99 protein-coding genes (2 of these 99 running past the window's edge) are annotated in these 115,343 nt (G+C 64.3%); 38 read left to right on the top strand and 61 right to left on the bottom strand.

Translation table 11 applies throughout. The features are described from left to right. The 6 genes from ACTHNZ_RS23845 to ACTHNZ_RS23820 form a co-directional block, all read right to left on the bottom strand. Nucleotides 1-69: the 5' end (the start) of a GAD-like domain-containing protein gene (locus ACTHNZ_RS23845; protein ID WP_440545055.1), read on the bottom strand. 597 nt of this gene lie to the left of the window's left edge; only the first 69 of its 666 coding nucleotides appear in the window; the start codon lies at nt 67-69; its stop codon lies beyond the left edge, outside the window. 129 nt (nt 70-198) lie between these two features. Beyond that, nucleotides 199-1,164 carry a hypothetical protein gene (locus ACTHNZ_RS23840; protein WP_440545054.1) on the bottom strand — a complete coding sequence of 322 codons (966 nt, stop codon included), beginning with the start codon at nt 1,162-1,164 and terminating at the stop codon, nt 199-201. Continuing rightward, a complete protein-coding gene (locus tag ACTHNZ_RS23835; RefSeq protein WP_440545053.1) occupies nt 1,161-1,631 on the bottom strand; it encodes a hypothetical protein in 471 nt (156 codons plus the stop codon). The genes ACTHNZ_RS23840 and ACTHNZ_RS23835 overlap by 4 nt, the downstream gene beginning before the upstream one ends. Nucleotides 1,632-1,633: 2 nt before the next feature. Then, nucleotides 1,634-2,956: a PAAR-like domain-containing protein gene (locus ACTHNZ_RS23830; protein ID WP_440545052.1), complete on the bottom strand. Its 1,323-nt coding sequence runs from the start codon at nt 2,954-2,956 to the stop codon at nt 1,634-1,636. Continuing rightward, nucleotides 2,949-4,373, bottom strand: coding sequence for a DUF2169 family type VI secretion system accessory protein (locus tag ACTHNZ_RS23825; RefSeq protein WP_440545051.1), 1,425 nt, complete (start codon nt 4,371-4,373; stop codon nt 2,949-2,951). The genes ACTHNZ_RS23830 and ACTHNZ_RS23825 overlap by 8 nt, the downstream gene beginning before the upstream one ends. A gap of 11 nt (nt 4,374-4,384) precedes the next feature. Then, nucleotides 4,385-6,493, bottom strand: a complete 2,109-nt coding sequence (locus ACTHNZ_RS23820) for a type VI secretion system Vgr family protein (protein ID WP_440545050.1) — start codon at nt 6,491-6,493, stop codon at nt 4,385-4,387. 271 nt (nt 6,494-6,764) lie between these two features. On the opposite strand from ACTHNZ_RS23820, the gene ACTHNZ_RS23815 reads away from it, so the two are divergent. From ACTHNZ_RS23815 to ACTHNZ_RS23795, 5 genes are all read left to right on the top strand, one after another. Beyond that, complete coding sequence (locus tag ACTHNZ_RS23815) at nt 6,765-7,931, top strand: hypothetical protein (protein WP_440545049.1); 1,167 nt, start codon at nt 6,765-6,767, stop codon at nt 7,929-7,931. Beyond that, nucleotides 7,928-8,719 carry a hypothetical protein gene (locus ACTHNZ_RS23810; protein ID WP_440545048.1) on the top strand — a complete coding sequence of 264 codons (792 nt, stop codon included), beginning with the start codon at nt 7,928-7,930 and terminating at the stop codon, nt 8,717-8,719. The genes ACTHNZ_RS23815 and ACTHNZ_RS23810 overlap by 4 nt, the downstream gene beginning before the upstream one ends. Nucleotides 8,720-8,771: 52 nt before the next feature. Then, nucleotides 8,772-10,610: a type VI secretion system baseplate subunit TssF gene (tssF, locus tag ACTHNZ_RS23805; RefSeq protein ID WP_440545047.1), complete on the top strand. Its 1,839-nt coding sequence runs from the start codon at nt 8,772-8,774 to the stop codon at nt 10,608-10,610. A 283-nt stretch (nt 10,611-10,893) separates the two neighbouring features. Beyond that, nucleotides 10,894-12,600 carry a pyrrolo-quinoline quinone gene (locus ACTHNZ_RS23800; protein ID WP_440545046.1) on the top strand — a complete coding sequence of 569 codons (1,707 nt, stop codon included), beginning with the start codon at nt 10,894-10,896 and terminating at the stop codon, nt 12,598-12,600. Nucleotides 12,601-12,857: 257 nt separating this feature from the next. Beyond that, the gene (locus ACTHNZ_RS23795) at nt 12,858-13,388 is read left to right on the top strand and encodes a TIGR00645 family protein (RefSeq protein ID WP_440545045.1); all 531 of its coding nucleotides are present in this window, start codon (nt 12,858-12,860) and stop codon (nt 13,386-13,388) included. A 114-nt stretch (nt 13,389-13,502) separates the two neighbouring features. Here ACTHNZ_RS23795 and ACTHNZ_RS23790 read toward each other — a convergent pair whose 3' ends face one another. From ACTHNZ_RS23790 to ACTHNZ_RS23780, 3 genes are read right to left on the bottom strand one after another with little or no spacing between them, the layout of a single operon-like run. Next, nucleotides 13,503-14,450: a sensor domain-containing diguanylate cyclase gene (locus tag ACTHNZ_RS23790; RefSeq protein WP_440545044.1), complete on the bottom strand. Its 948-nt coding sequence runs from the start codon at nt 14,448-14,450 to the stop codon at nt 13,503-13,505. 17 nt (nt 14,451-14,467) lie between these two features. Further along, complete coding sequence (locus ACTHNZ_RS23785) at nt 14,468-15,097, bottom strand: chemotaxis protein CheC (RefSeq protein ID WP_440545043.1); 630 nt, start codon at nt 15,095-15,097, stop codon at nt 14,468-14,470. After that, a complete protein-coding gene (locus ACTHNZ_RS23780; RefSeq protein WP_440545042.1) occupies nt 15,090-15,458 on the bottom strand; it encodes a response regulator in 369 nt (122 codons plus the stop codon). The genes ACTHNZ_RS23785 and ACTHNZ_RS23780 overlap by 8 nt, the downstream gene beginning before the upstream one ends. Nucleotides 15,459-15,812: 354 nt before the next feature. Here ACTHNZ_RS23780 and ACTHNZ_RS23775 point away from each other — a divergent pair, with 354 nt between their 5' ends. After that, nucleotides 15,813-16,547, top strand: coding sequence for a DeoR/GlpR family DNA-binding transcription regulator (locus tag ACTHNZ_RS23775; RefSeq protein WP_440545041.1), 735 nt, complete (start codon nt 15,813-15,815; stop codon nt 16,545-16,547). Nucleotides 16,548-16,551: 4 nt separating this feature from the next. Here ACTHNZ_RS23775 and ACTHNZ_RS23770 read toward each other — a convergent pair whose 3' ends face one another. The 10 genes from ACTHNZ_RS23770 to ACTHNZ_RS23725 form a co-directional block, all read right to left on the bottom strand. After that, a complete protein-coding gene (locus ACTHNZ_RS23770; RefSeq protein WP_440545040.1) occupies nt 16,552-17,586 on the bottom strand; it encodes an ABC transporter permease in 1,035 nt (344 codons plus the stop codon). 25 nt (nt 17,587-17,611) lie between these two features. Next, nucleotides 17,612-19,147, bottom strand: coding sequence for a sugar ABC transporter ATP-binding protein (locus ACTHNZ_RS23765; protein WP_440545039.1), 1,536 nt, complete (start codon nt 19,145-19,147; stop codon nt 17,612-17,614). A gap of 95 nt (nt 19,148-19,242) precedes the next feature. Beyond that, nucleotides 19,243-20,247 carry an autoinducer 2 ABC transporter substrate-binding protein gene (locus tag ACTHNZ_RS23760; protein WP_440545038.1) on the bottom strand — a complete coding sequence of 335 codons (1,005 nt, stop codon included), beginning with the start codon at nt 20,245-20,247 and terminating at the stop codon, nt 19,243-19,245. 108 nt (nt 20,248-20,355) lie between these two features. Beyond that, nucleotides 20,356-21,411, bottom strand: coding sequence for an ABC transporter permease (locus tag ACTHNZ_RS23755; protein WP_440545037.1), 1,056 nt, complete (start codon nt 21,409-21,411; stop codon nt 20,356-20,358). Between the two features lie 106 nt (nt 21,412-21,517). Continuing rightward, nucleotides 21,518-22,456 carry a ribokinase gene (rbsK, locus tag ACTHNZ_RS23750; RefSeq protein ID WP_440545036.1) on the bottom strand — a complete coding sequence of 313 codons (939 nt, stop codon included), beginning with the start codon at nt 22,454-22,456 and terminating at the stop codon, nt 21,518-21,520. Continuing rightward, the gene (locus ACTHNZ_RS23745; RefSeq protein WP_440545035.1) at nt 22,453-22,947 is read right to left on the bottom strand and encodes an RbsD/FucU family protein; all 495 of its coding nucleotides are present in this window, start codon (nt 22,945-22,947) and stop codon (nt 22,453-22,455) included. The genes rbsK and ACTHNZ_RS23745 overlap by 4 nt, the downstream gene beginning before the upstream one ends. An 86-nt stretch (nt 22,948-23,033) precedes the next feature. Then, the gene (locus ACTHNZ_RS23740; protein ID WP_440545034.1) at nt 23,034-25,439 is read right to left on the bottom strand and encodes an aldehyde dehydrogenase family protein; all 2,406 of its coding nucleotides are present in this window, start codon (nt 25,437-25,439) and stop codon (nt 23,034-23,036) included. Between the two features lie 10 nt (nt 25,440-25,449). Next, the gene (gene deoC / locus ACTHNZ_RS23735) at nt 25,450-26,454 is read right to left on the bottom strand and encodes a deoxyribose-phosphate aldolase (RefSeq protein ID WP_440545033.1); all 1,005 of its coding nucleotides are present in this window, start codon (nt 26,452-26,454) and stop codon (nt 25,450-25,452) included. A gap of 127 nt (nt 26,455-26,581) precedes the next feature. Next, the gene (locus tag ACTHNZ_RS23730; protein ID WP_440545032.1) at nt 26,582-28,132 is read right to left on the bottom strand and encodes an FGGY-family carbohydrate kinase; all 1,551 of its coding nucleotides are present in this window, start codon (nt 28,130-28,132) and stop codon (nt 26,582-26,584) included. Between the two features lie 97 nt (nt 28,133-28,229). Next, nucleotides 28,230-28,910: a FadR/GntR family transcriptional regulator gene (locus tag ACTHNZ_RS23725; RefSeq protein WP_440545031.1), complete on the bottom strand. Its 681-nt coding sequence runs from the start codon at nt 28,908-28,910 to the stop codon at nt 28,230-28,232. Between the two features lie 295 nt (nt 28,911-29,205). Here ACTHNZ_RS23725 and dgoD point away from each other — a divergent pair, with 295 nt between their 5' ends. Next, entirely contained in the window at nt 29,206-30,354 is a 1,149-nt protein-coding gene (gene dgoD, locus ACTHNZ_RS23720) for a galactonate dehydratase (protein WP_440545030.1), read from the top strand. 301 nt (nt 30,355-30,655) lie between these two features. After that, nucleotides 30,656-30,958, top strand: a complete 303-nt coding sequence (locus tag ACTHNZ_RS23715) for a hypothetical protein (protein WP_440545029.1) — start codon at nt 30,656-30,658, stop codon at nt 30,956-30,958. Between the two features lie 260 nt (nt 30,959-31,218). Here the strand turns inward: ACTHNZ_RS23715 and ACTHNZ_RS23710 are convergent, their stop codons facing one another. Further along, entirely contained in the window at nt 31,219-32,136 is a 918-nt protein-coding gene (locus ACTHNZ_RS23710; RefSeq protein ID WP_440545028.1) for a copper resistance D family protein, read from the bottom strand. A 466-nt stretch (nt 32,137-32,602) separates the two neighbouring features. Here ACTHNZ_RS23710 and ACTHNZ_RS23705 point away from each other — a divergent pair, with 466 nt between their 5' ends. From ACTHNZ_RS23705 to ACTHNZ_RS23695, 3 genes are all read left to right on the top strand, one after another. Beyond that, a complete protein-coding gene (locus tag ACTHNZ_RS23705) occupies nt 32,603-33,334 on the top strand; it encodes a c-type cytochrome (RefSeq protein ID WP_440545027.1) in 732 nt (243 codons plus the stop codon). A gap of 20 nt (nt 33,335-33,354) precedes the next feature. Beyond that, nucleotides 33,355-34,650, top strand: a complete 1,296-nt coding sequence (locus ACTHNZ_RS23700; RefSeq protein ID WP_440545026.1) for a c-type cytochrome — start codon at nt 33,355-33,357, stop codon at nt 34,648-34,650. 439 nt (nt 34,651-35,089) lie between these two features. After that, nucleotides 35,090-36,823 carry a DEAD/DEAH box helicase gene (locus tag ACTHNZ_RS23695; RefSeq protein ID WP_440545025.1) on the top strand — a complete coding sequence of 578 codons (1,734 nt, stop codon included), beginning with the start codon at nt 35,090-35,092 and terminating at the stop codon, nt 36,821-36,823. A 109-nt stretch (nt 36,824-36,932) separates the two neighbouring features. Here ACTHNZ_RS23695 and ACTHNZ_RS23690 read toward each other — a convergent pair whose 3' ends face one another. The 3 genes from ACTHNZ_RS23690 to ACTHNZ_RS23680 all read right to left on the bottom strand — a co-directional run bounded on the left by ACTHNZ_RS23690 (nt 36,933) and on the right by ACTHNZ_RS23680 (nt 40,263). Further along, nucleotides 36,933-37,553: a hypothetical protein gene (locus ACTHNZ_RS23690; protein ID WP_440545024.1), complete on the bottom strand. Its 621-nt coding sequence runs from the start codon at nt 37,551-37,553 to the stop codon at nt 36,933-36,935. Then, a complete protein-coding gene (locus ACTHNZ_RS23685) occupies nt 37,537-38,340 on the bottom strand; it encodes a ferritin-like domain-containing protein (RefSeq protein ID WP_440545060.1) in 804 nt (267 codons plus the stop codon). The genes ACTHNZ_RS23690 and ACTHNZ_RS23685 overlap by 17 nt, the downstream gene beginning before the upstream one ends. A 285-nt stretch (nt 38,341-38,625) precedes the next feature. Further along, nucleotides 38,626-40,263, bottom strand: a complete 1,638-nt coding sequence (locus tag ACTHNZ_RS23680) for a gamma-glutamyltransferase family protein (protein ID WP_440545023.1) — start codon at nt 40,261-40,263, stop codon at nt 38,626-38,628. A 72-nt stretch (nt 40,264-40,335) separates the two neighbouring features. On the opposite strand from ACTHNZ_RS23680, the gene ACTHNZ_RS23675 reads away from it, so the two are divergent. After that, nucleotides 40,336-41,145, top strand: a complete 810-nt coding sequence (locus tag ACTHNZ_RS23675; protein ID WP_440545022.1) for a DeoR/GlpR family DNA-binding transcription regulator — start codon at nt 40,336-40,338, stop codon at nt 41,143-41,145. 277 nt (nt 41,146-41,422) lie between these two features. Beyond that, nucleotides 41,423-41,620, top strand: a complete 198-nt coding sequence (locus ACTHNZ_RS23670) for a hypothetical protein (protein ID WP_162878202.1) — start codon at nt 41,423-41,425, stop codon at nt 41,618-41,620. Between the two features lie 149 nt (nt 41,621-41,769). Here ACTHNZ_RS23670 and ACTHNZ_RS23665 read toward each other — a convergent pair whose 3' ends face one another. Beyond that, complete coding sequence (locus ACTHNZ_RS23665; protein ID WP_440545021.1) at nt 41,770-42,129, bottom strand: hypothetical protein; 360 nt, start codon at nt 42,127-42,129, stop codon at nt 41,770-41,772. A gap of 219 nt (nt 42,130-42,348) precedes the next feature. Here ACTHNZ_RS23665 and glpD point away from each other — a divergent pair, with 219 nt between their 5' ends. The 8 genes from glpD (at nt 42,349) to ACTHNZ_RS23625 (ending at nt 51,000) form a co-directional block, all read left to right on the top strand. Continuing rightward, the gene (glpD, locus tag ACTHNZ_RS23660) at nt 42,349-43,902 is read left to right on the top strand and encodes a glycerol-3-phosphate dehydrogenase (protein ID WP_440545020.1); all 1,554 of its coding nucleotides are present in this window, start codon (nt 42,349-42,351) and stop codon (nt 43,900-43,902) included. Nucleotides 43,903-44,007: 105 nt separating this feature from the next. Further along, on the top strand, nt 44,008-45,507 hold the full coding sequence (glpK, locus tag ACTHNZ_RS23655; protein WP_440545019.1) for a glycerol kinase GlpK: 1,500 nt from the start codon (nt 44,008-44,010) through the stop codon (nt 45,505-45,507). Between the two features lie 116 nt (nt 45,508-45,623). Further along, a complete protein-coding gene (locus ACTHNZ_RS23650; protein WP_440545018.1) occupies nt 45,624-46,331 on the top strand; it encodes an MIP/aquaporin family protein in 708 nt (235 codons plus the stop codon). Nucleotides 46,332-46,444: 113 nt separating this feature from the next. Further along, nucleotides 46,445-47,131 (top strand): HAD family hydrolase, encoded by a 687-nt coding sequence (locus tag ACTHNZ_RS23645; protein WP_440545017.1) that lies wholly within the window; start codon nt 46,445-46,447, stop codon nt 47,129-47,131. A gap of 236 nt (nt 47,132-47,367) precedes the next feature. Continuing rightward, nucleotides 47,368-48,735, top strand: a complete 1,368-nt coding sequence (miaB, locus tag ACTHNZ_RS23640) for a tRNA (N6-isopentenyl adenosine(37)-C2)-methylthiotransferase MiaB (RefSeq protein ID WP_440545016.1) — start codon at nt 47,368-47,370, stop codon at nt 48,733-48,735. A 31-nt stretch (nt 48,736-48,766) separates the two neighbouring features. Beyond that, the gene (locus ACTHNZ_RS23635) at nt 48,767-49,822 is read left to right on the top strand and encodes a PhoH family protein (protein WP_440545015.1); all 1,056 of its coding nucleotides are present in this window, start codon (nt 48,767-48,769) and stop codon (nt 49,820-49,822) included. Nucleotides 49,823-49,847: 25 nt separating this feature from the next. Beyond that, nucleotides 49,848-50,330 (top strand): rRNA maturation RNase YbeY, encoded by a 483-nt coding sequence (gene ybeY, locus ACTHNZ_RS23630; protein WP_440545014.1) that lies wholly within the window; start codon nt 49,848-49,850, stop codon nt 50,328-50,330. A gap of 10 nt (nt 50,331-50,340) precedes the next feature. Beyond that, entirely contained in the window at nt 50,341-51,000 is a 660-nt protein-coding gene (locus ACTHNZ_RS23625; RefSeq protein WP_440545013.1) for a gamma-glutamylcyclotransferase, read from the top strand. A 122-nt stretch (nt 51,001-51,122) separates the two neighbouring features. Here the strand turns inward: ACTHNZ_RS23625 and ACTHNZ_RS23620 are convergent, their stop codons facing one another. Further along, complete coding sequence (locus ACTHNZ_RS23620; protein ID WP_440545012.1) at nt 51,123-51,743, bottom strand: DUF4337 domain-containing protein; 621 nt, start codon at nt 51,741-51,743, stop codon at nt 51,123-51,125. A gap of 171 nt (nt 51,744-51,914) precedes the next feature. Between ACTHNZ_RS23620 and ACTHNZ_RS23615 the strand changes: the two genes are divergently transcribed. From ACTHNZ_RS23615 to ACTHNZ_RS23575, 9 genes are all read left to right on the top strand, one after another. Further along, nucleotides 51,915-52,808, top strand: coding sequence for an HlyC/CorC family transporter (locus tag ACTHNZ_RS23615; protein ID WP_440545011.1), 894 nt, complete (start codon nt 51,915-51,917; stop codon nt 52,806-52,808). 54 nt (nt 52,809-52,862) lie between these two features. Beyond that, nucleotides 52,863-54,530 carry an apolipoprotein N-acyltransferase gene (gene lnt / locus ACTHNZ_RS23610; protein WP_440545010.1) on the top strand — a complete coding sequence of 556 codons (1,668 nt, stop codon included), beginning with the start codon at nt 52,863-52,865 and terminating at the stop codon, nt 54,528-54,530. 121 nt (nt 54,531-54,651) lie between these two features. Beyond that, nucleotides 54,652-55,659: a glycine--tRNA ligase subunit alpha gene (gene glyQ, locus ACTHNZ_RS23605; RefSeq protein ID WP_440545009.1), complete on the top strand. Its 1,008-nt coding sequence runs from the start codon at nt 54,652-54,654 to the stop codon at nt 55,657-55,659. A 15-nt stretch (nt 55,660-55,674) separates the two neighbouring features. Continuing rightward, on the top strand, nt 55,675-57,816 hold the full coding sequence (gene glyS / locus ACTHNZ_RS23600; protein WP_440545008.1) for a glycine--tRNA ligase subunit beta: 2,142 nt from the start codon (nt 55,675-55,677) through the stop codon (nt 57,814-57,816). A 19-nt stretch (nt 57,817-57,835) separates the two neighbouring features. Next, complete coding sequence (gmhB, locus tag ACTHNZ_RS23595; protein ID WP_440545007.1) at nt 57,836-58,393, top strand: D-glycero-beta-D-manno-heptose 1,7-bisphosphate 7-phosphatase; 558 nt, start codon at nt 57,836-57,838, stop codon at nt 58,391-58,393. Nucleotides 58,394-58,446: 53 nt separating this feature from the next. Further along, on the top strand, nt 58,447-59,238 hold the full coding sequence (locus ACTHNZ_RS23590) for a lysophospholipid acyltransferase family protein (RefSeq protein ID WP_440545059.1): 792 nt from the start codon (nt 58,447-58,449) through the stop codon (nt 59,236-59,238). A gap of 22 nt (nt 59,239-59,260) precedes the next feature. After that, nucleotides 59,261-60,133 carry a M48 family metallopeptidase gene (locus tag ACTHNZ_RS23585; RefSeq protein ID WP_440545006.1) on the top strand — a complete coding sequence of 291 codons (873 nt, stop codon included), beginning with the start codon at nt 59,261-59,263 and terminating at the stop codon, nt 60,131-60,133. A 460-nt stretch (nt 60,134-60,593) separates the two neighbouring features. Next, nucleotides 60,594-61,331 (top strand): hypothetical protein, encoded by a 738-nt coding sequence (locus ACTHNZ_RS23580; RefSeq protein WP_440545005.1) that lies wholly within the window; start codon nt 60,594-60,596, stop codon nt 61,329-61,331. Nucleotides 61,332-61,362: 31 nt separating this feature from the next. Next, entirely contained in the window at nt 61,363-62,385 is a 1,023-nt protein-coding gene (locus ACTHNZ_RS23575) for a hypothetical protein (RefSeq protein WP_440545004.1), read from the top strand. A gap of 102 nt (nt 62,386-62,487) precedes the next feature. On the opposite strand, the gene gloA is transcribed toward ACTHNZ_RS23575, so the two are convergent. The 5 genes from gloA to ACTHNZ_RS23550 form a co-directional block, all read right to left on the bottom strand. Then, complete coding sequence (gene gloA / locus ACTHNZ_RS23570; protein WP_440545003.1) at nt 62,488-62,877, bottom strand: lactoylglutathione lyase; 390 nt, start codon at nt 62,875-62,877, stop codon at nt 62,488-62,490. A 77-nt stretch (nt 62,878-62,954) separates the two neighbouring features. Beyond that, nucleotides 62,955-63,770, bottom strand: a complete 816-nt coding sequence (rsmA, locus tag ACTHNZ_RS23565) for a 16S rRNA (adenine(1518)-N(6)/adenine(1519)-N(6))-dimethyltransferase RsmA (RefSeq protein WP_440545002.1) — start codon at nt 63,768-63,770, stop codon at nt 62,955-62,957. 83 nt (nt 63,771-63,853) lie between these two features. Then, nucleotides 63,854-64,855 (bottom strand): 4-hydroxythreonine-4-phosphate dehydrogenase PdxA, encoded by a 1,002-nt coding sequence (pdxA, locus tag ACTHNZ_RS23560; RefSeq protein WP_440545001.1) that lies wholly within the window; start codon nt 64,853-64,855, stop codon nt 63,854-63,856. A gap of 11 nt (nt 64,856-64,866) precedes the next feature. Then, the gene (locus ACTHNZ_RS23555; protein WP_440545000.1) at nt 64,867-66,237 is read right to left on the bottom strand and encodes a peptidylprolyl isomerase; all 1,371 of its coding nucleotides are present in this window, start codon (nt 66,235-66,237) and stop codon (nt 64,867-64,869) included. Between the two features lie 83 nt (nt 66,238-66,320). Next, nucleotides 66,321-68,684 (bottom strand): LPS-assembly protein LptD, encoded by a 2,364-nt coding sequence (locus ACTHNZ_RS23550; protein ID WP_440544999.1) that lies wholly within the window; start codon nt 68,682-68,684, stop codon nt 66,321-66,323. A 224-nt stretch (nt 68,685-68,908) separates the two neighbouring features. Here ACTHNZ_RS23550 and ACTHNZ_RS23545 point away from each other — a divergent pair, with 224 nt between their 5' ends. Together ACTHNZ_RS23545 and murU are read left to right on the top strand one after the other, a co-directional pair. Then, a complete protein-coding gene (locus tag ACTHNZ_RS23545; RefSeq protein WP_440544998.1) occupies nt 68,909-69,943 on the top strand; it encodes an aminoglycoside phosphotransferase family protein in 1,035 nt (344 codons plus the stop codon). A 14-nt stretch (nt 69,944-69,957) separates the two neighbouring features. Next, nucleotides 69,958-70,689: an N-acetylmuramate alpha-1-phosphate uridylyltransferase MurU gene (gene murU, locus ACTHNZ_RS23540; protein WP_440544997.1), complete on the top strand. Its 732-nt coding sequence runs from the start codon at nt 69,958-69,960 to the stop codon at nt 70,687-70,689. Between the two features lie 86 nt (nt 70,690-70,775). On the opposite strand, the gene ACTHNZ_RS23535 is transcribed toward murU, so the two are convergent. After that, nucleotides 70,776-72,665 (bottom strand): ABCB family ABC transporter ATP-binding protein/permease, encoded by a 1,890-nt coding sequence (locus tag ACTHNZ_RS23535; protein ID WP_440544996.1) that lies wholly within the window; start codon nt 72,663-72,665, stop codon nt 70,776-70,778. Between the two features lie 86 nt (nt 72,666-72,751). On the opposite strand from ACTHNZ_RS23535, the gene ACTHNZ_RS23530 reads away from it, so the two are divergent. Next, complete coding sequence (locus ACTHNZ_RS23530) at nt 72,752-73,150, top strand: acyl-CoA thioesterase (protein ID WP_440544995.1); 399 nt, start codon at nt 72,752-72,754, stop codon at nt 73,148-73,150. Nucleotides 73,151-73,178: 28 nt separating this feature from the next. Here ACTHNZ_RS23530 and ACTHNZ_RS23525 read toward each other — a convergent pair whose 3' ends face one another. Next, on the bottom strand, nt 73,179-75,848 hold the full coding sequence (locus ACTHNZ_RS23525; protein ID WP_440544994.1) for a sensor domain-containing protein: 2,670 nt from the start codon (nt 75,846-75,848) through the stop codon (nt 73,179-73,181). Between the two features lie 311 nt (nt 75,849-76,159). Next, nucleotides 76,160-76,636: a nitrate reductase associated protein gene (locus tag ACTHNZ_RS23520; RefSeq protein ID WP_440544993.1), complete on the bottom strand. Its 477-nt coding sequence runs from the start codon at nt 76,634-76,636 to the stop codon at nt 76,160-76,162. Between the two features lie 152 nt (nt 76,637-76,788). Between ACTHNZ_RS23520 and fdhD the strand changes: the two genes are divergently transcribed. Further along, the gene (gene fdhD, locus ACTHNZ_RS23515; protein WP_440544992.1) at nt 76,789-77,628 is read left to right on the top strand and encodes a formate dehydrogenase accessory sulfurtransferase FdhD; all 840 of its coding nucleotides are present in this window, start codon (nt 76,789-76,791) and stop codon (nt 77,626-77,628) included. 348 nt (nt 77,629-77,976) lie between these two features. On the opposite strand, the gene ACTHNZ_RS23510 is transcribed toward fdhD, so the two are convergent. From ACTHNZ_RS23510 to ACTHNZ_RS23410, 21 genes are all read right to left on the bottom strand, one after another. Further along, nucleotides 77,977-78,411 (bottom strand): hypothetical protein, encoded by a 435-nt coding sequence (locus ACTHNZ_RS23510; RefSeq protein WP_440544991.1) that lies wholly within the window; start codon nt 78,409-78,411, stop codon nt 77,977-77,979. Nucleotides 78,412-78,655: 244 nt separating this feature from the next. Continuing rightward, nucleotides 78,656-79,423, bottom strand: a complete 768-nt coding sequence (locus tag ACTHNZ_RS23505) for an enoyl-CoA hydratase (protein WP_440544990.1) — start codon at nt 79,421-79,423, stop codon at nt 78,656-78,658. Nucleotides 79,424-79,507: 84 nt separating this feature from the next. Next, nucleotides 79,508-80,707, bottom strand: a complete 1,200-nt coding sequence (locus tag ACTHNZ_RS23500; protein ID WP_440544989.1) for an acetyl-CoA C-acyltransferase — start codon at nt 80,705-80,707, stop codon at nt 79,508-79,510. Between the two features lie 78 nt (nt 80,708-80,785). Next, entirely contained in the window at nt 80,786-83,224 is a 2,439-nt protein-coding gene (locus ACTHNZ_RS23495; RefSeq protein ID WP_440544988.1) for a 3-hydroxyacyl-CoA dehydrogenase/enoyl-CoA hydratase family protein, read from the bottom strand. 51 nt (nt 83,225-83,275) lie between these two features. Further along, complete coding sequence (locus ACTHNZ_RS23490; RefSeq protein ID WP_440544987.1) at nt 83,276-85,063, bottom strand: acyl-CoA dehydrogenase C-terminal domain-containing protein; 1,788 nt, start codon at nt 85,061-85,063, stop codon at nt 83,276-83,278. A gap of 77 nt (nt 85,064-85,140) precedes the next feature. Beyond that, complete coding sequence (locus ACTHNZ_RS23485) at nt 85,141-85,746, bottom strand: TetR/AcrR family transcriptional regulator (RefSeq protein WP_440544986.1); 606 nt, start codon at nt 85,744-85,746, stop codon at nt 85,141-85,143. Between the two features lie 197 nt (nt 85,747-85,943). Then, complete coding sequence (locus ACTHNZ_RS23480; protein ID WP_440544985.1) at nt 85,944-87,227, bottom strand: phospholipase D-like domain-containing protein; 1,284 nt, start codon at nt 87,225-87,227, stop codon at nt 85,944-85,946. Next, a complete protein-coding gene (gene nudB, locus ACTHNZ_RS23475) occupies nt 87,224-87,742 on the bottom strand; it encodes a dihydroneopterin triphosphate diphosphatase (RefSeq protein WP_440544984.1) in 519 nt (172 codons plus the stop codon). Before nudB ends, ACTHNZ_RS23480 begins: the two co-directional genes overlap by 4 nt. Before the next feature lie 52 nt (nt 87,743-87,794). Then, nucleotides 87,795-89,330, bottom strand: coding sequence for an MFS transporter (locus ACTHNZ_RS23470; protein WP_440544983.1), 1,536 nt, complete (start codon nt 89,328-89,330; stop codon nt 87,795-87,797). Between the two features lie 165 nt (nt 89,331-89,495). Beyond that, complete coding sequence (gene aspS / locus ACTHNZ_RS23465) at nt 89,496-91,298, bottom strand: aspartate--tRNA ligase (RefSeq protein ID WP_440544982.1); 1,803 nt, start codon at nt 91,296-91,298, stop codon at nt 89,496-89,498. 68 nt (nt 91,299-91,366) lie between these two features. Continuing rightward, complete coding sequence (locus tag ACTHNZ_RS23460; protein WP_440544981.1) at nt 91,367-92,014, bottom strand: DUF502 domain-containing protein; 648 nt, start codon at nt 92,012-92,014, stop codon at nt 91,367-91,369. Between the two features lie 112 nt (nt 92,015-92,126). After that, on the bottom strand, nt 92,127-92,453 hold the full coding sequence (locus ACTHNZ_RS23455) for an FmdB family zinc ribbon protein (protein WP_440544980.1): 327 nt from the start codon (nt 92,451-92,453) through the stop codon (nt 92,127-92,129). A gap of 239 nt (nt 92,454-92,692) precedes the next feature. Continuing rightward, nucleotides 92,693-93,340 carry a methyltransferase domain-containing protein gene (locus ACTHNZ_RS23450; RefSeq protein WP_440544979.1) on the bottom strand — a complete coding sequence of 216 codons (648 nt, stop codon included), beginning with the start codon at nt 93,338-93,340 and terminating at the stop codon, nt 92,693-92,695. A gap of 3 nt (nt 93,341-93,343) precedes the next feature. After that, a complete protein-coding gene (gene ubiB, locus ACTHNZ_RS23445; RefSeq protein ID WP_440544978.1) occupies nt 93,344-94,927 on the bottom strand; it encodes a ubiquinone biosynthesis regulatory protein kinase UbiB in 1,584 nt (527 codons plus the stop codon). A 13-nt stretch (nt 94,928-94,940) separates the two neighbouring features. Next, nucleotides 94,941-95,567, bottom strand: coding sequence for a ubiquinone biosynthesis accessory factor UbiJ (locus tag ACTHNZ_RS23440; RefSeq protein WP_440544977.1), 627 nt, complete (start codon nt 95,565-95,567; stop codon nt 94,941-94,943). A 177-nt stretch (nt 95,568-95,744) separates the two neighbouring features. Beyond that, nucleotides 95,745-96,356 carry a hypothetical protein gene (locus ACTHNZ_RS23435; protein ID WP_440544976.1) on the bottom strand — a complete coding sequence of 204 codons (612 nt, stop codon included), beginning with the start codon at nt 96,354-96,356 and terminating at the stop codon, nt 95,745-95,747. 37 nt (nt 96,357-96,393) lie between these two features. Then, nucleotides 96,394-97,398: a Tim44 domain-containing protein gene (locus ACTHNZ_RS23430; RefSeq protein ID WP_440544975.1), complete on the bottom strand. Its 1,005-nt coding sequence runs from the start codon at nt 97,396-97,398 to the stop codon at nt 96,394-96,396. Nucleotides 97,399-97,434: 36 nt separating this feature from the next. Continuing rightward, nucleotides 97,435-98,166 carry a bifunctional demethylmenaquinone methyltransferase/2-methoxy-6-polyprenyl-1,4-benzoquinol methylase UbiE gene (gene ubiE / locus ACTHNZ_RS23425; protein WP_440544974.1) on the bottom strand — a complete coding sequence of 244 codons (732 nt, stop codon included), beginning with the start codon at nt 98,164-98,166 and terminating at the stop codon, nt 97,435-97,437. A 34-nt stretch (nt 98,167-98,200) separates the two neighbouring features. Continuing rightward, a complete protein-coding gene (locus tag ACTHNZ_RS23420) occupies nt 98,201-98,614 on the bottom strand; it encodes a gamma-butyrobetaine hydroxylase-like domain-containing protein (protein ID WP_440544973.1) in 414 nt (137 codons plus the stop codon). A 59-nt stretch (nt 98,615-98,673) separates the two neighbouring features. Next, complete coding sequence (locus ACTHNZ_RS23415) at nt 98,674-99,102, bottom strand: HIT family protein (protein ID WP_440544972.1); 429 nt, start codon at nt 99,100-99,102, stop codon at nt 98,674-98,676. Between the two features lie 180 nt (nt 99,103-99,282). Then, the gene (locus tag ACTHNZ_RS23410) at nt 99,283-103,317 is read right to left on the bottom strand and encodes a DUF3683 domain-containing protein (protein WP_440544971.1); all 4,035 of its coding nucleotides are present in this window, start codon (nt 103,315-103,317) and stop codon (nt 99,283-99,285) included. Nucleotides 103,318-103,816: 499 nt separating this feature from the next. On the opposite strand from ACTHNZ_RS23410, the gene ilvA reads away from it, so the two are divergent. Together ilvA and queF are read left to right on the top strand one after the other, a co-directional pair. Beyond that, nucleotides 103,817-105,346, top strand: a complete 1,530-nt coding sequence (gene ilvA, locus ACTHNZ_RS23405; protein ID WP_440544970.1) for a threonine ammonia-lyase, biosynthetic — start codon at nt 103,817-103,819, stop codon at nt 105,344-105,346. Nucleotides 105,347-105,418: 72 nt separating this feature from the next. Then, nucleotides 105,419-106,243, top strand: coding sequence for an NADPH-dependent 7-cyano-7-deazaguanine reductase QueF (gene queF, locus ACTHNZ_RS23400; RefSeq protein ID WP_440544969.1), 825 nt, complete (start codon nt 105,419-105,421; stop codon nt 106,241-106,243). A 28-nt stretch (nt 106,244-106,271) separates the two neighbouring features. Here queF and ACTHNZ_RS23395 read toward each other — a convergent pair whose 3' ends face one another. Further along, complete coding sequence (locus ACTHNZ_RS23395; protein ID WP_440544968.1) at nt 106,272-107,789, bottom strand: N-acyl-D-amino-acid deacylase family protein; 1,518 nt, start codon at nt 107,787-107,789, stop codon at nt 106,272-106,274. 159 nt (nt 107,790-107,948) lie between these two features. Here ACTHNZ_RS23395 and ACTHNZ_RS23390 point away from each other — a divergent pair, with 159 nt between their 5' ends. Continuing rightward, nucleotides 107,949-109,232 carry an amino acid deaminase gene (locus tag ACTHNZ_RS23390; RefSeq protein ID WP_440544967.1) on the top strand — a complete coding sequence of 428 codons (1,284 nt, stop codon included), beginning with the start codon at nt 107,949-107,951 and terminating at the stop codon, nt 109,230-109,232. Nucleotides 109,233-109,334: 102 nt separating this feature from the next. Here ACTHNZ_RS23390 and ACTHNZ_RS23385 read toward each other — a convergent pair whose 3' ends face one another. Further along, nucleotides 109,335-109,841 carry a MarR family winged helix-turn-helix transcriptional regulator gene (locus ACTHNZ_RS23385; protein WP_440544966.1) on the bottom strand — a complete coding sequence of 169 codons (507 nt, stop codon included), beginning with the start codon at nt 109,839-109,841 and terminating at the stop codon, nt 109,335-109,337. A 27-nt stretch (nt 109,842-109,868) separates the two neighbouring features. Next, nucleotides 109,869-111,464, bottom strand: coding sequence for an MDR family MFS transporter (locus ACTHNZ_RS23380; RefSeq protein WP_440544965.1), 1,596 nt, complete (start codon nt 111,462-111,464; stop codon nt 109,869-109,871). 125 nt (nt 111,465-111,589) lie between these two features. Between ACTHNZ_RS23380 and ACTHNZ_RS23375 the strand changes: the two genes are divergently transcribed. Continuing rightward, nucleotides 111,590-112,480 (top strand): EcsC family protein, encoded by an 891-nt coding sequence (locus ACTHNZ_RS23375; RefSeq protein WP_440544964.1) that lies wholly within the window; start codon nt 111,590-111,592, stop codon nt 112,478-112,480. Here ACTHNZ_RS23375 and ACTHNZ_RS23370 read toward each other — a convergent pair. The 4 genes from ACTHNZ_RS23370 to ACTHNZ_RS23355 form a co-directional block, all read right to left on the bottom strand. Next, entirely contained in the window at nt 112,426-113,388 is a 963-nt protein-coding gene (locus tag ACTHNZ_RS23370) for an alpha/beta hydrolase fold domain-containing protein (RefSeq protein WP_440544963.1), read from the bottom strand. The two genes, ACTHNZ_RS23375 and ACTHNZ_RS23370, sit on opposite strands and share 55 nt — an antisense overlap. A 236-nt stretch (nt 113,389-113,624) precedes the next feature. Further along, a complete protein-coding gene (locus ACTHNZ_RS23365; RefSeq protein WP_440544962.1) occupies nt 113,625-114,059 on the bottom strand; it encodes a CHRD domain-containing protein in 435 nt (144 codons plus the stop codon). Nucleotides 114,060-114,189: 130 nt separating this feature from the next. After that, a complete protein-coding gene (locus ACTHNZ_RS23360) occupies nt 114,190-114,582 on the bottom strand; it encodes a surface-adhesin E family protein (RefSeq protein WP_440544961.1) in 393 nt (130 codons plus the stop codon). 226 nt (nt 114,583-114,808) lie between these two features. Next, a protein-coding gene (locus ACTHNZ_RS23355; RefSeq protein ID WP_440544960.1) for a lytic transglycosylase domain-containing protein crosses the window boundary here: on the bottom strand, nt 114,809-115,343 show its 3' portion. 155 nt of this gene lie beyond the right edge of the window; the window shows 535 of its 690 coding nt (coding positions 156-690); its start codon lies beyond the right edge, outside the window; it ends in the stop codon at nt 114,809-114,811.

The raw sequence follows: 115,343 nt of genomic DNA, 5'->3' as shown, positions 1-115,343 counted from the left end.
CGGGACATCGGTTCGATCAGTTGCTTCCCCAAACTCATCGATGAACACTTCGAAATCTTCGTCCCTCATCGCATCCCCTTTCCTCGACAAGGCTCAAGTTTGACGTTCAGTGTCTCAATGAGTTACCGACGGCGGGAGGCGGTGCTGCGTCGAACATCGCGGTTCACCTCGACGCGGTAGGCATGAGCGCCCTTTCTCCTATGCATCGTCACCGTCCTCGATGCACCTCCATGTGCCTGGCGCGATCATCTTGATTCGGAGAAGCCGATTGTCGATGTTGCTGTACAGCACATGCAACGTGTAGCGATCGAAATGCCACACGGCATGACCCGTGAGTGCGGAGTCCGATTGTTGAACCGGGGATAAGGAAATCTTCTCGAATAGGACCTCGGGGCTGTCCTCGAAGTCGAGCCCATGAGGCAACGTGCCGAGCCACCCCACAGACTCGCGATCGCGATTGCGATGTAGGGTAACCGCACGAAAGACAGGACCCGAGTTGCTTTCGGTAAAGTGAAGCGTGGCGCCGTAACTTCCTGTCAGATCGATCTCACCATCGTCCCACGCGGCCCGATATGCGGCGTCAGACAGGTCTTCCGGCCACAGCCGTAGAAATTCTCTTGATTGCGTCACGAAGCCGAAGGCTTCTATCAGGTCGTCAAGGTTCGGCCATCTCGGTACACGCCTCTCTCGAATTGGGGCAGCAAGCACCCGACAAGCGATTCGGTCAATCGAAGTGCCGTCGTCAGCGTAGGTCACAGACAAGCGGTAACCTTCAACATCCCAGGTGTCGCTGCGATAAGAGTGTCGCGTCGCCTCATAGGCGGCAAGCTTTGCGCGAGCGGCATGTCGACTGTCAGCAAACAGTAATCCGAACGGCAACTCCCCGGTGAAGGGCTGAACGTCCTCGAAGCCCGCGTAGAAGTAGCCTTGCGTGAGCAATAGCTCGCCGTGGCCCCATCGGTATCGGTCCGCCGCTGCCTGATATTCCGAGTCAGCAAAACCCAGCTCAACACCTCTGCGGCGGATAAGTACCCAGTCGTGAAAAGATCGACCATCTCTTGGTGGCTCTGGGCGCTGATATGTTCCCAAGGCGTCGAAAATTGCTGCAACGCCTTCCGCGTCAGCAGCGTTGCCGAACTCCCGGACAATCGCGTCCGCGTTCATCGCCACAGAACCCCAAATTGGACTCTTTCGATCGCCCCCCTACCCTCCGCATATCTAACAAAAAATCGAATGTTGCCGGGCAGGTCCCAAAACTCCGAATCTCTATCCGGATTGAACTTTGTCGAGCTACCGAGCTTCAAAATTGCCTTCTCCCTGCTATCTGAGAACAACAATTCACCTGGAAGACCTCCGTCGTACGCTGAGAACTCATCGTCGCCGGGACCATAGAGGAAGATCGCTGTTAGCACCGGTGCATCACTAGGAAAGCTAACGTGATGCTTTGCGCTCACATAGCTTTCGCTTTCGAATAACAGCGACACCCCGGCATCGGCATTGTTCACGTAGGTGTCGGTGTCATCGCGCTTTATGGTTATCCGGCGCTCAATTCCCAAGTCGCGCAAGAGACCCATGACTACATCTGTGTCCGCCTGCTTGCCGATTGAACTCACGAAATCTTCGGTTTGCATTGTCACTTCACCTTTTTGATGATCTCTAACAGAGCCTTATCAAAATCCTTATTCGTCAAGCGTAAAACCCGCTTTGCTGCCTTCTGGTACGCCTTCTTACAGCCTCCATCCGCGTCGTATTCGTCGATCTGCTTCAGCATTGCTTCAACATCTCTGCGAGCGGCACCCGCCAAGTCTTCCGCGTCTTGAGGTGCCAATTTCACATTCTTTGACCCATATGTCGGGCTTACGTCAATATGTGCCCGTCGTGGTATGGCGATGGAGTCACCCCAGTCCTCGATGGCCTTCTTTTGTGCGGACGAAAGCTTTTCGCCTTCGTCCAGCAGCGATTCCGCTCGCTCCTTCAAGGCCGCCTTCGACGGCACATGATCCCGATCGAATTTTCCATCCCCAGTTTTCTTTTTCAGATCACCGTATTTGCCGTACTCTCCGCACTTGAGCTTTTTCTTGCCCTTTACCTTCGCACCGTCCTCTCCCTTGCCGGCGTCGGCTTCCTCGTCTGCTTTCTTAGCATGCGATACTTCTTCCTCGGTCTTCTTGAGTTTAGCCGCTTCCTCGGCTTCTTTCTCAAGTTTGGCCGCCTTTGCCGCCTCCTCCGCCTCCCTCGCCAACTTCGCAGCCTCTTCCGCGGCATGCGCCTCGCGCGCGAGCCCTGCCGCACCTTTCACGAGCTTGCCTGCCGTCGTAACGATCTTCCCGCCCGGGATCATGCTGGCCGCCGACAACCCGGCATCCACCATGTCGCCTTCCGCCGCGTAGATACCGGCATCAGCCGCGCCGGTCACGATCCCAAGCCCCGGCACAAAACTTGCCAGCCCGAGCGCTCCATGCACCCAAGGGCTCGCCTTTCCCCACCAGCCCGCTTCGTTCGGCGTCTCCGGTTTGACGGGCGGATTGGTGCTTGCGCTCGGCCGCCCTCCGGCAATGGACCCGCTAGGCGCAGGCTCAGTCAGGTAGATGCCGGGGCAATTCCCCCCGTTGAGCGTACAAGGATCGCCCTCACGAATCACCGGCTTGCCGGAAATACGAACCGTGCTCGAGCCTTTGACAGGCTTCACTTCACCGCTCACCGTGCCGCTCTTCACACCCTTGCAAGAACCGGCCGCATCGCCAATGCAACTGGGCTGCGTGCTTTGGTCCAGCACATAGGCAGGATCGCCATTGAACCGCACATTCGGTACGATGCCGACGCTGCTCGACAAGTCCTCAGTCACCGGATAAGGCAGCGGAGGCGTGCTGCTGCCAACCGGCGTCTTGTTGATCGACGGTGCCGTCGATACAGCCTTGAACTTGCCGTTTTTCCGCGCCCCAAGCTGGCTAGCCATGCGCAACCTCTTCTTGTTCTATCGGCATACGGTTCGTCACCGCTCGCTCATCGCCGTTCGAAAGCATGCGTGCCTCGATCGCTCGGACCACAGGCTGCTTGCCGATCGTTGCTCGCCACACGCACGACACCGCTCGCTTGTCCAGATCAATCAGCAGTGTGTCCAGTCGAGCGCCGAGCTCACCGATCGCACCGTCCTCGAACCGTACCAACAAGAACGGCAAATGCCCGGGTAACGTGAGCGTCAGCACCGCGTTGCCCTGCCTATCTCGCGTGACGCCTGGCGTCTCCGCCGAGCAAAGATTGATCAGGCGAATGCGCTCGTCGCCGCTCAACGCATCGACTTGCTGATCCGGCCAAGCCGCATTCCATACCGCAAAGTCGAAATCCTTCGGCAACGCGGCATCGCTTTCGATGAATTCCTGGTCGACAGTCCCGACCAGCTTCGCGCGGGCAGGATGGCCTTTGGGCCGTACGCCCAATCCAGCAACCAGCCGGTCGCCGCTGTCTAGCTTGCCGCGGCGAGCGTCATTGAAATCGTCGAGACCGATCGGACGTGTCGAATATTCGATCTGCGGCGCCGTAACGCTGCGCAAATCGATAGCGTTCAGAAACCAATCACAAACGTATCCTCGGCCGACTGGATTGAATGGGCACGCATCGTCTGCAACGGGTGGCCGGGCCGCATCCGGATGCGCCTCGATTTGCTCCGGAGTCAGGCGATACTTTTTAGGCACGTTGTCCGCTGCACTGCTACCGACATCGATTCGACATCGACCGCCGAATGCGCGCTCCAGACGCAACGGAACGGCTTGCGCCGATTGGGGCCGCGTCAACCGCCAAGGCGGGACGCGAACGATGCCTAGCGTACCGACCTTCACGAGCGCAGCAATGGCGCGCTGCCAACGGTTCGCTTTTACGAATCGACGCTCGCCGGTCACAACAAGCGTCTTGTCGATCAAACAGTCGCCCGCAGGATGCGCATTCGTGATTCGTTCGATCTCGGCCTGCCAACTTCGGATCGCTTCATCGGACGCGGGCATCAACGGATTGAGACCGTAGGGCCGTGCGGGTATCGAGGCCGGTGTGCCAGGTCGCATCACTGAAAGACGGACTTCGAATCGCTCCGGCATCGAACCGTCAGCGCGCCGGGGCGGATATGCCGTTGCGTTGACGATTACGTCACAACGCGGCTTATACCCGCAAAGGTCCGATTCCTGTCGTACGCTGCCTTGTAGGTTGTCACCGTAGAACTCATCCGCTTCACACAGCGGTTGCTGTTCGTCCGCGAAAGCCAAAGCACCCGCGTCGTCCCACGTTAAAGTTTGCCGCAACGCAACGACGTGAAATCGCTGATCGTGCTGGTCGATGCCCTCAAACGCCAGCGCGGGAAACGGCGTGTGATTGACGAATTCCATAGCGATGGCACTCAGTTGATGTCAACGTCCTTGCCGTTGATCTGCACTGGCCCGGAGCCTTCGATCAGCACCTGCGTGCCACTCAGCGTGATATGTCCGTTGCTCTCGAGAATGAGCGACGCGCTACCCGTCTTGAGTTCGATGCGGTCGCCGGCCGTGATCGTATATGTCTTGCCGACCATGGTCGTCTTCGACAGTCCCACTTCCTCGGCACTGGCCAGTCCCGCTGCGGTATTGATCGCGCCTGCAACCGTCACCGTATATGCGCCACCGATCGTCAACGCCTTCGCCAAGCCCACGGTCTCGGCGGACGCGAGTGCAACCACCAAGTTCTGCGCACCATCGATCGCTTCTCTGCGATTGCCGCCAACGTTCAGCGTCTCATTGCCACCCACGCGCTCCGTCCGGTTCGCGCCGATCGTGATCGTCTCGTCGTTGCCCACCGTCTCCGTGCGGTCGTGATCGACCTGCACCGTTTCGTCATGGCCGATCGTCTTCGAACGGTCGTTGCCGACGGTATGCGACTCATCGTTCTCGACTTCGATGCGCTGATCCTTCTCGGCGTGAAGCCAGAGCTCCTCCTGCCCCTTCTTGTCTTCGAAGCGAATTGCGTTCGCGTTGGCGGAGGTCGCGCCCTTGCTCGAGCGCGTGAGAATGCCACTTTGCGTCGCACTGGCCGGCAAGGCCCACGGAGGCATGTTCTGCGCGTTGTACACCCTCGAAATAATGATCGGACGGTCGGGATTGCCGTCGAGAAAAAGCACCACGACCTCTTCCCCGATCCGGGGAATCTGAACCATGCCGAAGCCCTTGCCCGCCCACGGCTGCCCGACACGAACCCAGCACGAACTCGACTGGTTCTTGTTGCCTAGGCGGTCCCAATGGAATTGCACCTTTACGCGGCCCAGTTGATCCGTATAGATCTCTTCGCCCGCGGGCCCAACCACGACAGCCGTCTGCGGCCCGGGTATGGTCGGCCGAGGTATCGTCAACAAAGGACGGTACGGAATCTTCTTGCGGATGCAGGTAAAGCTACAGCTATAGGAGGCCGCACCTTTGCCCGCTTGATAGTTGTTCTGGCCGGAATGGGCGACCGTGAGAATCATGAGTTGCCGGTCCTCCGGCTTCCCATTGTGGTCGTAATGATCCTCTATCTGCAGATAGCGCAACGGCATTAGCCGTCGGCTCGTACTCGTGCCGAAGAAGACCTTGCTGTGCGCAGCCAGCGCCTCTGCCCTGAAATTTGCCAACTCATAACCGCGGTCACGGTCGGGGAAGCCCTGAGGCCCTACGTAGTCATAGATCTCGTAAGAGGGAACGTCGCCCTGATCGATCTCGGCCTTGCTCGTCTGATACCGCCGCGCATTGGGCACCTTGTAGTCAGCGGCTTTAAGCCCCACGTCGGTCGGCATGAGTTCCCGCTTCGATTGCAACGATGTGACTACATCCACATCGTCCAGCATCTCGCCTCGCGAATAAGGCATCGACGGGCTCAAGCCATCGACCGGCTTCGCGCTCGTCGAGCTGTCGGTCACGATGAGCTTATGGCCTGTCTTCGTATGCTCGAAGTTGAAGAACAGCCCTTCTTCCTGCATCAGGCGCAAAACGAAGTTCAGGTCGGTTTCCCGATACTGCGTGCAGTAGCTGCGGTTCGCCGTGGTCTTCGATAGCCGGAATTCATACGCGGCCAACGAACCGTAGTCGTGAAAGACATCCGATATGATCGACTGTGCGGTCTGCTCCTGGAATATCCGAATGTCTTGCTGTCGAGAAAGCATCCAGAGCCATGGCCTGACCGTTGCGCTGTACGTCGCCAGACCACCGTCTGTATCCAAGTGCGAAAAATTTGTGACGTAACCGTGAAAGTAGCGCTGCTCCGAACTCGCAAACGCAGTGGTTAACTGCAGTGAAATCGTTACCGGCTGCCCGATCATCTGCTTGAGTTCGATATTCGGATCTTTCGACGCGAGCCTCAGATGAAATTCGAACAGTTGCGATAGCCCCTCCGTGCCCTGGAAATCGACGAGCACAAGCTCTGACAATCCTTCCGGCGAGGCCATAAGGCGGAAGAGACGATTGTTTTGGAATTGAGCAAGGCTGGGGATATCGGACATTTGCATGGGCTGCCCCGGTGCGTCGCAATACGAAAATCGCGCAATACTACCGGAAAACTATTGCGCTCCCAAGGGCCGCAACAATTGCGATTTGCTTACACGCAATAATTTCCGAACAAAATCGATGTCCAAGTAATTGTTGCCATTTCGATTCAAAATATTGTCTCAAAGTACCGCCCTGCTTTATATTTCGGTCGTCCCGGTTGTGCCCTGCATAGCCGCTAACGCCTAGCAGTTGGTAGGGGCTCTCTAATTCCGTACTGATTCTGTCGCTGCCATGCCGAATCCCCCGTCCCGCTGGCAGCCATACTGCCATCGGCCCGATGCCGAGTTTCACCTATCGAAGTTCGCCGGCGAGGTACTCGGCCATGATGCCGGTGTCATCTTTTTCGATGGCTCGGGGGCGGCGCGGCTCAAGAGTGCTCACCCCGACAAGGACGGGGACACGACCGATCTCGTCGTATCAGTTCAACGTCCGCCGTTGTTTCCCCTTGCGTTCAGCGGAAGATCAGGGATGCAATCTTCGGGACGACCCGCACAAGGTAGCCAGCCGATGGCATTGCACCAAACGGGTCGTGTGCTAGCAGATCTGACGCAGACGCGGAAGTCGGTGGCAAATTTCATAGAAGGCCACAAGACGGCGTTCGATGGCGCCAGCACGGTGTTCGATGTCGTGGGCACCGTCTCCGGAGTCCTCGCCTTGGTCGCTCTCGTCGGCGGCACAGTCGCCGTTGCGCCGGCGGTGCTGGGTATCATGGCTGGCGCCGCATCCCTGCTACTCCTGAAAGAGGACGGCCAAATGTTTTACTACGAAGTCACGGGCGACGAAATGCACAAGCAGCAGCTCGCCAATTCGTGGTCGTACAGGATGGTGGAATCGGTCGCCCCGTGGCTAGCGCTGCCCGATCTTTTTACCAGCGGCCTGTCCACGGTCCGGGAAACGGCACAGACTGCCTCGAAGGTAACGGCCCTGACCGCCAGAATAGAAACTACGACCGCACGGTTGGCGAGCCAGCGTGAGGCAATCGATTCATACCGGGAAGCCCATGCAACGAAGCTCAGCAAGCCCAATATCGTGACGAAGGTGCAGCGTATGCGAGCAAAGGCGAACAAGCTCGACAGCAACCTGCTGCGCGCGCAGTCGAAGCTTAGCAAGGCACGCCGAGAACTCGTCAAACTAGGCGCAGTCGGTCTGCCCTCCTACGCCGGAACGATTTATGGGGCGGGCACCTACTCGATCGACCCACCCGATGTGGTAAATGCCTGGCAGGGTACCCGAGAGAGATGGCGAAATACTTTCGACCAGCCGATAGCGACACACGACCCGCACCATCCCGTGCACCTCCTAGTACCCGCCCAAACGGCGTCTTACGTTGCAGGAGATGTCCAGCCGGTCATGCAGCTTCAAGTTGCAGTGCGGCCGAAATCGGGGGCATCTCGATGAGTGTTGCAAAACATCCCGGCGCGACCAATCGGCGGAAGCGGTCCAGCCACACGGCCAGAAACGAACACGAACAGCCCTGCAACCGTCCACCAGGAGCCCCCGCCGCCGTCGGCGTCGCCGCGGGCGCATTCTTTCTGGCTGTGGGCGGCACCCTCATTGAACTCTATTCGTGTGCAGCGGACCTCGCGGGATTCGACTTCGCGGACTACGCGTTAGTGGAGATCGCCGTGTGCTTCTCCCTCATGGTCGTTGTGGGGTTGGGATTACGCACGGGGAAGCTTTGGGCAGTCAAGGTCTTTCGCCGTACGACACACGCGGCCGCACTGCTATGTCCGGCCGCGATCGCCTGCGCGGTATGGCTGACTGTCGGCAAGGCGCCGCGGGACACTGCGCTGATAGGGTTCGTCGTTGCGCTAGCGCTCTTTCAGATCCCGTCCTTTATCGTCATCTACCGAACGTTAGCGCGCGTACGCTGGCTCGACCCCGAATCGCTCCCGTCCGAGTGGGAGCCCCCAACGGGCCTGGCCAGTTCCAGCATCCGAGGCAACGCCCCGACAACGACCGGTGCCTGGCGGCGAGCCTTCAGTGCTCTGTTCGCTATCGGGTTGACCCTGCGCTACTACATCGGCCTGATTCGCGCCCCGTGGGTCGACGAATGGCTGGGGAGCGGGAATGTCATGCAGGAAGCAGTCGCGCTCATCGCGATCGCCGGCCCGATGCTTCTGATCGGCATCGTCGCGTGGCTAGGACTCCGCGCCCGGCTCCGCACGAGCCGTGGCAGCGAATAAATCGATAGACGGTCGAACTGCTCGATCGCTCTTCCCGGTTTGATGATCCGTCATGGACAATCACGAAAAACTTCTACCCTACTTCGAGCGAGAGCTCGCACAGCTGCGCCAAGACATGCTTCAGTTCGAGCGCTTGCACCCCCAAGCAGCCGCTCGTCTTTCGATGTCCGGCGGAAAAACGGAAGATCCCCATGTCGAGCGCATGCTTCAGTCCGCTGCGTGGCTCAACGCTAAAGCAGCAAAACGCATAGACGATCACTACCCGGAATTCACCGACGCGGTGATTGAAACCGTCTTTCCCGCCTACTTGAGGCCGATTCCCTCCTGCTCGATTGCGCACTTCGATGTGGCCGGTATCTTCGATGGGCTCACACGTACGGTCTTAATGCCCCGTAACACGGAGCTCGAGCACCGCCCTTCTCTATGCCGGTTCAAGACATCGTGGGACGTCACGCTCTCGCCCCTCGGTATTACGCGTGCGCAGTTCTCACCGCCGACGTCCGCACCCGTTCTGGCCGCCGGTGCGTTGCCGGACGACCTGGCCGGGATCGTCTCCATCGAATTTGCCGCCCCCGATCAAGCGCTGACGCCCGAAAACGAACGCTTGCCGCGGAAGCTACCCCTGTATTTGCACGGCGATCGGTTCCTCGCGGCCGCACTGATCGATGCGCTGCTATTGCATCCGCAAACGGCGTTCGTCGAAGCCGACGGTAGCCGCCGCTGGCAAGGGCTTGAAAGGAGTCCAGCTTCCGCGGTCGGTTTCGCCGACGACGAAGCGATCATCGATGAACCGAAACATGAGAGGCAGCCCGCACTGCGGCTACTGCTCGAATATGCCGCCTTCCCACACAAGTTCCGATTCATCGACATCGACTTCGCGGCCTTGCTACGTACCGCCGGTTCTTGCAGCAAACTTGCGTTGCATTTTCCGGTCTCGTCCAAAGCCGCAGACGCGTCGGCAATGCAACGCTTCGGTCTGTTGAACGCGCGTAACCTGCGCCTGTATTGCACGCCCGTCGTTAATCTGTTCGCAGCGGATGCGAAGGCCGTCGATGTAACGGCGGACATTCAAACCTATCCTGTCGTGCCGCCAAGCGGCGATGGAGCCGCCGCCGTCATTCATTCGATTCAATCCGTGCGCATGATGCACGGCCCGGAAGGCGGCAAGCCCGGCGCCGAGATTCCCCCGCACAAGTCGTTGCAGCATTGGTCGCCTGTCGGCGTATTCTGGTTACAGGAAAAGAATAGTTGGCAGACTGGGCGCGGCACCGAAATCCGGCTTGTGGGCCTCGACGATCAGCCGGCAACGCCCGACGCATCGAAGCTCGCGATCAAGCTAACGTGCACGAACGGTCACGCACCGCACGCGATCGATATTGGAGCGATAGGGGGAGATTTGTACAGCGAGGAGTTGAACCTCAGCACCCCGATAACGATGCTCGTGCCTCCCTCCTCAAACACTCAGGCACCGTACGAGGATCGTGCGCTCTGGCGGTTACTGTCGGCCCTATCGCCCAACCACGCGGCGCTGTCGCCTTCCGGACTTGTCGCGCTGCAAGCGCTGCTATATCAGTTCGCGAAAACGGCCCCGCCCGATGCAAGCAGATATGTGGCCGGTATCACGAAGCTCGACGCTCGTCCGATCAAGAGGGTCATGAACATCGCGTCCGTTCCGATGCCCGTTCTGGTGCCAGGCATTCAGGTCACTTTGACGATAGACGAAACCGCGTTCGCCGGCCACCCACTGCATACGTTCGCGCAATTGATGGAGCGCTTCTTCTTGCGTTATGCGGGAGGAGATTGCATCGAACTGGTGGTGACGTCGCAGCGCGGAGAAACCATTTACCAAGGAGAGCCGCAGTTAGGGCCAGAGGAGTTCGCCTTCCTATAATGGTTTCGCGGCAGCGCCGCGAAGTGCACGCCCGCTCCGCGAGCGGTAGCGAACGTACATCGAACTACGACATTCGGCCACCCCACCCGACCATTGATTGGCTTTTCCGGACAGTCATTCGTCGTATGTCATGCGGCGTTTCGCGCATAGCCTTTCTCCAATACGAGGCACGCGGCGATACCCTAAACCGTGCAGCTCATCGAATCCGTCTTCTCCCGGCGGAGCCAACGCTTCGGCACGAGATATGCTGCACCTCGAGCCTATCGGCCTCTCGGAGAAGCTCATGGACGGGAAGCGAAGCATTCGTTCGGCGTCCATCACCGTTAGGTACGCTGCGCTAGTCGGCCTCCTCGCGGGAGTGTGCGCATCGTGCGGCAGTTGCAGCGGCGGCTCCGGCGGCGACAACGGCAGCGGTGCCGGCGGCGGCAGCGCGGGCGGAACGGGAAGCGGCTCCGGCGGCTCGACCGGCAACATGGCATCCGCCGCCGACGTCCTCACTTATCACAACGACATCGCCCGCACCGGCCAATACTTGGCCGAGACGACCCTCACGCCAGCCAACGTCAACGCGACACAGTTCGGCAAGGTCGCCTTCCTCTCGGCCGACGGCAAAGTCGACGCTCAGCCGCTCTTCGCCGGCCACGTCTCGCTGAACGGCGCGGCGCACGACGTCGTCTACGTGGCAACGGAGCACGATAGCCTGTACGCCTTCGATGCCGATACGCACGCCGTGCTCTGGCATCGCTCGTTGCTCGGCAGCGGCGAGACGACGAGCGACAACCGAAATTGCTCGCAGATCACCCCTGAGATCGGCGTGACGTCGACTCCGGTCATCGATCGCACGCGCGGCGCAAACGGCGTGATCTACGCGGTCGCGATGAGCAAGGATACGAACGGCGCCTACCACCAGCGCTTGCACGCGCTCGATCTGGCCACGGGTGAGGAAATGCTCGGCGGCCCAACGGAGATCGCGGCGACCTATCCCGGCAACGGGGCCGGCAGCACGAACGGCGTCGACGTCTTCGCACCCGGACAGTATGCGGAGCGGCAAGCGCTCGCACTCGTGAACGGCACCCTCTACCTCGCTTGGACTTCTCACTGCGATCAAGGCGCCTATGGCGGTTGGGTCATGGCGTACAGCGCCGCCACGCTCGCGCAAACGAGTGCGATCGATCTGACGCCGAACGGCAGCGAAGGCTCGGTGTGGATGAGCGGTGCGGGCATGGCGTCCGATGGCAGCGCGCTTTATTTTCTCGACGCCAACGGCACGTTCGATACGACGCTGAACGGCAGCGGCTTTCCGGCGAGCGGCGACTACGGCAATACGTTCGTGAAGCTGGCGACGTCGCCAACACTGTCCGTCGCCGATTACTTCGCGCCGTTCAATACGGTTTCCCAGTCGACGCAGGATGTCGATCTTGGCTCCGGTGGGGCGCTCGTGCTGCCTGATCTCGTCGATGCAGGCGGCACCACTCGGCATCTCGCCGTGGGCGCCGGGAAGGATTCGAAGATTTATGTCGTCGATCGCGATGCCATGGGCAAGTTCAACGGCACGCACAACGCGATTTGGCAGGAAATCGACGGTCAACTGGGCGGTGGAGTGTTCGGCATGCCGGCCTACTACGGCAACGTCGTCTACTACGGCGCCGTCGGCGACAACCTGAAGGCGTTTCCGATCACCGCGGCGCGGCTGGCGAGCGCGCCGAGTTCCCAAAGCCCCGGCACGTTTCCTTACCCGGGCGCGACGCCGAGCATTTCGGCAAACGGCGCGCAAAACGCGATCGTCTGGGCAGCGGAGAACGGTAGTGTCGGCGCGCTGCACGCGTTCAACGCAGCCAATCTGAGCCAGGAGCTCTACAACAGCAATCAGGCCGGAACGCGCGACACGTTCGGCCCGGGCAACAAGTTCATCACGCCGATGATCGCGCGTGGGCACGTGTATGTCGGTGCAACGAACGGCGTGGCGGTGTTCGGATTGAGAAGCCCGTAGAGCGTTGAACCTACCTACCCTTCGCCGCGCGGCGGCCGCCCGCATGCCCCGCAAGACGGCCCATCGCCGGCGCTCCACCGGCGCCCCATTGCCGGCGCCCCCAACATCGGCATCGACACCGGCAAAAACAAGGACGCCGAGCCGGCGGCACCGAGCGTCACGAGCCGACCACAAGGAAAATGTAAAATTGCGGTTTCGTTCGGCATAGGTCGCGGCATGCACGATCGATGCCCGCACAATAACAGGAACAACGCCCCATGCATCAACGCAAGCCCTTGGAAAAACTGCTCGAGTTCTCTCTGTTCAAATCGCGCTGGCTGCTCGCGCCGTTTTACGTCGGCCTCGTCTTCTCGCTCGCCATGCTGCTGGTCGCGTTCGTCCAGGAACTCGTGCATGCGCTGACGGGCGTGCTGCACGCGACGCCGGAGCAGATCATCCTCGCGACGCTGTCGCTGATCGACCTGTCGCTTGCGGCCAATCTCGTCGTCATCGTGATTTTTTCCGGGTACGAAAACTTCATCTCGAAGATCGATACGGGCGATAGCGAAGATCGCCCGAGCTGGATGGGTACGCTCGACTTCTCGGGCTTGAAAATGAAGCTGATCGGCTCGATCGTCGCGATCTCGGCCATTTCGCTGCTGCGTGCGTTCATGAGCCTCACGGAGCAAGACATCCCGCTCGACGAAGCGCGCGTCCGCTGGCTCGTCATCCTGCACCTGACGTTCATCGTCTCAGGCGTGCTGTTCGCGGCGATGGACTGGATCGCCGCCCGCTCGGAAGGCCATTGAAACGAAGAAGAGGGAGACGAGGCGATACGGCGGGAAATCGGGGCAGCGGCCCCGGGCTCGCCGCGGACGGCCCATCGATCTAGCGAGACGTCGAACGCGACATCACGCGCGACCTCACGCGTGATGCACGACGCACACCTGATTGCGCCCGGCGTGCTTGGCGTCGTACAGCGCCTGATCGGCCTCGGCCACGAGCGCGGCGGCGCCCGTCAAGCCATCGACGGCAACGCAGCCGCCCACGCTCACCGTCACCCTCAACGGCCCCGAGCTCACTTCGAGCGCATCGTCTTCGATCGCATGGCGGATCTTCTCCGCCACGACCGCAGCGCCCGGTTCGTCGCAATGCGGCAGGATGACGATGAATTCCTCACCGCCGTAGCGGCCTAGGATGTCGCTGTTGCGCAGTTGCGGCGACACGGTCGCGGCGATCCTGCGCAGCACGGCATCGCCGGTCGGGTGGCCATACGTGTCGTTGATCCGCTTGAAGTGGTCGATGTCGAACAGCAGCACCGCGAACGGATCGTGGTGGCGCATCCAGCTGTTGTACTCGGCCGCCAAACGGCGATCGACGTGGCGGCGGTTGTAGAGTCCCGTCAGCGCGTCGCGCTCCGACGAGTCGCGCAGCGCTTCCAGTGCGGCCTCCCGCTCTTTCCACGCGACCGCAAGCTCGGTCACGTCGGCGATCGTCACGCAAACAGCGACGACCTCGCCGTTCTCGATCAGCGGCATGAACGAGCAATCTTGCTGCATGAGGTCGAGCGAGCCCGTGATCGGGCAGTCGTGCTCGAACGGAAGCAGCCACGGCCGATGCTGCCACGACGAGAACGAGCCGCTGTGCAAAAGAAACACGGTGTCGAACTTGCGCTTGAGCCAGGCGCGCGGCAAGTCGGGGAAGCAATCGAAGAAGCTGCGCCCGATCGCTTGCGCCGCGGGTAGTCCGCTATGCTCGTCCATGAAGCGGTTCCACAGGACGATGCGATAGTCGCGATCGACAGCGAAAATGCCGAGTCCGACACGTTCCAGTGCAAGTTCGCTCAAGCGAGCGGTGCCGGGAATGTCCATCTGCTGCTTCGATAAATTCAGAGGTTGGCGAGAAAGCCGTCGAGCGCCGTCACGAGCGACTGAACGGCCTTGGCCGTCATCAGCGTCAGCAGATGGGAGCCGAACACGCCGTCTTCCGTCTGCAGGTTGACTTCGAGGAGCAGCGCACGATCCCAAGGCAGCTTGGACGGATGCAGCACTTCCTCGAGATCGAGTTGCTCGCCGATCAAGCGCGGCGGCGTGAACGTCGGCAATTGCCCGAGCTGCTCGAACAAGCCCGTCAAGCAAGCCCCGGCGATCAAGTTCGCGACGTCGGACAACACCTCGGCATCCGACATGTCTTCGCCATGCAGGTCCTGCTGCTCGTCGTCCGCACGGAACACGAACTTCATGTGGGCGGCCGAGCGGCTGTCGAACAGCGAAATCGCCTCGCCGGCGATCTCGCAGCGAAAGCTCTGACGCAATGCCGTCACGGGCTCCGTGAAGTCGAGCATGTCGCGCACGGCCGAAGGCAGCGTATCGGTGTCGACCATTCGGATGCGCGGCACCGACAGGTGCACGAAGCGTCCGAGCAACGCGGCAAGACGCGCGCCCGCTTGGCCCATGCCAATGTTCGCGATCTCTTGCAGCGCGTCGCGCTGGTCTTCAGTGAGGATGTGCTCACTCATACAATCCGTACTCTTTCAGGACCGGCAGCAGCTTCGCGCTCGAAATCGGCTTGTCGATGAAAGCAACGGCGCCGAGCGCCTTCACGCGCGCTTTCGCTTCCGGCTGAATATCCGCGGAAACGACGATGATGAAACTGTCGAGCCCCTCGGAGCGCACGGTCTCGAGCACGTCGAAACCGGTCATGCCGGGCATCGTCAAATCGAGGAACATCACCGACGCGCGCCCCTCTCGGTACGCCGTGACAGCGTCCGCCCCGTTGGCCGCCTGAGTAATCTCGACGTCCCATGCCTCTGGCAAGGCATTGATCAGCAGTCGGCGGGCGAGCGTCGAATCGTCCACGACAAGTACAGGCAATCCCATTTTCGGATATTCCTTCGTAACCACGTCCGGTATAACGGCGACTGCGCGCAGAATCTGAAGCACTCCTAAACCCTAACGAAGAAAACGTTTACGAATCGCGCAAACGTTGGCGTAAACGTTTGTTTTTCGTCGTTTCGATCGAAGCTTCGCTTTTCTTGCCAATTTAAATTAGGGACACGTTACAGGTTGGCCTACGGCGATGATGAACCGCTGTGTGCTTTTAATCGCCGAGAGCTCTGGAACGCTTTGCGCTCGAGTGTTTCCGCTTGTTATAATCCGCTCACCCATCCGCTAGAAATATAACGCGTCGCATTCGCGGCCTTTTCAGCCTTCGCGGCGGCTCTTATAAAATCGATGCTCAAAACCGATCGCCTGCGCGCCCTTGCCGATGCGCTCGCCAAACAAAACGTCATGCGCTTGCGCGACGCAGCCGCACTGCTCGGCGTGTCGGAGATGACCGTGCGGCGCGACATCGCCGCCCATCCCGATCGCTTCACTTATCTGGGCGGCTATATCGTCAGCGCGGCCAACGTGCCGAATGCGGCGGGCTACTCGCTCGAGCAAGAGCAGGACCACTTCGCACAAGCGAAGGCGCAAGCGTCGGCGCACGCGGCCGCGCTCATCGCCGATAGCGAGACGATCTTCATCGATTGCGGCACGACACTCACCACGCTCGCCCGTCTGATCCCGGCCGATGTGCAGATCACCGTGGTCTGCTATTCGTTGAATATCGCGGAGATTTTGCGGCGCATGTCGAACGTGCGGATGATTCTGCTCGGCGGCGTCTACGTCCCCTCGTCGGATTCGTTCACCGGCGACGAAAGCCTCGACATGCTGCGCCGCATGGGCATCAACAAGGCATTCATTTCCGCGGGCGGCATCGACACGGCACGCGGCGTCACTTGCTGGAATTTTCATGAGGTGGCGATCAAGCAGGCGGCGATGACGAGCGCCGTCGAGCGTCATCTCGTCGCCGATACGAGCAAATTCGGGGTGGTCAAGGCGGTGCGATTCTCGCAGGTCGACGAATTCGATTCGATCATCACGGAGAAGGGGCAAGAATTGCGCCGCCGGCGCGGCGCGCTCTAGCGCCTCAACCGCGCCTACGCAGCGAGAACAGCACGCCGGCCACGAGAATGAAAGCGCCGACGATGACCTTCTGCCAAGTGCTCGGCACGCCAACCAAGATCAGCGTGTTGTCGACCAATGTGACGAGCGCGACGCCGAGCAGCGTGCCGAGCACGGTTCCGCTACCGCCCGTGATGCGCGCGCCGCCGAGAATGACGGCGGCGATCACGTCGAGCTCGGAGCCGACGAGGTCGAACGGATTCGCCAGCCGATTGTTCGATACGTGCAAGATCCCGGCAATGCCCGCGAGCATGCCCGTATAGCCGAACACGAACAATTGAACGGCGCGCACGTTGTAGCCGAGCCGCTGGGCGATCGAAAGGCTTCCGCCCATCGCGTAGACGGCCCGCCCCATCATCGTTCGATTCAGCAGCCACCAGGTGACCACGGCAGCCGCGGCGAGCGCGAGCACCGAGACCGGCAGCACGGCGTCGAGGCCGTCCATCGTGCGGTAGGAAAGAAGCGGGATGCGGCCGAAGCGGTCCATGCTGTGCGGGATGTTCATGAAGAACGTCGTCCCGACGAAGGTGAGCAAAATGCCGCGGTACAGATAGAGCGTGCCGATCGTCACGATCAGCGACGGCGCCTTCAGCCGGTGCACGAGCCAGCCGTTGACGAGACCGAGCAGCACGCCGCCCACGGCTCCCGTGGCGAGGATCAGCCAGAACGGCGCATCGGGCCACCAGGCGAACACGGCTTTCGTGATCGAATACATCGTCAGCGCGCCAATCGCCGTGAACGACACGTCGATGCCGCCCGATGCGAGCACGACGAGCGTGCCGAGCGCGAACAACGACGTCGTCGTTGCCGAATGGAGCAGATCGAACAGCGTCGCCCATTGCAGAAAGCGCGGGTTGATCGCGGCGACGACGATGCACGAGAGCACGATCAGGCCGCCCGGCAGCCATTCGGGCCGGCGCGCGAGCTTCGCTCGCCAGTCGGGGGTTCGGCGCTTTCCTGCTACGTCGACGGGATCGGTGGAACTCATCGTCTGATTCATCGTTGCTTCGTCCTTCATCCGGCAATCAAGCCGCTTGCGCGAGCAGCGCGCGATACAGCTCGGCCTCGGTCAGCGCCGCCGCCTCGTATTCCGCGGTGACGCGGCCCTTGCTCATCATCAAAATCCGATCGCAGTTCTGCAGCAATTCGGGCAAGTCGTCACTGATCAGCACGATGCCGATGCCGCGCTCGGACAACGACTGCATGATGCGATAGATGATGTCCTTGGAGCCGACGTCCACGCCGACCGTCGGTCCGTGCAAGATCTGCACGCGCGGATCGATCGCGAGCCAGCGGCCGATCAGCACGCGCTGCTGGTTTCCGCCCGACAGCGATTGCACGGGTTTGTCGATGTCGGGCGTCGCGATCTGCAGGTCCGTCACCGTACGCTGCGCGAGTGCTTGCGCGCGCTTGCGATCGAGCTGGCCGAAACGGTCGCGCAGGCTCGATATCATCGCCGTCACCACGTTGTCGCGTATCGACTTGTCGAGAAAGAGCCCCTCGCCCAAGCGGTCCTCCGGCACGTAGCCGATCCGATGATGCTTCGCATCGGCCGGCGTCGACAGCACGATCGGCCTGCCATCGAGCGTGACCGTGCCGGCATCGAACGGCGCCACGCCAGCCAGCGCGCGCGCAAGCTCGTTGCGTCCCGAATCGAGCAATCCCGTTACGCCGAGAATCTCGCCGCGCCGCAATGCGAACGACACGTCGCGGAACTGCCGCGCGCGGCCCGCCCCGCGCACGGCGAGCACGATATCGGCGGTCTCGGGCGGGTGCGCTCGGTACCGCGCGTGCGCGAGCTCGCGTCCCGTCATCAGCTCGCTCAATTGCGCTTTGGTGTAGTCGGCGATCGGGCCCTGCGCGACCTTGCGGCCGTCGCGTAGCACGATCACTTCGCCCCCGATCGCATAGCATTCGTCGAGCTTGTGGCTCACGAACAGAACCGTCACGCCCTGCGCGCGCAAAGCCGTCAAAACGGCGATGAGATTGGCCACCTCCTTTTGCGTGAGCGAGGTCGTCGGCTCGTCCATGATGACGAACTTGGCCTCGCTCGCGATCGCACGCGCGATGGCGACGAGTTGCCGCGTCGCCAACGGCAGCGTCTCCACGAGCGTGTCTTGGAATGCCGCATCGAACGGTAGGCCGACCGATTCGAGCGCGCGCGCCGCGCGCCGCGCCAATTCGCGCCGGTCGAACGTGCGCGCGAGCCGGCCGCCGTGCTCGGCCAGTTCGGACGTCAACGCGACGTTTTCCGCGACGCTCATGTTCGGCAACAGCGAGAGGTCCTGGTAGACGGTCTCGATGCCGGCCGCGAGCGCTTCGAGCGGCGTGAGCGCCGCATGGCGTTCGCCTTCGACGACGATCTGCCCTTCGTCGGGCGGCTGCGCACCCGAGATGATCTTGATCAGCGTGCTCTTGCCGCAGCCGTTCTCGCCGAGCAGGTGATAGATCTGCCCGCGCGCGAACGTCAGCGTCACGCCGCGCAGCGCGTGCACGCCGGTGAAGCGCTTATGCACGCCCACCACCTGCAGAAAGGGATCCGAAACTCGTTCGTCGCTCATTGCCGTGCTTCCGCTCAAATCGAAATCCACGCGGCGCGAGCGGATCGACGATCGACGGTCGACGATCGACGATCGCTCGCGCCTTGGCTTCTTCGTCAGAAGTTGTATTGCTTGTAGTTCGACTTGTCGACGCTGACCCAGCCCTGGCCGCGCACGATGATGCCCTTGCCGGGCCCCTTCGTCACGGTCACCTTCTCATAGCCGGGCAAGCCTAGGTTGTCGCCGTTCTGCACGGTCTTGCCGTCGAGCAACCGCTTCGCGATCTTGTCCATCGCGAGGCCCGCGAGCTTCGGGTCCCAGAATGCGATGCCGTTGATCGCTCCGCTTTCGAGGTACTTGCCGGCTTCCGTGGGCAATCCGGTGCCGTACACGCAGACCTTGCCGACGAGCCCCGCTTCCTCGACGGCACGGCCGATGCCGAGCACGTCGAGCGACGACGAACCTTGGAAGCCCTTGATGTCGGGATGCTTGCGCAATACTTCCTTCGCCTGCTCGTAGGCATGCTCCCCGTCGTTGTTCGTTTCGATGTTCTTCTCGACGAGCTGCATCTTCGAGTACTTCTTCTTCGCGTTGTCGATGCCGCCATCGGCCCACTGCACTTGCGAGCGGCTGCCGAGCGAGCCGACGAACGTGGCCCACTTGCCTTCGTCATGCATGCAGCTCGCGAGCCGATCGTTGAGCGCGGCGCCGTAAGCGCTGTTGTCGAACGCCTCGACGTCGACCATCGTGTTCTTCTCGTTGTCGGCTTCGTGCGTGACGACCTTGATCCCGCGATCCATCGCCTTCTTCAACGCCGGCTCGAGCGTCGGCGGATCATAGGGCACGACGGCGATCGCGCTGACCTTCTTTGCGATCAGATCTTCGATGATCCGCAATTGCTGCGCGGCATCGGCTTGCCCTGGCCCCGTCTGATAGGTCGTGATGCCGGGGTTCTCCTTCGCGAACTCCTTCACGCCCTCGTCCATTCGATTGAACCAGCTGATGCCCGTCACCTTCACCACGGTGACGATCGTTTCATTGGTTGCCGCCTGCGCGGCAAAAATGACGCCCGCGCCGAGCGCGCAAGCCGCGAGCGCGAGGCTCGTTCGTTTCAGCTTCATCTGCGTTGTCTCCTTCCGTGTTCCGCCGTGCCTCTAGTTTGTGCCGGCGGCCGCCCGAGGCTAGACGTCCACCGACTACCGAACTCGTTTGCGATGCCTGGCCAGCCGTCACCCGCTCGCGCCGCCTTGGCCGCCCGGTGGGCGCGGCGGCGCGCTTGCGCGTCCGAACGTAAAGATCGACCGGATTGGCTCGCCGTCCGCGAATGCGAGCGAGACGAGGAGCAAAAAGCCCCAGGTGCAATCGCCGAAGAACTGCGAAACGCCGAGCAGATTGAACAGGCTAGAGAGCAGCTGCAGCACCGTGGCTGCGAAAAAGACGCATACGATGCGGCCGTATCCGCCTGCCGGATTCACGCCTCCCATCACGGCGATCAGGATCGCGATCAACAGATACGAGCTGCCGTAGTCCCACTTCGCGCTGAGCGTATGGGACACGCTGACGAGCCCGGCTAGCGACGCGAGCACGCCGCACATCGTGTAAGTCGCGATCAGCATGCGCTCGCGCCCAATGCCGGCATAGAACGCTGCGCGCTGGTTCGTGCCCATCAGGTAGAGCCGCAGCCCGAACGGCGTGCGCTTCAAGAGCCAGCCGAGGAAAACGACCGCCGCGATGAAGATGCAAAACGAAATCGGCACCTGAAACACCGCGCCGTTGCCGATGTCGGCAAGCGGCTCGACGTAATCGACGTGAACCGAAGCGCCGTTGCTCAGCGCCACCGCAAAGCCCGTAAAAAGAAGCTGCGTGCCGAGCGTGCAGAGGATCGGCGTCAGCCGCAGCCGGGCGATGACGAGGCCGTTGATCAACCCGCCGACGAGCCCCATCGCGACGACGATCACGCTGAAGAGCGTCGTATAAAGCACGGGGGAGTCGTCGCCGCTTACCCATTTGGGCACGAGAAGCGCGGCGATCATGCCCGATAGATTGGCAAGGCCCACGCCGGACAAATCGATGCCGCCGTTGCCCGACAGCATCGACAACATGATGCCGAGCGCAAGCAAGCCGACTTCAGGCAGTTGCGAACCCATCGACTGCAGATTGTCGATGTCGACGAACTGCCCATGCGAGAGCCACACGGCAACGACCACGACGAGCGCGTTCACGCCGAGCAGAAAATTCAACTGCCTGTCGCCGAACCACTTGCCGATGACGAACGAGCCTTTCATAGACGTACCCAATGTGAAACGTAAGGCGTTATCCGTGATGCGCGAAACGTGATGCGTAAAGCGTGATGCCAGATGCTTGACTTCGGCCGAGTGCCGAGTTCCGCCCCTATGCCGATACGGCCGAGCCCGCGCCGAGCAGCGCGTTCACTTCGCTCAGCGTAGGCATCGAGGGCGCGGTACCCGCGCGCGTCACCGAAATGCCCGCGAGCGCGCAGCCGAAGCGAACCGCGGCGAGGGGGCCGTCGCCGCGAGCCAGGGCCGCGGCGAAGCCGCCCGTGAAGCCATCGCCGGCGCCCGCGGTCTCGACGACAGAACCACAGCGAAACGCCGGCACGAGCACCGATTGCGTCGGCGAGTGCAGCAGTGCGCCGGTTTCGCCGAGCGTGACGATCACTGCGCCGGCACCTTTGGCCAGCAGCGCGTCGGCCGCGCGGCGCGCATCGTCGGGCGAGGCGATCTCGATGCCCGTCAGCGCCGCCGCTTCGGTCTCGTTCGGGGTCACGTAGTCGCACAACGGAAAAATGTCGTCCGGCAACGGCAACGCGGGTGCCGGGTTCAGCACGGTCGTCACGCCGTGCTGGCGCGCGAGCTCGAGGCCGCGGCGCGCCGCCAGGACGGGTTGCTCCAACTGCGTGACGAACACTTGCGCGGCAGCGATGTCGGCTTCGATCGCTTCCGCGTCGGCAGGCCCGAGCGTGCCTGCCGCCCCCGCTGCGACGATGATCGCATTGGAGCCCGTCGCCGCATCGACGAAGATGTGGGCCGCCCCCGTCGCCATCCCCTCGGCGATGCTCGCGCGCGCGGTAATGCCCTCCGCTCGCCACGTTTCGCGCGCGATCGCACCGAACGCGTCATTGCCGAGGCGCGTGCAAAACACGACATCGGCGCCCGCCCGGGCTGCAGCCACCGCCTGGTTCGAACCCTTGCCGCCCGGCCCCATCGCGAACGCCGAGCCCGCGATCGTTTCGCCGATCACGGGCATGCGCTCCGCGCGAAACGCGAGGTCGGTCACGTAAATACCGAGGATGACGACGCGCCCGCTCATTTGCCGCGCTCCGCGGGCTGCACGGCGTTCGAGCCGAGCGGCGCGTCGGGCGCCAGAATCACGCCTTTCGTAAAGACGAAGCAGCCGTAGCCGCGCGTCTCGCCTGTTGCGATGACGCAGTACGCCTTGCGCGCGCGAGCGTAGAACGCGTGACGTTCGATCGGCGCAAACGGGACGGCGCGCCCTTCGGCGGCGTCCACTTCCGCTTGCGCCTCGCGCTGAACCGCCGGCAATGCATGCGGGTCGCCTACGACCTCCATCCGCATGGCCGGTGCTTCGACGAACGTATCGAGCGGCAGCACCGAGAGAATCGCGCGCACGGCGCGGGCAGCATCGACGTCCATGCGCAGCAGCTTGCCGAGCACGGTAGCGCGCGCCACGGAATCGGCGGGGAAGTTGGCGTCGCACACGACGACTTCGTCGCCGTGCCCCATCGCGCGCAACGCATGGAGGACGTCGGCATTGAGCAACGGATCGAGGTGTTTCAGCACGGGTGTTGTCTCCTTTCGTCGATTCGTTTTCGATTCGATGACTAGCGCGTCGCATTGGCCGCGAGCCACCGGCCGTGCGCAACGCATCAGTCGCCGTAGGGAATCCAAATGTTTTTGACTTGCACCGCCTGACGCAAAAAAACCATGCCTTCGCTCGTGCGAGCGTACCAGTCGAGCCTGCGCCCGTAATCCACGAACGTGCGCTTCAGATTGCCGATCGACTCGTGCTCGACGAGCTTCGATTCGGCCGCGCGGCCGAAACACCAAAGCGCATCCACGTCGTCGTGTTTCGCCAATGCGGGGAGCAGTGCCGCGCGCGCGCCGGTGACGATGTTCAGCGCCCCGGCCGGTACATCCGACGTTTCGACGACTTGATAAAGATCGGTCGCCATTAAAGGGCAGGCCTCGCTCGGGAGCACGACGACCCGATTGCCGAGCGCAAGCGCCGGTCCGATCAAGGAGATCAGCGCGAGCAAAGGCGCCTCGTCGGGACACGCAATCCCGATGACGCCGAGCGGTTCGTGCATGGCGAGCGCGACGCCGCGCAGCGGCGGCGTGTGCACGGCGCCGTCGAACTTGTCGGCCCATGCGGCGTACGTGAACAGCCGCGCGATCGACGCATCGACCTCGCGCCTGGCCGCGCCTTCGTCGCATTCGGTGCGCCGAACGAGTTGGTGAGCGAACTCGTCGGCGCGCGCGGAGAGGTTCTCAGCGAAGTAGTAGAGGATCTGCGCGCGCGCATGGCCGCTCGTCTGCGACCACTTCTCGGCATTTCTCGCGGCAGCCACCGCGTCGCGCACGTCCTTGCGGTTGCCGTCGGCCACGTCCCCGACGAACGCACCGCTCGGCGCATGGACGGCGCGCGAATTGCCACCGTCGGCCCGCGCTTGCTTGCCGCCGATGAACAGCTTCGCCGTCCGGTCGATGAACCCGAGGCCAGCCGAGCGCTCGGCGTCGTCCGATGCCGGGCCGGGCGGCGTGGCGGCTGCCGGCGGCACGTCTCGCAGTGCCCCCGTGCCCCAACCAACCGGCTTCAGATACTCGTAGGCGCCTTCCTTCCCGCCTTCGCGGCCGTACCCCGATTCGCGATAACCGCCGAATCCGACGCTCGCATCGAAAAGATTCGTGGCGTTGACCCAAACGACACCGCACGCCAGTTGCGGCGCAATGTCCAATGCCCGACCGATCGTCTCGCTCCAAACGCTTGCCGCCAATCCGTAGCGTGTGTTGTTGGCGAGCGCGACGGCTTCGTCGGGGGTGCGAAAACTCATCGACGTCAGCACGGGGCCGAAGATCTCCTCCCGCGCGAGCGTATCGGCCGGCGCGACATTCGTAATTAGCGTCGGCGGATAGTAGGAGCCGGCGCCGGCGGGCAGCGCGACCTGCTCGGGCTGCCACACGTCGCAGCCCTCGGCTCGCCCCTGCTCGACGAGCGATTCGATGCGCGCGAGTTGAATCGGATCGACGATCGCGCCCATGTCGATCGTCTTGTCGAGCGACGGCCCGACGCGCAACGTCGCCATGCGGCGCTTGAGCTTCGCGAGAAAGCGCGCTTCGACGCCCTCCTGCACGAGCAGGCGCGAGCCCGCGCAGCAGACCTGGCCTTGATTGAACCAGATGGCATCGACGACGCCTTCGACGGCCCCGTCGAGATCGGCATCGTCGAAAACGATGAACGGCGACTTGCCGCCGAGCTCGAGCGTCAGCGACTTGCCCGAGCCGGCCGTGGCCGTGCGAATCAGGCGGCCGACCTCGGTCGAGCCCGTGAATGCAATCTTGTCGGCCGCGGGATGGTCGGCGACGGCCGCCCCGGTGCGCCCGTCGCCGGTCACGACGTTGAGCACGCCGTCGGGCAGCCCCGCTTGGCTCGCGAGCTCGGCGAACAGCAAAGCCGTGAGCGGCGTGTATTCGGCGGGCTTGAGCACGACGCAGTTGCCGAGCGCGATCGCGGGCGCCACCTTCCACGCGAGCATCAGCAACGGAAAATTCCAAGGCACGATCTGGCCGACGACGCCGATCGGCGCCCATCCGGCGAATTCGCTTTCCTGCAGTTGAGCCCACCCCGCATGATGCAGAAAATGGCGCGCGACGAGCGGCACGTCGAGATCGCGCGTCTCGCGAATGGGCTTGCCGTTGTCCAGCGCTTCCAATACGGCGAACAGGCGGCTGTGCCGCTGCACCATCCGGGCCAGCGCGTACAGATGCCGCGCACGCTGTGCGCCTCCGGCCGATTGCCACGCCGGTTGCGCCGCGCGGGCCGCGGCGAAGGCGGCATCGACATCGGCCGGCACGCCCTGCGCCACGTGCGCGAGCGCTTCGCCGGTCGCGGGCGCATGCACCGTCAAGCGTTCGCCCGATGCGCCCGCGCGCCACGCGCCGCCGATGAAATGCCCGAAGGAAGCGTCGTGGTGTGCGAGCCAAGCGCGTGCGGCTCGATCGTCCTCGGGAGCGGGGGCGTAATCCATCGTCTGAAAATATTCGGCAACGCTCATCGCGAATCGCTCACGCTACGGGGTGACGGTTGAAAGCCGAATAGCGGCCGGTGACATGGTGTTCGAGCTGCCGCTCGATATCGGCGAGCAGGCTCGACGCGCCGATCCGGAACAGCGACGGTTCGAGCCATTCTCGGCCAAGCTCTTCCTTCATCAGCACCTGATAGGCGAGCACGGCCTTCGCGGTCGATACGCCGCCGGCCGGCTTGAAGCCGACGAGCGCGCCCGTGCGCTCGCGAAACTCCCGGATCGCCCGGACCATGACGAGCGAGACGTCGAGCGTCGCGTTGACGCCTTCCTTGCCCGTCGACGTCTTGATGAAATCGGCGCCGGCCATCATGCAGACCATCGATGCCTTCGCAACGTTCGTCAGCGTGCGGATGTCGCCCGTCGCGAGAATCGCCTTCAAATGCGCCGCGCCGCATGCCGCGCGGAAATCGCGCACCTCGTCGTAGAGCGCGCGCCAGTTGCCCGTGAGAACGTGCTCGCGCGTGACGACGATATCGATTTCCGCCGCGCCGTCGGCGACCGATTGCGCGATCTCCTCGAGCTTGAGCCGATGCGGGTTCAGGCCCGCCGGGAAACCCGTCGAGACGGCGGCCACGGGAATGCCGGAGCCGGCGAGCGCATCGGCGGCGGCGGCCACGAACCGGTGATAGACGCAAACGGCCCCCGTCGCGACGGAATCGGGCGCGAGACCGAGCGCCTCGATCAGGTCGGCACGCACGGGACGACGCGCCTTCGCGCAGAGCCGGCGCACGCGGCCTTCGGTGTCGTCGCCGTTCAGCGTCGTGAGATCGATGCAGGTCACGGCCTTGAGCAGCCATGCCGCCTGTGCGTCTTTCTTCACCGCTCGCCGCGCGGCCAGCGTGGCGGTGCGCCGCTCCACGGCGGAATGATTGACGCGCAGGCCGTCGAGCCACGCAGCGTCGAACGGGACGCCGGGATTGCGCGCGTCGAGTGTCAAAGCGAGAGCGTGCGGGACGACGTTCGAGGCGAGAGATGCGTCGGACATAGGCAAACACGTTGTGCGATGCACAACATAGGCTGGTGTTTTGTTCGCATCGATCGTAGTCGCGTGAAACGATCGTGACAAGACACCGTTACAATTTTATCGATCGCATGTCCGAAACGAATGATGCCTACGCCTGCCCCTCCCGCAGCCGGTGCATCGACGGCATCAACGCCGGATAGAGCGCCTTATAAACCTCGAACTGGCGCGCGTAGACGTCGCGCGAAGCCTCATCCGGCCGCGCCCGCTCACGCAGGCTTACCCATCCGCGCTGGGCGTCTTCGGTCGATACGGCACCGACGCCGAGCGCGGCCAATAGCGCCGCCCCCATCGCTGCCTCGACGTCTTGTTCGATCGTAAATACGGGGTAGCGCGTGATGTCGGCGATGATTTGCATCCACAAGTCCGAATGCGCCGCGCCGCCGACGACGATCAAGCGCGGGTCCAGCGCATCGGCCCCGCGCCGTCCCGCTTCGATGTTGTGCATCAGGGCGAAAGCCACGCCTTCGAGCACCGCGCGATACAAATGCGCGCGCGTGTGGACGAGGTTCAGGCCGACGAATGCACCGCTCGCTCGCGCATCCCAGATCGGGCTGCGCTCGCCCATCAAATACGGCAGAAATACGATGCCGTCGGCACCGGCCGGCACGCGCCGCGCCGCTTCCTCGAGCAAGCGATGCGGATCGCCGTGCGGCGTGGCCCGCGCCGCCTCGCACTCTTCATGGCAGAACTGGTCGCGGTACCAGGTGACCGATGCGCCGGCACTGATCGCGCCGCCGAAAACGTAGAGATCGCGCCGGCCGTTCAGCACGTGCGGCATCGCGACGAGCCCGTGCCGCGCATCGACGCGTTGATGGATATAGCCCCAGCACATGCTCGTGCCGATCATGGCGACGTGCTGCCCCGCCTGCGCGGCGCCGGCCGCGAAGGTCGCCACGGCTGCGTCCACGCCGCCCGCGACGATGGGCGTGCCGGCGGCCAGCCCGAGCCGCTCGGACCACTGGGGCAGCAGTTGGCCGACGACGTCCGACGATTCGACGAGACGCTCGGGCATCATCGTGGCGGGAATGCCGAGCATCGCGAGCGCTTCCGGCGACCATGCCCGCGCTTCGATGTCGTAGACGCCGCCGATGTTGCCTGCCGAACTGTGATCGACGGCGATCTCGCCCGTCAGCAAATAGGCAAGGTAGGCGTTCGGCGGCAGCAAATAACGTGTCTTCGCCCAGACCTGCGGCTCATGCTCCTTGAGCCAGAGCATTTTGGTGAAGCCGTAGTAGCTGTCGACGCCGTTGCCGGTGATTTGCTCGAGGCGCGCGACGTCGACGTGGCGGCGAACCCATTCGACCTGTGTGGTGGCCCGGCGGTCCATCCAAATGAGGCACGGATACAGCGGCGTGATGGTGTCGTCGACGGGAATGCCCGAGCCGCCGTAGAGGCTGCTGATCGCGACGGCCGCGATCTCGTGCGCACCGATGCCGGCTTCGCGGGCGGCTCGCGTGCAGGCGCCGATGCAGCGCTCCACGGCTTCGCACCATACGCTCGGCCATTGCTGCGCCCAGAGCGGTTTCGGCGTATCGGGACGATAGGCGCTCGAATGCTGCGCCACGATCTTGCCGGCGGCGTCCGTCAGCAAGGCCTTCGTGCTTTGCGTGCCGATGTCGATACCGATGAAATAGCGCATTCGCTGGCTCCGATCGAGATCCCGAACGGTGCCAGCATACCGAAAACGCAGCGCCGAGTATCGGTCGCGTGGAAAGCGACGTCGGACGCGAAAACGCCTACGCTTCGATCCGCTTGCGCGTGACGCCGAGCAAATCGGCCATGGCCGAGCGCGCGTCCTCGGAGCGGCGCGCGCGAATCGCATCGAACACGGTCGTGTGCTGACCCAGTGCGGCGTTGAAGACGTCGGCCCGCTTCGCATTGAGCCGCAATTGCGCTTCCAGCGTGCGCTCGATCAGCGCGCCGAGCGGCATCAACAGTTCGTTGCTGCACGCGGTCAAGATGCCGAGATGAAAATGCAGATCGGCCCGCACCCATTCGTCGACGTTGCGCGCGGCGACCATCGCCGCGTGCGCACGCTCGAGCGCATCGATCGTCTCGGGCGTATGTGCGCGCGCAGCGAGCCCGGCCGCGTACGGCTCGACCATCTCGCGCACTTCCTGCAGCTTCAGCGCGAACGCGAGCGGCGGGGCGACTTGCGAATACCATTCGAGCAAATCGGCATCGAGCAGATTCCACGCGCTGCGCCGCCGCACACGCGTGCCGACCTTCGGCCGCGATTCGACGAGCCCTTTGGACGTCAGCGTCCGCAGTGCCTCGCGCAAGACCGTGCGGCTCACGCCGAACGATGCCATTAGCTCCGCCTCGCGCGGCAACAAGGCGCCGGGCGCGTAATCGCCGCGCAAAATGGCCGTCGCAAGCATATAGGCGACACGCCCGTGCAAATCGCGTTGAATCATTGCTCTCCCTGGTGGTGTGGGACAGTGGCCGCGCTTGGGCGATCGCCCACGGCGGCTCTACGAATGTGCGATGAACCTGCTGCACATCGGCCCCGTGCCGATTATCGCGGGCGCTGGCCAAAGCGCAAGGGTCCAGGCCCCCGCTGTGTCGAAAATCTCTGTATAACCATCCGATTTAATAGTATTAATAGTATTTCAAATCGTTTTGAGGTACGATGGCGTTTTCGGCGGCGCCGGTGCATCGATGCACCGTCGCTTGCTGCCGGCTGCTATCGTCGAGGAGGAGACTGCGCCCATGAAAATCACGAAGCTCGAGACGTTCGTCGTCCCGCCGCGTTGGCTGTTTCTCAAGATCGAGACGGACGAAGGCATCGTCGGCTGGGGCGAACCCGTCGTGGAAGGCCGCGCCCATACGGTCGAAGCCGCCGTGCAGGAGCTGGCCGACTACCTCGTCGGTAAAGATCCGCGCCACATCGAAGACCATTGGCAGGTCATGTACCGTGCCGGCTTCTATCGAGGCGGGCCGGTCCTCATGAGCGCCATCGCCGGCATCGATCAAGCGTTATGGGACATCCTCGGCAAGCATCACGGCGTACCCGTGCATGCGCTGCTCGGCGGTGCCGTGCGCGATCGCATCAAGGTGTATTCGTGGATCGGCGGCGATCGTCCGCACGACGTCGCGAACAACGCGCGGGCCGTCGTCGAGCGCGGCTTCAAGGCGCTCAAGATGAACGGCTCCGAGGAAGTGCAGATCGTCGACACCTACGACAAGGTCGAGCAGGTGATCGCCAACGTGGCCGCGGTGCGCGAAGCCGTGGGGCCGCACGTCGGCATCGGCGTCGATTTCCATGGCCGCATTCACAAGCCGATGGCGAAGGTGCTCGCGAAAGAGCTCGATCCGTACAAACTGCTGTTCATCGAAGAGCCCGTGCTGTCGGAGAACGTCGAAGCGCTGCGCGACATCGTCAATCAAACGAATACGCCGATCGCGCTCGGCGAACGGCTCTACTCGCGGTGGGACTTCAAGTCGATCCTGGCGGGCGGCTATGTCGACATCATTCAGCCGGACGCTTCCCATGCGGGCGGCATCACCGAATGCCGCAAGATCGCCGCGATGGCCGAAGCGTACGACGTCGGGCTCGCCCTGCACTGCCCGCTCGGGCCGATTGCGCTCGCGGCCTGCTTGCAGCTCGACGCGGTCAGCTACAACGCGTTCATTCAGGAGCAGAGCCTCGGGATCCACTACAACCAAGGCAATGATTTGCTCGACTATATCCGCAACCCCGAGGTGTTCAAGTACAACGACGGGTTCGTCGCGATTCCGCAAGGCCCCGGTCTCGGCATCGACGTGAACGAGGACAAGGTGCGCGAGATGGCGAAGGTCGGTCATCGCTGGCGCAATCCGGTTTGGCGCCACGAGGACGGCAGCGTCGCCGAGTGGTGAAGCGAGCCCCAGGCAGCCCACAAGGTCCCCGCCGCCTGGGGGCCTTACCGGGCGCGGCGGGCGCCGTCGCTCCGAGCCGCGCGTTGACGCCGCGGCGCCGTAACACGTCACGTTCACGGACGTAACACTTTGGGCCGCCAGCCGCGCGGCTCGGATCATCCGCCCTTCTCGACGCCTCCCGACCTACACGCTCAAAGCCTTGCCGGGCAAGACTCTTAGCCGCATGGCCCGCCCCGCGGGGCATCGTTGGCGCGCTCCTTGCGTTGTTGCTCTCGCACAACGAGAAATCAGGGAGAGGGTCATGGGAGAGTTCATTCCGGATTACTTGATTCGCGAGCAAGCAGCCGTAGGCGCGCTCGTCATATTCGGCGTGCTGCGCGTGCTGGCCGCGGTCACGGCTCGCAGCCGGGGCTGGCCGATCGCCATCGTCGAAAAATGCGCGATCGGCGCGGCCGCGCTCTACTGCGCGCCGCAATTGATCGACGTGCTCGCACACACCTATGTCGTGCACGCGGCGTCCGCCGAACTCGAAGGCAAGGTCGTCGGTGCGGCGATGGCGCTATTTTTCTCGCCCATTCTCAGTCACAGGCTCGGCTATGAATGACTTCACATCATTCGGCGCTTGCTTGCTCGCCCGGCGGCCGGCGGCCGCGAGCGCCCGCGCCCGAGCGCGCCAAGGCCGCCGAGCACGGCCGATGTCCCGCCGCACCGCGCGCCTCGCCACAGCGCTCGGCATCCGACGCTTCAACGCCCGCTTCGCCTCGCGCCCATCACCGTCTCGCTAATGAGACATCGCGGACCGCCGCCGCATTCGCGCGATCCGCGAAAATCAGCCCACGCTCACGCCTGCGCCGCAGCGCCGTTTCAATGCGGCGACATGGTCCCCGGGGCCATATGCGCGAGCACCGCCGCCGCGACGAAGATACCGATCATCACGAGCGCTTCGAGATGCAGCACATTGTTGAAGGTGTGCGCGTCCGCGGTCGACGCCGTGCGGCGCAGCCGCGGTAGCGCTGAACCGCGGTTCAGCGCACCTAGCAGGACGGCCAGCAGCACGAGCACGCCCTTGAGCGTGAGCACATGCCCCCAACCGCTGCCCGCCAGCGGCGCAAGCGAGCCGCCCAGTCCGCGCTGTGCGTTGAACACGCCCGTTGCGATGACGACGACCAACGCCATCCCCGCCACATAGGAAATGCGTCCGGCGACGCGGATCAACGCGCCGCGCGTGGGCGACGTATCGAGCGCGGGCAAGACGAGGAGCCCGCCGGCCAGCGTAATGCCGCCCCACAGTCCCGTAGCCAGCAGATGCAGCGCCTGAACCGCCACGGCGGCCGACCAAGGGCCGGCGTCGGCCGCATGTCCGATGCAGGCCTTGCCGAGCGCGCACACGATCGCGGCCACGCCCAATGCCGTCTGCCCGACACGGCCGCCGCGACTGCCGAGCGCCACCGCCAACATGAACGCCGCGCCGCCGAAAGCGACGCACCATGCGTGCCCCACTTGCGTCTGGCCGAGCACGGTGGGGATCACCGCAATCGCCGCGATCAGCGGCCGGCCGCTCATCAAAGCCGCTTCGTACGCCAGCCAGAGCACGTCGGCGAGCACGAGCGCGAATGACGCCGCGACGAGCGATGCCCGCGCGCGCTGCCAAGCGAGGCGCCCCGGTTGTCCTTCGAGCGCCAGCCAGCGTTCGAGCAGCGCCGAGCCGATCGCAAACGCAAAGGCGACATCCATGAGCGCGGCGAGCGCCACCTGTCCGATCGTGAGTCCCGTTGCATTCATCGGCCGACGGCTCCTTGCGGTTGGAGGCAAAGAGCGAGAGTGTACGTTGCGAGGGGCGGCTTGCGCGATCGAATGTCCTTGTAAGGCTGGGGGGGAGGGAATGGGGCCAGATTCGCCTCGGCGCCTTCATTCGCCGGGGTCGATGTGCAAAAACGAGACAGTGACGGCCGAACCCGATACAACGGTGAAACACACGGCCAGCGGAGCGCAGCGCGGCAAACGCCCGGCACGCGCGCGGCAAATTGTCGCGCTGTCGTCTCGAGACGAGTCGGCGCCGCATACGGCAAATAGCCCGAGCCCCCCATCGATGATAGAATGCTGCGTCGCAGCGCCTGGCTTGAGCCCCTGCGCCGAGCCGGCAGCGCGGCTGCCGCGAACCGCTGCTACGTCACGCATCGAAACAGTTCAATACCAAGCCACAGAACCGAACCGAGCCGATCGCAGCCCGGTAGGTCCCCGAATAACGATGGAGTTACGCGTGTCTTCCAGACGCATTTTCCGCCCGCTACTCGCCCTTCTGTTGATTGGCGGTGCTGGTGTCGCAAGCAGCGCGCAAGCGCAAAGCCAGCCCAAGGCCCCCAATACGATGGAACAGCGCGTGCAAGGCTGCACGGCGTGCCACGGTTCGCACGGCCAAGGCACCGATAACGATTACTTCCCGCGTCTCGCGGGCAAGCCCGCCGAGTATCTGTACAACCAGCTCGAGAATTTCCGCGCGGGCCGCCGCAAATACCCGCCGATGAACTACCTCGTCACGTACCTTTCGGACGACTACCTGCGTCAGATCGCGAAGTACTTCTCGGAGCAGCGCCCCCCTTACCCGGCGCCGAGCAAGCCGACGGTCTCGAACGATGTTCTCGCGCGCGGCAAGCAAATCGTCCTGAACGGCGACAAGGCGCACAACGTCCCCGCCTGCGCGGCCTGCCACGGCAAGGCGCTGACGGGCATGGAGCCCGCCATTCCGGGCCTCGTCGGCTTGCATAGCGATTACATCAGCGCGCAGCTCGGCGCCTGGCGCTCGGGCACGCGCCACGCCATCGCCCCCGATTGCATGCACGAAATCGCGTCGCGCCTGACGGACGAGGACGTCACGGCCGTCGCCGCATGGCTCTCGACGCAACCCGCTCCGTCCAACCCGGTCCCGGCCCCGGCCCGCTCGATGAAGACTCCGCTTGCCTGCGGTAGCGAACCACAGTAAGCGCGAGGAGAGACACACCTATGAAACGCAAGTCTTTGTTCGCTCTGTCGGCGCTCGTCGTCGCCGCCGCCGCGCTCGTGCCCGTCCTCTGGTCGGGCAGCGACAATCTGCACAACGGCTCGGCCGAAGCAGCCACGCCGGCCGATCAGGCCGCGCTGATCAAGCGCGGCGAATACCTCGCGCGCGCCGGCGACTGTATCGCCTGCCACACCGTGCGCGGCGGCCAGCAGTTCGCCGGCGGCTTGCCGATGGCCACGCCGTTCGGCACGCTGTACACGCCGAACATCACGCCCGACGATCAATACGGCATCGGCAAGTGGTCGGCCGACGACTTCTATCGCGCGCTGCATACGGGCCGCTCGAAGGACGGCAGCCTGCTGTACCCGGCGTTCCCGTTCGCGAGCTACACGAAGGTCACGCGCGCCGATTCCGATGCGATCTATGCGTACCTGCGCTCGGTGCCGCCCGTGGCCGTGCCCAGCCGTCCGCACGAACTGCGCTTCCCGTTCAACAACCGCAATCTGCTGATCGGCTGGCGCACGCTGTTCTTCCGTGAAGGCGCGTACAAGGACGACCCGACGAAATCGGTCGAGTGGAACCGCGGCGCGTATCTCGTCGAAGGCCTCGGCCACTGCTCGATGTGCCATACGTCGATCAACATGATGGGCGGCCCCGTGAATTCGTCGGCATTCGCCGGCGGCCTGATCCCGCTGCAGAACTGGTATGCCCCGTCGCTGACGTCGAACAAGGAAGCCGGCCTCGGCGAGTGGGACATCAAGGACATCGGCGATCTGCTCAAGAACGGCGTGTCCGAGCGCGGTGCCGTATTCGGTCCGATGGCCGAAGTCGTTCACAACAGCTTGCAGTACATGTCGAACGACGACATTCGCGCGATGGCCACGTACCTGAAGACGATCCCGCAGAAGAAGGAAGCGCCGGAAACGATGCAGTACGAGACGTCGGAGAAGTTCGGCGACGAACTGCTGCAAACGGGTAAGAAGGTCTACACCGACAACTGCGCGAAGTGCCATGCCGATAACGGCCTCGGCAAGCCGCCGGCCTACCCGCCGCTCGCGAACAACCAGTCGATTCAAATGCCGTCGGCGGTCAACCCGATCCGCATGGTGCTGAACGGCGGCTACCCGCCGAGCACGGGCGGCAATCCGCAGCCTTATGGCATGCCGCCGTTCGCACAATCGCTGTCGAATCAGGAAGTCGCGGCGGTCGTGACCTACATCCGGATGTCGTGGGGCAACCATGGCACGCCGGTGTCGCCGCAGCAAGTGAGCGATCTTCGCTCCGCGCCGCTCGACTAAGTGCAGGACCTCGAGTGCCGCGAGCCGGACGTTCGGTTGAACTCCCGGCTCGCGGCTCAGGTCTGATGACGTACATCGGACCTAGGGCGCGGCCACGCGGGCAACCGCGGCCGCGCCTTTTCCATTTCCGGATCGTGACGACCCGTCGCGCCCGGACCCAAGGGTCCCGTCCGGTAAGCTACTTTGATATGGAATCGCCCAGTTGGCCGCCATGCGGCGTCGCTCGTCGTTGCCTGACATGCTCCGCATGGGACAGGGGTAAGCGCTGAAGCGCCAGCTCCCGCCGACACAACTGAACGATTTCATTCATCAAAGACCTTACGGGACAGGACCCTGGCGGCCCGCCGGCGCCATGAGCGCCGCGTCGTCACGAGCCGTCTTCTCGCCAGCAGCCGAAGACGAGCACCCTGGCCGCTTCACCGCATTACATTGAACCTATATGTCATTCGATTCCCTAGGCTTGTCCGAACCGTTGGTGCGAGCCGTCCATGAGCTCGGCTATACATCACCGACGCCGATCCAACAACAAGCCATTCCCGCCGTGCTCAGCGGCGGCGATCTGCTCGCTGGCGCCCAAACGGGCACCGGCAAAACGGCCGGCTTCACGCTGCCGATCCTCCAGCGTTTGAGCACCGCCACGGCGCCTATGGGCGCAGCCGGCAAACGCAGGGTGCGTGCACTGGTGCTGACGCCGACCCGCGAGCTCGCGGCCCAAGTCGAAGAAAGCGTGCGCGCCTACGGCAAGTATCTGAAGCTCAAATCGACCGTGATGTTCGGCGGCGTGGGCATTAACCCGCAGATCGACGCCTTGAAGCGCGGCGTCGACATCGTCGTCGCCACCCCGGGGCGGTTGCTCGACCACATGCAGCAAAAGACGATCGACGTCTCCGCGCTCGAGATCCTCGTGCTCGACGAAGCCGACCGCATGCTCGACATGGGCTTCATTCACGACATCAAGCGCGTGCTGGCGCGGCTACCGGACAAGCGGCAAAACCTGCTGTTCTCGGCCACGTTCTCCGACGAGATCAAAGCGCTCGCCGACAGCCTGCTCGACGCACCCGCGCTGATCGAAGTCGCCCGCCGCAACACGACGGCGGAACTCGTCGCGCAAAAGATCCACCCGGTCGACCGAGATCGCAAGCGCGAGCTGCTCACGCATCTGATCCGCGAGCATCAGTGGTTCCAGGTGCTCGTCTTCACGCGCACGAAGCACGGGGCGAACCGCCTGGCCGAACAATTGACGAAGGACGGCATCAGCGCACTCGCGATCCACGGCAACAAGAGCCAATCGGCCCGCACGCGCGCATTGGCCGAGTTCAAGGACGGCACGCTGCAAGTGCTCGTCGCGACCGACATCGCGGCGCGCGGGATCGACATCGATCAGTTGCCCCATGTCGTCAACTACGATTTGCCGAACGTGCCGGAAGACTATGTGCACCGTATCGGCCGCACGGGGCGCGCGGGCGCGAGCGGCGAGGCCGTGTCGCTCGTCTGCGTCGACGAAGCGCAACTGCTCAAGGACATCGAAAAGCTGATCAAGCGCACGATCGACCAGGAAGTGATTCCGGGTTTCGAGCCGGATCCGAACGCGACGCCCGAGCCGATTCAGCAGCGCCGGGGACAAGGCAACGCGGGCCGCCAGCCGCGCGCAAGCGAGCAGCCGAAGCGCAACGCGCGCGCTCAGAGCGGGCAGCCGGCCTCACGCCCGGCCGCGGCGCGGCGCGAGGGACAAGCGAGCCAAGACGGTGGCCAGGCGAACCGAACCGCGAAGCCGAAGCAGCAAGGTCAGCAGGCGAAGGCGTCGCAGCCGCAGGGCTCCGCCAAGAGCCAAGCGAAGCCGCAGGGTCAAGGCCGAGCTCAGACGCAAGGCAAGCCCCAAACGCAAGGCAAGCCCCAAACGCCGGGCCAAGGCCGTGCTCGATCACAAGGCAAACCGCAAGGCCAAGGCGGGCCCCAGTCGCAAGCCAAGCCGCACGGCCGGGGTCAGCAGCCGCAGGGGCAGCAGCCCACGGCACGCGGTGCCGGTCAAAGCCAGGGTGAGGGCCCGCACCGCAGCGCGGGCGAAGCGCTGGCCGGTCAAGCCGATCGTCGGCGCCGGCAAAGCGATCCCGGCGCGCTGCTCGGCGGCAAGCCGCGTTCGGGTGCATCGACTCGGGACGACCAGCGGCGCTAACCGCATCGGCAGGCGCCCGGCGGCGGCAGGCGAGCCCGCATCCGCAGCTTGCCTGCCGATCGCTTTCCCGGCGATCGATCGCGCATCGATCGATCGTCGGTCCATCGTCCTATCGGTCGCCCGCCGCTAGCCGACGATCGGCCGCCTGCCGGAGTTGATCGATCTGATGCGCCCAACGAGCGAGCACCGATTGCTGCTCGCTCGTCTCTCCCGAAAGCTCGAAGGCAATGCCGCTCGACAGCCGGGCATAGCCGACTTGCTGAGCTTCGCCCGCCTCGATCGATGCGATGAACAGCGCGAGGCCCTTGCCAGGCGCTTCTCCGTCGGCGCCCGGCAAGGGCGCCACGTCCAACTGCACTTGATGGAACGCGCCGCCGTGCACGAACGTGAGCGCCGCATGTGCACGTCGATGGCTATCGCTCGGTTCCGACGACGCCACGCCGGCCGCGGGCGCCGCCGATACCGGGCGAGCCAAACCTAGCGTGCGTGCGGCCCGCGAACCAGGCCATAACGCGAACGCCAGCGACTTCGCATCGGGCGCGTACAGCTCGCCGATGCCGAGCAGCGACGTGCGCAGATGCCCGCGGGCGTCGCAGGTGATCAACGAAGCCGTCAAGCCGATCTTGGATGCCAGCGCCTCGCCGTCGAACAGCGCCCGCAATTCGCTCGGCCACTCGACGAAGGTGCGTTGATCGAGCGCGCGGGCCGGTGACTCAACGGAAGAAGACATGCTGTGCGACCTTGGCGAGCGGATAGTGCACGCCGGGTTGAATTCGCGCGGGAATGTCGAGCGGCTTGAGCAGCATCTTGACGCACATGTCGGCGGACAAATTGCGCCGCACGAGCGAACTGATGCGAGCCGCGCGTTCGCGGTTATAAGTCGAATCGTGCACACGCTCGGGATAGCGAATCGCGAACACGTGGCGCAGCGCGATCTCCGAATCTTCGCTCTTGATTTCGATCACGCGGCGCATCAATGCGCCGAGCACGGCGAGCCGGCCATTGCCTTCGATCACGTTGTACTTTTTGAAGTACTTGAAGAAGTGCTTGTAGTGACGCACTTCGTCGCTGCGGATGTGATCGGTGATCTCCTTGAGCACGGGTTCGTCCGAGCACTCGTTGATGGCGCGGTAAAGCGTGGCGGTGCCCGTTTCGACGACGCAACGCGCGACCATCTCGAGCGCGCGCGTCTTTTCGAACTGCTCCATCGAGCAAGTCTTCGAGTATTCGTCGAAGAAATTGCGAAACGCGGTGTCCCAGTCGAATTCGGGCCACACGTAGGCGATGTAGGCCTTCAGCGCCCGGCCGTGCTGCAACTCCTCGGGCTCCCATTCGTGGTTGAGCCAAGCGGAGACCTCGGGATCGCCGTCGAAATAGGCGGTCAGGTTGCTCGTGTACAGATCGGTGCCGCTCTCGATGAACGAGGCCGCACACAGCAGCAGCAGCAAATCTTCGTTTGCCGCCGCACGCTGACGATCGATGCGCGTTAGATCGATGTCTTCGATGCGCCAGGGCATCACATGGTCGGAGTCGATGGTCATGACGTTGCGCTCCCAAAATCGCATCCCGGATCGGCATCGCACGGCGCATTGCCGTGCGCAAAAAACTATTGCGGATTTCGAAATACGACGCGGTGTACCTACTGAACGTTATACCCGGATGTTAGTCCGGTCCCGAAAAATTGCTTTCCACGTGCACTGACCGCCGCCGTGCAATTCCGGTTCCAAGCCCAGCCCGCCCGTGACCACCGATCGCGTTACAAACTATTTAGACGATTGATTCGATTCCGAGACGGGGCCCTCTCAATACCCCGCCGCCAACCCGTCGCGCCGCGTGTCGCTGGCCGCCACATAGCCGCGCTCGGGCTCGTCATGCGACAGCTTCCAAATATATTGCCCCGAGCCGAAATCCATATAAGGATCGTCGATGGCCTCGAGCCGATGCCCGCGCGCTTCGAGCGCGCGTGCCACGCCGCGATCGAACGTCGATTCGATGTCGAGGGTGAAATCGCGATTGACCTTCCAGCGCGGCGCATCGCAGGCGGCCTGCGGCTGCTGGCCGTAGTCCAGCATCCGCACGATCGACTGCAGGTGCCCCTGGGGCTGCATGTCGCCGCCCATCACGCCGAAGCTCATGACCGGCGCTTGCCGCCCGTCGATGCGCTCGGTCACGAACGCGGGGATGATCGTATGAAACGGGCGCTTTCCACCGGCCACGACATTGGGCGAGCGCGGGTCCATCGAGAACCCGCAGCCCCGGTTTTGCAGCGCGATCCCCGTACCCGGCACGACGACGCCCGAACCGAAGCCCATGTAGTTCGACTGGATGAAGCTCACCATCATCCCGCGCTCGTCGGCGGCGCTCAGATAGATCGTGCCGCCGGCCGGCGGCATGCCGAAATCGAAATGCGTCGCGCGCTTCGGGTCGATCAACGCGGCGCGCGCGGCGAGATAGTCATCGCCCAGCATCTGCTCCGGCGTCACTTCCATCGCTCGCGGATCGGCCACGTAGCGATAGACGTCGGCAAACGCGAGCTTCATCGCCTCGATCTGCAAGTGCTGCGAATCGATGCCGTCGCGCGCCAGGGCTTGCAAGTCGAACCGCTCGAGAATGCCGAGCGCGATCAGTGCCGCGATGCCCTGACCGTTCGGCGGGATTTCATGAACCGTGTAGCCGCGGTAGTCTTTGCCGATCGGCTCCACCCACATCGGCCGGTACTCGGCCAAATCGGCCGCGGTCATCGCGCCGCCGCCCTCGCGCGCGAAGGCGGCGATCCGCTCCGCCGGCTCGCCCTCATAGAACGCCCGCGGCCCTTGCTCCGCCAGCAGCCGCAGCGTGCTCGCATGGCCGGGCAACCGCACGAGTTCGCTCACGAGCGGCGCGCGCCCATGCGGCATGAACGTGCCGGCAAAGCCCGGCAGGTCTTTCAGCTCGGGCACGGCCGCGGCCCACTTGCGCGCGACGATGCTCGCCACGGCATGGCCGCGCTCGGCGATGTCGATCGCGCCGGCCATCAGGTCGCCGAACGGCAGTCGCCCGAACTTGCCGTGCAGCGCCTCCCAGCCGGCAACCACGCCCGGCACCGTAGCCGTGTCCCAGCCGCGCTTCGGCTGCACGGCGGCACCGCCGGCCTCGCCGTAGCGCCGCTTGAAATAGTCGACGTTCCAGGCTTGCGGCGCCACGCCCGATGCATTCAGGCCATGCAGTTTCGTGCCGTCCCAGACGAGCGCGAAGGCATCGCCCCCCAAGCCGCACGACACGGGCTCCACGACCGTCAGCGCCGCCGCGGCGGCGATCGCGGCATCGACGGCATTGCCGCCTTGCCACAGGGCGCGCAAGCCCGCCTGCGCCGCGAGCGGGTGGGAAGTGGACACCACATTGCGGGCGAACACGGGCAAGCGCGGCGTGGGATAGGGGTTGTGCCAATCGAAGCGGGTCATCGTCGAAATCTCGCTTGAAAACGTTGCTTTCGGGAAAGAAGGGGTGCTCGAAGGTTTTACAATAGCCGTTCTTTGACCGCCCTGCCGCCGTACGCCATGAGCCGAGACCCTCGCTTGAGCCTGAATGCACGCCAACAGGAGTTGCTCGACTGGGTGCAGCGCGACGGGTTCGTCACGGTGGACGACCTAGCTTCGCACTTCGCCGTCACGCCGCAGACGATTCGGCGCGACGTGAATTGGCTGTCGGACATGAATCTGCTGCGCCGCTACCATGGCGGCGCGAGCCTGCCGACGAGCTCCGAGAACGTCTCCTACACGGCACGCCAGCGGATGTTCCATGACGAAAAGCGGCGCATCGCGATGCTCGCGGCCACCCACATCCCCGATCAGGCGTCGCTCTTCATCAACCTCGGCACGACCACCGAGGAAGTCGCTCGCGCGCTGAACCGCCATCGCGGGCTGCGCGTCATCACGAACAACCTGAACGTCGCCAACATGATGAGCGGCTATCCCGAGTGCGAGGTGCTCGTGACGGGCGGCATCGTGCGTCCATGGGACAAAGGCATCGTGGGGGAGCTCGCCATCGAGTTCATCCGCCAGTTCAAAGTCGACTTCGCGATCATCGGCACCTCGAGCATCGAGATCGACGGCACGCTGCGCGACTTCGACACGCGCGAGGTGCGCGTGTCAGAGGCGATCATCGAACACGCCCGCACGGTATTTCTGGTGGCCGACCACTCGAAGTTCGGCCGCCCGGCACTCGTCCGCCAGGGGCACCTGAGCCAGATCGACGCGTTGTTCACCGATCAACCGGCGCCGCCCGACATGGCCGACACGCTCACGGCCGCTGGCACCCAGGTCTACGTCGCGCCGGCGGACTGACCGCGGGCGCCTTGTTCCATGCTGCGCCGCACGCGGAAGTTCAAGTAGATTCGCGAAACTGCCGCGCGAAGCGAACCGCTTCCCCATGAAGACATTGTCAAACGGAAAATTTTCAGGGGACGATTTGGATAAGAACGGGCGCTTGACTACACTCCAGTTCCCCGACGCACGTGCACGGCGCGTGCCGGGGCGAAACGCTTCCCTACTCCCGATAGGTTGAGCGCACGGCACCCGAGCAGCCGTTGCCGAGGCAATTCAATTGCCCATGGAGAGAACAATGCTGAGTCCGCATGAATTCGCCACGTTGCTACTCGTCAAGGACGCTCCGAATCAAGTCGACATGGACCGTGAAGAACTCGACGCCCTCCTCGAGCAGCAGTTGGTACGGCTCGAGAGCCTCGGCTCCGGCCATCAGCAGTGGCGCTTGACCGAGTCGGGCGACTCGGCGATTCGCGCGATCAAACGTTTCTCCTAGTTTCACCTCTATTTCTCCGTGGCGCCGCCCCCATCGGGGCGCAAGCGGCTCGCCGCCCGCTCGCATGCGGTCGCGTCGAGGCTTGACTACGCATGGGTCCTGTGCGTGCGAGCAGGACGCGCGCCAGCCGTCGGCCCAGCATCCGGCCGTTAGCCTCCGCGCAACGTCGGATCGACTTGCGCACGCCAATCGATGGCTTTCACCCTTTGAGCGTTGAAGTAATCGGCCCATGCGCGCGACGCCTCGGGCGCAGCCGCTGAGTTCGCATTCGTCCGCATCCGGTAGTGGCTCGCGATGTCGTTGTCGAACGCACAGTATTGGGCACGGGATACGCGCCCGTGCCGATAGGCCACATAGGCGTCGAACAGCGTCGAATAGACCGCCTGGGCATCGGTGCCGTAATCCGTCGCCGCTCCGCAGCTCGTCTGCAGTGCGGAAAAGCTCTGCCCGCTCCCGAATACGGCCGCGCATCCGGTCACGATCACGGTTCCCGCGCACGCCGCTGCCATCTGCCATCCACGCATCGCTCACCTCTTCTCGTTTTTCCAGATGGTAGCCGTTCCGCGCCGCTGATTCACGCGGCCGAACGTTCGCAGACGCGGTTCGAATACGAACCCCAGCCACGCTCTTTACTTTTTCGAATATGTTCGATAAATTTCGAAAACGAACATTGATAGTTTCGATTTATTTCGCCGATAGGCGCAGCGCATCTGAAGGGGATTAGGCAAGTGACGCAAGGCAGCCGGTACGATCTGCTCGTCGTGGGCGGTGGAATCAATGGAGCGGGCATCGCGCGCGACGCGGCCGGTCGCGGCGTGTCCGTGCTGCTCGTCGAGCAGGACGACCTCGCCTCCCATACTTCGTCCTCGAGCACGAAGCTCATTCACGGCGGCTTGCGCTACCTCGAGTACAAGGAGTTCGGCCTCGTGCGCAAAGCGCTGCAGGAGCGCGAAACGCTGCTGCGCGCGGCACCGCACATCATGTGGCCGCTGCGCTTCGTGATGCCGCACATGCCCAATCTGCGTCCGGCATGGCTCATCCGCGCGGGCTTGTTCCTTTACGATCATCTGGCGCGACGCGAATTGTTGCCGGGCTCGCGCGGCATCGACTTGCGCCGCCACGCGGCCGGTGCCCCGCTCGTCGATTCGATCGCGCGCGGCTTCGTCTATTCGGACGGCTGGGTCGACGATGCGCGCCTGGTCATGTTGAACGCGCTCGACGCCGCCGAGCGCGGCGCGGCTGTGCTCACGCGCACGAGGCTGGTAGGGGCCGTGCGCGCCGGCGGCGAATGGCATGCGCAGTTGCAGCGTCCGGACGGCACCCGCCTCGACGTGCGCGCCGGCGCAATCGCGAATGCCGCCGGCCCGTGGGTGGGCCAGTTGCTGCACGACGCGCTCGGCCGGGGCGCCCGCCACAGCGTGCGGCTCGTCAAAGGCAGCCATATCGTGACGCGCCGCCTGTTCGATCACGATCACGCCTACATCTTCCAAAATCCCGACAAGCGGATCATCTTCGCGATCCCCTACGAGCGCGAGTTCACGCTCATCGGCACGACGGACGTCGAATATCACGGCGATCCGTCGAAGGTCGCGATCACCGAAGACGAAACGCGCTATCTGTGCGAGTCCATCAACCGCTACTTCACGCGCAAGATCACGCCGGCCGACGTTTGTTGGACGTACTCGGGCGTGCGTCCGCTGCTCGAGGAAGAAGGGGCCGACAATCCGTCGGCCGTCACGCGCGACTACCGGCTCGAGCTCGATGGCGGCGCCGGCGAGGCGCCGCTGTTGTCGGTCTTCGGCGGCAAGATCACCACGTTCCGCAAGCTCGCGGAGGAGGCCGTCGATCGTCTGGCCTCGGTCATGCCGATCGAGAAAGGCGCGTGGACGGCCGGCGCGCCGCTGCCCGGCGGCGACATCCCTCACGCAAAGTTCGAACCGTTCGCCGCGAAGTTCGCAAACGAACATCCGTGGCTGCCGGCCGAGCTCGCGCGCCGTTACGCGCGCGCGTACGGCACGCGGGCGCGACGGCTCCTCGGCACGGCAGGCACGCTCGCCGAACTCGGGCACGAATTCGCACCGGGCCTGTTCGAGCAAGAGTTGCGCTACCTGCGCGACGTCGAATGGGCGCGCTGCGCCGAGGACGTGCTCTGGCGCCGCTCCAAGATGGGCCTGCACTTGCCGCCGGGCACGACGGAGAAGGTAGCGGCCGAGATCGACGCCTGGTTCGCCCGCGCTCCGGCACCGGGCGCGCAGCACGCCTCGTCCGCCATGATGGGCTGACCGCGGCGAACGTTCGCATCGAAGTGTCCGCATCACCCGCAGCACCCTGGAGTCGCGCGGCTAGAGCGCGCGCGATGCGTCATGACAACACATGGAGAAGAGACAATGCAGGATCAATACATCCTCGCGCTTGACCAAGGCACCACGAGCTCCCGTGCGATGTTGTTCGACCGCGAGGGAAATATCGTCTCGGTGGCACAAAAGGAATTCCGCCAGATCTACCCACAGCCGGGCTGGGTGGAACACGATCCGCAAGAGATCTGGTCCACGCAAGCCGGCGTCGCGGCCGAAGCCGTAACGCGTGCGGGCGTGAACGGCACGGCGATCGCCTCGATCGGCATCACGAATCAGCGTGAAACCACCATCGTCTGGGATCGCGATACGGGGCAGCCGATCTACAACGCCATCGTCTGGCAAGATCGCCGCACGGCGGGCCTATGCGACCAGCTCAAAGCGCAAGGACTCGAAGAGAAAGTGCGCGCGAAAACGGGCCTGCCGATCGATGCCTACTTCTCCGCCACGAAAATCCGCTGGATCCTCGACAACGTCGAAGGCGCGCGCGAAAAGGCCAAGCAGGGCAAGCTCGCTTTCGGCACGGTGGACAGCTGGCTCGTCTGGAACTTCACGAAGCACGAACTGCACATCACCGACGTGACGAACGCGTCGCGCACGATGCTGTTCAACATCCACACGATGCAGTGGGACGCCGATCTGCTCGAGGCCCTCGACATTCCGCGCAGCATGCTGCCCGAAGTGCGCGCATCGTCGGAAATCTACGGCAATACCGTCACGACGGTCTTCGCCTCGAAGATTCCGATCGGCGGGATCGCCGGCGACCAGCACGCGGCGCTGTTCGGCCAGATGTGCACGAAGTCGGGCATGGTGAAGAACACCTACGGCACCGGGTGCTTCCTCGTCATGAATACGGGCGATACGCCGATCGAATCGAAGAACAATCTCGTCACGACGATCGCGTGGAAGATCGGCGATGAAGTCAACTACGCGCTCGAAGGCAGCATCTTCATCGCAGGGGCCGTCGTGCAGTGGCTGCGCGACGGGCTCGGCATCATCAAGAGCGCGTCCGAGATCGAGGCGCTCGCCGCGAGCGTGGAGCATTGCGACGGCGTCTATCTCGTGCCGGCCTTCGCGGGGCTGGGCGCCCCGCACTGGAACCCCCGCGCGCGCGGCACGATGTTCGGCGTGACGCGCGGCACGACGAGCGCGCACATCGCGCGGGCGGCACTCGATTCGATCGCCTATCAATCGCTCGACGTGCTCAAAGCCATGGAAGCCGATTCGGGCATCAAGATCGGCGAGTTGCGCGTCGACGGCGGCGCCTGCGCGAACAATCTGCTCATGCAGTTCCAATCCGATCTGCTCGGCTGCGCGACCGCGCGCCCCCGCATCAGCGAAACGACGGCGCTCGGTGCCGCATATCTCGCGGGCCTGGCCGTCGGCTACTGGAGCAACGTGGGCGAGCTCGAAAGCCAATGGCAACTCGATCGCCGCTTTACGCCGGCGATGCAGCAGGCCGACGCGCAGCAATGCATCGCGGGCTGGCAGCGCGCGATCAACGCCGCCAAGGCCTGGGCCGACGCGCGCTGAACCGGCGACACGGCGGCTTTCCGGGCCGGGCCGGCCTGGAAAGCGCGCTTGACTCAACGATCGGTCGACGATCGACCAACTTCCAACAATAGTCATAGCCATTCCGGAGACATACCATGTCACCCTTGATCGCTGAATTCCTCGGCACGGCGCTGCTCGTGCTGCTCGGCAACGGCTCCGTCGCCAACGTGCTGCTCGCGCGCACGAAGGGCAAGGGCGCCGATCTCATCGTCATCGTCTGGGGCTGGGCGATGGCCGTGTTCGTGGCCGTCTACGTGACGGCCTCGTTCAGCGGCGCGCATCTGAATCCCGTCGTCACGGTCAGCCTCGCGCTGGCCGGCAAGTTCGCCTGGAGCAAGGTAGCCGGCTACGTCACTGCCCAGATGCTCGGCGGCATGGCCGGCGCATTTCTCGTCTGGCTCGCCTATCGGCAGCATTTCTCGTCGACGGAGGATGCCGACGTCAAGCTCGCCTGCTTCTGCACCGCGCCCGCGATTCGCAGTGCTGCGCACAACGTGTTGACGGAGATGATCTGCACGTTCGTGCTGATTCTCGGGGTCCTTTACCTCGCCTCGCCGCAAGTGGGCCTCGGCGCGCTCGACGCGCTGCCCGTCGGCCTGCTCGTGCTCGGCATCGGCATCTCGCTCGGCGGGCCGACCGGCTACGCGATGAGCCCCGCCCGCGACCTCGCGCCGCGCATCATGCACGCGCTGCTGCCGATCCCCGGCAAGCGCGGCAGCGATTGGCGCTACGCTTGGGTGCCCGTGTTCGGACCGCTCATGGGCGGCGCGATGGCATCGTTCGTCTACGTGCACGCGCATTGACGCCTGAACAAACGCAGCGCCGAGACGCCAATATCCGTATCATTGGCGTCTCACTACACAACAAAAGTGCGCGACGGGGTTAGGCCGGCCATCGAGCGCGCACCCCTATTTCCATGTTCGACCACCTCATCTGCGACTGCGACGGCGTGCTCGTCGACAGCGAAGTGATCGCCGACCGCGTGTTGCTGCGCGCATTGTCGGCTGCGTTCCCCCCCATCGATTTCGGTTCCGTCGCTCATCTGGCTTTCGGTCAGCGCACATCGACCTTTCTGGCCGATATCGAGACACGATTCAAGATCGTCATCCCCGATGGATTCATCACAAGCGTCGAGCGCGATATCGATGCCGAATTGACGCGCTCGCTCGCGCCGATCGCCGGCGTGCGCGATGCGCTCGCGCAAGTGCCGCTGCCCGCGGCCGTCGTCTCGAACAGCCGCCTCACGCGAATCGCGCAATCGCTGTCGAGGGCCGGGCTGGCCGACGTCTTCGGCCCGCGCGTGTTCAGCGCGGAGCAAGTCGCTCGCCCCAAGCCGCATCCGGACGTCTACCTGCACGCCGCGCGCGAGCTCGGCGTCGCACCCGAGCGCTGCCTCGTCATCGAAGACAGCGTGACGGGCCTGTCGGCGGCACGGGCCGCGGGCATGAAAACCATTGCCTTCGTCGGCGCAAGCCACGTCCCGAAAGGCTATGCGCAGGTGCTGCGCAACTTGGGGGTCACGCGCATCATCGAACGCATGGAGCAGTTGCCCGCGTTGATCGCCGCCGGGTTGCGCGGCGAGTTCGGACAGCTTCCGTCTTGAGAGACGGTGCTTCGCAGCGTCGTCGAAATCGAACCCGGCGGGTCGACATCCCATGCGCAAGCCCTGGCGGGCGGACAAGCGGGTAAGGGCCGACACATGCAACCGGCTATAATGCCGGGCTATGCGGCCGGCATTTCACCCCGCATCGCGCCCTTTTTTATGAAGGCGCGCGAGACGCGCTGCCGGCCCCCGACTTACCTACGCCCCCAGGTCAACCACTGCGAACGGCGAGCTTCATGACCAAGAAAGTTTATGTAAAAACCTTCGGCTGCCAGATGAACGAGTACGACTCCGACAAAATGGTCGACGTGCTCGGTGCCGCTGAAGGACTCGTCAAGACGGATTCCCCCGAAGACGCCGACGTCATCCTCTTCAACACCTGCTCCGTGCGCGAAAAGGCGCAGGAGAAGGTCTTCTCCGATTTGGGCCGCGTGCGCGAGCTGAAAGAGGCGAAGCCGGGCCTCTTGATCGGTGTCGGCGGCTGCGTCGCGAGCCAGGAAGGCGCCGCGATCGTCGCGCGCGCGCCGTATGTCGATCTCGTGTTCGGCCCGCAAACGCTGCATCGGCTGCCGCAGATGATCGACGCGCGCCGCGCGAGCGGCCGTTCGCAGGTCGACATCTCGTTCCCCGAAATCGAAAAGTTCGACCATCTGCCGCCCGCGCGCGTCGATGGCCCGAGCGCCTTCGTCTCGATCATGGAAGGCTGCAGCAAATACTGCAGCTACTGCGTCGTGCCCTACACGCGCGGCGACGAAGTCTCGCGCCCCCTCGACGACGTCCTCACCGAAATCGCTGGGCTCGCCGATCAAGGCGTGCGCGAAGTCACGCTGCTAGGGCAGAACGTCAACGCGTATCGCGGCGCATTGACGGCCGGCGCCACGGAGATCGCCGATTTCGCGACGCTGATCGAATACGTCGCCGAGATTCCCGGCATCGCGCGCATCCGCTACACGACGTCGCATCCGAAGGAGTTCACGCAGCGGCTGATCGATGTCTATGCGAAGGTCGACAAGCTCGTTTCGCATCTGCACTTGCCCGTCCAGCACGGCTCCGATCGCATCCTGATGGCGATGAAGCGCGGCTACACCGTGCTCGAGTACAAATCGGTGATCCGCCGCCTACGCGCGATCCGGCCCGACCTTTCCCTGTCGACCGACATCATCGTCGGCTTTCCGGGCGAGACGCAGGACGATTTCGACAAGACGATGGCGCTCGTGCACGAGATGAGCTACGACACGAGCTTCTCGTTCATTTACAGCCCGCGTCCCGGCACGCCGGCCGCGAATCTGCACGACGACACGCCGCGTGAAGTGAAGCTCGAGCGCCTGCAGCACCTGCAGGCTACGATCGATGCCAACGTCGTGCGCATCAGCGAAGCGATGGTCGGCAACGTCGAGCGCATTCTCGTCGAGCGCCCCGCGCGCAAGGATCCGACGGAACTGGCGGGACGCACGGCCAACAATCGGGTCGTCAACTTCCCGGCACCGGTGGCCGCGCATGCGAGGCTGATCGGCCAAATGATCGACGTGCGGATCACGCGCGCGTACCCGCATTCGCTGCGCGGCGAGCTCGTGCTCGCGGAGCACCCCGAATCCATCGCCTGAGCCCAAGCTCCTTAAGGAACCGACTTTCGCCTTGAAGACCGCCCCGTCCCTGGAATTCACCGCGCCGCGCGAAGACAACGCGCGCCTCGCCAATCTATGCGGGCCGCTCGACGAAAACCTGCGGCAGATCGAGCAAGCGCTCGACGTCACGCTGCAGCGCCGCGGCCATCGCATCTCGATCCGCGGACGCGGCGCGAAAGTCGCGCTCGGCGCGCTCGAAACGTTCTACAACCGCGCCCGCGAGCCCCTGTCCGTCGACGACATCCAGCTCGCGCTCGTCGAGGCGCGTCATCCGGGCAACCACGGTGCGGCGCAAGATGAAGGCGCCTCGGACCGCTACGACCCCGATCACCCGTTCGACGAACCGGCGGGCGTCGACGACGAAAGCATCGAGGAGCTGGGCCCGAAGCTCTACACGCGCCGCGCCGATCTGCGAGGGCGCACGCCGGCGCAGCGCGAATATCTGAAGCAGATCGTCTCGCACGACGTGACTTTCGGCGTCGGCCCCGCGGGGACCGGCAAGACCTATCTGGCCGTGGCCTGCGCCGTCGACGCGCTCGAGCGCGATCAGGTCAAGCGCATCGTCCTCACGCGGCCGGCCGTCGAAGCGGGCGAGCGCCTCGGCTTTCTGCCCGGCGACCTCGCACAGAAAGTCGATCCGTATCTGCGTCCGCTTTACGATGCGCTCTACGATCTACTCGGCTTCGATAAAACGGCGAAGATGTTCGAGCGGCAGATGATCGAAATCGCGCCGCTCGCCTACATGCGCGGACGCACGCTGAACCATGCGTTCATCATTCTCGATGAAGCGCAGAACACGACGCCCGAGCAGATGAAGATGTTCCTCACGCGCATCGGCTTCGGCTCGAAAGCCGTCGTCACGGGAGACACGACGCAAGTCGACTTGCCGCGCGGCGCGAAGAGCGGCCTCATCGAAGCGCAGCAAGTGCTCGCGAACGTGCGCGGCATCGCGCTCACGCGATTCACGAGCGCGGACGTAGTGCGGCATCCGCTCGTCGCGCGCATCGTCGAAGCGTACGACAAGCACACGAAAAAGGACGACGCCGCGCCTATCGACGGGCGATGATGCTTCGATGCGAACCGACCAATCGATGAACGACACGCCCCGTACGCCGCGGCTCAAGCTGACGTTGCAGTTTCCGGCCGCCAAAGCATTCCCCGAGCACAAGGCCGCGGTATCGCGCACGCATGTCTCGAGCTGGATCAAGGCGGCGCTGTTCGCGGACGGCGAGCTCACGGTGCGCCTGGTCGATGCCGACGAAGGCCGCGTGCTCAATCGCACTTATCGCGGCAAGGACTATGCGACGAACGTGCTGACGTTCGCCTATGCCGAGAGCGAGGACGATCCCGTCTCGGGCGATCTGATCCTGTGCTGCCCCGTGATCGAAGACGAGGCGGCAAGCCAGGGCAAGCCGCTCGTCGCGCACTACGCGCACATGATCGTGCACGGCACGCTTCATGCGCAGGGCTACGACCACGAGGACGACGAAGAGGCGGAGGAAATGGAAGCGCTCGAAACGCAGATTCTCGGGAGCCTCGGCTTCGCCGACCCCTACGGGGACCGCTCCCGCTGACCGCCTAGCGATGTCCGACACGAGCCTGCCCGCCCCGCCTACCCTGCTTGCCCCGGCTTGTCCGGGCTATCCGCCCGCGCTCGGTGAAGCGCGCTTGCTCGGCGACGCCGAGCTCGCCGCTTCGCTCGCCGATACCATGCGTCACTGGGACGGTACGAGCGATCTCTGGCTGTTCGGCTATGGCTCGCTGATCTGGAATCCGGGCATGCCCGCCGCCGAAACCGTGCGTGCGCGCGTGCGCGGCTATCACCGCGGCTTGTACTTGTGGTCGCGCGTGAACCGCGGCACGCCGGAGCAGCCCGGGCTCGTGCTCGCGCTCGATCGCGGCGGCTCCTGCACGGGGATGGCGTTCAGGCTGGCCGGCGTCGGCGCATGGCCGCATTTGGAAGCGCTCTGGCGGCGCGAAATGCCGATGGGCTCGTACCGGCCGGCATGGCTACCTTGCTGGCTGTCGGACGGGCGCCGTATCGAAGCGCTGGCGTTCGTCATGCGGCGCGACGTGCCGACTTACACGGGCAAATTGTCCGACGACATCATCAAGGCCGTATTCGGCTGCGCGCGCGGCCGCTACGGCACGACGCTCGATTATGTGCGCAGAACGGTCGAGGCGCTGCGCGAATGCGGCATGCCCGACCGGGCGCTCGAAGCGCTGCTGGAGCGCTGTCTGTAGTTGTCGAAAATCGTCGAGGCGCCGGGGCGGGAATTCGCGTGATTCGGGGGTTCCGTACGGGGGCTACGGTGAATGCCACCGGCGCCAGCGGCTGCCGATGCCGGCGACCTTCATTGCATCCGTCAATACCCGAGAAAGGCCGCCACACCGACGATCGTGCCGATCCCCGCCACGCCCAGCGCGGCACCGAGCAGCCAGCGGCGGCGCGTGAGCAGCGTGATCGCGGCCAGCGAAATCGCGATTTGCGTGAGCGTCGTCGCCTGCGCCCAGCGATGGTGCAGGTGCAGTTGCCGCTCGCTGGCGGCATCGGCTTGCGCGACGGACTTCTCGAGCCCTTCGGCCTGAGCCCGGATCGCCGTCTTTTGCTGCGCGTATTTGGCGACGTCGGCGGCGAACTTGCCCGCGACCTTCGGGTCCGCCGCCGTCAGCGCCGCACCGAGCTCGGCCAGATTCTGCTTTTCGCCCTTGGCCTGGTAGTAGCTCCACTGATTGGCCGCTTCCGTCTTGCGAATCGCCGCTTCGTTCTTGTAAAAGAGCGCGAGTCCCTCGGTGGATCCGCCTTGATAGGAAAAGACCGCGCCGATCGTCGCGAGCACGGCCGTCATGACCGCAATGCGGCCCGCGAACGGATCGAGCGGCACACCGCGGGGCGCATGGCCGTCAGCGTGGCCGTGACCATGACCGTGCCCCGCGTGTTCGAGCGCTTCTTCGTGCGGCCCGCGCACTTCAAACTCTTCCGACATATTTCTTTCGCGCAAACAAGGTAGAAAACGGGTGGTGAAAACCGGCTTGCACCTGCCTTACGGTGCCTGTCGCGCACTTTACCAGCCCATCGGCATAGATGGTCCTACTTTTGCGTGGTGTATCCTTTACTCTCCGTTTACCTCGCGTCCAGCCGCGCCGGACGCAACGCCATGAACGACGCCTATCCCAGTCGACGCCATACCGACAAGCCTACCGAGAAACGCTCGCTGCTCGAGCGCCTGACCGATTTCATTTCGCCCGAGCCCGAATCGCGCGGCGAGTTGCTCGAAGTTCTGCAAGACGCGCACGAGCGTAATTTGATCGATGCCGATTCGCTCTCGATGATCGAGGGCGTCTTTCAAGTGTCCGATCTTTGCGCGCGCGACATCATGGTGCCGCGCGCCCAGATGGACGCCATCGACATCGAGCGCAGCCCCGAGGAATTCATCCCCTTCGTCCTCGAAAAAGCGCACTCGCGCTATCCGGTGTACGAGGGCAACCGCGACAACATCATCGGCGTGCTGCTCGCGAAGGATCTGCTGCGCTACTACGCCGAGGAATCGTTCGACGTGCGGGGCATGCTGCGCCCCGCCGTCTTCATTCCCGAAGCGAAGCGGCTCAACGTGCTGCTTCACGATTTCCGCATGAATCGCAATCACATTGCGATCGTCGTCGACGAATACGGCGGCGTGGCCGGGCTCATCACGATCGAAGACGTGCTGGAGCAGATCGTCGGCGACATCGAGGACGAATACGACTTCGACGAGGAAAGCGGCAACATCATCGCCTCGCCCGACGGCCGCTACCGCGTGCGCGCACTAACCGAGATCGAGCAATTCAACGAAGTCTTCGGCACGCACTTTTCGGATGAGGAAGTCGATACGATCGGCGGCCTCGTGACGCATCATTTCGGCCGTGTGCCGCATCGCGGCGAGCGCGTGCGGATCGACGACCTCCTCTTCGAAATCCTGCGCGGCGACGCGCGCCAAGTCCATGTGCTGCTCGTGCGGCGCGATCCGCTCGCGGGCCAGCGCGAACGCGAGGCGCAGCACGTTCAGACTTGACGTTTTCATCGCGGTTCTTCGCGATTGCCCGAAATCCCTCGATGCCGCGCATCCATGACTGAATCGATCACCTCCCGTCTGCGCGGCCACGCCGCCGCAGCGAGCACCGCCATGGGGCCCGGTGCGCTCTCGCGCTGGCATTATGTCGCCGCGCTGGCGCTCGGCGCGCTGAATACGCTCTCGTTCGCGCCGACGCCGCACGGCGGCTGGCTCGAAATCGCCGTCTTCGCCATGCTCTACGGCTGGCTCGCGCGTACGACGAGCTGGAAAACCGCCGCATTGACGGGGGGCGCATTCGGCTTCGGCAATCTCGTCACGGGCGTCTGGTGGATCTATGTCAGCATGCACCACTACGGCGAGATGGCGGCGCCGCTCGCAGGTGCGGCGCTCGTCCTGTTCTCGCTCTATCTCGCGCTCTATCCCGCGATTTCGGCGGGGCTATGGTCATTCTGCGCCGGGCATTCCGCGGCGAACGATGGACGCGAGCGGCAAGCGCGCCCGTTTTCGCCCACTTGGCATGGCGCGTTCGCGTTCGCGAGCGCCTGGGCGATCGGCGAGTGGCTGCGCGGCACGGTATTCACCGGCTTCCCTTGGCTCGCAAGCGGCTATGCGCAGGTCGACGGGCCGCTCGCGGGCTTCGCCGCCATCGCGGGCGTCTATGGCGTCGGCTGGGTCTTGGCGCTCAGCGCGGCCCTCATCGTGCAGAGCGCCTGGGCGTGGTTCGCATCGCCGCGCCGCTACGCGCAAGTCCTGTTGCCGGCCGTGGCCGCGCTCGCCGTCATAGGTACCGGCACCGCGCTTTCGCACGTCGCTTGGACGCTGCCCGGCAATGCGCCGCTGACGGTCCGGCTGCTGCAAGGCAACGTCAAGCAGGAGATGAAGTTCGATCAAGCCGGCGTCACTGCCGCGCTCGACCTCTACGAGCGGATGATCACCGCGCACGCGGCCGATCTCATCGTGACGCCGGAAACCGCGATCCCGATGCTGCCGCAGCAGTTTCCCGAAACGTTCGGGCGCGCATTGCGCACGTTCACAGACAACACGGGCTCATCGTTGCTGATCGGCGCATTCGGCGCATCGATCGGCCCCGACGGCCGATACGTCGACGAAACCAACAGCTTCTTCGGCGTCACGCCGGGCTCGCGCGAGCTGTACCGCTACGACAAGCACCATCTCGTGCCGTTCGGCGAATTCGTTCCGTGGGGTTTCCACTGGTTCGTGCAGTTGATGAACATTCCGCTCGGCGATCTCGCGCGCGGCAAGCCCGTGCAGCACGCCTTCATGGTCCACGATCAGCCCGTCGACGTCGACATCTGCTACGAAGACATCTTCGGCGAGGAAATCGCGCGCAGGCTGCGCGAGGCAGCCGTGCCGGCGGGGATTTTGGTCAATGCGTCGAACCTCGCCTGGTTCGGCGATACGATCGCGCTCGATCAGCACTTGCAGATGGCGCGCATGCGCACGCTCGAAACGGGCCGGCCCCTGATTGCCGCGACCAACACGGGCACGACGGCCGTAGTGGATGCGCGGGGCCGCGTGACGGCGCGCTTGCCGGCGTATACGACAGGGCAAATCGAAGCAACGGTGCAGGGGATGACGGGGCGCACGCCTTACGTCACGGTCGGCAACAACCTCGTGCTGGCAGTCTCGCTCGTGCTGATCGCCTTCGGGTTTGCATATGGCCCGAGGCGCAAAAGCCGCAACGCACGGCCAATCCGGTAAAATTCCTTGTTTTAGCGCCCGGGCAGTGGCCCTGCCGCCTGCCCGCCCGACGCCGCCAGCGCGCGCAGCCGCGCACGGCCGGCAATCGGGCCGATCCGCCTCCAGCCGCCATAGGCACGACATGCTCACGTTTCAGCAAATCATTCTGACGCTGCAATCCTACTGGGACAAACAGGGTTGCGCGCTACTCCAGCCGATCGACATGGAAGTCGGCGCAGGCACCTCGCACGTCCATACGTTCTTGCGCGCCATCGGGCCCGAGCCTTGGCGCGCGGCCTACGTGCAGCCGTCGCGGCGTCCGAAGGACGGCCGCTACGGCGAAAATCCCAACCGCCTGCAGCACTACTACCAGTACCAGGTCGTGCTCAAGCCCGCGCCGGAAAACATTCTCGATCTCTATCTCGGCTCGCTCGAAGCGCTCGGCTTCGATCTGAAGCAAAACGACGTGCGCTTCGTCGAAGACGACTGGGAAAACCCGACGCTCGGCGCCTGGGGACTCGGCTGGGAAGTCTGGCTCAACGGCATGGAAGTCACGCAGTTCACCTACTTCCAGCAAGTGGGTGGGCTCGATTGCAAACCGGTGCTCGGCGAAATCACGTATGGGCTCGAGCGCCTCGCGATGTATCTGCAAAAAGTCGAGAACATCTACGACCTCGTCTGGACCGAATGGGAAGAAGCGGGCCCGAGCGGCCCCGAACTGCGGCGCCTGTCCTACGGCGACGTCTACCATCAGAACGAAGTCGAGCAATCGACCTACAACTTCGAGCACGCGAACGTCGAACTGCTGTTCTCGCAATTCAACAGCTACGAGTCCGAGGCCAAGCGGATGATCGAAACGCCGCTGGCGCTGCCCGCCTACGAGCTCGTGCTCAAGGCCGGGCATACGTTCAACCTGCTCGATGCCCGTGGTGCGATTTCGGTCACCGAGCGTGCGGCCTACATCGGCCGCATCCGCGCGCTGTCGCGGCTCGTCGCGCAAGCCTATTACGATTCGCGAGAAAAGCTCGGCTTTCCGATGCTCGGCAACCCCGTGCACGGCGTGCCCGGCTTGACGACGGACGAGCAGGACGCCGCGATGCCGGCATGGGCGCCGCCTTTGCGAGCAGAGCGCACGATCGACAAGGAATGACGAGACTCAACGAACATGAATCAAGCTCACCAAGCCACCCTGCTCGTCGAACTGTTGACTGAGGAATTGCCCCCTAAGGCGCTCGCACGGCTGTCCGAGGCATTCGCCCAGGGCCTCGCCGAACGCCTGGCCGCGCGCGATCTGATCGCCGGCGAACCGTCGTACGAAGCGTTCGGCACGCCGCGCCGCCTCGCCGTGCTCGTGAGGAACGTGCGCGAGGTCGCCCCCGAGAAACAGGTTCGGGAGAAAGTCCTGCCCGTCTCCGTCGCGCTCGACGCGAACGGCCAGAGCACCGCACCGCTCGCGAAGAAGCTCGCGGCCCTCGGTTTTCCCGATGTGGCGGTCAGCGATCTCGAACGCGCCTCGGATGGCAAAGCCGAAGCGTTCTTCCTGCGCTATGCGGCACCGGGCGCGACGCTCGCGGACGGCCTGCAAGCCGCGCTCGACGAAGCACTGGCGAAGCTGCCGATTCCCAAGGTCATGACCTACCAGCGGCCCGACGGCGCGAGCGTGCAGTTCGTCCGTCCCGTGCAGCGCCTCACGGCCATGCACGGCGATCGCGTCGTGCCCGTCACGGCGTTCGGCATCGATGCCGGCGACGCGACGCTCGGTCACCGCTTCCTGTCGGACGGCCTCGTCGGTCTCTTGCATGCAGAGGAGTACGTGCAAACGCTGCGCAGCAAGGGCCGCGTGATCGCGAGTTTCGATGCGCGGCGCGCGAGCATCGTCGAGCAGTTGAACGCCCATGCGCACGGCGACACCGTCGTGATGTCCGAGGCGCTGCTCGACGAAGTCACGGCACTCGTCGAATGGCCCGTCGTCTACGAGTGCCGCTTCGACGATCAATTTCTGCAAGTGCCGCAGGAATGCCTGATTCTGACGATGCAGACGAACCAGAAGTACTTCGCGCTGACCGATCAAGCCGGCAAGCTGCGCTCGCGGTTCCTGATCGTCTCGAACATCGAGACGGACACGCCGGGCGAAATCGTCGAAGGCAACGAGCGCGTCGTGCGCCCGCGTCTGGCCGATGCGAAGTTCTTCTTCGAGCAAGACAAGAAAAAGCCGCTCGCCGAACGCGTGCCACTGCTGGCGAACGTCGTCTATCACAACAAGCTCGGCTCGCAACTCCAACGTGTCGAGCGTCTCGAGGCACTGGCCCGCGCCATCGCGCCGCTCGTCGGCGCCGATCCGAGCGAGGCTGCGCGCGCCGCGCGCCTCGCGAAGGCCGATTTGCTGACCGACATGGTCGGCGAATTTCCGGAGCTGCAAGGCACGATGGGCACCTATTACGCCCGCCATGACGGCGAGCCCGAAGACGTCGCGCTGGCTTGCACGGAACACTATCAACCACGCTTCTCGGGCGATGCGCTGCCCGCCACGCGCGTCGGCACGGCCGTCGCGCTCGCCGACAAGCTCGAAACGCTGGTGGGAATCTGGGGCATCGGCCTCGTCCCTACCGGCGAAAAAGATCCATTCGCGCTGCGCCGCCACGCGCTCGGCGTGCTGCGCATCTTGATCGAAAAGCAGTTGCCGATCGATCTCGTTGCACTGCTGCGAGAGGCTTTCGGCTGCTTCGGCGCCGCGCCGCAAGTGGCGGACTGCACCGACGCACTCCACGCGTTTTTCATGGATAGGCTGCGCGGCCTGCTGCGCGAGCGCGGTTATGCCGCGAGCGAGATCGAGGCCGTCTTGAGCCTGCAGCCGAGCAAGGTCGACGACATCCTCGCGCGGCTCGATGCCGTGCGCGAGTTTTCGGTGCTGCCCGAAGCCGGCGCATTGGCCGCGGCCAACAAGCGGATCACGAACATCCTGAAGAAGTCGGAAGCCGAGGTGAGCCTCGCCGCGGCCTGCGTCGCTGCCGCGAACGGGGCGGCAACATCGCCCGTGCAGCCGGCGCTGCTCGTCGAGCCCGCGGAACGTTCGCTGAGCGAGCAACTGAAGAAAGTCACGCCCACCGTTCAAGCGCAACTCCAGCAACGCGACTACACGCGGGCGCTGTCGGCGCTCGCGGCGCTGCGCGATCCGGTCGATACGTTCTTCAACGACGTCATGGTCAACGCCGAGGACGCCGCGCTGCGTCGCAATCGGCTCGCGCTGTTGGCCGAATTGCACGCGCAGATGAATTGCGTGGCCGATATCTCGAAGCTCGCGGCGTAAGCGGACGGAAGCAACGCATATGACCTCCGCCAAGAAACTCGTCATTCTCGATCGCGACGGCGTCATCAACGTCGATTCGGATGCCTTCATCAAAACGCCCGACGAGTGGATCCCGATCCCCGGCAGCCTGGAGGCCATCGCGCGGCTCAATCAGGCCGGCTATCGCGTCGCCGTCGCCTCGAACCAGTCCGGCATCGGCCGCGGCTTGTTCGACATGGCGACGCTGAACGCCATGCACGAGAAGATGCACCGTGCGGCTGCGCTCGTCGGCGGCCGCATCGATGCCGTGTTTTTCTGCCCGCATACGGCCGAGGACCAATGCGAATGCCGCAAACCCAAGCCGGGCATGCTGCAGATGATCATCGACCGCTTCGAGATCGATCCGGCGGCCACGCCCGTCGTCGGCGATGCGCTGCGTGATTTGCAGGCGGGCGCGGCGCTCGGCTTTCCGACGCACCTCGTGCTGACGGGCAAAGGCAAGAAGACGCTCGCGGCGGGCGGCTTGCCCGAGGGCGCGCAGGTGCACGACGACTTGAAAGCGTTCGCCCTGTCGTTCCTTGCCAGTCAGCAAGAGTGAGGGCGCCCGCGAGCACGCCCGACGCCAACCGATCGAAGACACCGATGCGACTCATCCGCTTTTTCCGCTCGCTGCTGCTGTTCCTCTATTTCGTCGTCTACACCGCGCCGTATGCGACGGCCTGCTTCATCGCATTCCCGTTCATGAATGCGGACCGGCGCTACTGGATGGCCGTCGGCTGGTGCCGTTCCACGCTGGCCGTCGTGCGCCGTCTGAACGGCATTCGCTATCGCATCGAAGGCGCGGAGAATTTGCCCGACGGCCCCGCCGTGCTTCTCTCGAAGCACCAATCGGCATGGGAAACGCTTGCATTTCCGGCCATCATGCCGCGTCCGCTTTGCTACGTGTTCAAGCGCGAGCTGCTCTACGTCCCGTTCTTCGGCTGGGCGCTCGGCATGCTGAAGATGGTTCACATCGATCGCAAGGAAGGCAAATACGCGTTCGCCTCCGTGGTGAAGCAGGGCAAGGCGCGCATAAAGGAAGGCGCTTGGGTGATCATGTTCCCCGAAGGCACGCGCACGCCGGTCGGCAAGCAAGGCAAATACAAGACGGGCGGCGCGCGCTTCGCGATCGATGCCGGTGCGCCCGTCGTGCCGATCGCGCACAATGCCGGTCACGTTTGGCCGCGCAATTCGTTCATCAAATACCCGGGCGTGGTGACGGTGTCGATCGGCAAGCCGATCGAATCGGCCGGCCTGACGCCCGACCAACTCAATACGCGCGTCGAGGCGTGGATCGAGGCGGAAATGCGCCGCATCGATCCGGGCGCGTATCCTAGTGCCGACGATGCCGGCGGCGCCGCGGGCTTGCGCACGGGCCGCCGCGCGAACGCGCAAGCAACGTAACGCAGCCTACCCTCAGCCCCCGATGCCAAAGTCCGCCAAGCCTCCCGCGGCAACCGCGCTCGATACGCGGCAGCTCGATCTGCCGTTGTTCGGTGGCTCGGCCGACGACGGGGCGCTCGCCGCCCCGCCCGTGGTTTCGGCACCGCCTCGGCAGGACCCGACGCCGAACGGGGTGAAGCTGCGGCGCCTGACGTTGAACGGACACACGATCGAGTACGCATTGAAGCGTTCGTCGCGGCGCACGATCGGGTTTTCGATCGACGGCAGCGGCTTGGCCATCACGGCGCCGCGCTGGGTAACGCTGGCCGATATCGAAACGGCGATCGCGGCCAAGGAGCGCTGGATCATCGCGAAGCTGGCGGAATGGCAGACGCGCGCCGAGCAACGCGCGCTACCGCGCATCGAGTGGCGCGACGGCGCACAGATACCGTATTTGGGCAAGCCCGTGCGGATCGCGCTCGGCTCGGCGAATGCCGGGCTCGTATTCGATGAAAGCGCCGCGACGCTGGCGCTCGCGCTCCCGGCGCATGCCGATCCGCAGCAAATCAAAGACCGCGTGCAAGGGTGGCTGCAAACCGAAGCCAAGCGCATATTCGGCGGGCGGCTCGACTATTACGCGCAAAAGCTCGGCGTCGCGTACAAGGGCTGCGCGTTGTCGTCCGCGGCCACGCGTTGGGGCAGTTGCTCGAGCGATGGCCGCATCCGTCTCAATTGGCGGCTCATTCACTTCCCGCTGTCGATCGTCGACTACGTCGCCGCGCACGAGCTCGCGCACTTGCGCGAGATGAACCACAGCCCGCGCTTTTGGCAAACCGTCGAATCGATCTTCCCCGAGTTTCGCGAAGCGCGGCATACGCTCAAGCATCACCCGCCGGAATTGCTGCCGGCGCTTTGATGGCGGCGCTTTGAGACGGGTGCCGGTGCCGGTGCAATTCCGAGCCTTCCGGTATAGAGTCCGTTTTCTTTGATTGCCAATCAAAAAAACGTGCCCGGCCCGACTCCGTTCTTTTTGCCTAACAATCAAATCTCCGATTCGACGATTTATTGCGCGCGGTTTAGCGCCGTGTGTGCGTTGCCGTCGCCCGCGGGTCGAGGCAGCATTCAAGTCAGTCAAATAGACAGAAGCGAGGCATACCGTTTAAGATGCCGGTCAGGCCGTTTCGATATAACGATACGAAATTTTCTCGACCGACTCAATCATGACTTTCTCGTTACACGCTGTCTATTCGTCGTTGAAGGCACGCATCCAAGCGGGAGGACGAGGCCTGCCCCCGCAAGGTCGATCGTCGACGGCGGACGCGGACGCGTTGCCAGGCTGCAGCGTGGAGGCTCCCATTCGGCGAATGCTTCGTCCGATGGTCTACGGCCTCGCTGCGGGCTTGATGGCCACCTCCGGTTTGAGCCACGCGCAAAAACCCGAGCCCAAATTGCAGAGGGTCTACACCGCGGACACGGACTTGTGTAGCTCGGTTGACCACGCTCTGCGCTCGATACATCGACGATTTCCGCATGCGAACTACATAGCCGACGAGCCCAAGGCTTTCTTTTCGTCACCCGGTTTTGCAGAACCGCATTGGCTGCCGAAGAGCGACCCGGCAGTAGTCGATCTCGGAGCCGGCGACTCGCGGTTTCTGCGGCTGAGCTTCGGCGACGGGCAGCGACTCATTGCCGTGCGGAACATTGCCCTCGGTTCCCATGGCGATTTCACGACTGACGTTCTCATTGCGAAACCTGGCAAAAATCTCGCCGTCAAAGACGACGTCAACGTGAACGGTCACCCGATCACGTCGGCCGATCCCGCAGACGTCGAACTTTTGATCAATTTCGAAGAGGACGATACCCGATCGCCATCTCCCTATCGGTTGGCAAGCCTAAGCAAGAGGACGTTGTCTTTCGACAAACGATCCTTGGCAACCAGCAATGCGATGAAATCAGCGAACGACCTTTTCATCGCGCCGGATTCGCAAGAAGCCTTCGAGTTCAAAGGCAAGCTGTACTTCCTCGTTGGTTCCGCATTCACCGGTCCTTGGACGATTTACGGGCTCGGCACAAATGCCGCCCCAACGATGGAATGCATTACGGCTGTCCAATAACGCAACACGATAACCGCACGGGGCAGCATTCATGAGCGACGAGACCTTATCATCCCTCAGCGAGTTTACGGGTCACTTTGAAAACAGCGATTTCGCATCAAGAGGTTTCAAGGACCCGTTCTATTACGAAAAATCGACGAAAACGATCAACTTCGGCTACGGCATCAACTTGACTGCTGCCGCCAAGAACCCGCACGTCCGCCAGATCGTCGATGCGCAATTGAAGGCTCAGGGCATCCACATCACTGAACGCCAGTGGGAGTCGATCGGGAAGATCTCCTCGAACGCCGACCCACGGCAAGTAATTGGCGATTTACTGCACGCCCTCCCCGCCAACGACAGTCACAACTGGAAGTCAGCTGCCGCTGCGGTGATGGACACCTTCTACGCCAAGATCGTCGAGCCGGAACTCGTCAAGAAAGTACCGAATCTCGATTCGCTGCCCGTTGGCGCACAGTGGGCGCTAAAGGATCTCTACTACAACTCCCCAAAACTCTGGGGCCCGAAGATCGAAAAAGCCGCAAGAGACGGCGATCTCGTCGGCATTGCGAATGAGCTCGCATTCGACACGACTCGGCATTCCGCCGGCACGGGCGCGGAGCTTCGCTCGCTGGGACGTGCCACACTCGCGCTCGGCGGCATCCCGACCTACGCTCCGGACAACACGCTAACGAAGGTGGACTGGTCCGGCAGCTCGCCATCGGACCTTTGGCAGTTCCATTTCCTAGCGTTGAACGGCAAGGTGGGGATGAACCGTAGCTCGGCGGACGAGTACATCTCGAAGTGGAATCAACGGGTGTCGGACAGCCACCATAACATCATGGCATCGCTCGAAGCCCACGCCGATGGGACCGCCGCCAACGAGAACCGCGACGACGCGCCAGCACCGTGCAATACGCGTCCCGTCGACACTGCAAACGATGGCATCGCCGGCCCGGCGGCACCGCTGGACGGACATGCGATCGATACTGCGAACGGCAACACCGTCACGCCGCAAGCGGTCGATACGAGCGAGCTGCTCATCGCCAACGAGCAACGGCTACGCTTTTGCTAACCGCTACGCGGCTCGGCGGGCACCGCCCACAGCGCCGCTCGACAAACCGCACCGCGGCTACCGCAACGCGTAATCGGCAATGGGCCGCGGCTCCAAGCGCCGCTACCGCGTCTTCTTCTGAATGAACTCGATCTTGTACCCATCCGGATCGGCAACGAACGCGATCACGGTCGTGCCGTGTTTCATCGGGCCCGCCTCACGCGTCACGTTTCCGCCCTGCGCCTTGATCTTCTCGCAGGCGGCGTAGGCATCGTCCACTTCGATCGCAATATGCCCATACCCGGCGCCGAGATCGTAGGTTTTCGTATCCCAGTTGTGCGTAAGCTCGATGACGGCCCCCTCGCTCTCGTCGGTGTAGCCGACGAAGGCCAGCGTGAAACGGCCGTCGGGATAGTCTTGGCGGCGCAACAGCTTCATGCCGAGCAGTTCGGTATAGAACTTCAGCGAGCGGTCGAGATCGCCGACTCGCAGCATCGTGTGCAGCAAGCGCATCGTGAACTCCGGTTTCGTCGAAAAACCCCGAATCTACCAAGAAAGCGCTCGCGCCGCTCGCCGCACCGCGAAAGCGCTTACGGCGCCGCGAGCGTTTGCGCCACGCGCACGTACTCGGCGACCGAAACGTCTTCGGCTCGCCGAGCAAGATCGAAGCCGAGCCCTTCGAAATCGACACGATCCCGATAGGCCGCAAGCGTATTGCGCAGCATCTTGCGCCGCTGCGAGAACGCTGCCGTGACGAGCTCGCCGAACACGGTCATGTTGACGGGTGCCAACTCGTGCGGCGCATACGGAATCATCCGCACGATCGCCGAATCGACCTTCGGCGGCGGCTGAAACGATTCGGGCGGCACGTCGAGCTGCTTGTCGATCGAGTACCGATACTGCAGCATCACCGACAACCGCCCGAACGCCTTCGTGCCCGGCTCGGCCACCATCCGCTCCACGACCTCGTTTTGCAGCATGAAGTGCTGATCGACGACCACCGGCGCGAAGGACATCAGGTGAAACAGCAGCGGGCTCGAAATGTTGTACGGCAAATTGCCGACGATGCGCAGCGTCGGCTTCTCGTGAGTCTCGACTAGCGTTGCGAAATCGAAGGCCAACGCATCGCCCGCATGCAGCGCAAGCCGATCGCCGAATTTGTCTTGCAAGCGCGCGATGAGGTCGCGATCGAGCTCGACCGCATGCAGCGGCGTCTCGGGCGTCGCCAGGCGCTCGACGAGCGGCTCCGTCAGCGCGCCGAGCCCGGGCCCGATCTCGACCATCCGCTGCCCGCGCTCAGGCGCAATCAGCGCGACGATCGAATCGATGATGCCGAGATCGACGAGGAAGTTTTGCCCGAACCGCTTGCGCGCGAAATGGCCTTGATGCTGTCTGCTGGTGGACATCGGAGTAAAAAAGCCGAAAAAGGTCGAGAAAATGCCGGTTCAGTTGACAACGGGAAACCGAAAACCGCGAACTGGCCCGTCCGTCAGCCGGCGCGCCGGTTGCGCGCCATCGCGACGGCCGTATCGATGGCGGCGATCATGCTGCCCGAATCGGCGCGGCCCGTGCCCGCGAGATCGAGCGCGGTGCCGTGATCGACCGACGTGCGGATGATCGGCAAGCCCAGCGTGATGTTGACGCCCTCACCGAAGGTCGCGTACTTGAGCACCGGCAACCCTTGATCGTGGAACATCGCAAGCACGCAATCTGCGTCGTCGAGATAGCGAGGCTGGAACAGCGTATCGGCGGGATAAGGGCCGCGCGCGTCGATGCCTTGCTTCGCCGCCAGCGCAAGCGCCGGCGAAATGACGTCGATCTCTTCGCGCCCGAGGTAGCCGTTCTCGCCCGCGTGCGGGTTCAGGCCCGTGACGAGAATGCGGGGAACCGGCAAGCCGAAGTCGCGCCGCAAGTCGCAATCGATGATCGTAATCGTTTCGACGAGGCCGTCGATGCTGAGCGCATGCGGTACGTCCTTGAGCGGGAGATGCGTCGTGGCCAACGCGACGCGCAACGGGCGAGCGCCGGTGCCGGCCAGCATCATCACGACGCGCGCCGTACCCGTGCGCTCGGCGAGATACTCGGTATGCCCCGTGAATGGGACACCCGCATCGTTGATCGTGCTCTTTTGCAGCGGTGCCGTGACGATCGCATCGAACACCCCACCGAGCGCGCCGTCGATCGCATCGTCGAGCAACCCGAGCACGTAGCGGCCGTTCGCGGCATCGAGGCGGCCGGCCTGTGCCGCGGCAGCCAGCGGCCGGTGCCCGACGTCGACGTGCCCGCCGCCTAGCAATGCCATCCAATCGACACCCGCCGCCTTTGCGCGGGCATCGATCAGCGCCGCATCGCCGAGCACCGTGAATTTGACGCCCGGCCAATGCGCCGCGGCACCCACCAACGCGGCCGCTGTCAGCTCCGGGCCCACGCCGGCCGGTTCGCCCGTGGTGATCGCGATATTCAGCGGGGCGACACTGGCGGCACGCGTCATCGTCTATCGGCTCACTGTTGAGCGAGCGGGCCGCCGACCTTGTATTGGACGTAAGCCGAATCGCGCAGTTGGCGCAGCCAATCGGCATAGGCCTGCTCCGCCTTGCGCTGGCCGATCGCCTGACGCGCCAGATCCATCTGCTGCTGGACCGAGCCTTCCGCCTCGCGCCGGCCTAGAACCTGAATCAAGTGGTAGCCGTACTCGCTGCGAACGGGTTCGCTGATTTCGTTGTCCTTCAAGTCGTTCATCGCCCGCTCGAATTCGGGAACGGTCTCACCCGGGCTGATCCAGCCGAGATCGCCGCCTTGCGAAGCGGAGCCGTCTTGCGAGTAGGTGCGCGCGAATTGCGCGAAATCGCCGCCTGCCTCGATCTGCTGCCGGATCTCGAGCAGCTTTTGCCGTGCGGCAGCCTCGGACTGGCCCTCGCCGACGCGAATCAGGATATGCCGCACGTGCGTTTGCACGAGCTTCGGTGCATCGGCCGCCGAGCCGCCGATGCCGACACGGCGATCGACGAGCCGCATCACTTCGAAGCCTTCATCGGTGCGGATGACGTCCGGTGCCACTTCGCCCGGACGCAACGCCGACGCCCCCTTGACGAACGCCTCCGGCAGATTTCCAGGCGCCTTGAAGCCCAGATCGCCGCCTTGCTTGGCATCGGCTGCCTGAGAGTCGTCCTTCGCGAGCGACTCGAACTTCGCGCCACTCTTGGCCTGCTTCAGGATCGCCTCGGCCTTCGCGTGCGCGGCATCCACCACGTCTTGCGCCGCACCGGCGGGCACTTTGACGAGAATGTGCTCGATGCGCAGGTCTTGCTGCGCCCGCGCACCGGGCCCACGCTGGCTCGCGATGTAGTTCGCGACTTCCGCGTCCGACACCGTCACCTTGCTGTCGACCTCTTTTTCCCGCAGCTTGGAGAGCGTCAACTCGTTGCGGGCATCGCGCGTGAACAACGCCCAGGGCACGCCCTCGGCTTCGATCCGCGAGCGATAGACATCGAGCGAAAGGTTGTTCGCCGCGGCGAGGCGCTGGAGCGTTTTTTGGACGTCGGCATCGCTGACGACGATGCCGTCTTCCTTCGCCTTTTCGAGCTGGATGCGCTCGAGCACCATTTGATTGAGCACTTGCGAGCGCAGTTGGTCCTGCGGCGGCACCGGCGCATGCTGCTGCGTCAGCCGCCGCGCGATAAGGCCGACGCGCTGATCGAGCTCGCGCACGGTAATGACGTCGTCGTTGACGACGGCGGCGACGGAGTCGACCGTTTGCCCGGCCTGGGCTTGCGCCCCCAGCGCCTGGGCCGCAGCCGGCGCGGCCGGCAGAAGAACGGCGACGGCCATCGACGCCGCAAGCGTTGCCAAGCGAAGCTTATTCACGATTGCCACACATGCTCCAGATATCTTGGGCCGCTTTACGCGCCCCTTTTTTGCGCACACGAGCCGTGAGGCCGTGCGCGTTGCTCGTCCGATCACTCGTAATTGGTGAATCGCGCCAATGGCGCCAGCGGCGGCGGCGGCGGCTGATAGCCCGCCACGCCCGCACGAAATGCCGCCACGAGCCCATTGTCGACGTTCGACAGCCCCTTGAGCGTCAACTGCGCCAGGACCCGCGTTCCCGACGTGTACTGCCCCGCCCCGTCCAGGCCGTTCGAATAGCGCTGAGCCCCGATGCCGAGCACCCAGCAATCGGCATCGTACTGGAAGCCGACGAGCGCGTCGACGATGCGACGCGCTCGCAAGTCGTAGTTGAACCGGCCAACGGCGTAAACCCGGTGTGTGAGCGGCCATTCCGACGACAGCAGGATCTGGTTGATCGGCTGGTTGCTGAGCGTGGTGTTCGCGCGCGTATAGCGATAGGCCAGATTGACGACCTTGCGATCGTCGGGACTGAACCCGAAACCGACGCTCGAGCGCACGAGTTGACGTTCGTCCACATTATATTGGAACGCCGTTTCCGAGGCGAAACCGGCCCCGAGCTTGAGCGATGCCCCGACGAGCAGGTCCGAATGGCTCGTGGCCGGGGTGGGCGTGCTCGTGTCGAGCGTCACGCGCTGATCGGTGAAGTAATACTGCTGCGCGATCACGAAACGTGCGCGTTCGTCCCCCGTCGCCGGGTTGATGAAGCGCGAAGTCAACGCCGCGGTGATGCGGTTCGCGTCGGCGATGCGGTCGTTGCCGACGAACGTGTTCGGCGTGAAGATCTCGGCCAGGCCGAAGTCCGATTCGGCCGTATCGAACAACGGTGCGAAGCTCTGGTTCCGATACGGCGTATAGACGTAGTAGAGGCGCGGTTCGAGCGTCTGGATGTAGTCGTCGCCGAACAAGCGGACCGAGCGATCGAAAATGAGCCCGCTGTCGAAGCTGAAGGTCGGAACGGATTCCGTGAATGCCTTCGGCTGCCCGGCCGGAGCGCTGCTGCCGATATTGCTGAGGTCGTACGAAGCGAAATGCCACTGCACCTTCGGCACAACGAAGTATCCCGGCCCGATGAGCCCGTACGATACGTACGGGTTGAACATCAGCCGATCGCCCTCGGTCTGATCGGCCGTCGTGATGCGAAATCGCGTGTAGTCGGCTTCGGCGCCGAAATCGAAACCGCCGATGTTGTACTTCGCGTACTTGACGTTCAATTGCGGTTCGCGACCGTACGGCGGCGTCGAATTTTGCTGTGTTTGCCAGTGTTGCACGCGCGCGAGCACCGACCAGGGCCCGCTGCCGTACGTGAGGCCGGCTTCCTGCTGGAACAGCGTCTGCGTACCGTTGACGAACTCATTGCCGGCCGAGGAGAGGTCTCTGGAGTAGAACTGATCGGAGACACGGTTGTACAACACGTATGCCCCAAAGCCGCCCCCGAGGTTTTGGGCGTGCTGCCAGTAGACCGCATAGCGATTCTGATGGGCGAGCGCATCGTTCGGCAGGAACTCACCGGTCAGGGAACCCGAGTAGGTCGGCGACAAATAACGGAAAAGTGCCTGCGTCTGCACGCCGCGCTTCGAGATCAGGCGCGGCGTCAACAACAAATCGCGGTTGGGCGCGATGTTGAAGTAGTACGGCACCGAGAGTTCGAAGCCGTTCGTCGAGCTCATCGAAAACGTCGGCGGCAACAAGCCGCTGCGACGCTCGCTCGATAGTGGGAACGGCAGCCACGGGCTCGCGAAGATCGGCACGCCTTGGAAGAACAGCACGCCGTTGTGCGCGACGCCTTCGTCCGCGCCCGTGTCGAAATCGAAGCGCGAGCCGCGGATGTACCATGCCGGCTTCTCGCACTGGCACGCCGTATAAGTGGCGCTCGTGAATTCGGAGCGCTCGCCGTCGAGCAGATCGACACGCTCCGCGCTGCCCGAGCCGCCGTTCGAATTGAAGTGGTACTTCGGCAGCGGCATGTAGCCTTGGCTCGCCTCCACCTTCAAATGCGCCTCCGGGCCCGCGAACAGCACGCCGTTCTCGATCACGCGCACGCTGCCGTACGCGTCCGCCATGTCGGTGTCCTGATCGTAGTGGAACGCATCCGCCTTGATTACGGCGACCCCGCGCCGCAGCTCGGCGGCGCCCTTGATCGCGACGTCCTGATCGGCCGTGCCGCTCGCCCGATCACCAATCACGAACGTGGCGGGCGCACTGCCCGGCGTCAGGCGGTGCTCCTCGAGTTGCGGCGCGAGCCGCAGCCCCCACGGCGCGTCGATCGGCTGCGGCTGCGCCGCCGCGCCCGTCAATTGCGCGTGCGACACGGCGGGCATCAATCCCGGCACGGCGATCAGTGCCGTGGCGAGCCGCCTCAAGCGCGGCAGCTTGTCGCCGGGAAAATTCTTGAAATGGGGCTGTCTTTGCGGCATCTATCGTTTGGCGAATCGGCTCGGCGGCAGGCTGGGCGCCCGCCGCACGTTACTTGGACCGCGCACAGCGAGCGGCGTGTCGCGGCGCATGCCGGCGACGCGCGCACGCATGCGGACGACGAGCGGTCGAACGGAACCGTGCGAAAGCCGACACGGGAACAGGGGCGCAACATAAAAAGTCGTCGGGTATTATATGGCAAGACGTTTTGCTCCCCGCTGATACGATGACCGACTCCCCCGCCGACACCCGGCGCGATGCCCTCGCCGCCTGGCTCGGCTCGTTCGCCCCCCGCTACGGCCTCGACCTGCCGAGCCTCGCCCCGGCCTCGGCCGATGCCAGCTTCCGCCGCTATTTCCGCCTCGCGAGCGCCGGCGAGCACGGCGCGTCGCTGATCGCCGTCGATGCCCCGCCGCCCGAAAAATGCCGCGAGTTCGCGCAGATCGCCCAAATGCTCGCCGATGCCGGCGTGCATGTGCCGCGCGTGCTCGAATGCGATTTCGAAGCCGGTTTCATGCTCGTCACCGATCTTGGTACGCGCCTCTACATCGCCGAGTTGGACCCGAGCGATCCCGCACGAGCGAAACCGCTGATGCGCGCGGCGCTCGATGCGCTGATCCGCTGGCAATCGAGCTCGCGCGAGGGCGTGCTGCCGCCGTTCGACGAAGCGTTCCTGCGCCGCGAAATGGAGTTGATGCCCGAGTGGTACGTGACGCGCCACATGGGCCGCGAGGTCGATGAAAAGATGCGCGGCGTGCTCGACCGCACCTACGCGCTGTTGATCGCAAGCGCCCGTGCACAGCCGCAAGTGTTCATGCTGCGCGATTTCATGCCGCGCAACTTGATGATCTGCGAGCCCAACCCCGGCGTGCTCGATTTTCAAGATGCGGTGCAAGGGCCGATCGCCTACGACGTCGCCTCGCTGCTGCGCGATGCGTTCATCAGTTGGGACGAAGAATTCGAGCTCGATTGCTTCGCCTACTACTGGGAACGCGCCAAAAAAGCGGGCCTGCCCGTCGATCCCGATTTCGGCGAGTTCTACCGGCAGATCGAATGGATCGGTCTGCAGCGGCACGTCAAGATCCTCGGCTTGTTCGCCCGCTTGCATTATCGGGACGGCAAGGCGCGCTATCTGACCGACTTGCCGCGCTTCGTCGGCTATGCACGCAAGGTCGCCGAGCGCTACCGGCCGCTCGTGCCGTTCGCGCGCCTGCTGGACGATCTCGAGAGCCGTGGGCCGCAAGTCGGCTATACGTTCTGAGCGGGCCGTACCGGATGACATATACGCTGACAACAGCGATGATTTTCGCGGCGGGGCGCGGCGAACGGATGCGCCCGCTCACGGACACGAGACCCAAGCCACTGCTCGAGGTAGCCGGCAAGCCGCTCATCGTCTGGCAGATCGAACGTCTCGCGCGAGCAGGCTTCACGAAGGTCGTCATCAACCACGCTTGGCTCGGCGAGCAAATCGAGCAAGCGCTCGGCGATGGCTCCCGTTACGGTGTGAGGCTCGCCTATTCGGCCGAGCGCGAGGCACTCGAAACGGCGGGCGGCATCGCCCACGCGTTGCCGCTGCTCGAGACGGACGGGGCGCCGTGCGTGTTCGCGGCCATCAGCGGCGACGTGTTCTGCGAGTTCGATTACGCGCGACTGCGCGAGCCTGCCGTGCGTGTGGCGGCCGCCGCGCAACCGAGCATGCACCTCGTCATGGTCCCGAATCCGCCGTTTCATCCGCGCGGCGATTTCGCGCTCGATGCAAAGGGGCAGCTTTCGCTCGACGGGGCGGCACGCTATACGTTCGGCAACATCGGCGTCTATGACACGCGCATGTTCCATGCGCTGACGCCGGGCGAGCGCCGTCCGCTGACACCTTACTACCGCGAGGCGATCGCCGCAGGGCTCGCGAGCGGAGAGCTCTACGAGGGGCGCTGGGAAAACGTCGGCACGCCCGACCAATTACGCTCGCTCGAGCGTGCGCTGGGCGGTGCCGGAGGCCAAAGCGGTTAGCGGTCACGCCGGCGCGTAGTGCAAAGGCTGCGGCGTTGGGCAACCGCAAGAGCAACGGCAAGAGCGAATCACGCCAAGCGCGCCGATCAAGCGCTCTGCCCGTGCGCCGCGCTTTCGACGCGCGCACGCGACGCGGCCCGCTGCTGCAGGGCCCACATCTGCGCGAAGGCCCCTCCCGCTTCGAGCAGTTCGGCGTGCGTGCCGCGCTCGACGATGCGGCCATGGTCCATTACGATGATCTGCTCGGCATGCACCACGGTGGAAAGCCGATGGGCGATGAGGAGCGTCGTGCGTCCGCGCGCGATCTGGTCGAGTTCCTGCTGGATCGCCCGCTCCGAATGCGAATCGAGCGCGGACGTCGCTTCGTCGAAAATGAGAATCGGCGGATCCTTGAGCAGCGTGCGAGCGATCGCGACGCGCTGCTTCTCTCCGCCCGACAGCTTGAGGCCCCGTTCGCCCACGGCCGTGTCGTATCCGTTGGGGAGGCTCTCGATGAATTCGTGGATGTGCGCCGCGCGCGCGGCGGCCATGACTTCCTCGCGCGTCGCCGACGGACGGCCGTAGGCGATGTTGTAGTAGATCGTATCGTTGAACAGCACGGTGTCTTGCGGCACGATCCCGATCGACGCGCGCAGCGAATCTTGCGTCACGTCGCGAATGTCCTGCCCGTCGATCGTAATTGCGCCACCGCGCGCGCGATCGATGTCGTAAAAGCGGAACATGAGCCGCGCGAGCGTCGATTTGCCCGAGCCGCTCGGCCCCACCACGGCCGTCGTCGTCCCCGCCGCGATCGAAAACGTAACGTCGTCGAGGATGACGCGCGCGTGCTCGTAGCCGAACCGAACGTGCTCGAAGCGCACTTCGCCGCCGCGCACGGCAAGCGGCAATGCTCCCGGCGCGTCGGGTACCTCGCGCGCCGCGCCGAGCAACGTGAACATCCGGTCCATGTCGGTCAAGCTCTGCTTGAGCTCCCGATAAACGACGCCGAGAAAATTCAGCGGAATGTACAACTGCAGCATGAATGTGTTGATGAGCACGAGATCGCCCAGCGTGAGCCGTCCTGCCATCACACCCTGCGTCGCGCGCCACAAGATGAAGACGAGCCCCGTGCCGATGATCGCTTGCTGACCGAAGTTGAGCACGGACAACGAATTTTGCGATTTAATCGCGGCGGCGCGAAAGCGCTTGAGGTTCTCGTCGTAGCGCCGAGCTTCCCAGTCCTCGTTGTTGAAGTACTTGACCGTCTCGTAGTTGAGCAGCGAATCGATCGCGCGCGAGTTGGCGCGTGAATCGAGCTCGTTCATCGTGCGGCGAAAATGCGTGCGCCACTCCGTCACTTTGACGGTGAATACGATGTAGGTCGCGAGCGCGGCAAGCGCGACGAGCGCGTAGTAGGCCTCGTATTTGACGACGAAAAAACCGAGCACGAGGCCGACTTCGACGAGCGTCGGCAAGATGCTGTAGAGCGAATAGGAGATCAGTTGCGAAATGCCGCGCGTGCCGCGCTCGATGTCGCGCGACATGCCGCCCGTTTGCCGGTCGAGGTGAAAGCGCAGCGAGAGCGAATGCAAGTGACGAAATACCTTCAGCGCGATACTGCGCACGGCGCTCTCGGTCACCTTCGAAAACAAGATTTCGCGCAACTCGGTAAAGAGCGACGTCGAAAGCCGCACGAGCGCGTATGCAATGACGAGCAAACCCATCGATCCGGCGAGGACGATCGCCGGATCGTGCTCGGCGCGCCCGAGTGCCGTCAGGCGATGCATCGAAGCCAAGCCGTCGACGATGTGCTTCATGACGATCGGCACGCCGAGATTGGCGAGCTTCGCCGCGATGAGGCTGGACAGCGCCAGCGCGACCCGGCCCTTGTAATCGGCGAGATACGGCAGCAGCGAACGAATCGTCTGCCAGTCGCGGCGTGCCGCGCCGGGGACGGCTGCGGGTGCGGGTTCTTGCGAAGAGCTATAGCGGCGCATGGGTAGGGTGGGTCTATTTGCGTGGGGTACGCGCGTGCATGGTATTGTCGCAGGCTCGGACCATTGTTGCAGACCAGGTACTTCCGATGACTATCTCGCCCCCGCTGCTCCCACAAAAAAACTGCGCCCTGCGCGTCGTGCCGCAGCCTTCCGACGCCAATGTGCACGGCGACGTGTTCGGCGGCTGGATCATGGCGCAAGTCGACATTGCGGGCTCGATTCCCGCGAGCCGGCGCGCCAACGGCCGCGTCGCGACGGTCGCCGTCAACTCGTTCGTCTTCAAGCAGCCCGTCTTCGTCGGCGATCTGCTCAGCTTCTACGCCGATATCGTGAAGACTGGCACGACCTCGATCACCGTATCGGTCGAAGTGTTCGCCCAGCGCATGAGCTTGACGGAAGAACTCGTCAAGGTGACGGAAGCGACGCTGACTTACGTGGCGACCGACCACGACCGCCGCCCGCGCAAGCTGCCCGAACTGGAATAACGCGCCCGACGGCCGTGCCCCAACCGAATCAGGCCGGCACGCCCGCCGCCGCACGCACGTTCAACGCCGGCGCCTGCTGGAGCAGGTTGGGGATGGCATCGTGCGGTAGCGGCCGCGCAAAGAAGTAACCTTGCATTTCGTTGCAGGCCCGCTCCTTCAGGAAATCGAGCTGCGCGGCCGTCTCGACACCCTCGGCGATCACCTGCAGTTGCAACGAATGCGCGAGCGCGATGATGGCCGAGGTGATCGTCTCGTCGTCGCTCGACGCACCGATATCCGACACGAACGAGCGGTCGATCTTCAGACGATCGACGGGGAATCGCTTCAGATAGCTCAAGCTCGAATAGCCCGTGCCGAAATCGTCGATCGCGAGGCCGATGCCGAGCGCGTGCAACTCGGCAAGCATCGTCACGGCCTCCTCGGCGTTGCGCATGATCGTGCTCTCGGTCAACTCGAGCTCCAGATATTGCGGCTCGAGGCCCGTTTCCTCGAGAATCGACATGACGAGCTTGGCGATGTCGCGCTGCTGAAACTGCCGCGCCGACAAGTTCACCGATACGCGCGCGGGCGGCAATCCCTCATCCTGCCAGGCCTTGTTTTGCCGGCACGCTTCGCGCAGCACCCATTCCGACAGCGGGCCGATGAGCCCGCTCTCCTCGGCCACGGGGATGAACGCCGACGGCGGCACGAGGCCCACCTCGGGATCGAGCCAGCGCACGAGCGCCTCCATCCCGACGATCTGCCCGCTCTCGATATCGACCTGCGGCTGATAGTGAAGCAAGAACTCGCCATCGCGCAGCGCGCGGCGCAAGCGCCGCTCCAAATTGAGCCGAGCCCCGACGCTCGTGTTCATCTCGGGCTGATAGAACTGGAACGTGTTACGCCCCATGTCCTTCGCGCGATACATGGCGAGATCGGCCTTCTTCAGCAGCGTCTCGGCGTCCTCCCCGTCCTGCGGAAACAGGCTCGCGCCCATGCTGCAGCCCACGTACAGTTCGGTGCCGTCGAGCCACACCGGCTCGGAGATCGTCGCGCGCACACGCTCCATCCAACCGATCAGCGTCTTCTCGTCGACGGCATCGGTCAGCACGATCACGAACTCGTCGCCACCGTGCCGCGCCACCGTATCGCTCGGCCTAGCGCTGCGCGCGAGCCGTTCGGCGACGACACCCAGCAGCCGGTCGCCGATGCTGTGGCCAAGGCTGTCGTTGACGTTCTTGAAGCCGTCGAGGTCGATGAAAACGACGGCCAGCGACTGGCCGCGCGCGATGGCTTGGTCGAGCCGCTCGCGCAGCAAGTTGCGGTTCGGCAACCGCGTCAACGCATCGTAGTTCGCCTGATATTCGAGCTGCTCCTGGTAGCGGATCAGATCGGTGACGTCGTTGATGACGCCGATGTGATGCGTCGTATTCCCGTCAGGATTGGGCACGGGCGCAATGAACAGCTGATTCCAGAACAGCGCACCGTCCTTGCGATAGTTGCGCAAGACCGCACTCACCTCACGGTTGGCGGCCAAACCTTCTCTGATCTCGACGAGGCCCTCCTGATCGCGGTCGTCGCGCTGCAGGAAGCGGCAGTCCTGGCCGACGACCTCGGCCGGATCGTAGCCCGTGATCCGCTTGAACGCCGGATTCGCGTATTCGATTACGTGTCCATTGCCCGATGCGGCCGTGATCAAAATTGCGTTGACGCTCGCATCGAGCGCCCGGCTTTGCAGACGCAAGGCAAGATCGGAACGCTTGCGGTCGGTCACGTCCGTATACGAGCCGAGCACCCCGATGACGGTGCCGTTGCCGTTCGTCAACGGAATCTTGCTCGTGATGCCGGCTCGGTGAGCGCCGTCGATCATCACCTCGAACTCGTGGTTCATCTTCGGCACGCCGGTCGCGATCACCTCCGCGTCGGCTCGGCGCAATGCATCGGCCAGCGCGGACCACGGCATGTCGTCATCGGTCTTGCCGATGACCTGCTCCGTGTACGCGAGCCCCGCGTCGCGTGCAAACGCCATGTTGCAGCCGAGATAGCGCGAGTCGCGGTCCTTCCAGAAAATGCGCTGCGGGATGTTGTCGATGACCGTTTCGAGCATCTGATTCGAGCGCTGCGCCTCGGCCTCGGCCTTGATTTGCTCGGTCACGTCGTCGGCCAGCGCGAACATCGCTGGCCGGCCCATGAACGTCAGCGCGTGATTCGACATGTCGGCGCTCAATTGCGTGCCGTCGCGGCGCCGATGCCGCCAGACACCCGCCGAGACGCGGCCGCGGCGTGGCGCCGCATTGCCGCGCACGAGAAACGATTCGAGGCGGGCTATTTCATCAGGCCAGCAAAGGTCCCGGATCGTCATGCCGAGAAATTCGTTCTCGCCGTAACCGTACTGCTCGACGGCCGCGGCGTTCACCGCCAGAAATCCCAGCGTTTCGCGATCGTAGATCCACATCGGAACAGGGTGGGCGTCGAACAGCTCGCGAAACCGTTCGTCGCTGCGCCGCATGGCGCGGGCCACCCGAATCTTCGCGCGCGCGGCGCTCTCCCTCACGCCGAACGCGTAGACGAGCATCCCGCAGCCCGCCACCATCGTGAAGATGAGCAAGACAGTGGCGAGTCCCGTCGAGTGCTCGTACGCGACGAACACGTTGGCGCCGGTCACCGCTGCGGCGACTGCGACGTTGATCAGCAGCCGTTTCGATAAGAAGGAACGCATTGAATGTAGAAAGCCGGTCGTGTCTAGTGCCCAGGGATGAGTCCCTGGGTGTCGGGGCACTCTGAATGGGGGGCGCGGCTCGGGATTTCTACGCACCCGCTCGGTCCTTCGCGCCGGGATCGATGCGGGCCTTTACGCGCCAACTTATGGATAACGGCAGTGTTCAGCGCAGGTTGAGGGTCGCCCAGCGAAAAATTTTGGGCGGCGGCGAAGGCACACGCTTCCCGGCGCCCCGACGGCGGCTCGGCCGCGGGCGCGTGGCGCCGATGGCCGGCGCCGATCGAAAGGAGGAAGCGTTTTTGGGGACGGAGTCAGTCCATCAAGCCGAATTCGCGCATCGCGGGCACGAAATCATGGCTTGGCTGCGGCTTGCGCGTCAGTTTCGTCAGGATATAGCGCCTGAACGGATCGAGCTGCGCCCAGCGCTCCACGCTCGGCACCGTCGCACCGGCCAGCCGGCTGTGCGTCAGCAGGCTTTCGGGCACGTCCGCGGTGCTGCGCCAGGCGGGCTCGGGGTCCGGTGTGAACCACTCGGGCTCGAGATTCGCATGTGTGCGCATCATTTCGAACAAGGCATGATCGAAGTTCGGCTCGATCTGGGTATCCTCGTCGACGGGAAACCGCGCCAGCAGCTCGCGATCGGGATGCGGCAGCAGTTGCCACTGCGCAAGCGAGATGCGAAGCCCGAAGCGGTCGAGATTGAAGCGGACCGACATCGGCATGTAGGTGAGATTCTCGGACGATACCCGCTCGAAATCGAACATCAGCGGCGTTTCATGTAATCCCATGGCGTGTCCTTTGGCGCGCATGCGCCGGCTCGTACGGGCAAGCGGCGCCCGCTTGGGGTATTTTAGAACCTTATGCACGAAGCGCCGGCCGGCTCCGCCGTGGTGCCGAGGCCGGCGGCATCGATGGGATGTGTTTCTTAGAGAGATTGAACTTGGACGATTCGTTGGACGACGAGCAAGAGCGCGGCGTGGCCGAGCAACAAGTGCGCCGGTGGCGGGGAGGCTCCGTCGAATCGACGGTCGACCAGGTCGGCCAGGAATGGCCCGTGGCGCTCGTGTTCAACGGCATCTCGCACGCGGTCATGATGTGCACGCCGCGCGAATTGGAAGCGTTTGCGGTCGGCTTCGCGATCTCCGAGGGCATCGCCGAGCGTGGCAGCGATATCCGCGACATCGAGGTCGTCTTTCATCGTGAGGGCTTGGCGCTGCCTTATGCGCAGGTCGAGCTGACGATCGTGCAGCAAGCCTTCGCCGCGCTGAAAGAGCGGCGGCGCGCATTGGCGGGGCGGACCGGCTGCGGCGTATGCGGCATCGAAAGCATCGACTTGCTCGATCTCTCGCCCGAGCGCGTGCCCGACACAGGTTTCCTGGCGCGGCTGGCCCCCGACGCCATCGCGCGCGCCGCGCACGAGCTGCCGTCGCACCAAACGCTCACGCGTATGACGGGTGGCCTGCACGCAGCCGCTTGGTGCGACGCGCAAGGCGCCATTTCCCTCGCGTTCGAGGACGTCGGCCGACACAACGCGCTCGATAAGCTGATCGGCCGACTGGTGCTCGATCGCGTAGATACGACGAGCGGGTTCGTTTTTCTATCGAGCCGCGCGAGCTACGAGCTCGTGCGCAAGGCCGCGCGCGTGGGCATCCCGATGGTGGCGACGATCTCCGCGCCCTCCTCGCTCGCCATCGCGATCGCACGGCAGGCCGGGATTCGGCTCGTCAGCTTTTGCAGGGAGACGAGCTACGTCGAATACAGCCCCGCCGGTGGAGACTGACACAGCAACACAGGAGGCTTCGGCCCAAATGCCAGTTCGACCGAATCCAGCCGGACCTGGCGAGTCCACCAGCGGCCGGCAGGTCTACGGCCCGTCAAATTGTTTCAGCAATTCGCCATATTCGGTCCGTCGCTTTATCTCGATGGGTTTGCCGAGAATGGGCGTTCCTCGCCAGCGCCCGAACCGCGCAAAGCGGCGATGTCGGCAGCGACGCGAGCTTGATCGAGCTCACCAATTGAACATATCGACTTCAGCTGTCCAGCAAGCCGCAAGCCAATCATGCGAGGCAACCGCGGTCCGCCGACAAAAGATGTTCTTCGGCGGACGTTCGCCCGCCTGCGCGCAATTTCAGAGGGGCGCCGGAATCACAGGAGTCAGCAGCAGATGATCGTTGTTCTCCGCGCGTCGTATGAGGCCATCATCCCAGATTCCAAGGGTCGGATAAAATCCAGCAACGGTGCCACGGGTTTCGGCGACCAGGGCAAACATGAACTCGTTGTAGTTCGTTTGTGTCGACCGAGTGAGTAGAGAGCCGATGCCTGGTTCCACTGCGAGCGCGGTTAAAGTCCTATCGCTGGCAAAGTAGCACAACACCTTTGACTGAATGATATAAAAGATTCCTGCATCGTCACGTTCGGCGTTCGCGGATACAGTCCAGGAATTCTCGTCCACCTTCCAATATTTCGACAGCACCCCATGAGGGTGAATGAATTGAACCCTTACTGGACCAATATTTCTTATTTTCTCGGCACCGTCTTGGCCTTCGATTCGTGGTTGCGACATTTCACTCTTCCTGGAACTGGAGAAGGACCACTTGCTGTGGCCGGAACTCTGCCTGTGTCGTGCATAGGGGTGCGTGACTAGATGGAAGACTAATGTTAGACAGGTGTTCTATCAATCCAAGAAAATTGAATCGACTGAGTAAGAACTCAGATAGCAGGAATGGGCTCACTTCGAGCCCGCATCTCGCATCATCGGTCCCTTCACACAGCGCGAGAAGTAAAGACTTGATGCCGGGCTGTGTGTTTCACCCGAACTGCCGAAAATCGGGCCTGCGCTTCTGAAAAAACGCCATCATCGCCTCGCGTGCCTCGGGTGCGAGCAGCATCTTGCCGAAGTGCACCACTTCCTCCTTCATGCGATCGGCGATCTCTTGACCGTGCGCGCGCTTCATCAGCATTTTGGTGACGCGCAGCGACGACGCAGGCAACCCGCTGAGCTTGACCGCTTGCGCATAGGCGAATGCATCGACTTCACCGGCCGGCAGCAAGCGATTGACGATGCCCATTCGATGCGCCTCTTGCGCATCGAACGCTTCGCCGAGCAGCAGCTTTTCGGCGGCGAGCGGATAGCCGGCGAGACGCGGCAACAGCAAGCTCGACGCCGCTTCCGGACACAGCCCCAGTTGCGAGAATGGAAGCGAGAACGTCGCCGTCTCGGCCGCATAGACGAGGTCGCAATGCAGCAGCAATGTCGTGCCGATGCCGACGGCCGCCCCTGCTACCGACGCGACGATCGGCTTTTCCGCACAGCTGATGCGCCGCAGAAACTGCAGCACGGGCGCGTCCTCGCCGCTCGGCGGCGACTTCATGAAGTCTTCGAGATCGTTGCCCGCGCTGAACACCTGCGCCCCGCCGCGAATCGAGATCGCCCGCACCGCGGCGTCATCTTCCGCTTCGGCCAGAGCATCGGCCATCGTCTGATACATCGCCGCCGTGATCGCGTTTTTCTTTTCGGGCCGGTTCAGCGCGATCGTCATCACGCCTTCGGCACTGCGCTCCACCACAATGTCCATCGCCTTTCTCCAAAGGAAAACGGTTCGCGGCCCGGAGGATCGCTCCGAAGCGCACGAACCGTCATTGCCGGGTCACGGCGAAAATTACAGGCGCTCGATGATGCCCGCCGCGCCCATGCCGGTGCCGACGCACATCGTCACCATGCCGTACTTCAAATTGCGGCGGCGCAGGCCGTGCACGACCGTGGCCGCCCGAATCGCCCCCGTCGCGCCGAGCGGATGGCCCAGCGCAATCGCGCCGCCGATCGGATTGACCTTGGCCGGATCGAGGCCGAGCTCGCGGATCACCGCGAGCGATTGCGCCGCGAAGGCTTCGTTCAACTCGATCCAATCGAGGTCGTCCTGCTTCAGGCCGGCGGCCTTCAGCGCAGCCGGGATCGCTTCCTTCGGGCCGATACCCATCACCTCGGGCGGCACGCCGCGCACGGCGAAGCTGACGAAGCGCGCGAGCGGCGTCAGGTTGAACTGCTTCAGGATCTTCTCGGAAACGACGATCAGCGCACCTGCACCGTCCGATGTCTGCGAGCTGTTGCCGGCCGTGACCGAGCCCTTGTTCGCGAACACCGCACGCAGCTTGGCCAGACCTTCGATCGTCGTATCGGGACGCGGGCCTTCGTCGAGCGCGATTTCGCGCGTCTTCGCCCTCACCTCGCCCGTGGCGAGATCGGGCATGCGTTCGACGATCGCATACGGGGCGATCTCATCCTTGAACTCGCCTGCTTGCTGCCCCGCGATCGCCTTCTGGTGCGATTCAAGCGAAAAGCGGTCCTGATCCTCGCGGCTCACTTTCCAACGCTCGGCCACGCGCTCGGCCGTCAAGCCCATGCCATAGGCGATGCCGAAATTTTCGTCGTTATCGAAGATGTGCGGCGACATCGACGGGGTATTGCCCATCATCGACACCATGCTCATCGATTCACAACCGCCCGCGATCATCGCATCGGCCTCGCCGACGCGAATCCGATCGGCCGCCATCGCGAGGGCCGTCACGCCCGACGCGCAGAACCGATTGACCGTGACCCCGCCGACCGATTGCGGCAGGCCCGCGAGCAGCGCGCCGATCCGCGCGACGTTCAGGCCTTGCTCGGCCTCGGGGATCGCGCAACCGACGATCGCATCTTCGATGACCTTCGTGTCGAGGCCGGGCACTTGCGCCACGGCCGACTTGATCGCGTGTACGAGCAGCTCGTCCGGCCGCGTGTTCTTGAATGCGCCGCGCGGCGCCTTGCCGATCGGCGTACGGCTCGCGGCGACGATGTATGCGTCTTGCAATTGTTTGCTCATTTGCAACTCCTGAAATGAAACGCTGGGCCGCCCCGCGGGCAATGTCCGCTCGGGCGCGGCCTCGACACGTTCGCCGTATTAGTTACGCACCGGCTTGCCGGTTTGCAGCATGCCCATGATTCGCTCTTGCGTCTTTTGCGTGCCGAGCAGATCGACGAACGCGCGGCGCTCGAGCGTGAGCAGCCATGCTTCGTCGACGAGACTGCCCGCTTCGACGTCGCCGCCGCAGATGACTTCCGCAATGCGCGACGCGATCAGGAAATCGTGCGCGCTGATGAAGTTGCCATCGCGCATGTTCACGAGTTGCGCCTTGATCGTCGAAATCGCCGAGCGCCCCGCCACCGGAACCTGCTTCACCGGAAGCGGCGGACGATAGCCCGCTTGCGCGAGCGCGCGTGCTTCCTTCTTGGCCGTGTCGAGCAATTCGAATACGTTGAACACGATCGTGTCGGACGGCTTCAGATACCCCATCGCACGCGCCTCGATGGCCGAGCCCGACACCTTCGCCATCGCCGCGTTCTCGAACGACTTGGAGAGGAACTTCAGTAGTTCGCCGTTCGATGCGCCGATGGCGGCCGCCGCATCGGCCGCACGCAGCGCAGCCTCCTTCAGGCCGCCGCCCGCGGGCACGAGGCCGACGCCAACCTCGACGAGACCGACGTAGCTCTCGATGTGCGCAACGCGCTTAGCGCTATGAAGCATCAGCTCGCAACCGCCGCCGAGCGCGATGCCCGAGACGGCCGTAACGACGGGCACGTTCGCGTACTTCACGCGCAGCATGCCTTGCTGGAACTTCTTGACGAACGGCTCGATGCCTTTGGCGCCGCCCATCATGAACGCCGGCATCGCTTCCTCGAGGTTCGCGCCGGCCGAGAACGGGCCGCCCGGCGTGCCGAGCGTCAAAGACGTGGGCTGCCAGACGACGACGCCCTTGTACGATGTCTCCGCGAGCTCGATCGCTTGCGCGAGGCCGTCGAGCACGCCCGGGCCGATCGTGTTCATCTTCGTCTTGAACGAGACGATGACGACGTCGTCCTCGCCCGCGCGGTCATCGACCCACGCGCGAACCGAATCGGTTTCGAACAGCGTCTTGCCGTAGGTTTTCGGGTCGGCGCCCGTCTCGCCGACGAGCGGCGCTCGGAACAGTTGCTTGCCGTAGACAGGCAGCGCCGAGCGCGGCTCGAACCGGTTCGCCGCCGGCGAGAACGAGCCTTCGCTCGTGTGCACGCCGCCTTTTTCGGCGACGGCGCCTTCGAACACCCACGACGGCAGCGGCGCCTTCGAGAGCGCCTTGCCCGTGGCGATGTCCTCTCGCACCCACTCGGCCACTTGCTTCCAGCCGGCTGCCTGCCAGCCCTCGAACGGGCCCTCGTTCCAGCCGAAGCCCCAGCGGATCGCCAGATCGACGTCGCGCGCGTTGTCGGCGATCGATTCCAGATGCACGGCGATATAGTGGAAGACGTCACGGAAAATCGACCACAGGAATTGCGCCTGAGGATGCTCCGATTCGCGCAGGAGCTTCAGGCGCTCCGCGGCCGGACGCTTGAGGATGCGGCCGATCAGATCATCGGCCTTCGCGCCGCCCTCGACGTACTCGCCCGTCTTCGCGTCGAGCACCTTGATGGCCTTGCCTTCCTTCTTGTAGAAGCCACCGCCCGTTTTCTGACCGAGCGCCCCCTTCGCGACGAGCGCGGCCAATACGGCTGGTGTTTCGTACACGGGGAAGAACGGATCGTCGGCGAGATTGTCCTGCATCGTCTTGATGACGTGCGCCATCGTATCGAGGCCCACGACGTCTGCCGTGCGGAACGTGGCCGACTTCGCGCGGCCGAGCCGCGAGCCGGTCAGATCGTCGACTTCATCGAAGCGCAGCCCGAACTTCGCGGCTTCCGTGATGACGGCGAGGATCGAGAAAACGCCTACGCGGTTCGCGATGAAGTTCGGGGTGTCTTTCGCGCGTACGACGCCTTTGCCGACGACGCTCGTGAAGAACGATTCGAGATCGTCGAGGATGCGCGGCTGCGTGTGCGCCGTCGGAATCAGCTCGACGAGATGCATGTAGCGCGGTGGATTGAAGAAGTGCACGCCGCAAAAGCGCGACTTCAGCTCGTCCGAGAATCCTTCGGACAAGTTAGTGATCGACAGGCCCGACGTGTTCGTCGCGAAGATCGCATGCGGCGCGAGATGCGGCGCAACCTTCTTGTACAGATCGTGCTTCCAGTCCATCCGCTCGGCGATCGCCTCGATGACGAGGTCGCACTCGGCGAGCCCCGCGATGTCGTCCTCGTAGTTCGCCGGCTCGATGTAGCGCGCGTCGTCCTTGGCGCCGAACGGCGCCGGCGACAGCTTCTTGAGGTTCTCGATCGCCTTCAGGGCCACCGCGTTCTTCGGGCCTTCCTTGGCCGGAAGGTCGAACAGCAGGACCGGCACCTTGGCGTTGATCAAGTGCGCGGCGATCTGCGCGCCCATGACGCCGGCGCCCAACACGGCCACCTTACGAATGATCAAATTGCTCACGTCTTTCCTCCCTAGGAGTCATGTATGTCTGGCGGACTTAAGGCGCTTCGCTTAGAACAGCGCCTCGTCGACGTCCATCAGTGTCTTCGCGCCCGCGCGCGCCTCGCGGATCGTCTTGGCCGTTTCCGGCAGCAGCTTCGCGAAGTAGAAACGCGCCGTGGCGAGCTTCGATTTGTAGAACGGATCGCCCGACGCTTCCTCGTCGAGCGCGATGCGCGCCATGCGCGCCCAGAAATACGAGAAGACCAGATGCCCGACGGTGCGCAGATACGGCACGGCCGCGGCACCGACTTCATCTTGGTTCTGCATCGCCTTCATGCCGATTTCCATCGTTAGCTTTTGCACCTTGTCGCCGATGTCCGCCAGCGGATTGACGAACTCCTGCATTTCGGGCTTCACGCCTTCGGCCTCGACGAAGTCCGTCACGAGCTTGCCGAACTTGCGCAGCTTCGCGCCCATGTCGCCGAGCACCTTGCGGCCCAGCAGGTCGAGCGACTGCACCGCATTCGTGCCTTCGTAGATCATGTTGATGCGGGCGTCGCGCACGTACTGCTCCATGCCCCATTCCTTGATGAATCCATGGCCACCGAAGATCTGCATCGCGTGATTCGTGCATTCGAACGCGTTGTCGGACAGGAACGCCTTCAGGATCGGCGTCAGCAGCGCGACGAGATCGGCCGCCTCCTTGCGCTCGGCTTCGTCTTCGTGCGACAGCTCCTTGTCGATCTGCAGGGCAGACCAGTACGAAAACGCGCGCGCGCCTTCGGCATAGGCCTTCTGCGTGAGCAGCATGCGGCGCACGTCCGGGTGGACGATGATCGGATCGGCCGGCTTGTCCGGTGCTTTCGGGCCCGTCAGAGAGCGCATCTGCAGACGTTCCTTCGCATAGACGAGCGAGTTCTGATAGGCAACTTCGGTGAGGCCGAGGCTTTGCATGCCGACGCCGAGACGCGCCGCGTTCATCATCACGAACATCGCCTGCAGACCTCGATTGGGCTCGCCGACGAGCCAGCCCTTGGCACTGTCGAGATTCATCACGCAGGTGGCATTCGCGTGGATGCCCATCTTGTGTTCGATCGAGCCGCATTTGATGCCATTGCGCTCGCCGGGCTCGCCTGCCGCATCGGGGATGAACTTCGGCACGACGAACAGCGAAATGCCCTTCGTTCCCGGGGGCGCATCGGGCAAACGCGCGAGCACGAGGTGAACGATGTTCTCGGCCAGATCGTGTTCGCCGCTCGAGATGAAAATCTTCGTCCCCGTGATGAGGTACGAGCCGTCGCCGTTCGATTCGGCTTTCGTGCGCAAAATGCCCAGGTCGGTACCGCAGTGCGGCTCCGTCAGGCACATGGTGCCGGTCCACTCTCCCGCCACGAGCTTCGGCAAATAGACTTTCTGCTGCTCAGTCGCGCCGTGCGCGCGCAGGCATTCATAGGCGCCGTGGGACAGGCCCGGGTACATCGTCCACGCCTGGTTGGACGAGTTCAGCATTTCGTAGAGCGCATTGTTCACGAAGGCCGGCAGCCCTTGGCCGCCGTATTCGGGGTCGCAGCCCAGTGCGGGCCAACCTGCCTCGACGTACTGGCGATACGCTTGCTTGAAACCCTTCGGAGTCGTGACCACACCGTCGCCCGCATAGGTGCAGCCTTCCTCGTCGCCGCTCTGATTCAGCGGGAACAGGACCTCGGCGCAGAACTTGCCGGCTTCCTCGAGCACTTGGTTGATCGTGTCGGCATCGAGATCGGCGTGCTTGGGCATGCCTTTGACTTCGTTTTCGACGTTCAGCAGTTCGTGCAGCACGAATTGCATGTCGCGCAGCGGCGCGGCGTACTGACCCATGACTTCCTCCAAAGGTTCACAGCTGTAGAGACAAAGCCGCCAGTGAGCGTCAGTGCACCGGATAGGAGCGCTGCAATCTAACGGCCGTGGCTTTGGCTCCGGTATGAAACGATCGTTTTTTCCAGCGCGGCCCACGTGAGACGCTCGGCATCGGGCAGATGCAGGAAGCGCGCGTCGTGATGCAGACCGAGCGTGAAGCTATACAGTTCGAACAGCATCAGGTCCGGATCGGTATCCGAGCGCAAATGCCCCTCTTCGACGGCTTGCGAGATGGCGCGCAGCAACGCTGCCCGCCAGGTGGAGACGCTCAGCACGAGCTGCTCGCGCACGGGGTTGTCGCCGCGGTCGTCGTACTCGACCGCACCGCTGATGTAGATGCATCCCGTCATCACTTCCTGGATGCGCTTCTCCATCCAGCGCCCCAGCATCGCGCGCAATCTCGGCAAGCCGCGCGGCTCACCCAGGCTCGGGAAGAACACCTCCTCCTCGAAGCGCCGGTGATATTCGCGAACGACCTCCACCTGCAAGTCTTCCCGCGATCCGAAGTGCGCGAAGACCCCGCTTTTGCTCATCTGCATGCGCTCGGCCAGCAAGCCGATCGTCAAACCCTCGAGCCCATCGCGGCTCGCCAGATCGAGCGCCGCATCGAGAATCGCTGCGCGCGTTTGTTCACCTTTTCGCATGGCCTCTCTATACCGTTCTTTTGGCTGTGCAATCATAAAATAGAACGGCCGTACTATTATTGAGCGCGACCGTCCGCGAAACAAGGACTTTATTAGAAACCGGAATCTAACCGGGGACTAGGGCGTGTTCACGCTAATTGCGAGGCACGGGCCGGCGAGCGAACGCGCCGAACCGCGGGGATCGCGGCATGCCGGCCCTAGTCGTATCCGCCCACCGTGAGCAGTTTCATCACGGCGCGGTAGACCATGTACGCCAGCCAGTTCGTCAACCGCTCGGGCCAAGGGCGTGCCGCATATCGGGCAAAGTCGATCGGACGCGCCTCGTCGAACGCCGTGAGAATCGCCTCGCGCAACTGGCCGATTTCGGCGTGTTCGACGAGCACGACGTTTGCCTCGTTGTTGAGCACGAGGCTCAGTGCATCGAGGTTGGATGAGCCGACGGTCGCCCAATTCGAATCGACCACGGCCACCTTGCCGTGCAGCATCGTCTTTTCATACTCGGCGATCTTGGCCCCAGAGGCCAACAGCGTTCGGTAAAGATAAGGCACGGCATGATCGAGCGCGACGAATTCCTTGCGCCCGATCAAAAGGCGCACGTCCACGCCGCGCCGCGCCGCGGCCACCAAGGCGCGCCGCAGCTTGCGCCCGGGCACGAAATAGGGATTGGCCAGCAAGATCTCGTGCCGCGCGCGACCGATGGCGACGAGATAAGCCTTTTCGATCGCGCGCCGATTCACGAAATTGTCGCGCGCGATGAAGGCCACGCTCGGAGCCTTCAGCGCCGCTTGCGCGGGCACTCGGCGCATAGGCCGCGACGGCGCCGCCGTGCCTGTCGCCGTCGCTTCGGCTCGCAGCTCGAGCGCCCGCGATACCGACGCTGCGTAGGGACGGTGCCCGAGCGTGAGGCGTCGCCACTGCGTATCGAGCGCCGCACTGACGCGGGCAACGACAGGTCCCGTCAACTCGACGGCGAAATCCCACCGTGCGCGTGCGAGCCGGCCGCCTGGCGAGGCGAAGTCGTCGACGATATTGATGCCGCCGCAAAAAGCGACATGCTCGTCGACGACCGCGACTTTGCGGTGCGTGCGCGACAAGCCGAACCGGCCGAGCAAACCGAAGCCGAGCCAGCCGGCGTTGTAGACCCGATGTTCGACACCGGCCGCGAGCCATTCGTCGAACAGCGACAGGCGCCCCGTCCCTAGTGCGTCGGTGATGACGCGCACGCGCACGCCGCGCTTCGCCGCGCGCACGAGCGCATCGGAGACGGGGCGGCCGGCCGAGTCGTCGCAAAAGATATAGGTTTCGAGTGCGACGCTGTCACGCGCCGCATCGACGTGGGCGATCAATGCCTCGAAATAGTCGGCGCCGCTGCTGAACAGCCGCACGTGGTTGCCGGCCGTGAACGCCAGGCGGGCGGTGCGCCGCCGCGAAACGAGTGCGGCCCCGAGGCGCGCGAGCCGGCGCGCGCCGCGTGTGCTCATGCGTCCTTGCGCGGTTGCCGCGAAGCGGCTTGCGCCGCGGCGGCCCCGCCCGTGCGCAGACGGCGCGGCAATTGAAGGATCGCGTCGCGATTGGACGACGAAAAGCAGCGCGCAGCCGCTTGTTCGTAGGGCAACCACAGCGACGCCGTATGCTCGCGCGGCGCGAGGGTGACCTCGAGCCGCGTCGGCACCTCGAGCCCGAACCAATGTTCGACGTTGCGCGTGACGCCTTCGGCGTAGCGATGGCGCCAAACCGGATAAATCTCGTATTCGATGAACTCGCCCCAGTCGACGAGCGCATCGAATGGCACGATCGGGCCGCCGACGACGATGCCCGTCTCTTCCCCGACTTCGCGCACGGCCGTTTCGGTGAGCGCTTCGTCGATGCGATCCTTCGAGCCCGTCACCGACTGCCAAAAGCCGGGATGATCCGCGCGCTCGATGATGAGAACGTCGAGCTCGGGCGTGTAGATGACGACAAGCACCGACTCGGGAATTTTCGGCGGTTTTTGCATGGCGTTCGATGAATGTCGGTCAGTTCGATGATTTCCGGATGTCGGTAGCCGTTCACGCGGCCTGACGGCTCGGCAGGCTGGCCGCGCCCCGGAACCGGATGTGCGCGATGCGCCTCACGAGGCAGACCGCACAGAGTGCGGCGCAGCCCGAGATCGCCATACCGATGTGGAGCGCATGCACGAGCACGCGCCGGGCCGAATCGATCAACAAGCCGCCGTCGACCTTGGCGGCGCGCAACTGTTCGAGCATCGCATCTCGCAGGCTGGCGTCGACGAGCACGCGCGGGTCGGCAAGGCGCGGCAGCCAGTGCGCTTGAAGTTCGGGGCCGAGGCCTTGCAAGGTGTCGGCCGCCCCTGCGGCATAACTATGGTTGACGATCGTGGCCAGAATGCTCGTGCCGAGCATGCCGCCGACCATTCGCGTGGATTGCAGCAGCGCGGTCGTAATGCCGAAGCGCTCTCGGCCGGCAATCTCCTGAGCGAATATGTTCAGGTTGTTGAGGATGAACCCGAGCCCGATGCCGACGGCGGACATCGCCAGCTCGAGCCAAAGATGCGGCGTACGCGGCGTCGCGAACGATAGCGCGGCGGCGGCCGCGACGAGCAGGCCGAACCCGATCGAGAGAATCAACGTCGGGCGCGGCAGCCGAATCACGATGCGCGTGTTGATGACGCTGCCGATCGCGATGCAGGCGGCAATCGGCGTGGCCAAGAGGCCGGCTTCTTGCGGCGAGAGGCCGAATCCGCCTTGCAGCAGCAGCGGCGCGAAGAAGATCAGCGAAAACATCACGAAGCCGGAGAGCGTCGAGAGCATGAACAGCGTCACGAGTTGCGGCTCGCGAAACAAGTCGAGCGGAACGATCGGATGCGTCGCCCGCCGTTCGCACAGAAGCAGCGCTGCGCCGAGGACGGCGACGGCGACCGCCAGTGCGAGGTTGGCTGCCGTCGGCCCGTCCTTTGGCAGCGCTTCGATCAGCACCTGAAAACCGCCGAGCACGAGTGCGACGAGCAATGCGCCGCTCCAGTCGATCTTGACCGAACCTTGGCGCTCGCGTCGGTAATGGGGCAGATGCGCGCCGATGAAATACAGTGCCAGAGCGCCGACCGGAAGGTTCACGAAGAACGTGGAGCGCCAGCCGAAATGCTGACTGAGCCATCCGCCGAGCGAGGGGCCGGCTGCCGTGCCGATGCCGTAGGCGGCCGCCATGATGACTTGCCACCGCACGCGGTAGCGCGGATCGGGGAAGAGGTCGGGGATGGAGGCGAAAGCCGTGCCGACCATCATGCCGCCGCCGATGCCTTGCAACGCGCGGGCGACCGCGAGCATGCGCATGCCGGTGGCGAGCCCGCACAGCACCGAGGCGAGCGTGAACACGACGACGGCGGCGAGGACGAAGCGCTTGCGACCGAAGTAGTCACCGAGGCGGCCAAATACGGGCACGGTGACGACCGATGCCAACAGATAGGCGCTCGCGATCCAAGCGTAGTACTCGAAGCCCTGGAGTTCGGCCACGATCGATGGGAGGGCGGTGCTTACGACAGTCTGGTCGAGGGCAACCAGCATGTTGACTAGGCCGATGCCTAGCATCGCAAAAAGCGCGTGGCGGAATGGTAGCGGAGCGACGGTGGGATTCAAGGCGGTGAGGTGCGGTGCGGCAACGGTCGTGAAGACGTCACGATAGCGTTACGGCGTACCGGGTGCAACCGGGTCCATCTCCACGCGCGCCGCTGGCCGCGGCGCGCTCCGCTCGGCTTACGCCTTCGGCTGCTCCGGCTGACGCAGGCGAATATGCAACTCGCGCAACTGACGCTCGTCCACGGCGCTCGGGGCCTGCGTCAGCAGGCACTGCGCACGTTGTGTCTTCGGGAATGCGATGACGTCGCGGATCGAATCGGCACCGGCCATCATCGTCACGATGCGATCGAGACCGAACGCGATCCCGCCATGCGGCGGCGCACCGTACTGCAGCGCGTCGAGCAGGAAGCCGAACTTCGCTCGCGCCTCTTCATCGCCGATCTTCAGTGCGCGGAACACCTTCGTCTGCACGTCTTCGCGATAGATCCGCACCGAGCCGCCGCCGATTTCCCAGCCGTTCAGCACCATGTCGTAGGCCTTCGCGAGGCAGCGGCCCGGATCGGTTTCGAGGTACTCGAGATGCTCGTCCTTCGGGCTCGTGAACGGGTGATGCGCAGCCACATGGCGCGCCTCTTCCTCGTCGTACTCGAACATCGGGAAATCGATGACCCACAGCGGCTTCCAACCGGCTTCGACGAGGCCGTTGGCCTTGCCGAAATCGGAATGGCCGATCTTCAGGCGAAGCGCGCCAAGGCTGTCGTTGACGACCTTCGCGCGATCGGCCGCGAAGAAAATGATGTCGCCGTCTTGCGCGCCGGTGCGCTCGAGGATCGCCGCAATCGCCGCATCGTGCAGATTCTTCACGATCGGGCTTTGCAGACCGTCACGGCCCTTGGCGGCCTCGTTGACCTTGATCCATGCGAGACCCTTGGCGCCGTAAATGCGCACGAACTCGGTATAGCCGTCGATGTCGCCGCGCGACAGGTCTCCGCCCTTCGGCACGCGCAGCGCCGCCACGCGGCCGTCCTTCGTGTTCGCCGGCGTACTGAACACCTTGAAATCGACGTCCTTCATCGCATCGGTCAGCTCGGTGAACTCGAGCTTCACGCGCAGATCGGGCTTGTCCGAACCGAAACGCGCCATCGCCTCCGAGTACTGCATGACCGGGAACGGCTCGTCGAGCGCGACGCCGATCGTCTCCTTGAAGACGTGGCGGATCATCTTCTCGAACAGATCGCGGATTTCCTGCTCGCTGAGGAACGAAGTTTCGCAGTCGATCTGGGTAAATTCGGGCTGGCGATCGGCACGCAAGTCTTCATCGCGGAAGCACTTGACGATCTGGTAGTAGCGATCGAAGTTCGCCACCATCAGGAGCTGCTTGAAGAGCTGCGGCGATTGCGGCAGCGCGAAGAACTGGCCGGCATTCACGCGCGAAGGCACGAGGTAGTCGCGTGCGCCTTCAGGCGTGCTCTTCGTCAGCATCGGCGTTTCGATGTCGATGAAGCCTTGCGCGTCGAGATACTTGCGCACTTCCATCGCGACGCGATAGCGCAAGCGCAGGTTGTTCTGCATCTGCGGACGGCGCAGGTCGAGCACGCGGTGGGTGAGGCGCGTCGTTTCCGAGAGGTTGTCGTCGTCGAGCTGGAACGGCGGCGTGACCGACGCGTTCAGCACGGTCAGCTCATGACAGAGCACCTCGATCTTGCCGCTCTTCAACCCGGTATTGACGGTGCCTTCCGGACGATTGCGCACGAGGCCGACGACACGCACGCAAAATTCGTTGCGCACGCCTTCCGCGATCTTGAACATCTCGGCGCGGTCGGGATCGCAGACGACTTGCACGAGCCCTTCGCGGTCGCGCAGGTCGATGAAGATGACGCCGCCGTGATCGCGCCGGCGATGCACCCAGCCGCACAGCGACACGGTTTGGCCCAACAGATGTTCGGTCACCAGACCGCAGTATTCAGATCTCATCGACATGGTATTCGTCTTTCATTTGGCATTAGAGGGCAACGCGTGCGGAGCGCCATTCGCCGCACGGGCGTGCATTAAAGGGGCGGCTCGACCGGGCGGCGGGACGGCAGGCTCGCCGGCGCTTGCGGGGCGACGACGCCCATCGAGACGATGTACTTGAGCGCCGCGTCGACCGTCATGTCGAGCTCGATGACCTCCGCCTTGGGGACCATCAGAAAGAAGCCCGACGTCGGATTCGGCGTGGTGGGCACGTAGACGCTCACGTGCTCTTCCTGCAGGTGGTTGACAACATCGCCGCCGGGCGTGCCCGTCAGGAACGCGATCGTATAGGAGCCGCGCCGCGGGTACTCGATCAAGAGCGCCTTGCGGAACGCATTGCCGCTGCTCGACAGCAGCGTGTCGGACACTTGCTTCACGCTCGTATACAGTGGCCCGACGATCGGAATGTGCCTGACGATCGCGTCCCACCAGGTGACGAGCTTTTGCCCGACGAAGTTCTGCGTGAACAGCCCGACGATGAAGATGAACGCCAAGGTCAGCAGCGCGCCGACGCCGGGCAAATGAAATCCGAGCAGCTTCTCGGGCTGCCACGATGCGGGCAGGAGCAGCAGCGTCTGGTCCATCGTGCCGATGACGAGCCCCAGCACCCAGAGCGTGATCGCCAGGGGCACGAGGACCAGCAGGCCGGTCAAGAACACGGATTTGAGCGTCGTCTTTTTCATGTGTACCGTCAGGGAACCGCTTGGGAGTGAATCCGCGCTTCATTACCGCCCGGCGCTTCGGGTTCGATGCGTGCGACGACGCAGCGCCGGCCGCGTCCCCAGCGGCGTCCGCCTATGCGTCCGACGCGGCGGGCGTGCTCGTGCTGGCCGGCTGCGCGGGCGCGCTGTCCGACTTCGATTCGGATTTCGCTTCCGGTTTCGCGTCGGACCCGGCTGCGGCGGCGCCACCCGATGCCGCTGCGTTCGAGCCGCTCGAACCACCGCGGAAATCGGTGACGTACCAGCCCGAGCCCTTCAGTTGAAAGCCCGCAGCCGTCAGCTGCTTCCGAAAGCTGTCCTTTTCGCATTGCGGGCACTGTGTCAGCGGCGCATCGCTCATCTTCTGGAGCACGTCTTTCTCAAAGCCGCACGATTCGCAACGGTAGGCGTAGATCGGCATGATTCTCTTCCCGACTATTTCCGACAAAAAAACGGTTGAGCGCTTGCAAAGCGTTGAATTATAGCCGCAATTGGCCGCACCCCGGGCCGCACCCCGGCTCACCGGCACACGGCCTCGCGCCGATCGCGAGATGGGGACGATGGCGCGGAAAATCAAGGCCGCCCGCGCACGTACCCGGTCACCCGCGCCAAGGGCGGCCGGATGCGCTTGCTGCCTCTAGGTCCAACGATCCGGCGCACTCAACGGCGGCGCCAAGTCATCCAGCGCTCTTTGCCCGCAAACACCGGGATCGAATCGGTAACGGGCTCGTCCTCGACCAACTCGAATGACCCATCCAGTATCGCGTGGAGCTCAGCGCGCACGATCCCGAACGGGGGGCCCTTCGGTGCATCGTCGAAGAAAAAGAGCCCTGCGAGCAGTCCGCCCGGCTCGAGCAACTGCGCCATCCGCGCGGCGTAGTCCGTCCGGCGCGCGGGCGGCAGAGCGCAAAAAAACGCACGCTCGTAGATCCATCCCGGCACGAACGGCGGCCGGTAAGCGAAAAAATCGGCCTGCTCGACGAGCGCCGCCTGGGGCCCGAGCCGAGCGCGGGCCGCCGCGACGGCATCCGCCGAGAAATCGATGGCGCGCACGGTCCAGCCCGCCTGCGCGAGCCAAAGGGCTTCATGCGCGCTACCGCAACCTGGAATAAGAACGGGCCGCGGCGCCGTGCGTGAAGCGAATGCGGCGAATGCCGCGGGTACGCCCGCCTGGTCCCAGGGCGTGAAACCTTGGCGAAAGCGTTCGTCCCAGAATGCCGCCGTGTTCGGGTCCCGCGTCGAGAACGCGGGCGTCGTGCCGCCGGCAAGCGAGCCGGGCGGCTGATCGGGGGAAGACGGTTCGCTCATGCGTTAGGCCCCATAGGCAAAGGCGAGCCAGGCACGAGCAGCGAGCGCGCCGACGCCCATGGCCACGCCGAACAGCAACAGCGCCTGCAGCAGCCGATTCGTTCGTCTTTGCTCGAGCAGCAACAGCCTCAGCGCGGCATCGTGCGTGCCGCGCGGGCCGTCGTGCCCGTGCCGGTCCGCCAGCACGTGATGAACGAGGCGCGGCAATTGCGGCAAGGTCTTGCTCCACTGCGGCATTTCCACTTTGAGCCGTTCGTACCAGCCGCGCCAGCCGATCTGCTCGTTCATCCACCGCTCGAGATAAGGCTTGGCCGTCTTCCAGAGATCGAGTTCCGGATCGAGCGAGCGGCCCAGCCCCTCGACGTTGAGCATCGTCTTTTGCAGCAGCACGAGCTGAGGCTGAATCTCGACGTTGAAGCGGCGCGACGTGGAAAACAGGCGCAGCAGCACCTGGCCCAGCGAGATGTCTTTCAGCGCGCGATCGAAATATGGCTCGCATACGGCGCGAATCGCGCTTTCGAGCTCTTCGACGCGCGTGGTGGGCGGAACCCACCCCGATTCCAAGTGCAGCGTGGCGACGCGGTGGTAGTCGCGCTTGAAAAATGCCAAGAAGTTTTGAGCGAGGTAGTTCTTATCGAAGTCGGACAGCGCGCCGATGATCCCGAAGTCGAGCGCGATGTAGCGGCCGAAATGCGACGGATCGAGGCTGACCTGGATGTTGCCCGGGTGCATGTCCGCGTGAAAGAAGCCATCGCGAAACACCTGCGTGAAGAAAATTTCGACGCCTTCGCGCGCGAGCTTCGGGATGTCGACTCCGGCCGCTCGGAGCGTCTCCACCTGGCTGATCGGCACGCCCACCATGCGCTCCATCACGAGCACGTTCGGCGTGCAGAACTCCCAGTACATCTCGGGCACGAGCAGCAGGTCGAGCCCCGCGAAATTGCGGCGAAGCTGACTGCCGTTCGCCGCCTCGCGCATGAGGTCGAGCTCGTCGTGCAGGTATTTGTCGAATTCCGCGACGACCTCGCGCGGCTTGAGGCGCTTGCCGTCGGCCCAGAGCCGTTCGGCCCAGACGGCCAAGTCGCGCAGCAATGCCAAGTCGGAGTCGATCACGGGCAGCATGTTCGGCCGCAACACCTTGATCGCGACGCTCTTGCCCGCATGCTGCCCCGACTTCACCTTCGCGAAGTGCACTTGCGCGATCGACGCGCTGGCCACGGGCACGCGTTCGAACTCGTCGAACAGAACGTCGACGCGCGCGCCGAGCGAGCGCTCGATGATTTCGATCGCCACGCCCGAATCGAACGGCGGAACCTGATCTTGCAGCTTGGCGAGCTCGAGGGCGACGTCGGCGGACAGCAAATCCCGACGCGTCGAAAGCACCTGCCCGAACTTGACGAAGATCGGCCCCAGGCTTTCGAGCGCGAGGCGCAACCTCACGGCCGGCGGCGACTTGTAGCGGCGGCCGATCGTGCCGATGCGCACGAGGAGGCGGACCCGGCGATCGTTGAGCCGGCTCAGCATCATCTCGTCGAGGCCGAAGCGCCAGACGGTGTAGACGATCTTGATGAAACGCAATAGACGCATGGTAGGCCGCTCGCTATCGCACGCGGCGCAAGGCGCCTGCCCGGCGGGCGAGCGTTTGCTGATCGAGCCGTTCGATCCGCTTTTCGATGCGCGCCAGCGCATCGCGCGCGCGCGCGAGTTCGCCGTTGAACACGTCGAGTGCGCCGCGGCGCACGAGTTGCGGATTTTCGTCGAGCAGATATTCGGCGATCGAGTCGCGCAAGCCGCGGCTCGCGCGCATGGCGTGCTCGCCCGCCGAACGGACGATCCGCGCCGCGCGGTGAGCGGGGGCGTCGCCAATCAGCTTGGCCAAATCTTCCTCGGGTTCCCAGCGCAAATGCTCGGCCAATTTCGCGAGCTGCGTGGCGAATTCGGCATCGCCCTCGATCTTGACGTGCTTCATGACCGCGGCCTGTCCCCCCTGCATGAAAGCCGGCAACGCATCAGGCGCGACGGCAAGGGAAACGTCGACAGCGCGCACGTCGAGTTCATCGACCGCACCGAGGTAGCCATCGGGCTCCACGGCAAGGGTCAAGACGATCGAGGAGAATGAGAGGCGCGCCGTCTTCCCCGCATAGGGAGCGAGGCGGTCGCGCGCCCACGCTTCGCGAGCGAGCAAGTGGTTGACGGCAACGGCAAAGGGCTTGGCGGCAAGAGTCATCGGGGAACAATAAAAAGCCCGCGGGCGGCAGCCGACGCGGGCCTCTATTGTAGCGCCCGATCGGGGGGCGGCATTGCCTGGCCCGGTGTTCTCGGCAGGCCACGTTTCGCTCCGGCGAAGCGCGCCCTACCGCAGCGAAATCGGGGCGGCGTACGACGGTGGGCCGGCGTTGCCGCATTAACCCGGCGCATTCGGCTCCAGCGGGTTGGTCAGTTGCTCGGGAGGCGGCAGGGGCATCGATGGGCCGCCGAGGGTAATCGTGATCGTGCCGTACAGCTCGGCACCCTGATTGAGGCAATCGGCGCGTTCGAACGAGGACTCGTCGGTCGTATGGCAGACAGCCGACTTCACGAGCGTGCCGTCCGTGCAAAGATCGGCAGATCCTTGAGCGAGCGGCTGCATCGAGTCCGTGGCGATCTTGACGCGCCACCATGCCGATACGGGATCGATGTGGTTGACGAGGCGCAAGCGACATTGCCATCTGAAACCGTCTTGCGGCCGAGTTGCGGTCACGATCCAGCCCAGCTCCTTGGTTTCGGAAATGCAGCCGTCTTCGAAGAGCTTTTCGTAATAGTGACGGCGGCTTACCTCACCCGGTTTGACGACGAAGTCGCTGCTGTCCATCGGTCTGGCGCACGAAGCGAGCTCGTGTTCGAATCGAAACCGCGGATTGCTCGGATCGCGGTTTTCGAAAGTGAGCTTATTGAAACGCCTTTTCGGCTCAGCGCTGGCCTGCTGCGAGCCGGCCGCCAGGGCCGTCGCCACCGCAATCGCCACGAACGCCGTCATGGGCGAACGCCGATCGCGCCGACGAGCGGCACGCATATCAATGAGCCGTCGGCTGCGAAATTCCGGCAAGCAACCAGCCGTCGTCACCGCGCTTCGGTTTGCTCAGCTGCCACGTTTCCTCGAACGGCTGCGCCGGCGCACCCGCCGCTTCGCGAATCAAGCCGGTGTAGCGCACGCTCGCCCGCCACTCGAAGCCATCTTCGTCGAGATCGATCAACTCGGCATTCAACTGCACGACGTCGGTTTCGTTGCGCTCTCCGGCCCGTGCGTCGAGATCGAGCTTGAGCTCCGCGAACATCTCGGGCGTCGAGAACGCGCGAATGTCGGCAAGATTGCCGGCATCCCAGGCGGCTTGGAGCCGGACGAAATTGACTTTGGCGTGATGGAGGAACGCCGCCTCGTCGAAATCGGCCGGGCGCGCGAAAGCCGCCTGCCCGCCACCGGCCGCCGATGCCGCTGCCTCGCCAACGCGAGAGACGGAAACGTCGGGCATGCCACCGACGCCGCCGCTGCGCCCCGCCGGCAACGCACCGCCGGCCGAGGCCAGCGCATGGGAGCCGCCCTGGCGCCGCAATGACAACAGCTTGCGGACGAGCCATATCCCGATCATCGCCAACAGCGCGACGACGATGACGTTCGCCATCGCGCTCGCGAACGCGCCGCCCAGGCCGAAATGCGACAACAATGCAGCAATGCCGAGCCCGGCGGCGAGACCGGCGATCGGGCCGAGCCAACGCGAGCGCGACGGAGCGGGCGCGGCCGGAGCCGCTTGACTGCGCTGCGCTTGCGCCCCTGCGCCCGGCTGCGTGCCGGCTTGAGCCGACCGCGCCGCCTGCCCCGACGGCTGAGCCGGCGGAGCGCTATCGCGCTGGATCGTTTGCGATTGGCGCCCGACGCTGCGGCCGCCGCCCATGCGTTTGGCCTCGGCGTCGAGGGCCACGAGCGTGCCGGCGGCGATCATCGTCGCCACGGTGAAGAGCCGGATTCGCTTCGTCAATCGCCATGAAAGCTGTTTGGAAGGAATGCAAAGCGAATCGGCCATGTCGGTATTTCCTATTAAAACAATGGGTTATGAGGGCTAATATTTCACCCCCACGTGCAAGGCTACCACGCCAGCTGACAAATTGTAATATTTCACGCCGTCGAGCCCCGACTGTTCCATCATCGCCTTCAGGGTGTCCTGGTCCGGATGCATCCGAATCGATTCGGCAAGATAGCGGTAACTGTCGGCATCTTTGGCGAACCTAGAGCCAAGCCACGGCAACACCTTGAAGGAGTAGACGTCATAGACTTTCTTCAGCGGCTCCCAGACCTTCGAGAACTCGAGAACGAGCAAGCGGCCGCCGGGCTTCAGCACGCGGCGCATCTCGGAAATCGCCACTTCCTTGCGCGTCATGTTGCGCAGCCCGAACGCAACCGTCACGACGTCGAAGTAGTTGTCGGGGAACGGAATCTTTTCGGCGTCGCACAGCAGCGAGGGGGTCACGATGCCTTGGTCGAGCAGGCGGTCGCGGCCCACGCGCAGCATGGACTCGTTGATGTCGGTGTGCCAAACCTCGCCGCTTTGCCCGGCCTGCTTCGCGAACGCCTTCGACAAATCGCCGGTGCCGCCGGCGATGTCGAGCACCTTGAAGCCCGGGCGCACGTTCGCCTGCGCGATCGTGAATTGCTTCCAGACACGGTGCAGCCCGCCCGACATCAAGTCGTTCATGAGGTCGTAGTTCGTGGCGACGGAGTGGAATACGCCCGCCACCTTCTTCGCCTTCTCTTGCTCGTCGACGGTCTCGAAGCCGAAGTGAGTCTTGCTCATCGCGTTGTCCTTTCGCGTTTCGTATCAGTGACAATCAGTGACAGTGACCGCGCGCGGCGCCCGGCGGCGTCATCGGCGCATCGCGGTCGACGCCGGCCGCCGCAAGCTTGTCGAAGTACGCTTGCCACAGCTCGTCCTGGCGCGTCGCCAGCGCGTACAGCAAATCCCAAGAATAGATGCCCGTGGCGTGACCGTCCGAAAACGTCGGCTGCAAAGCGTAATTGCCGACGCCTTCGATCGACACGATCGCCACGTCGCGTTTGCCCGTTTGCAGCGTCTCTTGCCCCGGCCCGTGCCCGCGTACCTCCGCTGAGGGCGAATACACGCGCATCAATTCGAAAGGAATCCGATAGCTGACGCCGTCCGCATATTGCAGCTCCAGCGCGCGCGATTTTGCATGGACGACGATGCCCGTGGGCACCGGCGTCTCCGAAGTCAGTCCCGCCATTGTTTGCCTCTCATTACCGATCCATAGCCGCGCGGCGCTCGTGCCCGCCTAGCGGGCCGTCACTCGAGCGTTTGCGCCATTTCATGCCGCAGCGCGTCCGCAATGAGGGTCGCCTGGGCACGCCGCTGAGCCAACAGCGCCTCCGAAACCGAACGTTGCCGGGGCGCCCAGATGGGCAGCGGGAAATGGGCGTCGTTCGTGAAACGCGGAATCACGTGCCAATGCAGATGCGGCACCTGATTTCCGAGACTGGCCAGATTCACCTTGTTCGGTGCCAGCACGCGCCGTACCGCACGTTCGGTCGCATACACGGCGAGCATGACGCGATCGCGCTCGTGCTGCTGCAAATCCGAGAACTCGGCCACGTGTGCGCTCCAGATCACGCGGCAGAAACCCGGGTAGTCGTGCTCGTCGGCCAGAACGACCCGCAACGCATCGTCCTGCCAAAGCACGACCCCGCCTTCCTCACGGCAAAATACGCAATCCATTTTCGCCCCTTGGCGTCGGCCAACGTCGGTAAGCGCGCTTCGCTCCTGCGCGCGAGAGCGTTTTACACCACAACGCCCCGCGCGTGGGCAGCATTACACCGCCATTACATCCGATTACGCCCAATTGCATCCGATCGCGGCCGACTACGCCCGCCCCACACCATCGATTACACCGATCGATTACACCAATACGCGCTCGATCCCGCCGTTATTCGCGCGTTCGACGTACTCGGCCATCCAGTTCTCGCCGAGAACGTGGCGCGCCATTTCCACGACGATGTAATCAGCTTGCACACCGGCATCCTCGTTGTAGCGCGAGAGCCCCTGCAAGCACGACGGGCAGCTCGTCAGCACCTTGATCTCGGCCGCGCCGTCCGCCGGCGCCGGCGCCCCGCCCGCGCTTCCCACTGCGGCCGACGTCACGGCGATCTCGCGCAGCTTCGCCGCGCCCTTGCGGATTTCCTCTTCCTTGCGGAAGCGCACCTGCGTCGAGATATCGGGGCGAGCCACGGCGAACGTGCCCGATTCGCCGCAGCAGCGTTCGTTCTTCGCGATCGTGTAGCCGTCGTTACTCGAACCCATCAGCTCGTTGACGAGCTTGACCGGGTCCATCGTCTTGATCGGCGTATGGCAAGGATCGTGGTACATGTAGCGCGTCCCCGTCACGCCGTCGAGCTTCATCCCCTTTTCGAGCAAGAACTCGTGGATGTCGATGATGCGGCAGCCCGGGAAGATCTTGTCGAACTCATAGCCGGCCAGCTGATCGTAGCAGGTGCCGCACGAGACCACGACCGTTTTGATGTCCAGGTAATTCAGCGTGTTGGCCACGCGGTGGAACAACACGCGGTTGTCCGTCACGATCTTCTCGGCCTTGTCGTACTGCCCCGCGCCGCGCTGCGGATAGCCGCAGCACAGATAGCCGGGCGGCAGCACCGTCTGCACGCCCGCTTCCCAGAGCATCGCCTGCGTGGCGAGCCCCACTTGCGAGAACAGCCGCTCGGAGCCGCAGCCCGGGAAGTAGAACACCGCCTCCGAATCGACGGTCGTCGTCTTTGGGTTGCGGATGATCGGCACGATCTTGTTGTCCTCGATGTCGAGCAGCGCGCGCGCCGTTTTCTTCGGCAAGTTGCCCGGCATCTTCTTGTTGACGAAGTGGATCACCTGCTCGACGACGGGCGGCCTGCCCGTCGTCGCGGGCGGGTGGGCGGTCTGCTTCCTCGCGAAGTTCTTCAGCAGATCGTTGCCGAGGCGCTGCGCCTTGTAGCCGATGCCCATCATCGCCGTGCGGGCGATGTTGATCGTCTGCGGATTCGTCGCGTTCAGGAAGAACATGCCGGCAGCGGCGCCCGCATTGAACTTCTTCTTGCCCATCTTGCGCAGCAAATTGCGCATGTTCATCGAGACGTCGCCGAAATCGATCTTGACCGGGCACGGCGTCACGCACTTGTGGCAGACCGTGCAGTGGTCGGCCACGTCGTTGAATTCGTCCCAATGCTTGATCGACACGCCGCGGCGCGTTTGTTCCTCGTACAGGAAGGCCTCGATCAAGAGCGACGTCGCCAGGATCTTGTTGCGCGGGCTATAGAGCAGGTTCGCGCGCGGCACGTGCGTGGCGCACACGGGCTTGCACTTGCCGCACCGCAAGCAGTCCTTCACCGAATCGGCGATCGCGCCGATGTCGGATTGCTGCATGATCAGCGATTCGTAGCCCATGAGGCCGAAGCTCGGCGTATAGGCGTTGCGCAAATCCGCGCCCGGCAACAGCTTGCCCTTGTTGAACCGCCCCTCCGGATCGATCCGTTCCTTGTATGCGCGGAAATCGGCAATCTCCGCTTCCGTCAGGAACTCGAGCTTCGTGATGCCGATGCCATGCTCGCCCGAAATCACGCCATCGAGCGAACGCGCAAGCTTCATGATGCGTTCGACGGCCTTGTGCGCGTCTTGCAGCATCTCGTAGTTGTCGGAGTTGACGGGGATGTTCGTATGAACGTTGCCGTCGCCCGCGTGCATGTGCAGCGCGACGAACACGCGAGCGCGCAGCACCCGCTTGTGGATCGCCTGCGCTTCGTCGAGGATCGGCTTGAACTCGCCGCCATTGAAGATCTGGCGCAACTCGGCCCGGATCTCCTGCTTCCACGATGAGCGGATGGTACGGTCTTGCATGACATGGAAGACGGCCGCGCCCGGCTGCGCGTCCACGCGATCGGCAAATTTCTCGGCAAGCGCTTCGTAGCCCAATTGGACGAGGTAGTGCTGCGCCTCGCGCAGCGACAAGTCGAGCTTCTCGAGCACGAACGACCAGCGTGCGCGCACGCGCGCCAGCAGCGCGAGCGCCTGCTGCACGCGATCTTCGAGCAGCTCCGCGCTCGGGATTTCGTTCGCGTCGTCGCTCTTGCCGAGCGGCAGGTTGCCGCCCTTGAAGAACGTTTCCAAGGCATCGACGAGCTGCAGCTTGTTCTTCAGCGACAGCTCGATGTTGATCCGCTCGATGCCGTCCGTGTACTCGCCCATGCGGTTAAGCGGAATCACGACGTCTTCGTTGATCTTGAACGCGTTCGTGTGCTTCGCGATCGCGGCCGTGCGGCTGCGGTCGAGCCAGAAGCGCTTGCGCGCCTCGGCGCTGACGGCCACGAAACCCTCGCCGCTCTTGCCGTTCGCCATGCGCACGACGTCCGAGGTGGCCGTGGCCACCGCGTCGGCGTCGTCGCCAACGATGTCGCCGATCAGCACCATCTTCGGAAACGCGTTGCGCTTGGACTTCGTCGCATAGCCGACGGCGCGCAGATAGCGCTCGTCGAGGTGCTCCAAGCCCGCGAGAATCGCCCCGCCGCGCTTGGACGTCTCGAACAGGTAGTCCTTGATTTCGACGATGCTCGGGATCGCGTCGCGCGCCTGGCCGAAGAATTCGAGGCAAACGGTGCGCGTATGCGCCGGCATCTTGTGCAGCACCCAGCGCGCCGACGTGATGAGCCCATCGCAGCCTTCTTTCTGCACGCCGGGCAGGCCCGCGAGAAACTTGTCGGTCACGTCCTTGCCGAGCCCTTCCTTGCGGAAGCGGCGGCCTTCGATCGAAAGCGTTTCCGTGCGCAGCAGCCGCTCGCCCGGTGCGGCGTCGCCGTCGAACCATTTGAGTTCGAAGCGCGCCACGTCGACGTCGTGAATCTTGCCGCGGTTGTGCTCGAGGCGCGTCACTTCGAGCCAGTTGCCCTGCGGATCGACCATGCGCCACCAGGCGAGGTTGTCGAGCGCGGTGCCCCACAACACGGCCTTCTTGCCGCCCGCGTTCATCGCGACGTTGCCGCCGATGCACGATGCGTCGAGCGAGGTAGGGTCCACCGCGAACACGTAGCCGGCCGCCTCGGCCGCCTCGGTCACGCGGCGCGTGACGACGCCTGCGCCGGAGAAGATGGTCGGTGTTTTCGTCGGTACGCCCGGCAGCTCCGTCAGTTCCACGGCGCCGAGTTGTTCGAGTTTTTCCGTGTTGATGACGGCCGAGAACGGCGTGAGCGGCACGGCGCCGCCCGTGTAGCCGGTGCCGCCTCCGCGCGGGATCACCGTCAGCCCGAGCTCGAAGCACGCCTTCACGAGGCGCGCGATCTCGGCTTCCGTATCCGGGGTCAGCACGACGAACGGGTATTCGACGCGCCAATCGGTCGCATCGGTGACGTGCGAGACGCGCGAGAGGCCGTCGAAGCGGATGTTGTCCTTCTGCGTGCAGCGGCCGAGCACCTTGGTGGCCCGGCGGCGCAACTCGGCCATCGCGCCGAATTCGGCCGCGAACGCGTCGACGGCGCGCCGTGCGGCCGCGACGAGCATTTCCACGCGCGAGGCACGCTCGAGCCCGGCTTCGTCGCCATGCTCGGTCAGGTCCGCGCGGCGGCGCTTTTCGATTTCGCTCAAACGGTGGTTCAGCGCCTCGATCAGCAAGTCGCGGCGCTTCGGATTGTCGAGCAGATCGTCCTGCAGATACGGGTTGCGGCGCACGACCCAGATGTCGCCGAGCACCTCGTAGAGCATCCGCGCCGAGCGGCCCGTGCGGCGTTCGGCGCGCAGCTCGTCGAGCGCCTTCCAGGCGTCGTCGCCGAGCAGCCGGATCACGATCTCGCGGTCGGAAAACGACGTGTAGTTGTACGGAATCTCGCGCAAGCGCGGTTCGGGATCGGCGGGGAGAACAGCCGTGGCGCCGTGCGGGTCGAAGACTTGAGGTGCGTTCATGGTCGGACGGATCGAGTGGCCGGGCAAAGCATCCATCGATGTTTGCGGCCGGCAATGCGCGTCACGCGCAATGAGTTCTGAAAACGGGGCGTCGGCGGCGAGGGCTCCGGCGCCGATAAGCGCGAGCGGAGCGAAGCTCGCATCAGAAGGGCGCTAGCCGCACGATCGTGCGTGACGGGCATGCCGCTGCGCCGCGGGGCGCGCTTCCCGCGGTGCTGGGGTGAGTGGGGCGGTCCGTGGCTGCCAGCGCATTATCCGGTCCTGGTCTTAAAACAGAATTCTACCGCATGATCTCGACATGCGTTGCTGCGCAATATGCCGTGTGGCGCAGGCGGCAACGACGCGCCGAACGTCCGCCCGGCGGGCCTCGGGAGGTTCGCAAACCGGCCGTCCGGTCAATTCCCCACGGCTTTCGTCGCGCGGAACGGGGCGCCCGTTGGCGCTATCATTGACGTTTTCGCATTTTGCCCGCCACGCGAACCGTCCCGCGCCCAAGCCCATGTCCTCGTCTTCCCACGATTATCTGAAGAAAATCCTGACCGCCCGTGTCTACGACGTAGCCCGCGAGACGGAACTCGAACCGGCGCGCAATCTGTCGGCCCGGCTGAGCAACCGTGTCTTCCTGAAGCGCGAGGACAACCAGCCCGTCTTCTCGTTCAAGCTGCGCGGCGCCTACAACAAGATGGTCCATATCGACGCTGCCGCCCGCGCACGCGGCGTCATTACGGCGTCGGCCGGCAACCACGCGCAGGGCGTCGCCTATTCGGCCGCCCGGCTCGCGGTCAAAGCGGTTATCGTCGTGCCGGTCACCACGCCTCAGGTGAAGGTCGATGCGGTGCGGGCGCACGGCGGCCCGACGGTCGAAGTCGTCCAGGCCGGCGAATCGTACAGCGATGCCTACGCGCACGCGCTAGAGCTGCAAAAGGCACGCGGCCTCACGTTCGTGCATCCGTTCGACGATCCCTACGTGATCGCGGGACAAGGCACCGTCGCCATGGAGATCTTGAGCCAGCATCAGGCGCCCATTCATGCGATCTTCGTGCCGATCGGCGGCGGTGGGCTGGCCGCGGGCGTCGGCGCCTACGTGAAAGCGGTGCGTCCGGACATCAAGGTCATCGGCGTGCAAACCGAGGACTCCTGCGCGATGGCGCGCTCGATTCGCGCCGGCGAACGCGTGACGCTGCCCGAGGTCGGCCTGTTCTCTGACGGCACGGCCGTGAAGCTCGTCGGCGAAGAGACATTCCGTTTGTGCCGCCAATACCTCGACGACATCCTCACCGTCAATTCGGACGCGCTATGCGCCGCCATCAAGGACGTCTTCCAAGACACGCGCAGCCTGCTCGAGCCCGCCGGGGCCCTGTCGGTGGCCGGCGCGAAGCAATATGCCGAGCGCACGGGCGTCACGGAGCAAACCCTCGTGGCGGTCACCTCCGGCGCCAACATGAATTTCGACCGCATGCGCTTCGTCGCCGAGCGGGCCGAAGTCGGCGAAGCGCGCGAAGCCGTCTTCGCCGTGACGATCCCCGAGGAACGCGGCAGCTTCAAGCGCTTTTGCGAGCTCGTGGGCGAGCGCAGCGTCACGGAGTTCAACTACCGGATCGCCGATGCGAGCGCGGCGCACATCTTCGTCGGCGTTCAGATCAAGAGCCGCGGCGAATCCGCGTCGATCGCGCAAGCGTTCGAGCAGCACGGCTTTTCGACCGTGGATCTGACGGGCGACGAACTCTCGAAGCAGCACATTCGTTATATGGTAGGGGGCCGCTCGCCGCTCGCGCGCGACGAGCGCCTGTTCCGCTTCGAGTTCCCCGAGCGGCCCGGCGCGCTGATGAAGTTCCTCTCGTCGATGGCGCCCGACTGGAACATCAGCCTGTTCCACTATCGCAACCAAGGGGCGGACTACAGCTCGATTCTCGTCGGCATTCAAGTGCCGCAAGCCGACAACGATGCCTTCGCGAGCTTCTTGTCGACGCTCGGCTATCCGCATTGGGACGAAAGCGGCAACCCCGTTTATCGGCTGTTCCTTGCATGACGCGGCGCGGCGTGCTCGCACGCCCGCCTGCCCGTCCTCATCGAACGTCACTGCCTCCATCGACCGAACGCCATGACGCCTGAACACTCGCCGCTCGGCAAGAGCACGACCTACACCGAGCAGTACGATCCGTCGCTGCTGTTCCCGATCGCCCGCTTGCGCGCCCGCGAAGCGATCGGCATCACGCGTGCGCTGCCCTTCTTCGGCACCGATATCTGGAATGCCTACGAGCTGTCTTGGCTCAACGCACGCGGCAAGCCGCAAATCGCGATTGCCACGTTTTTCGTGCCGGCCGAATCGCCGAACATCGTCGAATCGAAGTCGTTCAAGCTTTATTTGGGCTCGTTCGCGCAAACGCGCGTCGAGTCGGTCGATGCGTTGCGCGCGATGCTGGCGCGCGACGTGTCGGCGGTGTGCGGCGCGACCGTCTCGGTGCGCCTTGCAACGCCCGGCGAATTTCAGAAGCTCGACTTCGAGGAGCTCGAGGGGCTTTCTCTCGATCGCCTCGATCTCGATGCCGACGTCTACGAGCCCGACCCGACGCTGCTGACCGCCGCGGAGGGCGAAGCGCCCGTCGAGGAAACGCTGTGCTCCAACCTGCTGAAATCGAATTGCCCGGTGACGGGCCAGCCCGATTGGGGCAGCGTGCAGATTCATTACGTCGGCCCGCAGATCGATCATGCGGGGCTGTTGCGATACATCATTTCGTATCGCTCGCATACGGGCTTTCACGAACAATGCGTCGAGCGCATCTTCATCGACATCCTGCGCGAATGCCGGCCCGTGAAGCTGGCCGTCTACGCACGCTATACGCGCCGCGGCGGCCTCGACATCAATCCGTTCCGGACCAACTACAACCTGCCGATGCCCGATAACGCGCGCACGGCGCGCCAGTAGCGGCGCTCCCGCCGAAGCAATCAGAACATCAGAACGTTTCGCCCGAGGATTGCCCGGAACGTGCACCGGCCCCTTCCCGCGCATCGCCCGCCGCCTTCGCGCCGCGCGGCACGAAGCGACCAGCGCACAAGCCCGTGGGCTCGCGATCGCGGTAAGACAGCACGCCGTTGACCCATACGGCGTCGATGCCGTCAGCCGCCTGGCACGGGTTATCGAACGTTGCCGCATCATGCACGCGCGCGGGATCGAACAGCACGAGATCGGCATGGTAGCCGACATGAATCTCTCCGCGCTTGTCGAGCCCGAAGCGCCGCGCCGACAGTCCGGTCATCTTGCGCACGGCCTCTTCCAACGGCATCAACCGCACGTCGCGCGCGTAGTGCCCCAGCACGCGCGGAAACGTGCCCCATAGCCGAGGATGCGGCAGCGGATCGTTCGGCAAACCGTCCGAGCCGACCATCGTGGCCGGGTGAGCCAGGATGCGGCGCACGTCGTCTTCCGACATGTTGTGATACACCGCGCCGGCCGGCTGCAAGCGGGCGGCAGCCTCCTGCTGTGACACGCCCCACTTGCTCGCGATCGCCGAGAGCCGCTTGCCCGATGCCTCGGGATGCGGCGTCGACCAGGTCACCGTGATCTCGATGTCGCCCGTGACCTGCTTCAGATCGAGCGTCGTGGAACTACGGTCATACGGATAGCAGTCGCAGCCGATCCGCTGCGCCTCGCGCGCCCGCTCCAGCGATGCGAGCACCTCGATGCTGCGCCCCCAGTTGCGCGGCCCCGCGCATTTCAGGTGCGAGACGACGACCGGCACGCGCGCATGGCGGCCGATGCGGCAGGCCTCGTCGAACGCATCCAAGATCGCATCGAACTCGCTGCGCATGTGCGTCGTATAAAGCGCACCCGCTTGCGCGAGCGGTTCGGCGAGCGCCATCACCTCCTCGGTCGGCGCACTGAACGCGGACGCATAGGCCAGCCCGGAGCTCAATCCGAGCGCGCCGTGCTCGAGCGCCTCGACGAGCTGCGCGCGCATCGCGTCGATCTCTTCATGCGTGGCCGCGCGATCGAGCCGATCCATGTGATTGCTGCGCAACGCCGTATGGCCGACGAGCGCCGCGACGTTGACGGCCGGCGTCGCGGCATTGACGGCGTCGACATACGCGGCGAACGTCGGAAAGCGAAAGGCATCGCGCTCGCCAAGCAGATTCATCGGATCGGGCGGCTCGCCATGCAGCGTGACCGGCGACGCACTGATGCCGCAGTTTCCGACGATCACCGTCGTCACGCCTTGCGAGAGCTTGGGCAGCATCTGCGGCTCGCGGATCACGTGGGTGTCGTCGTGCGTATGGACGTCGATGAAGCCCGGCGCCAGCGCGCGGCCGTCGGCTTCGATGATCTCCTCGGCGATCCAATTCGACAGATTGCCCACGGCCGCGATCATTTCGCCGCGAATGGCGACGTCGCGAACGACGGGCGGTTTCCCCGTGCCGTCGTAGAGCGTGGCGCCGTAGATCAGCGTATCGGCGGCTTCCGGGTGAGAGTGCATGTTTTCGTCTCCGAGTGCGGGCGAAAAAAGGAACGCGACGGCCGCGACTGAACGCCGCGGCGCTGGCCTGCCGAGAATCGTACTCGCAGTTTCGGTACTATGGGTGTCCGAACTCCGGCTGCGTGTGCCGGCGCTTGACCCAACCAGGGACGAACCGCGATGACATTGACGATGACGAGCTATACGGCCGCCTCCATCGACCCGCTCGGCAAGGGCCTCGGCTCGGTGCCGAGCTCGAGCGTGCCGCTCGATTCGGCCAAGAACCTCGAGTGGAATCTGCTGGACGAGGATGTCAGCCTGCCGGCCGCCGTCCTCTACGCGGACCGGATCGAGCACAACCTGAAGTGGATGCAGGACTTCGTCACCGAGTACGGGGTCAAGCTCGCGCCGCACGGCAAGACGACGATGGCGCCACAGCTCTTTCGCCGGCAGATCGAGACGGGTGCATGGGGCATCACGCTCGCGACGGCGCATCAGACGCGCGCCGCCTATCACGGCGGCATCGAGCGCGTGCTGATGGCCAATCAGCTCGTCGGCAAGCACAACATGGCGATGATCGCCGAACTATTGTCCGATCCGGACTTCGAATTTTTCTGCCTCGTCGATTCGGCGGACGGCGTCGAGCAGCTCGGCGCGTTCTTCAAGGAAGCCGGCCGGCGCTTGCAAGTGCTGATCGAGCTGGGCGTGCCGGGAGGCCGCACGGGCGTGCGTGACGAGGCCCAACTGGAAGCGGTGCTCGCGGCCATCACCCGCTATCAAGGCACGTTGACACTCGCCGGAATCGAAATCTACGAGGGTGTGCTGCCGGACGAACAAGCCGTGCGCGCATTCTTGCGCCGCGCCGTGCAAACGACGCGCGCGCTAGCGCAGGCGGGCCGTTTCGAGCGTGCGCCCGCCATCCTATCGGGCGCGGGCTCCGCCTGGTACGACGTCGTGGCGGAAGAATTCGCCGCCGAGTCGAAAGCGGGCACGATCGAAGTCGTGCTGCGGCCCGGCTGCTATTTGACGCACGACGTCGGCATCTACAAAAAAGCGCAGGGCGAGATCCTCGCGCGCAACCCGATCGCGAAGAAGATGGGGGAAGCGCTGTTGCCGGCGCTGCAGCTGTGGGCCTACGTGCAGTCGATCCCCGAGGCCGATAGGGCGATCGTCGGGCTCGGCAAGCGCGATGCGGCGTTCGATGCCGGTTTGCCCGTTCCGGCTCGTCACTATCGGCCGGGCACCAGCGCGCCGCGGCCGATCGCGGCGGCCGAGGGATGGGAAATCACGGGACTGATGGATCAGCACGCTTATCTGCGCATCGTGCCCGGCGCCGACCTCAAAGTGGGCGACATGCTCGCATTCGACATTTCTCACCCGTGCCTGACGTTCGACAAATGGCGGCAGTTGTTGGTCGTCGACGACCGCTACCGCGTCACGGAAGTGATCGAAACGTTCTTCTGAACTTCTGAAGACGCGCGTCGAAGCGATTCCTGCGCGCGTTCTTTTCTTCTGCACGCGCTAGGCCTGCCGGGGACACCTGCCCGACCGCTCGGGCAGCGCGGCTCACCGCGTGTGCGTGAGCCGCTCGAGTGCGTCGCCCTCGGCAGCCGCATCCGGGCCCTCGACCATATCGATCGACAGCGGCGAGTCCGCCACGTCGCCGATGCGTGTTTCGAGCTTGGCGAGCGCGTCGGACAACGCGTGCAGCGCCTCGTCGGGCAATGCGCCCATCGTCTCGCGCAAAAACAGGTTGCGCTGCGGCAGGCTCGCATCGACGACATGACGCCCTTCCTGCGTCAGCCTCACGTTCGTGATGCGATTGTCGCGCGCGTCGATGCTGCGCTCGATCCAGCCGAGCGCCTCGAGCGATTTCAACTGGCGCGTCAGCGCGCCCGGATCGATGCGCAGCCGCTCGACGAGCCGCTTTTGCGACCATTCGCCCGAGTCCTCGGTGAGCGTGCGCAAAATGCGCCAGCGCGGCATGGCGTGGCCGACGCGCGCTTCGAATGCCGAAAGGAAAGCGCGGTAGGCTCTACCGAACTGCTGAACGATCGCGACGTAGTCTTCCATGATGCAACCCTTAACGCTTGGTTCGGCTCATTCGGCCGCGGGCACAGGCTCGCTCCTGCGCTTGATGCTCACGTGCGGCACGCTCGCGCATCGCCACAGCGCGACGACGGCGATGACCGCCGCCACTGCGATGCTCGCGTGAATCGCCGTGACGAGCGACACGCGAGCCTGCTCGAGCAGCGCGGCGCCGTCTTGGCCCGCATGCGCGAGCGAAGCGAGCAGCGCGTGCTGCGCGTCTTGATTGACGAGGATTTGCGGATCGCGCATGGTACTCCACCAGGCGGTCGCATTCGCGCTTGCCAATGCGTCGCGCACGCCGCGAGCGTAGAGGTGAGTGATCAGCGTGCCCGTGACGGCCGCGCCGAACATACCGCCGATCATGCGCAGCGATTGCAGCAGCGCCGTGGCGATGCCCAGATGCTCCCTGCCCGCCGTCTCCTGCGCGAATACGGTGAGGTTCGGCAGCACGAAGCCGAGGCCAATGCCGGCGAGCATCATGAGCCCCATCAGCCAAGCATGCGGCAGCGACCGCGTGGCGGCCGCCGTGCCGACGCAGGCCAGCGCGAGCAGCGCGCAGCCGACGTAGAGCATCGCGTTCGGGCGCCGGATGCGCGTCACGATGCGTCCGTTCAGGATGCTGCCGATCGTGATGAACACGACGAGCGGCGTGATCAAGACACCGGCGTCTTTCGGCGAAAGCCCGAAGCCGCCTTGCAGCAGCAGCGGTGCGTAGAAGATCAGCGAGAACATCGAATAACCGCAGAGCACCGAGAGCGCGAACAACGCGGCGAGGCTGCGGTTGGCGAACATGTCGAGCGGCAGGATCGGCTGCGCGGCGCGCTGCTCCCACCGCCACAGCGCCACGGCCGAGGCCGCCGCGAGAACCGCGAGCGCCGCCACCCCGCGCGTGACACCGTGCTGAGACAACGCTTCGACGAGCATCTGCAGCGCCCCGAGAGCAACCGCGATCAGTAGCGAGCCGGGCCAATCGAGCCGAATCTTGCCGCGGGCTGCGATATGGCGCACGTGCGGCAGATAGCGCCAAACGAACACGAGCGAGAGCAAGCCGACGGGCAAGTTCACGTAGAACGCCGAGCGCCAGCCGTAGTACTGCGTCAGGAAGCCGCCTAGCGACGGCCCGATAGCGTTGGCGATGCCGAACGCCGAACTCATGAGCACTTGCCAGCGCAGACGCACGACGGAGTCCGGAAACAGATCGGGAATGCAAGCGAATGCGGTGCCCACGAGAATCCCGCCGCCGATGCCCTGCAATGCGCGAGCGACGACGAGAAACAGCATGCTGTTGGCGGCGCCGCAGAGCACCGATGCGCCCGTGAACACGACGATCGACGCGATCACGAACGGCTTGCGCCCGAAATAATCGCCAAGCCTCCCGAAAATCGGGACGGTGATGACCGACGTCAACAAATAGGACGTGGCGACCCACGCATAGAGCTCGAAGCCGCGCAGTTCGGCGACGATCGTGGGCAACGCGGTGCCGACGACCGTTTGATCGAATGCGACGAGCATGGTGACGAACGAGATGCCGAGCATCGCCATCAGCGATTCCCGGAACGGCAGAAGCTGCCCACGCGAGTGGTGAGCGGCAGTATGGACGGCCATTTTTTTGTGGAAGCAATCGTTGATAAGTCAAAGAATATCGGATGATAGCATGAGGGCTTGGAATTCGCTGGCAGGTGCGCCGCGAGTTAGGGCGCTTCTTCTTCCTTCTTCCGCCTATTTTCGAAATGGAACCGATCCCGACCGCATCACCCGGCCTCGCCGCGCACGACTTGGAGATCCTCGCGCGCGCGAAGCAGGCGCTCGAAACGCAGCCGCTCGCGATGAAACTGGCCGGCGCGGTCGGCATGCCGGTCGAGCGACTCTTGGCGCGGTTGCCGGCGGGGGCCCATGCGACGATCGCCGAGGCTACGCGCCGCGCGCTCGACGCGAGCTTGCGGGCGGCGGTCGCGACGCTCGGGACGCTCGCGACGCCAATACCCGCCGTGGGCGTGGTGGAGGCCGTCCCTCGCACAGCGCCGGGCGGGAAACCGCGCGACTGGCTGCATAAGCTGGCGGTGGCGACGACGGGCGCAGCGGGCGGCGCCTTCGGGCTCGTGGCCCTGCCGGCCGAGTTGCCCGTCACCACCACGCTGATGTTCCGCTCCATTTGCGATATCGCGCGCAGCGAAGGCGAAGACTTGCGTGACGCCGAGGCGCGGCTGCAATGCCTCGCCATTTTCGGCATGGGCAGTCACGCACAGGATGAAGAGGCCGATTTCGGCTATTTCATCGCGCGCGGCGCCCTGGCGCAGGCCATCTCCAAAGCGTCGTCGGAATTGGCGAGCAAGGGCGTCGCCGCGCACGGCGCGCCGGCACTGATGCGGCTCATGAACGTGATTGCGGCTCGCTTTTCCGCGCAGGTGAGCGAGCAGGTCGCGGCCAAATCGATTCCGGCGATCGGTGCCGTGCTCGGCGCGGCCGTCAATACCGTCTTCATCGATCACTTCCAGCAGACCGCGCATGGTCACTTCGCCGTGCGGCGCCTCGAGCGGCGCTACGGCGGCCCGGCTGTGCAAGCGGCTTATCGCGCCATCGAATCGACTTCGACCGGGTGGACGACGCGCTCGAGCGCGTGAGCACGGACGAAATGCGCGGCGCGCTCGAGCGCGCGCCCCGCCTCTGGCACGAACGGGGTCCACAGTTGCCAAACGTGCGGCATCTTCGGCCAAATCTCGCATTCGACGGACACGCCCGCTGCCCGGGCGCGCTCCGCGGCGCGGCGCGCGTCGTCGAGCAGGACCTCGGTGCTGCTAGCCTGGATAAAGAGCGGGGGCAAGCCGGAGAAATCCGCGTAGAGCGGTGACAGATAGGGATGGGTCGGATCTGCGCGCCCGACGTAAAACTGCGCCGCGCGCCCGATCGCAGCCCCGCAGAACATGGGATCGACGCCATCGTTCGATTCGATCGTGCCACCCGTGGCCGCCAAGTCCGTCCACGGTGAAAACAGCACGCCCGCAGCCGGCAGCGGGTCGCCCGCATCGCGCAGCGCGACGAGCGCAGCCAATGCCAGGCCGCCTCCGGCCGAATCGCCAGCGATGACGATCGACTCCGCGGCCGTGCCGTCGGCAAGCAATCGCCGGTAAGCTGCCAACGCATCGTCGAGCGCCGCCGGAAACGGATGTTCGGGCGCGAGCCGATAGTCGAGCGAAAACGTCCGCGCTCCTGAGCGCGCGGCGAGCGCGAAGACGAGCGCACGGTGAGATGCGGGCGAGCAAAAGTAATAGCCGCCGCCATGGCAATACAGGATCGTGCGCATCGGCGCGCCGCGCGCGAGATCGCCGGGGCGTTCCAGCCATTCGCCGCGCAGCGGGGCATCGCCGGGTCTTCCCCGCACGGTCAGCCGCCAGCCTCTGGGCACGCTTTGCCGCCGAAGGCGCGAGGCGGCATGCGCGCGAGCCCGCTCGACGCTCACGTGCGGCTTCAGCGTTTCCGGCCGGAATTGCCTCCTGAGCAACCAACAGGCGACGGCGCTTTGCCAACTCACCGCAATCCCCTTCCCAAGTAATCACGCATGCCCGAATGTTACGTGCCTGCGAGGGGACGCGGGCAATGCCCGCGAATGCTTTGCGGCGCATCGCACACGAAGGAACGGCAGCCCGGCGCGGCGGCCGGGCACGCGCGGTGGCGCGGACTCGCTAGGAGCGGGTTCGGTGAAACCGCCAGGCCAACGGCGCCGCACGCTGACTGCCGGGCAGCGCGGGACCTCGCGAACGACGACGATCAATTGGCGGGAAGCACCTGCCCGCGAATCTCGCCGCTCGGATTAGCGGCGGTATGAACGTTGAAATACCACTTGCCGTGCATCAAATCGTTCGCCTGTGCGTCGGTGAGCGTCTGCTCGCCTTCGATGGGGCTCGCGAGTTTATCCTTTGGAATGCCGACCGCGACGCCCGCGTTCTGTCCAACCGGCGCGGGGCCGTGAAAGTGCGCCATCGTCGCGGGGCCGGACAGGTCCTCGTACGCGATTTTCCATTTGAGTTCTTTGGACGACGTATCGAACGTCGCCTTCAGATCTCCGTGGCCTTTGGACGTCTTCGGCGGCACTTCGCTCGAAGGCTCGAGATCGGCTTTGAAGTTCACCGTTTCCGCGAATGCGGCACCGGCCGCGACTGCCCACAACAGAACGGCGACATTCAGCTTGCGCATGAAGTGCATCGTGCTCTCCTGTTTGTTGAGGCCGCCCATGCGAAGGGGTTCGCCCCCCTTCCCTAGCGACGGTTCCACATAGTAGAACAAGTTGCGGCTGCGCGTGCGCCGACAGCACCGCTGTCGATTCCGCCGCGCGTCAGCAGACGCGGCGGAACATCGTATCGATGACCGTGCCGGGACTGACGGCGACCCACTCGGAATCGGACGAGCGCAGCGCGCCGGCCGGCGCGCCGTTCACGCCGAGATAATGCGTATCGAGCGCGCGCCATTGCTTGCCCGCACAATCGATTTGATATCGGGTGATCGATATCGACACGGGCGCGCTCGCGCCAGGCATCATCGAGGGCGCCTTCCAGGTGGTCTTCGCGGTGTATTCGATGTAGCCGTCGGAATCGGTGGCGATGCTGTCCGTATCGACCGCATACGCGAGATCGCTCGCACTTTTCAACGGGGCCCATTGCGTGGCGTCTGCGTAAGCCATCGAGCCGAGCGCAACGGAGAAGACGATAGAAGGGCGGAGCCAATTCATGTTCTGTGTCCTGAAGTTCGAAATGGCCCGGCTTTGCGAAATCGCTAATTATTTTGTTTGCTTGTTTTACGATGCAACGAGTCAGATTCTAGCAGAGCATGCGAGCCGCGCAGCCCCGAAAATCCCGGATAAGGGGCTCGGCGGCGCAAAGCGCGCGAGCACGCCAATGCACCGTCGGTGCTGCCCTCACGGGCGGCGATTCCCTTGCGTACGCCTCATGCTATCGTCATTGCGCGGCGAAAGGCGACGCCGGACTCGCAGCGGCGGCAGCACTCGCTGCCTCGAAATCCTTCGCACGCAGGCCGACTTTGCGCGCGTAGGCGGTCGAACCGCCGTAGCTCTTGAGCGCGGCATCCACGTCGCCGCGCGCGGATTCGAGATAGCCGTGCAAAATCGCCGATCCCGCCTCGATATTGGCGGCAGGCTCCGTCAAGTCGAGGTTTTTGACGAGCCGCTTGTGCGCCGCCGGCACGACCTGCATCAGCCCCGTCGCGCCATGCCTGCCGCGCGCGTGGTCTTGAAAGCGCGATTCGATCGAGATGATCGCGAGCACGAGGGCGGGCGGCAGTGCATATTTCGACGCCGAGTTCATCACTGCGGACGAGATTTCTTCGGCCTTGGCGCGAGCAAGCCCGAATTTCTTCGTGAGCATGTCGCGGATGCGATGCACCTGCTCCGAGGCGACGCCGCTTGCCGGATCGGACATCGAAGCCGCCGGCTCGAAGGCGGCAGAGGCCGACGGTTCCGGCATTGCTTGCGCG

The sequence above is a fragment of the Trinickia sp. genome, from assembly GCF_051953955.1.
Lineage (GTDB): Bacteria > Pseudomonadota > Gammaproteobacteria > Burkholderiales > Burkholderiaceae > Trinickia.
Note: the sequence above shows the minus strand (reverse complement) of the source record. Positions and strands in the feature narration are given on the sequence as shown.

Bases quoted from the DNA above. Each gene is read 5' to 3' on its own strand.
- ACTHNZ_RS23840 (WP_440545054.1), bottom strand. From the start codon at position 1,164: ATGAACGCGGACGCGATTGTCCGGGAGTTCGGCAACGCTGCTGACGCG.
- ACTHNZ_RS23835 (WP_440545053.1), bottom strand. From the start codon at position 1,631: ATGCAAACCGAAGATTTCGTGAGTTCAATCGGCAAGCAGGCGGACACA.
- ACTHNZ_RS23830 (WP_440545052.1), bottom strand. From the start codon at position 2,956: ATGGCTAGCCAGCTTGGGGCGCGGAAAAACGGCAAGTTCAAGGCTGTA.
- ACTHNZ_RS23825 (WP_440545051.1), bottom strand. From the start codon at position 4,373: ATGGAATTCGTCAATCACACGCCGTTTCCCGCGCTGGCGTTTGAGGGC.
- ACTHNZ_RS23820 (WP_440545050.1), bottom strand. From the start codon at position 6,493: ATGCAAATGTCCGATATCCCCAGCCTTGCTCAATTCCAAAACAATCGT.
- ACTHNZ_RS23815 (WP_440545049.1), top strand. From the start codon at position 6,765: ATGCCGAATCCCCCGTCCCGCTGGCAGCCATACTGCCATCGGCCCGAT.
- ACTHNZ_RS23810 (WP_440545048.1), top strand. From the start codon at position 7,928: ATGAGTGTTGCAAAACATCCCGGCGCGACCAATCGGCGGAAGCGGTCC.
- tssF (WP_440545047.1), top strand. From the start codon at position 8,772: ATGGACAATCACGAAAAACTTCTACCCTACTTCGAGCGAGAGCTCGCA.
- ACTHNZ_RS23800 (WP_440545046.1), top strand. From the start codon at position 10,894: ATGGACGGGAAGCGAAGCATTCGTTCGGCGTCCATCACCGTTAGGTAC.
- ACTHNZ_RS23795 (WP_440545045.1), top strand. From the start codon at position 12,858: ATGCATCAACGCAAGCCCTTGGAAAAACTGCTCGAGTTCTCTCTGTTC.
- ACTHNZ_RS23790 (WP_440545044.1), bottom strand. From the start codon at position 14,450: ATGGACATTCCCGGCACCGCTCGCTTGAGCGAACTTGCACTGGAACGT.
- ACTHNZ_RS23785 (WP_440545043.1), bottom strand. From the start codon at position 15,097: ATGAGTGAGCACATCCTCACTGAAGACCAGCGCGACGCGCTGCAAGAG.
- ACTHNZ_RS23780 (WP_440545042.1), bottom strand. From the start codon at position 15,458: ATGGGATTGCCTGTACTTGTCGTGGACGATTCGACGCTCGCCCGCCGA.
- ACTHNZ_RS23775 (WP_440545041.1), top strand. From the start codon at position 15,813: ATGCTCAAAACCGATCGCCTGCGCGCCCTTGCCGATGCGCTCGCCAAA.
- ACTHNZ_RS23770 (WP_440545040.1), bottom strand. From the start codon at position 17,586: ATGAATCAGACGATGAGTTCCACCGATCCCGTCGACGTAGCAGGAAAG.
- ACTHNZ_RS23765 (WP_440545039.1), bottom strand. From the start codon at position 19,147: ATGAGCGACGAACGAGTTTCGGATCCCTTTCTGCAGGTGGTGGGCGTG.
- ACTHNZ_RS23760 (WP_440545038.1), bottom strand. From the start codon at position 20,247: ATGAAGCTGAAACGAACGAGCCTCGCGCTCGCGGCTTGCGCGCTCGGC.
- ACTHNZ_RS23755 (WP_440545037.1), bottom strand. From the start codon at position 21,411: ATGAAAGGCTCGTTCGTCATCGGCAAGTGGTTCGGCGACAGGCAGTTG.
- rbsK (WP_440545036.1), bottom strand. From the start codon at position 22,456: ATGAGCGGGCGCGTCGTCATCCTCGGTATTTACGTGACCGACCTCGCG.
- ACTHNZ_RS23740 (WP_440545034.1), bottom strand. From the start codon at position 25,439: ATGAGCGTTGCCGAATATTTTCAGACGATGGATTACGCCCCCGCTCCC.
- deoC (WP_440545033.1), bottom strand. From the start codon at position 26,454: ATGTCCGACGCATCTCTCGCCTCGAACGTCGTCCCGCACGCTCTCGCT.
- ACTHNZ_RS23730 (WP_440545032.1), bottom strand. From the start codon at position 28,132: ATGCGCTATTTCATCGGTATCGACATCGGCACGCAAAGCACGAAGGCC.
- ACTHNZ_RS23725 (WP_440545031.1), bottom strand. From the start codon at position 28,910: ATGATTCAACGCGATTTGCACGGGCGTGTCGCCTATATGCTTGCGACG.
- dgoD (WP_440545030.1), top strand. From the start codon at position 29,206: ATGAAAATCACGAAGCTCGAGACGTTCGTCGTCCCGCCGCGTTGGCTG.
- ACTHNZ_RS23715 (WP_440545029.1), top strand. From the start codon at position 30,656: ATGGGAGAGTTCATTCCGGATTACTTGATTCGCGAGCAAGCAGCCGTA.
- ACTHNZ_RS23710 (WP_440545028.1), bottom strand. From the start codon at position 32,136: ATGAATGCAACGGGACTCACGATCGGACAGGTGGCGCTCGCCGCGCTC.
- ACTHNZ_RS23705 (WP_440545027.1), top strand. From the start codon at position 32,603: ATGGAGTTACGCGTGTCTTCCAGACGCATTTTCCGCCCGCTACTCGCC.
- ACTHNZ_RS23700 (WP_440545026.1), top strand. From the start codon at position 33,355: ATGAAACGCAAGTCTTTGTTCGCTCTGTCGGCGCTCGTCGTCGCCGCC.
- ACTHNZ_RS23695 (WP_440545025.1), top strand. From the start codon at position 35,090: ATGTCATTCGATTCCCTAGGCTTGTCCGAACCGTTGGTGCGAGCCGTC.
- ACTHNZ_RS23690 (WP_440545024.1), bottom strand. From the start codon at position 37,553: ATGTCTTCTTCCGTTGAGTCACCGGCCCGCGCGCTCGATCAACGCACC.
- ACTHNZ_RS23685 (WP_440545060.1), bottom strand. From the start codon at position 38,340: ATGCCCTGGCGCATCGAAGACATCGATCTAACGCGCATCGATCGTCAG.
- ACTHNZ_RS23680 (WP_440545023.1), bottom strand. From the start codon at position 40,263: ATGACCCGCTTCGATTGGCACAACCCCTATCCCACGCCGCGCTTGCCC.
- ACTHNZ_RS23670 (WP_162878202.1), top strand. From the start codon at position 41,423: ATGCTGAGTCCGCATGAATTCGCCACGTTGCTACTCGTCAAGGACGCT.
- ACTHNZ_RS23665 (WP_440545021.1), bottom strand. From the start codon at position 42,129: ATGGCAGCGGCGTGCGCGGGAACCGTGATCGTGACCGGATGCGCGGCC.
- glpK (WP_440545019.1), top strand. From the start codon at position 44,008: ATGCAGGATCAATACATCCTCGCGCTTGACCAAGGCACCACGAGCTCC.
- ACTHNZ_RS23650 (WP_440545018.1), top strand. From the start codon at position 45,624: ATGTCACCCTTGATCGCTGAATTCCTCGGCACGGCGCTGCTCGTGCTG.
- ACTHNZ_RS23645 (WP_440545017.1), top strand. From the start codon at position 46,445: ATGTTCGACCACCTCATCTGCGACTGCGACGGCGTGCTCGTCGACAGC.
- miaB (WP_440545016.1), top strand. From the start codon at position 47,368: ATGACCAAGAAAGTTTATGTAAAAACCTTCGGCTGCCAGATGAACGAG.
- ybeY (WP_440545014.1), top strand. From the start codon at position 49,848: ATGAACGACACGCCCCGTACGCCGCGGCTCAAGCTGACGTTGCAGTTT.
- ACTHNZ_RS23625 (WP_440545013.1), top strand. From the start codon at position 50,341: ATGTCCGACACGAGCCTGCCCGCCCCGCCTACCCTGCTTGCCCCGGCT.
- ACTHNZ_RS23620 (WP_440545012.1), bottom strand. From the start codon at position 51,743: ATGTCGGAAGAGTTTGAAGTGCGCGGGCCGCACGAAGAAGCGCTCGAA.
- ACTHNZ_RS23615 (WP_440545011.1), top strand. From the start codon at position 51,915: ATGAACGACGCCTATCCCAGTCGACGCCATACCGACAAGCCTACCGAG.
- lnt (WP_440545010.1), top strand. From the start codon at position 52,863: ATGACTGAATCGATCACCTCCCGTCTGCGCGGCCACGCCGCCGCAGCG.
- glyQ (WP_440545009.1), top strand. From the start codon at position 54,652: ATGCTCACGTTTCAGCAAATCATTCTGACGCTGCAATCCTACTGGGAC.
- glyS (WP_440545008.1), top strand. From the start codon at position 55,675: ATGAATCAAGCTCACCAAGCCACCCTGCTCGTCGAACTGTTGACTGAG.
- gmhB (WP_440545007.1), top strand. From the start codon at position 57,836: ATGACCTCCGCCAAGAAACTCGTCATTCTCGATCGCGACGGCGTCATC.
- ACTHNZ_RS23585 (WP_440545006.1), top strand. From the start codon at position 59,261: ATGCCAAAGTCCGCCAAGCCTCCCGCGGCAACCGCGCTCGATACGCGG.
- ACTHNZ_RS23580 (WP_440545005.1), top strand. From the start codon at position 60,594: ATGGTCTACGGCCTCGCTGCGGGCTTGATGGCCACCTCCGGTTTGAGC.
- ACTHNZ_RS23575 (WP_440545004.1), top strand. From the start codon at position 61,363: ATGAGCGACGAGACCTTATCATCCCTCAGCGAGTTTACGGGTCACTTT.
- gloA (WP_440545003.1), bottom strand. From the start codon at position 62,877: ATGCGCTTGCTGCACACGATGCTGCGAGTCGGCGATCTCGACCGCTCG.
- rsmA (WP_440545002.1), bottom strand. From the start codon at position 63,770: ATGTCCACCAGCAGACAGCATCAAGGCCATTTCGCGCGCAAGCGGTTC.
- pdxA (WP_440545001.1), bottom strand. From the start codon at position 64,855: ATGACGCGTGCCGCCAGTGTCGCCCCGCTGAATATCGCGATCACCACG.
- ACTHNZ_RS23550 (WP_440544999.1), bottom strand. From the start codon at position 68,684: ATGCCGCAAAGACAGCCCCATTTCAAGAATTTTCCCGGCGACAAGCTG.
- ACTHNZ_RS23545 (WP_440544998.1), top strand. From the start codon at position 68,909: ATGACCGACTCCCCCGCCGACACCCGGCGCGATGCCCTCGCCGCCTGG.
- murU (WP_440544997.1), top strand. From the start codon at position 69,958: ATGACATATACGCTGACAACAGCGATGATTTTCGCGGCGGGGCGCGGC.
- ACTHNZ_RS23535 (WP_440544996.1), bottom strand. From the start codon at position 72,665: ATGCGCCGCTATAGCTCTTCGCAAGAACCCGCACCCGCAGCCGTCCCC.
- ACTHNZ_RS23530 (WP_440544995.1), top strand. From the start codon at position 72,752: ATGACTATCTCGCCCCCGCTGCTCCCACAAAAAAACTGCGCCCTGCGC.
- ACTHNZ_RS23525 (WP_440544994.1), bottom strand. From the start codon at position 75,848: ATGCGTTCCTTCTTATCGAAACGGCTGCTGATCAACGTCGCAGTCGCC.
- ACTHNZ_RS23520 (WP_440544993.1), bottom strand. From the start codon at position 76,636: ATGGGATTACATGAAACGCCGCTGATGTTCGATTTCGAGCGGGTATCG.
- ACTHNZ_RS23510 (WP_440544991.1), bottom strand. From the start codon at position 78,411: ATGTCGCAACCACGAATCGAAGGCCAAGACGGTGCCGAGAAAATAAGA.
- ACTHNZ_RS23505 (WP_440544990.1), bottom strand. From the start codon at position 79,423: ATGGACATTGTGGTGGAGCGCAGTGCCGAAGGCGTGATGACGATCGCG.
- ACTHNZ_RS23500 (WP_440544989.1), bottom strand. From the start codon at position 80,707: ATGAGCAAACAATTGCAAGACGCATACATCGTCGCCGCGAGCCGTACG.
- ACTHNZ_RS23490 (WP_440544987.1), bottom strand. From the start codon at position 85,063: ATGGGTCAGTACGCCGCGCCGCTGCGCGACATGCAATTCGTGCTGCAC.
- ACTHNZ_RS23485 (WP_440544986.1), bottom strand. From the start codon at position 85,746: ATGCGAAAAGGTGAACAAACGCGCGCAGCGATTCTCGATGCGGCGCTC.
- ACTHNZ_RS23480 (WP_440544985.1), bottom strand. From the start codon at position 87,227: ATGAGCACACGCGGCGCGCGCCGGCTCGCGCGCCTCGGGGCCGCACTC.
- nudB (WP_440544984.1), bottom strand. From the start codon at position 87,742: ATGCAAAAACCGCCGAAAATTCCCGAGTCGGTGCTTGTCGTCATCTAC.
- ACTHNZ_RS23470 (WP_440544983.1), bottom strand. From the start codon at position 89,330: ATGCTAGGCATCGGCCTAGTCAACATGCTGGTTGCCCTCGACCAGACT.
- aspS (WP_440544982.1), bottom strand. From the start codon at position 91,298: ATGTCGATGAGATCTGAATACTGCGGTCTGGTGACCGAACATCTGTTG.
- ACTHNZ_RS23460 (WP_440544981.1), bottom strand. From the start codon at position 92,014: ATGAAAAAGACGACGCTCAAATCCGTGTTCTTGACCGGCCTGCTGGTC.
- ACTHNZ_RS23455 (WP_440544980.1), bottom strand. From the start codon at position 92,453: ATGCCGATCTACGCCTACCGTTGCGAATCGTGCGGCTTTGAGAAAGAC.
- ACTHNZ_RS23450 (WP_440544979.1), bottom strand. From the start codon at position 93,340: ATGAGCGAACCGTCTTCCCCCGATCAGCCGCCCGGCTCGCTTGCCGGC.
- ubiB (WP_440544978.1), bottom strand. From the start codon at position 94,927: ATGCGTCTATTGCGTTTCATCAAGATCGTCTACACCGTCTGGCGCTTC.
- ACTHNZ_RS23440 (WP_440544977.1), bottom strand. From the start codon at position 95,567: ATGACTCTTGCCGCCAAGCCCTTTGCCGTTGCCGTCAACCACTTGCTC.
- ACTHNZ_RS23435 (WP_440544976.1), bottom strand. From the start codon at position 96,356: ATGACGGCGTTCGTGGCGATTGCGGTGGCGACGGCCCTGGCGGCCGGC.
- ACTHNZ_RS23430 (WP_440544975.1), bottom strand. From the start codon at position 97,398: ATGGCCGATTCGCTTTGCATTCCTTCCAAACAGCTTTCATGGCGATTG.
- ubiE (WP_440544974.1), bottom strand. From the start codon at position 98,166: ATGAGCAAGACTCACTTCGGCTTCGAGACCGTCGACGAGCAAGAGAAG.
- ACTHNZ_RS23420 (WP_440544973.1), bottom strand. From the start codon at position 98,614: ATGGCGGGACTGACTTCGGAGACGCCGGTGCCCACGGGCATCGTCGTC.
- ACTHNZ_RS23415 (WP_440544972.1), bottom strand. From the start codon at position 99,102: ATGGATTGCGTATTTTGCCGTGAGGAAGGCGGGGTCGTGCTTTGGCAG.
- ACTHNZ_RS23410 (WP_440544971.1), bottom strand. From the start codon at position 103,317: ATGAACGCACCTCAAGTCTTCGACCCGCACGGCGCCACGGCTGTTCTC.
- ilvA (WP_440544970.1), top strand. From the start codon at position 103,817: ATGTCCTCGTCTTCCCACGATTATCTGAAGAAAATCCTGACCGCCCGT.
- queF (WP_440544969.1), top strand. From the start codon at position 105,419: ATGACGCCTGAACACTCGCCGCTCGGCAAGAGCACGACCTACACCGAG.
- ACTHNZ_RS23395 (WP_440544968.1), bottom strand. From the start codon at position 107,789: ATGCACTCTCACCCGGAAGCCGCCGATACGCTGATCTACGGCGCCACG.
- ACTHNZ_RS23390 (WP_440544967.1), top strand. From the start codon at position 107,949: ATGACATTGACGATGACGAGCTATACGGCCGCCTCCATCGACCCGCTC.
- ACTHNZ_RS23385 (WP_440544966.1), bottom strand. From the start codon at position 109,841: ATGGAAGACTACGTCGCGATCGTTCAGCAGTTCGGTAGAGCCTACCGC.
- ACTHNZ_RS23380 (WP_440544965.1), bottom strand. From the start codon at position 111,464: ATGGCCGTCCATACTGCCGCTCACCACTCGCGTGGGCAGCTTCTGCCG.
- ACTHNZ_RS23375 (WP_440544964.1), top strand. From the start codon at position 111,590: ATGGAACCGATCCCGACCGCATCACCCGGCCTCGCCGCGCACGACTTG.
- ACTHNZ_RS23365 (WP_440544962.1), bottom strand. From the start codon at position 114,059: ATGCACTTCATGCGCAAGCTGAATGTCGCCGTTCTGTTGTGGGCAGTC.
- ACTHNZ_RS23360 (WP_440544961.1), bottom strand. From the start codon at position 114,582: ATGAATTGGCTCCGCCCTTCTATCGTCTTCTCCGTTGCGCTCGGCTCG.